This window comes from Ochrobactrum sp. MYb379, assembly GCF_037479515.1.
Lineage (GTDB): Bacteria > Pseudomonadota > Alphaproteobacteria > Rhizobiales > Rhizobiaceae > Brucella.
This window is the reverse complement of the sequence record NZ_JBBGYW010000008.1, coordinates 57,672-145,597: the sequence shown is the minus strand read 5'-3', so window position 1 is coordinate 145,597 and position 87,926 is coordinate 57,672. Positions and strand designations below refer to the sequence as shown.

Sequence of the window (87,926 nt, the reverse complement as noted above, 5' to 3'; positions counted from 1 at the left end):
TTGGCTAGCGTTCGCCACATAGATAATCTGTTTGCTCGAACACCATAACGCTGCGCCACATCAACCACACGGGAACCAGGCCGAAGCGTTTCTGAGACCAGTCTGGCCTTGAATTCCGGCGTCCATTTATTGCTTCCCCCGCTAATACTCTTCTCAGGGGTGAGAAACTCCACCGTAGGCCACATGGGGAAACTCCTTCATCCATCCATGAAAAGCCCTTCGCAGATCAAACAGCGCGAGAAAATGTGGGGCCGAAACAGCGGTTACCTACAACCTCCTTCTTGGACTGTGAAAAATTAGGGCGCGCAAGCCGCTAATCTCATACACAGTTCAGGGCGATGCTCCTGTTGCCAGCACCTGCCCGGACAGTATTGCAGCTCTTCACAGGATCAATATACCTGAAATTGGGGAGTGTCTTTTGCTCAAATGCCGATAGACTCACCAAGCACCTAACCGGCGGGGGAACGCTTGGGGAGTGCTGCCCCAGATCGCCCGCCAGCTTCTGGGGCTTTCATTTTGCAGTCAAAAATAGCGAAACAAATCATTACAATTCTGAAATTGAAATTTTTCGACATTTTGCGATGCTGACTACGCGATGTCACCACAACCCGCAGCACCCAGTAGTGACACGCCATGGAAATCCCGACAGGTATTTCCATAATTAGCAGAAGGTCAGCTATATTCCTTTCTGCTACCGGGAGACGCAGCACATTATCTCCCCAGATATGCGCCTCCCGGCCTTTTTTATCCGAAAACGCTGCAAATATGCTCCGCTCAACCAGCAGGTGAACGAATTGGCTGAGCAAAAATATTTTGATAAACCGCAGAACGAAGGCAATGTAAAAACTACATCGCCTCCGCATTGAAAATGCTACTTCTGCAAGCAGTCCTTTGCCAATTGGCAAAACAGACGGACACCATTTTCCAGGATATCGTCGTTGAAATTATAGGTTGATGTGTGCAGTCCTGAACTGTCTCCATTACCAATCAACACATAAGCGCCCGGTACTTTTTCAAGCATAAATGAAAAATCCTCGCTGCCCATCAGCGGCTTTTCCATTTCCGAATAAGCTTCGGCACCAAAGCTTCGGGAAATCGTTGCTTTGACCTGTTCTACCGCAGCCTCATCATTAATGGTCGCTGGATATCCCGTTAGCCATTCGAACGAAACCTGAGCACCAAAGCTTTCAGCCTGCATCGTTGCAAGCCTCTCAATCTTGTCGCGCAACATCTTTCGGACCACAGGATCGGTTGCACGCATAGAAATTTCGAGCTTTGCAGTATCCGGAATGACATTGCACACGGATCCCGAGTTAAATGCCCCTACTGTCACGACACTTGCCTGATGCGGCGAGATATTGCGTGACACAATCGTCTGCAATGCCATAACGAAGCTTGAACCAACAACGATCGGATCAATAGTCTTTTCCGGCTCTGCACCATGTCCACCACTTCCCCTAATGGTAAGCGTCAACGCATCAATCGAAGCTGCCACCGGACCAGACTTTGAAGCGAAGCTCCCAGCCTTCATTCCGGGCCAATTGTGCATCGCAAAAATCTGGTCGCAGGGAAAACGCTCGAAAAGCCCCTCCTCGATCATGATCTGGGCGCCGCCGAAATTCTCTTCTGCAGGTTGGAAAATGAAATGCACTGTGCCCGAAAGATCGGGATCTTTCGCCAGTGACCACGCTGCACCAAGCAACATGGCTGTATGACCGTCATGGCCACAGGCATGCATATTACCGGGATTTGTACTCGTATAAGGCAAGCCCGTTTCTTCCAGAATTGGAAGCGCGTCAAAATCCGCACGAAATCCAATGGCGCGGTTAGAATTCCCTTTGCGTAAGCTGGCAACCATACCAGTCTTTGCAAGTCCGCGCGAAACTTCAAAGCCCCATTCTTCAAGTTTGGATGCGATAAAATCAGAGGTTTTGAGCTCTTCAAGGCCAAGCTCGGGAATACTGTGCAGATGCTGGCGAATAGAGGCCAATTCGTCAATAAAACCAGTGTTTTTTTGATCGTTCATGACGTTCCCCTCAATCCATCTTCAGGAATTGGCGCAGACGTGTGGACTTCGGATCACACATAACAATATCAGGCGAACCGCGTTCCTCTACCAATCCCTTGTGCAGAAAAATAACCTCGCTCGAAATTTCACGGGCAAGCGCCATTTCATGCGTCACCATCACCATGGTGCGCCCCTCTTCCGCGAGTTTCTTAATAACCTGAAGCACCTCGGTTACAAGTTCAGGATCAAGCGCAGATGTTGGTTCATCAAAGAGCATGACCTCTGGTTTCATCGCAAGCGCACGCGCAATGGCTGCGCGCTGCTGCTGCCCGCCTGAAAGCTGGGTTGGGTATTGGTCACGCTTCGGCGTTATACCCACTTTTTCCATCAGAACTTCCGCGTCCGCTATTGCCTCGGCTTTTGACATGCCAAGCACATGAACGGGACCTTCAATAATGTTTTCAAGAATAGTGCGATGCGACCAAAGATTGAAACTCTGAAACACCATACCAAGACGCGTGCGGATATGTTCAAGCTGCCGTGGATCAGCAGCATGTGACTTGCCAGCCTTATCTGTCTTTGTTCTGATGGTGTCTCCAGCAACCGAGATCGAACCCTGATCTGGAGTTTCAAGATAATTGATGCAGCGCAGTAAAGTGCTCTTACCGGAGCCGCTGCTGCCTATAAGAGAAATGACGTCACCTTTACGCGCTTCAAATGAGATACCCTTCAGAACCTCAACACCAGAAAAGCTTTTGTGAATATTTTCGACGGTAAGAGCCATGGTAGTCATGGGAAATCACTCCTGAAACGAGTCAGATCATAGCGGCACTGTGGCCGCTAACACGCCGCTCAACCCCATTCATAATTCGGGTGAGGATAAAGACGACGGTGAAATAGATAATGCCAGCGGCAATCAGTGGCTCAAAAATCAACAACGAACTGCGTTGAAGTGCACGCGTTGTTCCCATGACTTCCATAATCGTAATCGTTGAAGCAAGAGACGTCGATTTAAGCAGGATAATCAGATCGCTGGTAAGCACCGGCATACAGTGCCGGAAGGCAAGTGGCAGTGTAATGCGTCGCAGAACCTTGTAAGGGCTCATGCCAATAGACAGGGCTGCCTCAATCTGCCCGCGTGCGATAGACTTGATCGCACCGCGAATAACTTCAGCGTTATAAGCGCCCTGATTAAGGCTCAATGCAAAGATCGCATACCACAATCCATCGCGCATATATGGCCAGAGAAAACTGTGCCGAACCCATGTACCTGGCAATATTTGACCGAGACCATAATAGATCAGATAGAGTTGAACCAGCAATGGCGTGCCGCGAAACGCAAATGTAAAGACGAAGGCAGGCGTAGACAAAAGCTTGTTTTTTGAAAGCCTTGCCAATGCGGCAAGTGTTCCCAATACCAGCCCGATAACACCCGCAACTGCCGTCAGAAGCAGCGTCAGTGGTAATGCCTTAATCAGCGGCGGCAGAAATTCTATGACTTTGGTAATCGACTCCATCATCAATGCCCCCGGTTAAGGCGCTTCTCAAAGCGCGCAATGATGATGACGGATACAAGCGTAATCAGCAGAAAAAGAAACGCAGTCAGTCCATAGAAGAAGACATATTGTTTGGTCGATGCTGCGGCGCGATAGCCTGTGTAAAGCAGTTCATGAAAGGAGCCCAACACCGAGATAATGGCGCTTTCCTTGGTGATAGATAGCCAGAGATTACCTATTCCGGGAATAGCGTGGCGCATCATTTGCGGGAAAATCACCCGCGTAAAAATCTGGCGTCGACGCATTCCAATCGAAAGAGCGGCCTCAATTTGCCCGCGAGGGATGGCGAGATAGGCTGCGCGCAATACCTCCGTCATGAACGCACCATTGACAAAAGCCAGAGCGATCACAGCAGCCCAGAAAGCGCTAAACTGGAAGTTATTGCCGACAAGTCCAGTCGTCTTCAGAAGTCGTTCGACACCTGTAGCAACAGAAAAATACAAAAGCAGGATGACAAGCAGTTCCGGCAAGGAACGAACAACGGTCGTGTAGAAATCTGCAATTAGTTTAGGGAGTTTAGCACGGGATAGCTTGCCCGCGGCACCGGTAAGGCCGAACAGAAAGGAAATTGCAAATGCCACCGCAGAAACCTGCAATGTCATTATCAGTCCATAAAAGAACTCGTCGCCCCAGCCCTCACTCCCCCATGAGAGCAAATGCCAATATGTTTCCATGCGTTTTGATCCGATCAGAAGACAGCGCGGTCCATGCCGCCCGGAATATCTTGCATCCCCCGTTTGCTTTGGGGTCAGATAATCCCGCAGAGACGTATAAAATACCTCCGACGAACGGGCGCACTAAGCGCCCGCTCTGATCCGATTTACTTCTTCTCAAAAATCCACTTATCAACAAGCGTCTTGAGAGTTCCATCCTTATCGAGGGCAGCAAGTGCTTCGTCAACCTTGCCGAGTGTTGCCTTGTCATCCTTGCGAACAGCGTAGGCAACACCTTCACCAAGAACTACGTTCTTAGGGGCTACGACCTTAACTTCGTAATCTGCACCCTGTGGGGACTTCAGGAAGTTTTGTACGAAAAGATCAGGAGCAAGAACATAATCGACGCGTCCAGCAACAAGATCTGCAACCGAATTGTCTGCAGTGTCGTAGCTTTTCAGCGACACATCAGGAAGGTACTTGCCCATATAAGCCGACTGAACGCTGGAGGTTTGTACGCCAACGATCTTGCCATCAATGCTCGCCGCGTCAATCACCTCACCCGAACCATCGGATGCAGCAAACACGGTAATCTTCTCTTCATCCGACTTCGGGCCGACGATGACAGTGCCTTCGGTGTAATAAGGTGCGCTGAAATCGACAACCTTGCGGCGTTCATCAGTAACCGAGAAAGCGCCGATAATGAAATCGACCTTATTCTCAGTCAGCGATGGAATAAGACCATCCCACGCCATCGATTTGAATTCACACTTTACAGTAAGCTTTTCGCATAAAGCACGCGAAAGATCAGCCTCAAGCCCTTCCCATTCACCCGCAGCATTCACCTGCGTGAAAGGCATATATGGTTCTGGCGTCATACCCAGACGCAAAACATCTTCTGCATGTGCTGTGCCTGCCAGTGCGCAAAGTGCGACAATACCGGCGATTTTCCCTGTAAATCTACGCATGTTCCCGTTCTCCTTTTATTTTTAAACCGCCATGCTCTGGGAGTAGTGATCAGACGGTCATGCTATCAAAAAAACGGTTCAGTCTCGTAAGAGGACTGAACCGTTGATTACTTACTGGCGATACCAACGCAGCGACATGCAGGAAAGCCCGGCATCAATCTTACCAATCTGCGTTGTTTTGAGTGGAACGACATTGTAGCCGCTCTTATCCAGCAACTCGATTGTGCGCGGGAAGTCAGATCCCACCATCACAACATTATTAACGCGCAGCGCATTTGCTGCCGCTTCTTCGCCTTCCGGCACGATAAGCTGGCGAAGATCCGAGAAAACCCCAGACTTTGCCAAACGCGCGGTGGAGAGAACAGTTTCTTCGTCGACCAGCGAGCAATCCGTTTTGAAATGCAGCACACCTTCAGGTGTGTTTACGACTTCACCCTTAAGGCCCATCTTATCGAGTGTCGCAATAAGCGCTGCTGCACCTGCTTTATCAGTACGCGCCGAGAGGCCAATCATGACGCTCTTCTGAGTATTGAGTACATCGCCGCCATCAGCAAAGCCCGGATGCGGGAGATCAAGCACATTGTCGAACATGCTGCGCAGCGTTGGTTCGATTTCTGCTGTCTCGCCGATACGGGTTTCAGCACCCGGACGCAGAAGAATAGCGCCCTGTGTGAAAACAAGTGCAGGGTCTTCGACGAAAATGGAATCAGGGAAATTTTCCAGAGCTGGCAAAACAGTTACCTCAACGCCAGCCGCACGCATCGCATCAATATACGCGTCGTGCTCAGCCTTCACGCCTTCATAGGTAGGGTTTCCAGTATCATAAGCGCGCAAGCCATTGACGACTGAACGGGAAGGTTCGCGAACGATGATCGAATTGAACTCATAAACTGGTCTGTAAGAAGACATGAAAGGTACCCTCATTTTTACTGGTGCTTATCTACTCGGCTCTTGCTGCTTCGTAAAGCAGATGTATGCCGTTTGTATTACGTCTGGAGAGATGAATGCCTGCGAGCATGCAACGAACCGATCCGCCGGCAAGCTCAATGGTCGGAACTTCAAAAGGTAGAGGCTCAGCAGTTTGCTTGATAACACTGATCTGATCCGCCGAAAGCGAAGCATAAGCGCGCGCTGAAAGCGCCAGAACCCGGCCCTTCTGCCCTTCGAGCTCAATAGCATTTCCGGCAAATTCTGCAATCTGGTGATGTGAAAGATGGATCACCGTGCGACCGGTTTCCTCTAACCGATCGACAATTTCTTGTCTGCGCGCCTCGTTAACGATCATGTCCGTTCCAATGAGCGCATAATCCGTACCAATGCACATGAGTACATTGGTGTGATAAATCTGACGCCCTGCATCATCCACGGCATCAAAAACCATCGGTTCGAAATTGAAATGCGTACAAAAACGCTCAAGCGCGACTTCATTGGTACGATTGGAGCGCGCGGCATAAGCAACACGACCAATATGATCGAGCACCATTGCGCCCGTACCTTCAAGATAAAACCCATCACGCTCCAAGCCAGAATAATCAATCACGTCCTGAACGCGATACTCTTTCTTGAGCATCTCAATAATATCAGGCCGACGTTCTCTCTGTCTGCTTTCCGAAAACATCGGATAGATAGCGACATGGCCACCCGAATGCGTTGAAAACCAGTTATTCGGAAATACAGAATCCGGCAAAGAGCGGGTCTTATCTTCGAAAAGATGAATGGTGACACCGGCTTGTGCCAGGCCTTCCGCCATGCGGCTCACCTCCTCAAAAGCAGCCTTCTCAATAGCAAGCGTCGAACGACGCTCATCAACTGACTGAAATGCATTATCCTTCGCGGTTTGCGCATTGGGCGTGAAATGGTGCGGACGGATCATGACTGCTGATTTCGGAGTCTGTACGGATGGTCTGGTCATATTCATGCGAAACTCTGAAAAAGATAAAGAAGGAAGCGACGCGCAGCGTATTTGAGCAAAAAAGCAGGAAAGAACCGGACAATCTCAACGGGGTTATCAACCTAACCGCAACATCTTACCGAAGATAAGTCCATCATTTCCAGCGCTTCATACGACAACCGCCGAGGATCAGACTAAGCCGACACAAAGCCAGTTAAAATTAAAAAAATGCTGGGTATGATTTAAAAAATCTAGCAAATTGTATAGTTAAACTATACAAAGTGTCATGCATATTTTTGATGAACTCGACCATCGCCTGATCGCAATTTTAAGAGAAGATGGACGCGCACCGCTGTCAAAGCTCGCGGCCATCCTGGGGGTGTCGCGTGGGACCGCTCAAGCGCGGCTTGACCGGCTCTTGGAAACTGGAGCAGCCTTAGGATTTACCATCCGTGTTCGACAAGATTACGATGATGGTGCCATTCGGGCAGTTATGATGATTGAGGTTCAGGGACGCTCAACCACCAAAGTCATAAAACTGCTTCGAGGCTTCCCACAAATCCGAACGCTTCACACGACAAATGGCTCCTGGGACCTGGTCGCGGAGATACATGCTGATAGCTTGCATGAGTTTGACAGAACTTTACGTGATGTCCGTACAATTGAAGGTGTACTGAACAGCGAAACAAGCATTCTTCTCAGCAGCGTATAATACCGCTTCGAAAAATAAGTTAGCTGTCAGACGTTCATTGCACTACATCAGCAACCTTCGTCAGCCTATTCTTGCGAGACGACAACTCTGAATCGCTTGCACGTGACACAATATCTGCGCCAACCAGAATTTTAACAGGCGGTTGACTGTCGGACGTACTAATTAGATCATCAAGAACAGTCACAGCGAGATTACCAATCTTACGCTTCGACACTTCAACTGTGGTTAGCCCCGGTTCCATCGTTGCGCTCTGTGGCAAATTATCGAAGCCTATTACTGAAACATCATCAGGAATTTTAATCCCTTTTGCTTTCAGTGCGCGGATGAAACCGTAAGCGATAATATCATTCGTACAAAAATAGGCCTCAGCGAGATCAAGCCCAGAATGCAGCATGGCACAGGTATCACGGTGTGCGCCTTCATATGTCGACTCGACCGACAAAATATCTCGTTCCTGAACCGTCAGTTCCAAACGCTGCATGTTTTTGAAAAACGCATCGCGCCGAAGCCGAAAATTAGTGGTTTCCGTATGACTGGCTACAAAACCTATCCGAGAAAGACCAAGTTGCTTGAAACGTGATAAAACTTTGAAAACTGCATCTTCGTTGTTCATATCGACGAAATTCGCTTCAACGACTTCGTAAAATGTATCAATAAAAACAGTAGGCAAACCAATCCCTTGGATCATATGAATGTCTGCAACAGATAGCTCCGTCCCCAAGGCAATTACGCCGCGGATTGATGCACCGGCAAGCGATTCAGCGACTGCACTCATTGGCTGCCCCTCAAAACTCACCACTTCCAGCGTATAGTTACGGCGCGTTGCTTCCGAGGACATTCCATCGATGTAGTCGGAGATAAAAACGCTATGATCGCGATTAACGGTCTCACCGTGTTTAGCTATCTTCAGAAAGCGGATTGTTTCACCCGCGCTGGTCCCCGTTTTGGCAGTGCGTGGCACATAATTCAGCTTAGAAACCGACTCAAGAACACGCGCTCGGGTCTCACCTGAAATCTCGCCTTTGCCATTGAGCACAAGCGAAACCGTGGCAGGAGAAACGCCCGCATTTTCGGCAATATCCCTGATCGTGTAAGACTTTTTCTTCTTCATGCTCTCCGCGCATCATACAAAAAAGATGTATCGTTTAGTAAACATAAACGCCCTTATTTAAAACGATTAGGCGAATTTATAGAGCTAAGCAACCAAAATCCTATGAAAACGGGCTTGACACGGTGATACCTTCTGTTGAATCATTTAGTGAATAATAGTTTTGTTTACTAAACATGGTAGGAGGAGACCATGCAGAAGACAAGCAATCAGCTTGCTATGCTAGTTGTCATCAATCTCGGATTGCTCGCGCTTGGCGCATATATTTCGGGTGGATCTTTCCTATCTCTTTTCAATCTGCAGTCGATGGCCGGTCAGGTTCCCGAAATTGGGCTTCTGGCAATCGGCGTCATGCTGGCAATGTGTGCTGGCAATGGCGGGATTGATCTGTCGGGTATCGCACTGGCCAACCTTTCCGGCGTTCTTTCAGCCGTCATCGTTTCGATGTTCATATCCAGCGCTGAGAACCAACTTGGCTTTAGCCTTGCTTTCATCGGACTAGCGTTGGTGATTGGTCTTGCAGGCGGCATCGTCAATGGTGTGCTGATTGCGCGTTTCAATATCACACCGATCCTCTGCACGCTTGGCACACAGATGGCGTTTACGGGGCTTGCGGTTGTTGTTTCTGGTGGCCGTGCTGTCATGGTTGGCAGCCCGGATCTGCTATCACGCATCGGCAACGACATGTTTCTGGCGGTTCCGATCAGCTTCCTGATCTTTATCGCAGTCGCGTTGCTGATTGCTGCTGTAGTGCGCTTTACGCCCTACGGTTATTGGCTGATGTTGATGGGAACCAACCCGAAAGCCGCTGTTTTTGCTGGTTTTCCGCGCCACGGTGTCTTGATTGCGACCTATGCAACCAGCGGATTTCTGGCAGCTATTGCAGGCATCATCATCGCAGCACGCAACGTCAACGTGAAGTTCGATTACGGCAGCTCGTATCTTCTGGTCGCCATTCTGATTGCCGTTATGGCTGGTGTTAAGCCGGAAGGTGGCTATGGCCGTGTCATCTGCGTCGTGATGAGCGCCATTGCGTTGCAGTTGATGTCCAGCCTTCTCAATTTCGGCGGCCTCTCAAACTTCGTGCGTGACTTTGCATGGGGCTTGCTGCTGCTCGCCTTCCTCGCAGTCGGCAAATACGACATTGCGAGCTTCTTTACCCTCGGCAATCGCCACAAGGGAAATATCGGTGCTCAACCCTCAGGCACCCGACCATAGACATTGGGGGAATGTTAGCGTGGAGGAAATCATGAAATCAGTAACGAAGAAACTGCTCGCTGGAACTGTTATTGGCGCAGCAATTGTAGCAGGCAGCGCAAGTGCTCTCGTCGCACAGGAAAAGCCAGTTATCGCAACGGTCGTCAAGATCAGCGGCATTCCTTGGTTCGACCGCATGAACACAGGCGTTGAAGCCTACCAGAAGGCCAACCCAGATGTGGTCGCAACGCAGAGCGGCCCAGCAACTGCCGACGCAGCACAGCAGCTTCAGATCGTTCAGGATCTTGTTGCCAAGGGCGTAAACGCGCTTGCAGTTGTCCCAATGGACCCGGCAGTTCTAGAGGGCACATTCAAGCGCGCTATGGAGCGCGGCATCATTGTTGTGACGCACGAAGCCGACAACCAGGTCAACACCATGGCCGACGTCGAAGCCTTCGATAATGCCGATTACGGCACTGCACTCAACGAGCGTCTTGCAGAATGCATGGGCAAAAGCGGCAAGTGGACCACATTTGTAGGCTCACTCGGCAGCCGCACACACATGCAGTGGGTTGGTTCGGCTGAAGAAAATGCAAAGAAATATGCTGACATGCAGCTCGTCGATCCGAACAATGAATCATTTGACGATGCAAACGGAACCTATGAAAAGGCCAAGGAAATCCTGCGCAAGCACCCTGACCTGAAGGGCTTCCAGACCTCTGCCGGCAACGACGTTCTCGGCGTTGGCCGCGCTATCGACGAAGCTGGCCTGAGCGGCAAAGTCTGCCTTGTTGGCACCGGTCTGCCAAATCCTTCGGCTGATCTTCTTGAATCCGGTGCAATCACCGCAATCGGCTTCTGGGATCCACAGAAAGCTGGCATGGCGATGAATGCTGTTGCCAAGCTTCTGCTTGAAAAGAAAGAAGTCAAGGAAGGCACTGATCTTGGCGTTGATGGCTACAACAAAGTCAGCGTGAAAAAGGGTGCAGGTGAAGGCCTACTCGTGATCGGCAACGGCATGGTGATTGCTGACAAGGCGACCTACAAGGAACACCTGTTCTAGTCGTTTCGCACAGGTTGCCTAACCATCGTGTGCGGACATCGTTCAGCCTCGCGCGATGGTTTCAAAAATCCGGATGCAGCCCGCGCTGCATCCAGGTGCCTGAACCAAAAAGAACAGCCATAAAACAAGACATTAGCGCCCGACAATTATCGTCGGTCGGTCCTACAGCCAGCCCAATCGCTTTGGCGAGCTGCGCGGCGACAAAGGAATTTAACGTGTCCACTACAACCACTAGCGCGGATCGTTTCCTCGAACTGCGCAACATTCATAAGCGGTTTGGCGGCGTTCACGCGCTGCGCGGCATCGATATGACAATCGACCTTGGTCAGGCCTATCACCTGTTGGGTGAAAATGGCTGCGGCAAGAGCACGGTGATCAAGATCATGTCCGGCGCACACGCACCCAGCGAAGGCGAGATCATTCTCGATGGCAAAACATATGCGTCACTGAATCCGATCCAGTCGCTGGCAGCGGGCATTGAAACCGTCTATCAGGATCTGTCGCTCATTCCCAATTTGACCGTCGCTGAAAACGTAGCGCTGAATGAGCAGCTCGTTGAAGGCAATGGCCGGCTATTCCGCAGCGTCAAGCTTACGCAGCTTCGCGAGACTGCAGAACGGGCATTGAGCACGGTTGGCTTGCCAACCGACAAAACCTTCCTCAACACAATCGTTTCCGAATTGCCCTTGGCAATACGCCAACTCGTTGCAATTTCGCGCGCCATTGCAACGCGCGCTAAGCTCGTCATCATGGATGAGCCGACCACATCGCTGACCCGTCGCGAAGTGGACAATCTGATTGCAGTCGTAGAACGCCTGCGCGCCGAGCGCGTCGCAGTGCTTTTCGTGACCCACAAGCTTGATGAATGCTATCGCATCGGCGGCAATGCGGTTGTCTTCCGCGATGGCCAGTGCGTGGCACAGGGGCCAATCGAAAACTACACCAAGAAGCAGCTTTCCGAGCTGATGATCGGCCGGGAAATCGACGCCGAGCGCTATCGCACGGCACAGCCTGGCGATGCCGAACTGCTTAAACTCGACGGCCTTACCGCATCGGGCTTCAAGGACATCGGCTTTCGCTTACGCAAAGGCGAAATCCTTGGCATTACCGGCCTTGCAGATTCTGGCCGCAACGAGCTTGCCATGGCGATAACGGGCGTCGTGCCTGCGCATTCCGGTTCAATCCGCCTCGATGGAAATATAACCGAGGTCAAAAGCCCTGCGGAAGCCATTGAGCGCGGCATAGGCTATGTGCCGGAAGACCGGCTTGCAGAAGGCCTCTTCCTCGACAAGTCGATCTTCCAAAACGAGATCGCACTGATCTTCAGAAAGCTCTGCAACAGCCTTGGCATTGTCGATCAGAAAGAGGGGCGGAACATCGCCGCCTCGCTGATAAAAGAGATGCGGCTTAACACAACCAATCTAGACCTGCCTGTTGGTGCGCTTTCAGGCGGCAATCAGCAGCGCGTTTTGATCGGTCGCTGGCTGAGTATTGCCCCGAAGCTTCTGGTGTTACACGGCCCGACCGTCGGCGTCGATGTGGGATCAAAAGATACAATCTATCGCGCAATTCAGGCGCTGGCCGAAGCTGGCATGGGTCTGATCATCGTCAGCGATGATCTGCCGGAGCTTCTGCAGAATGCCGACCGCATTCTCGTTATGAACTCAGGGAGCATCGTTGCAGAACTGGATGCTGCACAGGCCACCGAAGATCAGCTCTATCAAGCCATGATGTCGTCGCAGAAGGAAGTTGCCTAATGAGTGCGTCGCAGTATCAACAGGATTTAGGCCGCACCCAATCCTTCAAGTTGGGTGACTTTATTCGCAGGCGCCCAGAATCGATCACGTTCTTGCTGCTCGTGGCAATCTGCACGATTGTCTCGATCATCAACCCTGCATTCTTACAAGCCTCGACACTGATCGATATTGGTCGTGCCAGTGTGGTGATGGGCCTGTTTGCGCTTGGCGTCTTCATCATTCTCGCCGCAGGCGGGATTGATGTTTCCTTTACGGCAATTGCCGCCACGACAGTCTATTCGCTGACGCTTCTGGTGCAGTCCTATATGCCGGAACTGCCGATCATCTTCATCATTCTGATGGCGATTGCGGGCGGTATTTTCCTTGGTGTCCTCAACGGTCTGCTGGTGCATTACCTCAATGTGCCGTCATTGATCGTCACCATCGGCACACAATATCTCTTCCGCGGCTTCCTGCTGGCTTTTGTCGGCACCGTCTGGATTATGTCCCTGCCGCCGACAATGGGTGCTTTCGGTCGCCTTCCGCTGTTCCAGTTTGAATCAGCAACCGGTGCAACCATCACCATGCCATTCTATTTTCTGGTGCTGCCTGCCGCTGCAATCCTGACGTGGTGGATATTGAACCGCACTTTGATGGGCCGCGCGATTTTTGCGATGGGTGGTAACAGCCAGATCGCAAGCCGCCTCGGCTATAATCTGCGCACCATCCATATCTTCCTGTTCGGCTATGCGGGTGGTCTGGCTGGGCTTGCAGGCATCATCCATGTCTGCGCCAATCGCCAGTCGAGCCCCTTCGACTTTGTTGGAACAGAAATTGCGGTTATCGCCGCTGTGGTCCTCGGTGGTGCACGCATCACCGGCGGCACCGGCACCGTCTTCGGCACCATCCTTGGCGTCCTTCTTATCACCGTCATCAACAGTGTTCTGGTGCTCGTCGGCATCCCCAGTACATGGCAGCGTCTCGTCGTGGGCTGCTTCATCCTGCTGGCTGCCGCCTTCTTCGTCACCAGTCAACGCAAGAAATAACCCGATACTCTCAAGAGGCAATCATGAAGAAGTTTCTGAACGATCCCGTCAATTTCGTGGATGAGATGCTCGAAGGCATCTATCGGGCCCATCCCGAGCTTACCTTTGTCGATAATGACAAGCGTTGCATGGTCACAGCCAATATCAAATCCGGCAAGGTCGGCATCGCAACAGGCGGCGGCTCCGGCCACCTGCCGCTGTTCCTCGGCTATATTGGCGAAGGCATGATAGATGGCGCAGCTGTCGGCGGCGTCTTCCAGTCGCCAAGCTCAGAGCAGATGTATCAGGTCACCAAAGCCATCGATCAGGGCGCAGGCGTGCTCTACATCTATGGCAACTATAGCGGCGACATCATCAATTTCGATATGGCTGCAGAACTTGCCGATCTTGATGGCATCGCCGTCAAACAGATTGTCGGCAATGATGACGTGGCATCCTCGGTTGTCGGTGAAGAACACAAGCGTCGCGGCGTCGCCGGTATCTTCTTTGTCTACAAGGCAGCCGGTGCAGCTGCAGCCAACGGTCTGTCGCTTGATGAAGTAACGCGTCTTGCCGATAAGGCACGTCTGCGCACCCGCACCATGGGTGTCGCTCTTTCGAGCTGCGTTGTACCAGAAATCGGTCACGCCACTTTCTCCATCGGCGAAGATGAAATGGAAATCGGCATGGGCATCCATGGCGAACCCGGCATCAGCCGCAAGAAGCTTGCCAGCGCAGATGCAGTCATCGACGAGCTGATGGAACGTATTTTCGCCGAGCAGTCCTATGCCAAGGGCGACGAAGTCGCTGTGCTGGTCAATGGTCTTGGTGGCACGCCGCTTGAAGAACTTTACATCATGTTCCGTCGTGTTTCGCAGCTTTTTGATGAGCGTGGCGTCAAGGTAAAGCATGTCTGGATCGGCGAGTTTGCCACGTCCATGGAAATGGCTGGCGCGTCAGTTTCCGTGCTACATCTTGATGAAGAACTAGAGCCACTGGTTGCCGCTTCCGCAAACACCCCATTCTTCAAGCATTTTGCGGGTTGAGGTCAGATTATGAACGTCATTACAGCATCTGATCTGATCAATCTTTTCGACAGCTGGAAGCAGCTTTTTGCCGAACAGCGTGAGTTTTTGATCGCACTGGACGGCAAGGTGGGCGATAGCGATCTTGGCATCACCATGAGCAAAGCCTTTGCGGCAGCCGCAGAGGCCGTTCACGCGGAAGGCGAAGCCGCTGGTATATCTAAACTATTACGCACGGCTGGCACCACTATGGCCCGCGTTGCGCCTTCAACCATGGGCACCCTCACCGCAACCGGCTTCCTGCGTGCAAGTAAGGCCTGTGACGGCCTTGACGCACTGGGAACACCTGAGATGGCCGCTTTCTGGCGCGCCTACCGTGATGGCATTGCCGAGCGCGGCAAGGCAAAGGTTGGCGACAAGACACTTCTCGATGTGCTTGATCCGATTGCAATTACGCTCGAAGGACAAACGATACTCGGCGCATCGCTCGTTGATGCACTGGCAGCAGCGGCTAAGGCCGCTGAAGACGCGCTTGAAGCAACCAAAACCATGGTTGCTCAACACGGCAAGGCTGCGGCCTTTCAGGAAAAGACCATTGGCCTTCAGGACGCAGGAGCAACTGTCGGCATGCTCTTGATTACGAGCATGTCCGAGTTTGTTTCAAAGCAGGGGTAGAACTAAATCAGCCCATGGCGATTATGCTCGCCATGGGCACTTCAAACGCACGTTTCATTATTCAGACATAAATCACATTATTGACCAGCTATTGCTCATACAGCAACAGAATCTGACTGTCACAGGCCCGTCGGCGAAATGCTCAATAACGCGTTTGAATGTTATTCAACAAATTTTTCAACCACTGCAGCCAATAATATGACACTTGTGGTCCAGTAATAACTTCTGATTGATTTTGATCAAAGATATCGGATCCGATCCGTTCTAAATCGATATCAAGTCGGCGCATATGAACCACAATGAAAGTCAGCGCCCACTATGGAGATCTGACATATGCGTAGATTTGTAATTTCGTTCGCCGCAGCCACCCTTAGCGCGATGCTGGCAGTTCCTGCCATGGCTGAAAATATCGAAGTCCACATGCTCAATAAAGGAGCGGACGGCGCTATGGTTTTTGAACCTGCCTACATTAAGGCCAATCCCGGGGACACCGTCACTTTTATCCCAACCGATAAAGGCCACAATGTCGAGTCGATAAAAGGCATGATCCCTGAAGGTACCGAGGCGTTTAAAAGCAAGATAAACGAAAACTATACCCTCAACGTCAAAGAGCCTGGCGCGTATTTCGTAAAATGCACTCCGCACTATGCCATGGGCATGGTAGCTTTGCTCATTGTCGGCGAGAATCCATCCAATCTCGAACAAATTGTTGCGGCCAAGAAGCCAAAGCCCGTGCAGGCGAGGCTTGAGAAGGCAATCGCCAGCGCAAAATAGCACGCGAGTTCAACAAACCGGGCCTGCAATTTTAAGCTATGGTCTCCGCCCATATTTTCTGGGCGGAGACTTCCGGGCAGTCATAGTAATCCGCTCTGGATATTGTTGCAGACGCTGGAACTTAGGCTTCGATCACTCGCCATATTGAAAGGCACATAACTACCCCCTCGACAACCCACATCACTTATACTTGGGCTATGTCCGCCGCGCTTATCCGGCCTTTCACAAAGACTAAATCGAATTTCTTCCATACATTTCTCGCCGCCACAGCCCTGTTGTGGATGCAGATATTCAATTTCTTTGTCCTTGAATATAACCCAATGATAATCTTAGAATATAAAGAGGTTTGAGACACCCAAAGATGTGCTGCATGTCGTGCAGCAAGCTGAACAGTAAGAGTAAAATGCCCGTTCGTCATATAATCAAATACCCAGACCAAAGCCTGCGCACCGTCGCAAAACCTGTTATCGACTTTGATCAAGCCCTGCGAAATCTTGCCGACGATCTGCTTGACACAATGAGGGCAGCGCCTGGTATTGGCATAACGGCACCGCATATAGGCATTGCGGAACGGCTGGTTGTTCTTGAGCTGTCCAAAGAAACTGGCCCCCGCATCTATGCGAATCCAGAAATTATCTGGGCATCTGACGAAACTATTCGCCATCAGGAAGGCAGCGTCTCGATGCCCGGAGTTGTAGATGAGGTTGAGCGCCACGCACGCATTCGAATCCGTTATCAGGATCTCGACGGCGTTTCCCAAACTGAGGAATCCGACGGACTGCTCGCGGTTTGCCACCAACATGAAATTGATCAACTCAACGGCATTTTCTGGATCCAGCGCTTGTCCCGACTAAGGCGCGAACGGCTCATCAAGCGCTTTGAGAAATTGCATCGTTAAAATATTTTCAAGACAGCTAAATAAGTGCTTTTAAATTGTTGAGTTCTTCTGAGGGTTAATATCTAAGTATAGTTCTTATCATGCCCCCCGGATCATAACCTTGACCAAACAACCATTAGCTTCGAATATCACGTTCTCACGTACTGCTGTCATCAGCACAGCGATGATATTTGGCCTGACATATAGCCTTAGCGCTGCACTGATCGCACTCGATCTTGACGAAATGGGCTATAGCGAAGCTATTATTGGTGCGAACGCAGCCATGCATGCGGTCGGGGTTCTTTGTATGGCATTTTTGTTGCCACGCTTAAGCGCTCTGCTTGGAATGCGCCTTCTGGTCATCGTTGCTCTTGCCGCAGCAGCACTACTTCTTGGACTGTTTCCAGCTATTCCGCTGATTTGGCTGTGGTTTCCATTGCGTATCCTGCTGGGGGCTGCATCGGAAACACTGTTTGTCGTATCCGAGACCTGGTTAAACTCACTCAGCACGGATGAAAACCGCTCAAAAACCATGGGCATATATACTGCCGCGCTATCACTTGGTTTTGCTCTTGGACCCTTGATCCTTTCACTTGTTGGGTCGAGTGGTTTTCTTCCCTATTTCATTGGCTCTGCTCTTGCAATTATCGCGGCATTGGCAATTGCCAGCCCGAAAGTAACTGCACCGCCAATTGACGACAAGCCGCATGGAAGCCCGCTCCAATATCTAGCATTAGCGCCCGTAGCACTTGCCGCGACAGTGCTTAATGCAGCAATTGAATCAGCCGGCCTTTCATTTCTCCCGCTATATGCTGTCGATCTCGGATGGAGTGAAAATCAGGCGACACAACTTATGTCGGTTATGATGTTTGGTGCTATTGTCCTCCAGATCCCAATCGGCTTTCTCGGAGACAAGGTTAATCGCCAAACATTGCTGCTAGTACTCGCAGCCTTGTCTGCGGCAGGTGCAGCGGTCTGGCCATGGGCGCTTACTTTGCCATGGCTAACCTACACGCTGCTGTTTGTCTGGGGTGGTGCATTTGTTGGCATTTACACAATCATGCTCAGCGTGGTGGGAAGCCAGTTTAAAGGTGCGCAACTCGTCGGCATTTATGCTAGCATGGGACTGATGTGGGGTGTGGGAGCACTGGTCGGACCACTCTTTGCAGGGATTGCACAGCAATATCTGGTCCATGGCCTGCCGGTTTTTGTAACCATCGCATGCTTGGCTTTTCTCACATTGGCTTTGACCGTGCGTAAACGCAGCCCGGCAGCGACCAATTAGGCATTACCTTTCAGAAACTTAAGGACTGACAGAGCCTTCATACAGAAGGCCCTAATCCTAAGATTGCAACCAAATCTTAACCACTTATTTACCACGTTTGTAAGAAACTGAACCTAGCAAATCATTGCGCCGATTTGTTCGTGGATTCGAACTTTGGCGGTTTCTGTTTTTGAAAAGCGAATTTCATATGGCAAACTCACATCAGGCTTCTGGTTCTCGTTCCGTCATCGACGAACTCAACGCCCTGCGTGAGCGTCATGTAACGTCAACGGCACCAAATTGGAGTGCTATGGACGAGCTGCACAACACATTGGCACAGCTAGAAAAACGCCTCAGCAACTCGAGTGAAATGAACGTACGAGAGCGCTTTTCCGAGCCTCACGCTTCGGACAGACGCATTGAGGATATTGCAGAAATTGCTGAACATCTCCGTCGCTTAAATCGCGAAAAAGATGTCTTTGGGCAATATGGAGAGCGAGTATCGCCAGCTATATCGCGGCATTCATACAACAGCCGTGAGGAACAGCGCTCACCAGCTTTTGACGCTGGTCTTCTTCGACAGATGGACAGCCGACTGGATGAAATCAGCCGCGCAGTTATTGCCGCTAATCAGCGCCAGCAATCAGATCACGAAGAAGCGCTTCGTATGGAGCGTATAGAAGCCCGTCTGACCGAACTCACGCAGCAGCTTGATAACTCTGTGGCAGACCAGAATGCTGATACGCTTTTCCGTCGCCTTGGTGAGTTATCGCAGCGTATTGATGCTTTAAGTGAAGGTTCGCACCTCCCTGACGAGGCAATTGAGCATCTGGCACAGCAAATCAATCTTTTGGCACATCAAGTTGGACGGGTTATGGAAAACCTGAGCCAGCCTGATTATCATATTATCGAGTCACGACTTGAAGCAATTGGCCAGAAGTTAGAAGCTGCCGAGAAATGGTCAGCTGAACCGAACCCTGCCCTGCTCGAGAAGATAGATAACAAATTCAAAGAATTAACGAAGCGTCTGGATGCACAATATGCAAGCCACTATGCAGAAAGCGGCTTACTCCATACGCTTGAAGGCCGTCTTGATGACATCTCACAACAAATTTCGCTGAGCCTTTTACAAACTCCACCATTGAGCGAAATCGCTGTGGCAGAAAGCGAAGCAATTCGCGGGCTAGAAAATCAGATCGCGAATTTGGCGCGACAACTGGCAAAGCCGTCTGCAGAATTTGCGGAATTGAAACCGCGACTTGATACCATAGAGCGTTCAATCCTCGACAGTCGCGAAACATTTCTGGATGCCGCGCGCGAAGCCGCTGAAACAGCCATTGCGCGTGTTTTGAAACATGGCACGCAACAAGACACAACAATAGCACTTCAGCTCGCAAATGATATGAAGTCACTTGAAACGCTTGCACGCAATGCAGATGAGCGAAACAGCAAAACATTTGAAGCTGTCCACGAAACACTTATAAAAGTGGTTGATCGGCTCACCAATCTTGAGCGGCAAATCGATATACGCCCCAATGCTTCATCGCTTGCAGCAAAGCCAAAGCCTGTTGCAAACCCTTATTCTGTGGCATCAAACACTGCTCCAAAAAGTGCAACTCCACTCGTTGAGCAACAGAAAGCCCCTGCTGTCGATGCAGTCGGCGGCGGTGAGACCCTTGCACGGCTAACGCCGAAAACACGGCGCGAACCTGTCTTGGGCGCATCGTTGGATTCTGTTCAGCCCGACAGTGACGGTGTGCTTGACCTCAACACGATCATGAAGCGTGTGCGCGAGGAACGCGGCCAGCAAGATGAAGAAGAAACAAAGGTAAACAAGAAAGCTGATCTGATTAGCGTTGCTCGTCACGCCGCACAGAAGGCCGCTGAAGAAGCAAGCCGACTTGAGCTGGTTACGGAGCAAAATAAAGATAATAAGAAAAGCTCACTCAGCGCTCTGTTCGGCCGCCAGCGCAAGCCAATTCTGATGGCAATTGGAGCGGTAATGCTCGCTATTGCAGGCTTGCAAGTCGGAGCAGCTTTCCTTGAAAACAATCAGCAAGCAGAGATTGCCGCTACCGACAGCACACCAGAAATCGATAACAACACAACCGCCTCCATTGCACCTACCAATGAAAGCAAGCCTGCGAGCAGCATTCAGCCAATGCCGCAGCTTTCCATACCGGAAACGCAAAATACAGAGCCACAAGCATCAGTCACTCCGACTGCGCCACAACCGGAATTACAACCTGAGCAAAATAGTTTTTCTGATGAAGCACCTGCTCAGGAAATGGAAGCTACAGCGATCGAAGTGCCTGCTGATGCTGGCCCTTCAGCACTGCGCGAGGCTGCGGAATCTGGCAATGCCCATGCGCTTTTTGAAATCGGTAACCGCTACTTCGAAGGTATTGCAGTTTCAAAGAACGAAGCTGAAGCAGCGAAATGGTACGCACTCTCGGCCCAAAAAGATTTTGCGCCAGCGCTTTATCGTCTTGGAAACATGAATGAAAAGGGGCTCAGAATGCCCCGCAATATCGGCAAAGCCATTGATTGGTATCAGCAATCAGCGCAAAAGGGCAATGCCGGGGCTATGCACAATCTGGCCGTTCTCTATGCTTCAGGTGCAGGTGGTTCTCCCGACAATGCCGCCGCTGTTCGTTGGTTCACAGATGCAGCCGAACTCGGCGTAAAAGACAGCCAGTATAATCTTGGCATTCTGGCGGCACAGGGGCTCGGAATGCCGGTCAATCTGGAAGAAAGCTATAAATGGTTCGCACTCGCTGCAAAGGCTGGCGACAAGGATGCTGCAGACAAGCGCGACCAGATTGGTGCGGCGCTGAAGCCGCAACAGCTTCAGCGCGCAAAAGACACAGTGGAACTCTGGAAGGCAAAGCCGCTTAATCAGGAAGCCAATTCAATCGACACACCTGAAAGCTGGTTGGATTCCAAACCCGTTGCACAAGCAACAGTCGATATGAAAAAGGCCGTCCGCAACATCCAGCTTATTCTCCAGAAGAATGGTTATGATGTTGGCACCGCTGATGGCGTGATGGGCAACAAAACCCGTAACGCCATCTCGGAGATTCAAAAAGCCAATGGTCAGGAGCCTACTGGCGAAGTCAACCAGCAGCTCGTCCAGCTTTTGCTTGAAAAGAACAAATAATCATTCGATCAGGGCGCGATGCTGTCCTGATCGGCGATGATCGATTTCGCATCGCAATAGAGCCTTGCACTTTCATTGTCTTTGGTGTCGTTCGAAAACTTTTCTGTCGACGAATAGACGCGCACTTCTGCGTCTCGTATAGCACCACCGAGACGCTTATCTTCCGTCACTACAAAAGCATAAACATATTCACCGCGCGCATAACCCAAAGCCATAGTCATATCGGTCGGATGATCGACATTGGTGTCTTTGGTCGAAAACCACGTCGAGTTAGTTTCAAAATAGAGTTCGGACGGTTTGGTTCCAGTTACATAATTGTAATAGGCTTCTTTCTTATCGGGATGCGCTTTTGGGTCCGCGATACGACAAAATTCGACACGCGCATCGCGATCTGGAATATTGCAGGCAAATTGCGTCTGCCACGGCGGAATGCAATTGGCCATTGCTGGCAGTGGAAGAAATGTCGTCAGCGCCAGAACCACATATTTCATAATAGCTTATCGCTTCCCGCTCTAATCGTGTTTTACGAATGAACGGATATATTAGAATATTAGCGCTATAAAAAGCGAAAAAATGATTTAATTCTGGTCGTTACTCGTTGCCATAAGTAACAGGTTGAATCCTCTCGATACGGAATAATATTAAAAGAATAACAAGGGGAAGATTCATGCTGCTATATGTAAATAATGAAATGGAAAATGGCATTATTGCAAAAATACCCCTTGCTCTCGACAAGGACATTAAGGGGTTTCAAGGCGATGCCATCGACTTTGAAATTTCATCGATCAAGGGGCAACTCATTCCAGCAGACGATGTTCAGCCGTATAAATCCTTATTCAAAATTCTTTCTGGAAGCTCAGAACTAAAAAACATTCATATGGCTTTGTCGTTTAATCTCAATTTCGTCACCCCAGACGGTAAGAAAACGTCGTTGACGCGATCAAGCCCCACCGATGAATGGCTTATTACCAACGGTGACTACTACTGCGATGTCGCAACATCGTTTGGCTTCACATCCGGTAGCAAATTCGCAGGAAATTACAGCGCAAGCCTTACCAACGCGTTCCTTTATGTCATTAAAGGTGGCAGCCTGATCGACAACAAAATGTCGGAACCGATTGCGATCAAAGCGCAATTTTACCCATCATCAGCACACTCGGCGATCACACCAAAAGATGGCATTCAAATCGTGATCAGCAACCGTCAAAGCGGAACCGAATAACGGACAGTTTGGGGTAGTTAAAGATTGCATATTGTTGTCCACAAACAACAAAGTTCTATTTTCTTTGGTCATGTCACTTCAAAGTAACTCTATTTGCAATCGGCGTTTGACTTCACAACGTCGAAAGAGCAAACCCATAGAGTGCATTTTCTGTGATGATTTTCAGCTAACATGCACGCCAAATCAAATTGTTAGAACCACGTTCTCATAGATTTCTACGAAAACGGGTTTTAGCGAATTTAAAACAGACCTTGCGGCACCGCGCGACCGCATAGGGCTGCGTGTTGTGCGTTTTAAAACCGGGTTCGGAATTGGGTATTTACCTTCCCATTGCGGAATTGTCGGTCAACATGCTGGTTCTGCTTGGCATGGGTGCCGCTGTTGGTTTTCTTTCCGGTTTGTTCGGTGTCGGCGGCGGATTCCTCATCACGCCGCTGCTGATCTTTTACAACATTCCACCCGCAATTGCCGTTGCAACAGGCGCCAATCAGGTCATCGCTTCGTCGGTTTCAGGCGCACTTGCCCACTTCAAACGGCGAACGCTCGACATCAAGCTCGGGCTGTTTCTTGTTGCGGGCGGTATCTTAGGATCACTGCTCGGTATCTTTGTTTTCTCGTGGCTGCGTGATCTGGGACAGCTCGATCTTATCGTTTCGATCCTTTACGTCTTCTTTCTCGGCACTGTCGGCGGACTAATGCTGGTTGAAAGCTTTCGCGCACTTCGACGCGTAAAAAAGGGACAGGCGGGCGCAATCCGCCGCCCCGGTCAGCATACGTGGATCCACAAACTGCCCTTCAAGATGCGGTTCCGTGCTTCGACAATTTATGTCAGCATCATACCTGTGCTCGCCATTGGCTTCTTCATCGGCCTGTTATCATCAGTGATGGGTGTCGGTGGCGGCTTCATCATGGTGCCCGCGCTGATCTATCTGCTCCATGTGCCAACGAATGTGGTTGTCGGTACGTCGCTATTTCAGATTACTTTCGTTACAGCTTTCACCACAGTGATGCAGGCGACGACAAACCAGTCAATCGACATAGTGCTGGCGTTTCTGCTGATGCTCGGCGGCGTGATCGGCGCGCAATATGGCGCGCGTGCCGGGCAAAAGCTGCGCGGTGAACAATTACGCCTACTGTTGGCGCTACTCGTCCTCGCCGTTGGTCTGCGTCTTGCATTTGGCCTGTTTGTGCGGCCTGATAATCTGTTCTCGATATCAATAGCGGATATGTGACATGCGGAAATTCGCACTCATATCCACGCTATTATCCGGCCTTGCTGCAATACCCGCATCCGCGCAAATCAATTCAAACGGCGACGGCAATGGCGTTCCACAGCTTCAAAATCCGGCTGAAGAAACAATCGAAATCGGCCTTTCAACCGAAACAATCGCAATCACTTCCAATTTCGGAGGCACCGATCTGACGATCTTCGGTGCTCTCGACAACGCGGATCCTACAATCCTTCGCCGCGGACGCTACGATATTATCGTCGTGCTACAAGGCCCGTCGCGCGATCTGGTGGTGCGTAAGAAAGAACGTTATCTCGGTGTGTGGGTGAATGCGGATTCCGAAACATTTCTCAATGTACCGCTATCCTATTCGCTCGCATCAACGCGTAACTTGCAGGATATTGCTGACGATAAGCTCTATCGTCAGCTGTCCGTTGGTGTCCGCAATTTTTATCTGCGCCCGGAAGACCCCGCCAGTCTGTCAGGCAACATTCCAAAATTTGGCAATGAATTGCGCGAGATGAAAATCCGGCAAGGACTATACAGCCAACGTATCGGTGGCGTTGAGTTTCTCTCACGCACTCTGTTTCGCGCAACGCTGAACCTTTCAGCCAATGTGCCGGTTGGACGTCATCGCGCACGCGCACTGCTGTTCCGCAACGGTGTTTTCTTGCGCGAAGCCAATGCAAGCCTTGAAATCGTAAAAGCCGGTGTCGAGCAAAGCATTTATGATGCGGCACATAAATATAGCTTCTATTACGGTTTGTTTGCTGTGTTTCTCGCCGTCTTCACCGGATGGGCAGGCCGCATTCTGTTCAAACGCGATTAACCTCCGACCAGCGCCGCATGTGCAATCGGGTAGATCTTACCCTGCCCCAGCATGTAAGCGCGCAGCGTTGTATCCATAAACAGCCCACGAAATGCCCGATCCAGCACATTGAGCGCGCCGGTATATGCACCAAACGCCGGCATAATCAGCCGTTCACCGTCGCTTGCAAAACATGGGCGCCGCACCGAGCGCCCGCGTCGTACAATCCTCGCTGCCGGATGAAGATGGCCTGCCACCTCTCCTTGCGAATTTATACGCGATGGCTCATGTCGGAATGTAAGCGGTCCGATTGCCAGTTCCTCAACACAATCGCCGGGCAGATCAACCGGACGGTCAGGATCATGATTACCCGTAATCCAGAACCAGTCACGATGCTCTATCAGTGATTTGAGACGGATTGCATAAAGTGAAGGCAGGCGTTCACTGGCTTTCGCATCATGAAAACTGTCCCCCAGACTGATCACCGTGCGCGGCTGATAACGCGCAATTACAGATGCCAGCATATCAAGGGTCACAGCGGTATCATAAGGCGGAATAAGCTGACCTCGCCGGGCAAACGACGAGCCTTTTTCGAGATGCAGATCCGATACAACCAGCATATGAAGGTCCGGCAAATACAGCGCGCCACAAGGATCATAAATGGTCGCGACCCCACGCACCTCACCATGCGCGAGACTGTAAGCCTCACCGTTTCCCCAAACTGCGGTCATTCTATCGCTTCTCTGATCAGTTCATCCGCTGCCTCTTCAAGCAGCATATCATCACCCTCACCGGCCACGCGTTCACGTCCGATTTCAAGCATCACCGGCAACGCCAGTGGTGAAATTCGGTCGAGCGGTTTATGCAAGAGATGCCCCTTCACTCGCGCCAGCATATCACCCAAACGTTTAATGTCTAAAAGACCGGTCGCAGCATCGGCGCGCGTTGCCTGCAACAAAATATGATCTGGTTCATGCGTGCGCAGCACGTCATAAATCAGATCGGTGGAAACCGTCACCTGACGGCCCGTTTTCTCCAGTCCCGGATGACGCCGCTCGATAAGCCCGGAAATCACGGCACAATTGCGGAAAGTTCGTTTGAGAAGATAACTTTCATCAAGCCATGCTTCGAGATCATCGCCCAGCATGTCCTCATCAAACAGACGCGTCAGATTGAGTTTGCCCGCGCCAATCATCGCGCCCATGTCTTTAAGACCCCAAAGCCCCAGCGAATAATCGGTCGCGACAAAGCCCAGCGGATGCGCGCCCATACGCTCCAGACGCCGGGTCAGCAGCATACCAAGCGTCTGATGCGCAAGCCTGCCCTCAAAAGGATAGGCGACCATATAAAACCGTCCGCCTTTGGGGAAAGTCTCGATAAGCAATTCATCTGTACGCGGCAGAACGGACTTGAACGCCTGTACTTCCAGCCATTCCCGCACTTGTTCGGGCAGAAACTGCCAGCGCGAACGGTCTGCCAGCATCGCACGCACCTGAGAGGCGAGATAGGTCGAAAGCGGGAATTTACCGCCAGCATAGACCGGGATTTTAGCATCTTGTCCCGCAGCGTTGGAGGCCATGCATTCATTTTCACGAATGCCTTCAAACCGCAGCACTTTTCCTGCAAAGAGAAATGTGTCGCCCGGCGTGAGTGTTTCGAGAAAATATTCCTCGATCCGGCCCAGAACGCGGCCACCTCTCGCATTGGCTCCCTTACCGCTGCGCGTAAGCCTCACATTCAGCTCCGGCGCTTCAACAATCGTGCCAATGTTGAGGCGATATTGCTGCGCAATGCGCGGATTTGAAACCCGCCATGTGCCATCGACAGTCTTGCGGATTTTGGCAAAGCGCTCATAGGTTTTAAGAGCATAGCCGCCGGTTGACACAAAATCGAGAATTTTATCAAAAATTTCGCGCGTGAGTGTTGAATAGGGCGCAGCGCTTTGCACTTCCCGATAAAGCTGATCGGCATTGAAAGGCTCGGCACAAGCCATGCCCAACACATGCTGCGCCAACACATCCAGCGCACCATCGATCAATGGCGGCGTATCCTGCGCACCGATATAATTCGCATCAAGTGCAGCGCGACACTCCATCACCTCAAAACGATTAGCAGGCACAAGAATGGCGCGGCTGGGCTCATCCATACGATGATTGGCACGACCGATACGTTGCGCAAGACGGCTGGCACCCTTTGGCGCACCGACATGAATGACCAGATCGACATCGCCCCAGTCGATGCCAAGATCAAGCGTTGAAGTCGCGACCACGGCGCGCAATGTGTTGGCTGCCATAGCCTGTTCGACCTTGCGGCGCTGACTGGCATCGAGTGAACCATGATGCAGCGCAATCGGCAGCGTATCCTCATTGACGCGCCAAAGTTCCTGAAACAGCATCTCCGCCTGACTGCGCGTGTTGACGAACAGCAGCGTCGTGCGATGGGCGCGGACCGCCTCATAAATATCCGGGATCGCATAGCGCGAGGAATGCCCCGCCCATGGCACGCGCTCTTCGGAATCGAGAATGGTAATCTCTGGTTTCGCACCGCCATCAACAGTCACGAGACCAGATTTCGGTTCCGTTCCATCCTGTTCGACCAGCCAGCGACGCAATTCGTCAGGCTGCGCGACAGTTGCGGACAATCCGATTGTTTGGAGTTGTGGTTGCAAACGGCGCAGACGCGCAAGACCCAGAGCGAGCAGATGACCACGTTTGGAAATGACCAGAGAGTGCAGCTCATCCAGCACCACATAACGCAAGCCTTTGAAAAACTGCTCCGCCCCTTTGGAGGCGATCAGCAAAGCAAGCTGTTCCGGCGTGGTGAGCAGAATATCAGGTGGTGCCAGTTTTTGCCGCTGACGCTTATGTGCAGGCGTATCGCCAGTGCGGGTCTCAATCGTAATATCGAGGCCCATCTCCTCGACCGGGATAGTGAGATTACGATGAATATCGACCGCCAGCGCCTTAAGCGGCGATATATAAAGCGTATGCACGCCTTGTTTTGCCATGCCCGGCTTTTTTCTGCCCCGTTGCTCCAGATCGACCAGCGCAGGCAGAAAACCAGCCAGTGTTTTGCCAGCACCCGTCGGTGCGATCAGCAGCGTGGATTGCCCCTGTTCGGCACGTGAAAGCAGCTCCAGCTGATGAGCGCGCGGCGACCAGCCCTTCTGTGCAAACCATTTGATAAAACGGTCTGGCAGATCAAAGGCTTCCGTCGGTGTGGTCGGGGTCCGGTTCAGCGTCACCCCACCAATCTAGTGCTCCCAAGTCTTTCCGCCAAGATGTTTGTTCACTTTTGTTCTCATTTTATCAGGAGTATTTTTATGGGCTCTTTCCAGCGCGAAGGTGCTGACCTATCTAACCATCTATGCGCTTCAACGAGCTTCTGCACTCCACACCCAAAGGCCTTTACTGCCCGCCCGGCGATTTTTATATCGATCCGGTACGGCCAGTTGATCGCGCGCTTATTACACACGGTCATTCTGATCACGCACGCGCTGGTCACACCCACGTGCTTGCGACCCGGCAAACACTCGACATCATGGCGATCCGCTATGGTGCGGATTTTGCGGGCAGTTCCCAGCATGCCGATTTTGGCGACGTGCTTAATGTTAACGGCGTCACAGTCAGCTTTCACCCTGCGGGGCACGTACTCGGTTCAGCGCAGATTGCCGTCGAGCAAAACGGCACGCGTATTGTGGCATCGGGGGACTATAAACGCGCATCCGATCCGACTTGCTCACCTTTTGAGCCCGTCGCTTGCGACGTATTCATCACTGAAGCAACATTTGCTCTTCCAGTTTTTCGGCATCCTGAAGCAGCGCACGAAATCGAGACACTGCTTAAATCGCTCAAACAATTTCCTGAGCGGGCGCATCTGGTCGGGGCCTATTCCCTTGGTAAGGCACAGCGCGTTATAAAACTCATCCGCAATGCAGGTTATGATGAACCGATCTATATCCATGGTAGCCTGCAAAAACTCTGCGATTATTATCAATCTCAGGGCATAGATCTCGGCAAACTGGAACCTGCGACGCTTGAACGGGGTGAAGTAGCGCCCGATTTTGCTGGAAAGATCGTCGTTGGTCCGCCCTCTGCGTTGGCTGATCGCTGGGCACGACGCTTTCCTGATCCTCTGCCAGCATTTGCGTCGGGCTGGATGCGCATCCGTCAACGTGCAAAGCAGCGTGGCGTGGAATTGCCCCTGATCATTTCCGATCATTGCGACTGGGATGAGCTCACCGCCACCATCAGCGAGATAAAACCCGCCGAGGTCTGGGTGACGCATGGGCGTGAAGAAGCATTGGTTCGCTGGTGCGAATTGCAGAACATTCCTGCACGCCCGCTCCATCTTATCGGCTATGAGGACGAGGGAGACTGATGCGCGCTTTCGCTGAACTTCTCGACCGCCTTGTCCTTACTCCGCAACGCAATGGAAAATTGCGCCTGTTGGTCGATTATTTCCGCACCACGCCCGATCCAGACCGTGGGCTGGCGCTGGCCGCCATCACGCGCGATCTCGAATTGCAAAGCGTCAAACCCGCAATGCTGCGTGCGCTTATGACTGATCGCAGCGATCCGATGCTTTTTGCCTATTCCTACGATTATGTCGGCGATCTTGCCGAAACGATCTCGCTGATCTGGCCCGGCCCAAATGAAACGCCAGTGGGAGCCAATCTGCCGCTCAGCGTGGTTGTGCGCGAATTGCAGAATGCTTCGCGTCGCGAAGGTCCGCTGCTCATTGCGAGTTGGCTTGATGTGCTGGGTATTTCCGAACGTTATGCCCTTCTGAAACTTGTAACAGGCGGCTTGCGCATTGGTGTTTCATCACGCCTTGCAAAGCAGGCGCTAGCGAACTTAGGCAACGTAGACGTGGTTGAAATCGAAGAACTGTGGCACGGTCAGGTTCAGCCTTACACCGCACTGTTCGACTGGCTTGAAGGCAAAGCTCCAAAGCCTGCGGCCACTGCCGATGCACCGTTCAGACCTGTGATGCTGGCGACTGCACTGGATGAAGCCGAGATACCCTCTCTTGATCCATCTGCCTATAGTGCAGAGTGGAAATGGGACGGTATTCGCGTGCAGGCAGTATCCGAAAACGGCGTGCGGCGGCTTTATTCGCGCACCGGCGATGATATTTCTGGCACTTTTCCCGATGTACTTGAAGCGATGGATTTCGACGGTGCCATAGATGGCGAATTGCTGGTGGGGCACCATGGCGAAACCGGCATTGACACCGCAACATTTTCCGATTTGCAACAGCGGCTTAATCGCAAAACGGTGACGGCAAAACAGTTGCACGAATATCCGGCTTTCATCCGTGCCTATGATCTTTTGCAGGATGGCACGCAACAATCAGGCGAAGATTTACGCGCTCTGCCTTTTGCCGAACGACGTTCGAGGCTCACTCAATTCGTAGACAAGCTCGATAAGCGCCGGTTTGATCTCTCACCCGTGCTTGAATTTTCGGATTTCAGCGAACTCGCGAAACTGCGCCTCAACCCTCCGCATCCGGTTATTGAAGGCCTTATGCTTAAACGGCATGATAGCACATATGTACCCGGACGCCCCAAAGGCCCATGGTTCAAATGGAAGCGTGATCCGTTCACCATCGATGCCGTGGTGGTCTATGCGCAGCGCGGGCACGGCAAGCGTTCCAGCTATTATTCCGATTTCACCTTCGCTGTGTGGACCGGCCCCGAAGACACACCCGTTCTTGTACCAGTTGGCAAGGCCTATTTCGGCTTCACAGACGAAGAGCTGAAACTGCTCGACAAATTTGTCCGTGAAAACACCATTGAACGTTTTGGACCTGTGCGTTCTGTGCGCGCGGAGCAAAACCATGGCCTTGTGGTGGAGGTCGCCTTTGAAGGGCTTAACCGGTCTACCCGACACAAGTCCGGTGTTGCCATGCGCTTTCCGCGCTTCTCGCGCCTGCGCTGGGATAAGCCACCCCGCGAAGCGGACCGGCTAGAAACGCTGGAAAAGCTCTTGAGTTGATTATTCCACAGCCGCAGTCGTCACGCGGATTGCAAATATATCGACAGCCTTGCCGGAACTGCTCAGATCGGAATTGATCGTAATCTTGCCTGCGCGTCCCGCAGCCTGTCCTGCCTGAAACTCCTGATCAAACAGGAAATCTCCTACAGAATCGCGAACGTCATAGCGCCTGCGACCACAATCACCAAGACCCGCAAAATCGCAATTGACCGACATTTGCGTGGTTTTGCCATCGTCGCTACGGGCAACAATATCGAAGGTAGCCTTCTTACCAGCAAGCTGATTAAGCACGCCTTCACCGACATCAAATGTCACAGTATCATTTACGCCGTTTGACTGCACCCGAACAAAGCTGTTTGTGCCTTCGCGCATGATGTCAGCTTTGGCTCCTCCTTGTACAGACATACGTGTAGCATCAGTAGGTGTGAAAATATTGATCCAGTTACGGCCTTCAGGATCCTCACCTTCCTTGATCGGAGCCATATTGTTCTCTGTGAGAAGCGGGCTTGAACCATTTCCACGCGTGAAATCGGCAAAGCTATTATAAAGTGAAAACCCGATAAGCCCTAGCACAACAATAACCAGTACTGGGATGCCAACGCTGATGAGTGGCGAGCTGCGCGTCTTCTTGCGGTCTTTGCGCGAAACACCAGCATCATAATCAGATGCGGTACCAGACCGGGCCGAACCGCGCTTTTTCTTTTTAGAATCGGTACGAATATCTGCTGCATCGAGTGCGGGACCGGCTTCGACACTGCTATCACCAAGCACTGGATCAATGGATTCCGGCACACCGAGCGAGTGTTCCCGACGGGTTGAAGCCGCCTGCACGGACTTGAACTCATTTTCAATTTCCGAGATCGCGTCTTTAACTTTCTCGCGCCGCTGCCTTTTTTGCTCTTCGCTGAGTGCGGTGTTAGCAACAAGCGCACGCTCATGCGCACCCCATGCAGCTTCATAGATACGCTGCCGGGCGGCCGGACTATGCGCGTCCGACTTTGCAAATGCATTTCTTATAGCGCGCTCGATACTTTCCAAAGGGCAGTTCTTCCTCGGTTTTTCATAATCCGGTTCAGCGTTTTTCTTGGTTCTCGTACCCTGACTGAGTCCCCCAAACAAAGCCAACTACATGAGCCTCAGCGAAATTAACGACTGAATCAAGGCATTTAGCGGTTCTGCATCCATTTTGGCTACCCGCGATGCCCGATAAAGTTATCAATTATTAACTTTATACCTCTTTTTCCATCGAGCCATTGCCGAAAGTTTATACGACTCCACATCGAAACCGCCTCGCTGTGACCCACTACCTCTCTAAATATTTTCACCTTGCGGTAAGCGTCAACCGTGTTAGAAATATTACGTTTACGCAAACGTCAATTTTTGGAGGATAAAATGGCATTGCCGGAAATTTTGAAAAACAAACTGCGCATTCCTGTTGTAGGAGCGCCTCTGTTTATCATCTCCAATCCGGCTCTGGTGCTGGCACAATGCAAAGCGGGCATTGTCGGCTCATTTCCTGCCCTGAACGCACGTCCGGAAGCGCAGCTTGACGAATGGCTGTCTGAAATTACAGAAAGTCTGGCCGCGTATAATGCCGCCAACCCCGATCGCCCAGCTGCACCGTTTGCCGTTAATCAGATTGTTCACCGCTCAAACAAACGGCTCGAGCACGATCTTAGCCTCTGTGTGAAATACAAAGTGCCAATCGTTATCTCCTCTCTGGGAGCCGTACCTGAAGTCAACGCCGCGATCCACTCCTATGGCGGCATCGTACTCCATGACGTTATCAACAACCGCCACGCCAATTCAGCCATCCGCAAGGGTGCCGATGGCCTCATCGCCGTTGCAGCAGGCGCTGGTGGCCATGCGGGTCTACTTTCACCCTTTGCGCTTATTCAGGAAATCCGCGAATGGTTTGATGGTCCACTGCTGCTTTCTGGTGCGATCGCCAATGGCGGTGCAATTCTCGCAGCACAAGCCATGGGCGCAGACCTCGCCTATATTGGCTCTCCTTTTATCGCGACGACAGAGGCCCGCGCATCAGACGCTTACAAACAAATGATCGTGGAATCGAATTCGTCCGACATCGTTTACTCGAACTACTTCACTGGCATTGCCGGCAATTACCTCAAGCCATCAATCGCAAATTCTGGCCTTGATCCGGAAAATCTGCCTCAGGCCGACCCAACGAAAATGGACTTCGATAAAGCACAACAGGAAGGCGCAAAAGCCTGGAAAGACATCTGGGGCTGCGGACAGGGAATTGGCGTAATTAAAGAAGTTGCGCCTGTGTCAGAGCTGGTTGAGCGTCTCGCATCTGAATATACCTCAGCGCGCAACCACATCTGTGGAGGCGCATAAATGGGATTCGCCTATTGAGACCTCCATCTTTAAAGAAGGTCTGAGACAAACATACAGAACGTGCGTTTTGGACCTTGCTTTCCTTCCCGCTTTTAGTTATCAGCGCAACGTTCAGTCACAATTGGCTGATAGTCCTTCTGGACACGGGAACCTTTGTTCCGGGCCGCTTTAGCTCAGTTGGTAGAGCACATCATTCGTAATGATGGGGTCAGCAGTTCGAGTCTGCTAAGCGGCACCACTAAAAACCAAATAAAATCAATCGCTTAACTTGAAATTAAATCGAGATATTTCGCTCACCTTACTGTTCGTGTCACCAAAGTGTCACTACGTCGAAATTCCTCGTGACACTTGATCCAGCCCGATGTCCGACCCAACCTTTCGCCCAAATCGAATGGTTGAAATTAATCAGCCTGAATGATTTGAAAAGCGACACGGTGTCGGGTTTGCGCTCCCCGGTTCTGGGGAGGTCAAATGTTTCCAGATTTTGAAACTTTCACACAACCCCCATCGGGGGACGTGCTAGAAACGTGCTTGAATTTCAGCTGGTCACTATCCGATAATCCGACACTGAACGGTCGGTAAATAATTACCGGGGTCTGTCCGTATTTCGGACGAACCTGACGTGCGACGAATTTCGTCGGATGATAAATCTATCAACGGTGGGTATTGAGAATACGCCAATACCTTTTTCGGAAAGCTCCGAATACCCTTTTACTGAAAATTTAGTAAGCACCACTTGTGGGCAATTGCTCACAAGTTAGATGCATCCAAAAAAATCAAATCGGGGTCTTGCAACGGCGTGACTGATTACTAAATTCATGCCGCTTGCCGGGGTCTTTAAAACCCTGTGGCTCTTGGTAAGCAGCCCCGTGACGTTGGGAGACGTGCCGGGGCTTTTTCTTTTGCGTCAAACTAACTTAACGAAACCCATTAATCTTGACTAAATAGGGATACTTTAATAAGGACTTTTCCAACGGCGTGGTTAGTAGCTTTAGGGGGAAATGATGGCTCTTAATAAATGGGGTGCTGTGGCATTTATTGCACTTGCAGGATGCACTTCCACTGGATCAAATGAGGCAGGCCCCCGCATACAGCTAAGTGACGGGACAGAATTTGTCGGAAGAATAACGGCGCACTCCAGCTGCAATTCAAAATTTAGAGAAATCAAACGTGTTTCGAAGATAATGGAGCCGAAGGATTTCCTCAAGAGAGGCAAAGGCGAAATCAAGTTATTCGGTTATCAAGTCGACTTGCTTTCAGACTTCCTTGAAAAGTGCGCTCCTACGAGAAAGACGCCGATTTGAGCCAGCCCCGCTTCGACGGGGCTTTTCTTTTGCCTTGACCACCCGCCGCGCCTCTGAAAACTTCGTGCCTAAAGCATGAGGTTCGTAGATGACGAAGCGCCTTGATATCACTGCCAGACAGGTCGCAGCGATTTGCGAAGGAGCTAAAAAGGCTGACTGCATCCCTGAGATCAAAATCGGCAATGCCTATACCTGTTTCAATCCATGCATGACGAAAGCGTCTACGGCCCTCACTTTCACGCCAGCCGAACAACGATCCAACAACGAACACCATCCATTCCAGCAGATGAAACGGCTCTGCTTTCAGCGCCGCCGTTCTGATTAGTATTATGCAATTTTTGCATATTGCTCGAAACTGTGTGGCGCTCTCTCCACCCGTCACCTTGCGCTTATCTATAGGTCAGCTAACCAGTCCGTCGAACTGTTTCCTCCATTCGGGAGCGTCAAAGGTCCAAACCCGATTTGGCGCTGTGGGAGGATTTGCACCTCCCGGCAATCAGGTGGACGTTTGATCGCCTGCTACTTGCACCCGCATATTCTTGCCCATCCGCTATGCAGCGGGTTTCATTTTCTCTTGAAGAGAAGGGATGTTTCTGGGCTTAGCGTCCGGTGCGATCCAGTGTGTTGTTCTATGCTCGCAACTCTCGGACGATACCGTTTGTTGATGTGAGTTATGCTCGTTTTCGGACACGCTGGCAACTGCGTCTGTCAACCGAACGAGACACAATCGGTTTTGATTGTTCGCAATCTGCTGGTTTAATTCATCAATTTTTCTTTTCAATTGTCGGTCATTCATCATATTTTCTAATGCGAAACTGCCAAGGCGCATGCCTTTATGGGCCTTCACCCTTGCCCATCCATACAAAAGCTTGCGATCTGATTTGCTTTCCAGCGCATTAATCCAGCCCCAAGTCTCATACATCCGGTCGATTGCCGCGCCTTCAGGTCGTTTCCGATACCGTGTCCGACCTTTACCGTATTCATCCTTGTATTCCCGCCAGATGGCCTGCACAGGCTCTGGCATCTTTTCGTTTGGCATGAGCATGAGTGTTGCTGCTGCTTCAACGATACGGGCTTCAATGTCTTTGTGTGACCATGCTTGATATGTGTGGGTCATTTCCTACTGATCCTCGTCATGTTGCCGCAATGGTCGCATTTGGTGCGCGTCCGCTCAGAGAGGCGCTTCATTTCATCATGGTAACGCTGTCTTGAGTTCTGCCACTTCGTTTCCTCAGTAGCCAACACCTTGAGAACGAACATCGGATCCAGTTTAGTGCCGCAAAGGGCGCATTCAACTTCTGTCTCGCCTTCACGGATCGTGTAAGACGCATGCACTGTCTTTGATCCGTTGACAGTCCAACGATGATTGCACTTGCCGTCATAGCTAACGACCTTGAGCATCGGGCCTTCGTCTTTAGGTGGGTCTTTGAACTTTATCGGCAGTTTTGTGATGTTATCGTCGCTCATGCCGCCTCCAGCCATTCTAAAAGGTCGCCTTGTATGGGTTCATAGAAACGAACAGAAATTAGGACGCGTAGAACATGAGTTGTCGGCATTCCGCAGTTCATGGCTTTTGCCTTCCTGCGCAGGCTTACAAGGTCAATAGCGTCAAAGTCATCCAACAGCGTACGGCGCTTGAGCAATTCCGGGTTTCTGAACAGTACCGACGACACAGCCTTGATCATGTCTGCAAACAGTTCCCGAGAATTGGCTACCGTTCCAACCATCAATTGCAAAACAAGGCGAAGGTGATCTTCGCCATGCTCTCGTCCTATCTCTCTTAGTGTCGGCTTACAGAAGCATTCCCTTGCCTTCCGGCTTGTAGGGGAATGGTCACAGCTTGCCCGCAGGATGACGCCACACTGCCTTGCTACGCGGTATATATCGCATTGGTGGCTAACCATCACTGACCACCTTGCACATTCCAAATGCTCCAGATAAATCAGTCCAGAAGTCGGGGGATTGGGCATGAAGATCGTTCATTGGTTCTACGCTGGCTGCGCTGCGTTTGTGGTTGTCATTTATGGGGCTACAAATACTTGGCCGATCAGCTCTTTTTATAATTTTGCAGAGTACGCTTTCAACCAAGACGAAACATGGTGGCAAGGCTGGATAGGAGCACTTAGCGGCTGGGCTGCTGCGTTTGCCGCATCCGTTACTGTTTTCTTTCTTTACAAACAGAATGAAGAGCAGAAACGACAGACTGGTTTTATGTTGGGTGATGCTAAGCCATCCATAGATGCGATACAGCACCTCAAACGAGAACTTTACGTTATCGTTCGGATTGTTAACTGGAATAGACGCCCAATAATAATTAAGTCGATCCGCACCATTCCCGACAGTCCAGGGCTCTTTGTCTATTATACAAAAATTTGGGATCGGGATGATCCAGAAGGTGGACTGACTAGCAGATCGCTTGAGGGCCATCTTATTCAACCTGCTGTTGCTATGCACGGGTGGAAAGATCGGTCTTCTGGTCCATGTGAAGTTAGAATAGACATCGCAGATGAACTTGCTGAAAGCAGTTACAGGAGTGATTGGCACAATCTGAAGGTTGAGGTTTGCGTGTCTATTGCCGGTGAAGATCAGACTAGCCTTATCCTTCGATGCCCAATCACGATAGCTGAATAAGCTTTTGAGCAGTATAGTACTCATGCCGCCGCACCAATTGATTTCTTGAATAAGTTGTGATCAAGGCTAGACGCCAAGGGATTAATTCGGGGGCGGAGTTGGGAAAGATAAAGCTGTGGGTTCGATACCTCTCTCCTGTCTGGGTTGGGCTGTCTATTGCGTTCTGTGGTGTGCTCGTTCTTGAAGCTATTTCCATGTTCCGAAGCGACGGCTTTTGTTCGCCGGACGATATGAATGGAACAAGCTGTTTCAGACAATGGGCGAGCGCCCTTGGCGGCTGGGCCGCAGCGATCATCGCGGGTCTTACTGCCGCAATAATTATTCGGCAGATGCACCACACGGAAAAACATCATCGAGAAAACATATCGCGCATTGAAGCACCAGAAAGGAGCACCGCTAAGCAAGCCATCAGTGTATTGAAAAAACTTTTTGAATTGGCATCGCAGGCAAACACACGCGAAAAGCATAGTTACTGGGATATTTATGAAGCGGATGGAGAATTCTATATGCAAATTTACAAGCAGATGAGAAATCTTCTCGATGATCCTGTTTTCATGAGAATGCATAGTATGGACGTAAGTTTGGTTGCTTTCCACCAAACTGCAGTTTCCAACGAGTTGGATGATGCAATTCAGAAATGCGATGAAGGAATAAGAATAAGCCGAAAGAAATTGGTTATTATACAGACAAATCGAAGAATACTGATCAACCAGCAGCCAGAGACACTCCTGAGCACAGTAGACGCTTTGCGCAAAGCTGCCAATGACGCTATTAAATACCGTTTCCCCGACATTGAAGTTTAACATCACGCCGCCTCCTCCGGAGCATATTGAATAAAGAGCGTTCAAAGCGACGATATTAGCAGGGCATCAAACCGGAAAAGCTCACTCTTTGCAGCATTGCACTAGCTAGTTATTATGCAAAAATATGACACCGAAAGACAAGTACTTCAGTGCCAATGTTTACTAATCTAGCGGTGCGCTCCGTACAAGTTTGCCTAAACAACATATTGTAATTGCTGTTCTATTGCCGTCAGCTCAGGCTCGCCACGCACCAAATCACGGCCCATGGTTGCCAGCTCGTCGGCACGTTCATTCCCTACAACCCCGGCATGACCTTTCACCCACGCAATAGTGACGCGATCTGCACCACTCAGCACAGCGTCAATCGCTTGCCACAGATCAGCATTGGCGAGTTCTTTCTTGCCACGCTTCCAACCTTGTTTCTTCCATCCGTGTCGCCAGTCATTGCAGCCGTTCACAACGTACTGGCTATATGCTAGCCCAACGCAACGTATGCGCTCTTGACTGATGGCATAAGCAATTGCCAATTCAACATGACTTCTGACGATGCCTTCACTTGGCGAACCACTGTCAATATCAACAACGTTCAGAACCGCATCGACCGACGCCCGAATATCATCTTGATAATCTGAAATGCTCATGCTGCACCTGCTTTCTTGTCGCTACGCGATATGAGGATTTCATCCTCAAACTCCTGATCGGAGGATGATCCCCCAAACCCCATCGATCCGCTGCGCGGCTCGGCTTTTGCGTTGAGAATAATCATGCTGCGCCGCCTCCATTGGATGAACGGTAGTAATTTCGAATATTCATTTCTTGGCTTACAGCATCAGCCAATGCGCTAATCTCGGCATCGATCATCTTGGCACTGAGGCCAGATGCGGTCATTTCCTTCCAAAGCCGATTTACAAGGCGGGTCCAATGCGCCTTGCCCTGCGAATAGCTTTTGACCGTCAGGGCTTCTGCTGCTTCGTTGACAAGTAAGCGTCTACGCGAGAGCGGGAATGCATGAATGGTTGCTGGCTTGCGATGAGTGAAAAGATCAAGCTGCATGATTACTCCCCTTCGCCCTCTTCATAGGTATCTAAGGTACCGGGACCACACAGGTCTCGATGTTCGGGACCACAGGTGTCCATATGAATGTCAGAGAAAACCCCCCATTCGTCGGGACCACAGGTGTCCATATGAAATTCGTCCGAATTTAGCGTGATTGACGATTTCAAAGTTTCTGGGAGAGATGGAAGAATAGTGCGGGTTCGCACAATCTTGCCGTCATATTGCCGCTTCTTCCAGCCGTATCGGACAATGAAGATACCCAGACACCGGTATAGTTCGATATCACGAGTGACCGTCTTCAAAGCGCAGCGACCACAACTTAAAGCCCACTGTTCATTGGTCGCTGGAATGATCCCGGTTTTCCAATAAATCAGCTTTGTTGCTGCGGACAGAAGGCGAAAGCGCGATCTGCCCTTATCGTTTACAATCTGAGCAGCAACATCATGCCATGCATCGAAAAGCTTACCCTGTTCAACGCGATGGGTGGGCCATCGGAGAGGCAAGCCCTTTTGCTTTTCTGCCTCCCACCGCTTTCCAGACAGATCACGGTTCAATTCGCCTGATGGTTTTGGGAAAAATCTCAAATCGTTATCTTGGTTGATCTGCTTACGAACCGCGCTCATCGGCCACTTCCCCGATCTTCCGGTTCTCTAAGCTCAGGGCAAATGGTTACAGCGAGCCAGCCGCCGACGATCATGACAAGGTGAGCTGCGTTAATGCGTAGGCGGAAAGTGCTCATTTTGCTAAACCTCTCCTAAAACCTTCGATCACATCCTTAAGATCGACATCGCCCCATTCTGTGAAAGACTTGCACGAGAGCATGAACTCCGCCTTCATGTTCATTTCATAAATCGATAAAGGGCGATACTTCACAATCTCGGAGCGGGAAGCCTCAATTGTCGCTGAAACCTGATCGGCAACGTCATGCCAGTCATCGTCAGGTACGCCGTTGTAAACAGCCATTGTTGCTTTGTGCATGTTGATGAGATGATGAAGGCCGATCATGCTTCACCGCCTACGTCAGCATTAAGACCAGCTGCCAACTTGTTAAATTCGCTGAGGCTTTCCGCGTAAAAGGCCTGCTCCCGCAAAAGCATCCAAGCACGTGTCTCGTGGTCCTCAATGGTGACAGGGGAGAAACTTCGAGCTGTATCTGTTATCAGCACGTTGATACTGTCGATGAACTCCATAATACTGTGAAGTGTTTCGCCAGCTTCGTTCAAGCGACCTGTACGCTCATCACTGAACCGTGGCTGGCTGACCAGCCCCGCAACAACGCTTTCCAATGTCCGACAAGCGTCATAGCAAGCTGACATTTCTCTGAGGTTGTGGCCTGTGAAGTGGTTCGTTCCAAAATACAGATTAGTGCTTTGCATTCGAATATCCGACATCATTGTCAGATCGTTCCAATGCTTTTCTTTACTTTGAATATTCGGCATACCTTCGGCGGTAGCCGGAATGCTTTGTTCCGTCATTGGATCACTCCATAATTTGGGAAAGGGTGGAGCGCGGATCATCGCGCTCACTGTTCAGTCGGCTGCTGGTCGACTTAAATTACCTTCCGCTCCATTCTGAATTTTCGGTCTACGAAGGGGTGAGAAAAGAACTGCGCGCTAACCCGTTCACATTCGGCTGCAAAGCGGTCAAAGAGCGCCGTAATATCCTTCTGCCAATAAACGACATAGGTAGAGCCTTCGGCCTCCTCACGAGAGTTCTTAACCGTCCCGGCAGGCTTCGGAGTATATGGCGACTGACGCATAACGGCATCGATGGTCTCTGCCGACAGGCCGAGCATTTTACTGATCCGCTTACGGATATGCGTAATAGCCTCTGCATTGGCTGGGCGACTGCTCATTACCGTCTGAGCTTTTTCGACCTTTTCGATCTGCGCACCGATGGTCTTGAGGGCTTCCGCATGCTCCGCCTGCTGGCGCTCAATCGTCACCATCATTTGCGCATTGTGAAGAAACATTTCGGCTGGCGTCATCTGGTGCGCCGTGGGACCTTGCTCCTCAATTGAAATGAAATACTTGCGGACCCGGCGACCACGCTCAGAGCGATCAACCATACCAAGCTCTTTACCCATTCCGAGTGTAAGGAAATATTCGTCCTTAGCGCCCCGGTTCACTCGCCCAGCGATCCAAGTCATCAACGTGATAGAGTGGGAAGCGTCCGCTGTACTGCATGGCTGGGCCACCGCCAGTAGATGCAAGTTTGTTCAGAGTTGCCAAAGCTACGGGAAAACCAGCAGCGCAATTTGACCGATCAATGGCACAAACCCAGCGAATATCCACCAGCCCGATCGGTCAGTATCGTGTAAGCGCCTGACAGTGACTGCAATGGCTGGCAGCAAATGCGCCAAATAAACAATCGCTGTGAAAAGCCCTGCAGGTTCATCGCGCGAAGTGTCTCCCACGGTTTGGTCGATGACCATTGCAACAACCAGCATATTGAAAAACGCTAGGCTGAAAAACCAGTATTGTGAACGGCTGGCGCGCCCTGCAAACACGGCATAGTTGCGCATCGCATCGATATAATAGTGCATGAAATCCCCCTGATGACATTCAAATGTGAGAAACGGCACGCCCTTTATTTTGCTAGCCGCAAAGGGGTGCCGTTGCTTCATGATAGCAAATAATAAATACGGGATAAACAGTCCGTCGATTAACAGGCCGTCAATATGATTGCTTCGTGATCATGGATGTTAAAAAAATCATCGGCTGGAATCTATTGCAGTTGCGGGCTGAGCGTGGCCTTTCGCAGGAACGATTGGCACTCGAGGCACAAGTTGATCGCTCATATGTAGGTCGGGTGGAACGCGGCATGAAAAACGTCACCGTTTCAACGCTTGAAGCGATGGCCATAGCGCTTAATGTGCCAGTGTCAGCCCTATTCATTGAGCCACAACCCGATGCAGAGAAACCCAAAGGGCTGAAAGCAGGCAGAAAGCCAAAGCAGGTCTAAAAGCCTCAGCTGTTGAAGCCGGCTTCGAAAAAAGATGGCCAGCCGGGGAAAGCATCAAAATCTATGTAAAGTAAATACCAGCAATAGTATTGTATTCTTTATAATGGCGCCACCATGATTGAGCGAAAATTGGTATTTTTAGTCTATTGAGGCGTAGATCCAGCCCAACCCCGCTATCTGGGTTTTTTAATATTTAATGTTTAATATCTAATTTTTATAAATTTTAGATATAATTCAATTAACGTTGTTTCAAGATATCTAAACTAGCGAAATATCCGAAAATATTATCACGACATTCTTTTATGATAAAATTTCGTGCGCAACGATGAAGTGTTATTTCTTCTCGAAAAACTGCAAGAAGCTGAAACTAATCACTGCTCTGGCTATCCGCGCCAGCTGTTAGAATTTACCAGGCTTTTACATAGCCTAGTGTGAACATATGGCAAAAGTCAGCTTTTGCCATATGTTAGTAAGTCAGAGTAATTTCGTGTCACTTATGCGCTTCATCCCAGTCATAAATTGACCAATAATATTTCCCAAAAGAAGCCAATCTTTTCAATTGATTTGAATAGCACATTATCTCTTTGATAATTTTAAATTGGCACATTAATTCAAAAAAATGTCACTGTCCTAGAATAGCATTCACTTCATCTTTCAGTATGCGAGCATATTCTGTTAACGAGTTTGGAGCCAGTTTTGCACCCAGTATCGTGAAGCCTATGGATGCTCCAGCAGTCACGCCGTCCGTGAAAATAGGCACAGCGATCCCCACAATTCCTTTTATAAGCTCCTCATCATCGACTGCATATCCGCGATCTCGCGTCTGCTCTATCAACTCACGAATTCTGTCGGCAGTTAAACCTTTATAGCCTGAATAGCGTTCAAGATTAGCGCGAATGATGAAGTCCTGTTCATCCTCATCAAGATAAGACAGCATAGCAATTGAACCCGGGCCAACACCCAGTGGCACTGAGCCACCAATCATTCCGGTTAAGGTAGGGACCACGCATTCTCCATCTCTGCGATCAAGGCAGACAGAATCATGATTAAACCGTGCCATAAGATGCACTGTATCCCCAGTACGACGGCGTAGCCGCGTCAGCGCAATCTCGCAGCGGCTTATAAGCCCTGGTCCGCGCGCTGCCCGCGCCCCGTAGATGGACATGCGCGCACCCAGCCGATAGCAGCGTTTTTTATCATCTCTTGCGAGCAATTTGTGGCCAACGAGCGTGTTGAGAATGCGATGGCAGGTGGCGTTGTTAAGTCCTGATAATTCTGTGAGCTTTTTCAAAGTGAGCCCGTCATTGCCACCGTCAGCAACGAGATCAAGCAATTGCACAGCACGATCTAAAAGTTGGGTGCCGCCAGTTGGAGCTGTCTTAGGATTCTTGATCATGAATTCTCACATTATGAAAAATACTATGCACATAACTTGTATAGTGAGAAATATCAGTGTTCAATGACGAAATAAAGGCTGCATGGGAAAATGATTAAAAAAGCAGCGGCCTCATATCGAGTGGATTCTGAATATTCAAAAAGGGAACTCAAATGATCAGAAAGATCGTTCTGTCGACGGTGGCCATGTGTGCGGTGCTGGCAGCTCAGAATGCAGTGGCCGATACGCTTGCCGCGATTAAGGAGCGCGATAAGCTCGTCGTCGGCGTCAAAAATGATTATGCGCCTTATGGTTATCTGAATGAAAAAGGTGAGATTGTCGGCTTCGAAATCGAGTTGGCAAAATATGTTGCCAAAGAGCTTTTGGGTTCTGAAGACAAGATTGAACTTGTACCGGTTGTAGCTGCAAATCGGATTGAGTTTTTGTCGGCCGGTCGTGTTGATCTTGTGTTCGCGACGCTTGGAATTTCACCAGAGCGTGACCGCGTTATCGACTTCACTACACAATATGTCTCTGCTGGCGGTCCTTCGGTCATGATGGCAAAGGAAGCTAAGATCGACAGCTGGGATCAGTTCAAAGGTCAGCCAGTCTGCGGCATTCAAGGTTCCTACTTCAATAAGAAGATGACTGAAGAATTCGGCATGAAGCTGGTTGCCTTTAAGAACCCGCCGGAAGCCTATCGCGCGCTTAAAGATAATCGCTGCATTGGCTTTGTTTTTGATGACATCACCCTACGTATGAAACTGCGTGAAGCAGACTGGGCGGGCTACAAGATCGCTGTTAAGCCATATGAATTCGCACCAATGGGCGGCGGCATCCGCGAAGGTGATGTGGCTTTCAAAGAAGTCGTAGACAAAGCCATTCACAAAGCTGAAGCCGAGGGTAAGCTCATCGAGTGGGAGATGGAGTTTAACATGCCTGCTTCCGATTATATTGCAGAGCGCGCCAAAGCTGCCGCAGCTGCAAACAACTAAGCTCAGCTCGGAGAGGCACTTTTGTTCGGTCTTGATTATTCATGGCTCGGTGATCCGACCTACCAACATTGGTTAGTGATTGGTGTCCTCAATACCATTCAGCTCGCAGCGATTTCGTCATTCGTTGCGGTGCTGATTGGTATGTTGGGTGCGCTTGGACTGACATTGCGTATTTTCTGGCTTGATGCGCTTATTGAGCTTTTTGTCGAAGTGTTCCGCAATACACCGCCTTTGTTGCAAATGCTGTTTGCGTATTTCACGCTGTCGACTTTAGGTTTGAAAGTTGTCGATCCGGCCACGGGCCTTTCGGTTCCGTTATTGAGTGCCTTCTCCTGCGCAGCCATTTCGCTCAGCCTGTTTGGTGGCGCTCTGGCTATCGAAGCATTCCGTTCGGGCATTGAAACGATGCCGCGCTCGATTATCGAGGCTTCTCGTTCTCTTGGTTATGGTCGGTGGTCTCGGTTCTGGCGCATTGAAGCGCCGATCGCAACGCGTATCTGCCTTCCGGCACTCACAAATATCCTGAGTAATCTTTTCAAGACGACCTCTCAGGCCTCGGTGATTGCTGTCCCTGAACTGATGTATTACGCCGGGCAGATCTACAACGATAACTTCCGTACGCTCGAAGTTATGGTGCTGGTACTTGCGATCTATGTGAGCCTCGTATCGGTTCTGACCTACGCTATGGCCAAACTTGAAACATGGATGGTGTTCCCCGGTTACGGCAAGGCAGGTTGATGATGAACAGTGTCATGACATATGAGAATAAGAAGAGAGCTGTTCTTCTTTTCATCGCTCTTGCTGTTGCAACATGGGTCGCTGTCGATGCGCTCTCAGGCGGCGCTGATCAGTGGCGCCGGGTTGCCGCACGCTTACCCCTGCTTCTGACTGGTTCCGGTTCAGGCTGGCCGATTACTGGCGGTTTTGCCTTAAATATTCTGCTGTCGATTGCGGCTATGGCACTTGCTACAGCTCTAGGGACCGCTATGGGTCTCGCAACGATGGTGAAGAATGCCTCGGTGCGTGTTCCAGCGTTGCTTGTGATGAACTTTCTTCGCAATTCGCCTTGGCTCGTGCTGCTGTTTGCGATGCTTTACATCATTCCGTTTGAAGTGCGTATTTTCGGCCTTGTCATTCCTTTTCCAACCTTTGTTAAGGCTACAATTGGTCTGGCTTTGCCAACGGCTGCAAACTTCTCGGAAGTTATTCGCGGTGCTGTGCAGTCCATTCATTCTGGTCAATGGGAAGCGGCACGGTCGCTTGGATATACTCCGATGCAAATCTACCGTTACGTTATTCTTCCACAAGCGTTCCGGCGGATGATACCGGGCTGGATGAACCTCTACGCCTTGCTGATGATCGCAACCTCGCTTGCTACCGTAACCGGTATTCAGGACGTCATTACCATTCTGAACACGTCTATTGCCATGGAGAGCGAGCTCGCACTCGTCTACTTCTACCTTACCGTGCTCTTCCTGTTCTTTGCCTACTGCTATCCGATTGCACTGTTTGCCCGCCGTCTGGAACGCGCAGTTAAGGGAGAAAATCTATGAACCAGTCTGCCCCCCTTATCGAAATTAAAAACATCCGCAAAGCCTTCGGTAGTTTTGAAGTCCTCAAAGGCATCGATCTGTCGGTTAAAAAAGGCGAGGCGGTCTGCATTATCGGTCCTTCCGGTTCAGGCAAATCAACGATCCTGCGCTGCATCAACGGCCTGATCCCGATTGATAGTGGAACCATCCGCGTTGGACCCCATCAGGTCCATGAGTTGAAAACCGAAAAAGCCATGCGTCCGCTTCGTCATGAGGTCGCAATGGTGTTCCAGCAATACAACCTGTTTCCGCATAAGACAGCGCTGGAAAACATCATGATGGCACCAATTCAGGTGCTGGGCCATGATCGTGCCGAGGTTGAAAAGCGTGCCCGTAAATTGCTAGACAAAGTGCGCCTTTCCCACAAGGCAGACAGCTATCCCGGTCAGCTTTCAGGTGGTCAGCAGCAGCGTGTAGCAATCGCGCGTGCACTTGCGATGCAGCCGGAAGTTATTTTGTTCGACGAAGTGACAGCGGCACTTGATCCGGAAACAGTGAAGGATGTTCTGCTGACCATTCGCGAACTGGTGGAAGATGGACTGACCTGCATTCTTGTCACGCATGAAATGAAATTCGCACGCGAAGTCTCGCATCGCGTCTGTTTCACCGATCACGGAATGATTGTTGAAAGTGGGCCGCCTGCACAGATCTTCGATAACCCGCAGGACGCTCGCACGCGCGAATTCCTGGGGCAGGTTCTCTAACTCTCGCATCGCATCTGACATCGCTAAATTTCAGAAGGACGAGCCTTCGGGCTTGACGTTCAATGTCCCGTTACGACTATATTTATGCTGAGAACTTCAAGGAAGCACCCTATTGGTGGGAGGCTGCACAGCCGGAAACTAACCTTGATCCACTGCCTGCACGCGTTGATGTTGTCGTGGTCGGGTCCGGATATGCCGGACTGAATGCGGCGACACATCTGGCCCGCGCCGGGCGGTCAGTTGTCGTTCTCGATAGTGAGCAACTGGGTGCAGGCTGTTCCACGCGTTCTGGCGGCATGGTTTCAAGCGCTCAAAAGCTTGTGGTCGGTGGTGCGATTAATGGTATCGACCCGGCGCTTGTTTCGCGACTGATCGGCGAAAGCAATGAAAGCTTTGATTATCTCAAGACATTGATTGAGAACGAAAATCTCGATGCCGCGCTGACATTGAAGGGGCGTTTCTTCGGTGCCTATACTGCGCGTGATTACGAGACACTCAAACGGCATGGCACGCTTCTCAATGAGAAGACCAGTGTTAGGGTTCACCAGATTTCGCGCGAAGAGCAGCGTTCAGTGATAGGTTCAGACTACTATCATGGCGGCATGGTGGTGGACGATTACGGCGGCTTGCATCCTGCCATGTTTCACAAAGCCTTGCGGGAGCGTGCGAAGGCTGCCGGAGTGATTTTGCGTTCGCATGCGCGCGCTGGACGCGTAGAAGAAGTCGCAAATGGTGAAAAGATCGTTCCGACTGCACGCGGCTCGATCCGGGCGACTAATGTCATTCAGGCAACCAATGGCTATACCGGAAAAGACGCGTCTCCTGAGCTTGCCCGACGGCTTGTTCCGGTGAAGAGCTACCAGATCGCAACTGAGCCCCTACCGGCTGATCTGCTCGCTGAGCTTATTCCGAATGGCCGTATGGTTTCCGATACCAGACGTGACCTCATTTACAGCCGTGTTTCGCCTGATGGTACAAGGATGCTTTTTGGGTCTCGTCCCGGCGTTTTTGAAATGTCGGAGAAGCAGGCTGCAAAGCGCATTTATGCGCGGATGGTCGCAGTCTGGCCGCAACTTTCAGGCGTTAAAATCACCCATTCATGGGTGGGAAGCGTTGCCATGACTGCCGACAAGATTGCGCACATTGGCGAGCGCGATGGTTCGCATTTCGCGGTTGGATGTAATGGCAATGGCGTCGCACTGATGACCTATCTTGGCTATCAGGTCGCGCGGAAAATCCTTGGCCAGCAGAATATGCCATCGGCGTTTGACCGTGAGAAATTCATGGCCATTCCGCTTTATTCTGAAAAGCCCTGGTTCCTTCCGGTCTTCACGGGCTGGTATCGCCTGCGTGATTTTATCGACCGTCCGGGTCGGTAAAGCCAGTCAGCCAGACATTGCATAAATACCATTTTAGTGAGTTCTATAAATGAAGCCGCTTTCTATTCCGGTCGCGCCATTTCTGGGTGATGAAACGCTGCCGAAAGCTGTCGATGTTGTCATTATCGGTGGTGGTATTGTTGGGATTACCACAGCACTTGAACTGGCAGAGCGCGGTATCTCGGTTGCAGTATGCGAAAAAGGCGTGATTGCCGGTGAGCAATCAGCCCGCAACTGGGGCTGGACACGCCAGATGGGGCGCGATGAGCGCGAACTGCCACTCTGTATGCATTCTGTTAATCTGTGGTCGCAGATGAATGCGCGTATTAGTCGTGAAACGGGATGGCGACGCACTGGTATCAGCTATCTCTCCTATACCCAGCGTGAACTGAAAGACTGGCTGAACTGGGCCGAGATCGGCAAGCGTCATGGCGTTGATGCTCGCATGCTCACTCCCGCCGAAATAGCTGAGAAAATTCCGGGCAATAATGGCAATCTACTGGGTGTTTTGCACACTGGCACAGATGGACGTGCCGAACCGTGGATCGCAGTACCAGCGATGGCGGAAGCTGCGCGCGAAAAGGGTGCGCATATTTTCACCCATTGTGCGGTACGCGGCGTTGAAACGGCAGCAGGTCGCGTCAGTTCTGTTGTGACAGAGCGCGGTGAAATCCGTTGTCAGGCGGTGGTTCTGGCTGGCGGTATCTGGTCACGCCTGTTTGCGGGAAATATGGGTATTGATTTCCCGCAGCTTAAAGTCATTGGTCCGGTTGCACGTGTGGATGGCGTTGAAGGTGTTACAGATATGCCAGTGGGAGCAGGAGATTTTGCTTATCGAAAGCGCCTTGATGGCAGCTTCACAATTGCAGTCCGTAATCTGAACCTTGCTCCCATTACGCCGGATCATCTGCGGCTTTTCAAGGAATTTGCGCCAACTTATCTGACGACATGGCGCGAACTCAGCCTGCGGTTCAATTCAACCTTCTTTCAAGAACTTGCGACAAAGCGCAATTGGCAGCTGGACGAGCAGACGATCTTCGAGCAATGCCGCGTTATGGATCCGCCGGCAAATTCGGGCTTCACCCGCAACGCTTTACGTAACATGACATTGCGTTTTCCTGGCTTTGCGAAAGCGCGGGTGCTCAATGAATGGTCTGGTGTAATCGATGCAACGCCGGATGCAATTCCGGTTATCAGTCCCGTTCATCACATTCCGGGCTTCCATATTGCATCGGGCTTCTCGGGACATGGTTTCGGTATCGGGCCGGGTGCAGGGCAGCTGATGGCTGATCTGATTACCGGCAACCCTACAAGCGTAGACGCCAAGGTGTTTGACATCAGTCGGCTGCGTCCGCGTTACGCAAAGAAAAGCGTGACATAAACAGCGGGCAAGCTGAAAGCTTAAGAACTTTATTATCATCGCTCAAGGAGGAACAGGCATGAGCATACGCAAGCAATCACAGACGTTTTCAGATACTCCGCGCGACTATCAGAACTATATTGACGGTGCTTTTATACCTGCTGGCAGCGAGTTGATCGAAGTTACCAATCCTGCCACTGGTGCATTGCTTGGCAGGATACCGGAAACAAGCGCAGAAGATGTCGATGCGGCGGTTAAGGCTGCACGTGCTGCGCAAGGTGCTTGGGAAAAGCTGCCCGCTATTGAACGTGCTAACTACCTGCGTAAAATTTCTGCCAAGCTGCGCGAGCATCGGGTTGAGCTGGCTGATATTATCGTCAAGGAACAGGGTAAGGTCCGTGGCCTTGCACAAGTTGAGGTCGACTTTACCGCCGATTACATGGATTACATGGCAGAATGGGCGCGCCGGATTGAAGGCGAAGTGCTGACAAGCGACCGTCCGAATGAAACCATGCTGCTGCTGCGCAAGCCGGTTGGTGTGGTTGCGGGCATTCTTCCTTGGAACTTCCCGTTTTTTCTGATCGCACGTAAAATGGCACCTGCTTTGGTGACCGGCAATACGATTGTTATTAAGCCAAGCGAAGAAACGCCGCTTAACGCCTATGTTTTTGCCGAGCTTCTGGCCGAAACTGATCTGCCAAAGGGTGTGTTCAATCTGGTTGGTGGCCGTGGACGCGTCGCTGGCGAAGCACTTGCATCACATCCGGGCGTTGATCTCATCACCTTCACGGGCAGTGTAGCGACAGGCTCGCATATTATGCAGCTCGCTGGCAAAAACCTGACAAAAGTTAATCTTGAACTGGGTGGTAAGGCTCCGGCAATCGTGTTGAAGGATGCCGATCTCGATCTGGCCGCCAAAGCGATCTATGACTCGCGCGTTATCAATACGGGTCAGGTTTGTAACTGTGCCGAGCGTGTTTATGTTGAACGCCCGGTCCACGATGCATTTGTTGCAAAACTCAAGACCTTGTTTGAAGATACCCGTTACGGCGACCCATCGGTTGAAGATGATCTGCATATGGGGCCGCTTGTTAATCAGGCTGGCCTTGATAAGGTTGCCCAGGCTGTTGATACGGCGCGTGCGCAGGGCGCAACGGTTGTGCTTGGTGGCAAGGTTGCTGATCGCACATCCGGTTTCCACTACGAGCCGACGCTGATCACGGGTGCTAAAGCAGATATGGACATCATGCGCAAGGAGATCTTTGGTCCAGTGCTGCCGGTTCAGATCGTCGATAGTCTGGATGAGGCAATCGCATTGTCGAATGACTCCGATTATGGTCTGACCTCTTCGATTTACACGCGTGATCTTTCTGCTGCCATGCAGGCTTCGCGTGAGCTGAAGTTCGGCGAAACCTATATCAATCGCGAGAATTTTGAAGCTATGCAGGGCTTCCATGCTGGTCGACGCAAGTCAGGCATTGGCGGCGCTGACGGAAAGCACGGACTTTACGAATTTACCGTAACACATGTCGTTTACATCCAAAGCTGAAAAAGCCTGAAATTCTGAAAGAAAACGGCCCGGAAGTTCAAGCGCTCCGGGCTTTTTGCGAAAAGTGGCTAGTTTGATTCAAGGAAAAACCATGGAACAGAAACGGACGATCCTGATTTCCGGTGCTAATCGCGGCATCGGTGCTGCGACTGCACAAGCATTTCTCGCCGCGGGCTGGAATGTATCACTTGGCATGAGAGCCCCACATATGCCGGATTGGGCGGATGATGCGACCACACAGGTTCATGCCTATGACGCCAGCAAGCCTGAGACAGCAACGCTTTGGGCAGATGCCGCCGTCAAGCGTTTTGGTCGCATAGATGCTGTTGTAGCGAATGCAGGGATTATGGTTCGCGATTCGGTCATTGATGCAACGGATGATGAATTTGCAGCGTTGATGGATGTCAACGTCAATGGTCCGCGCTTGCTGGTTAAAGCATGCTGGGATGAATTGGTGAAGACTGGCAGCGGTCGGGTTGTGATTGTCGCGTCTCTTTCGGCAAAGCGCGTTAAATCTGCAATTTCCGGTGCTTATTCAGTGTCGAAGTTTGCGGCATTGGGGCTTTCACATGCCATCCGCCATGCTGGCTTTGACAAAGGTGTGCGCTCGACAGCTGTCTGCCCGGGTTTTGTCGCAACAGATATGGGCACACCGCTTGCATCAGCGTCCGATGAATTGACACGCCCTGAAGATGTTGCAAGCTCAATACTGCATATTGTCAGCCTGCCCAATAGCGCAAGTGTGTCAGAATTCTGGGTTAATAGTCTTTTGGATGATTCCTACTAATCACTTTCTCAAGTTGCATTCCTGTCGCTGACAGCTCAACGGTTTATCGTGTGCTTGCATGATTACGATGACCAATAATGTCCGTAGCAGAACACAGCTGGCCACTGCACAATATGATCCTGCTGTACTTTTTCGTCCGACATGGAAAGCTACACATAGGTTTGGTGTCAAAAAACTGAAACAACCAGAGATTTAAGAAATTCGGCTCTTTCTGGAAGAAAGTGCACTGGACGATCCGCACAATAGCCACTCTCTATTTCGACTTCTTGCACGCCGTTAGTCAGCTACCCACCCCAAGCAGGTCAATATGAACGCGCGTTTGACGCGACCACATATGGCAAAATTCACCTTTTGCCATATGTCCATATGACAACTCAGCGATTTTTGATCACCAGAGCATCTCAACTTAAATTTTATGGTTACCTGTTGTATTGAAACTGAAATATGCTGACCGCAGAAATCATTGAAATGTTGTTCAAAGGACGAGAACACTTTACCTCGATATAATACTGCATGTCCGCAGCAAGTACATCAAAAGTCGGCGCGCGGTCAATGCACAAATTGTTCTTCCAAACTAACCATTTAATTATCACGACATTCTTTAACGCTGTCCATCTTCGCCTTTTATATCCTCCTTCAACAACCCACCGAGTCTTGGATTGAGACGGCCGGAAGTTCCCATAACGAGCGCGAAGAGAATTTCATCAGGTCGTGGAGCATCCTGAATACCAACTTCGATTGAGTTAAAATGGCTGCGGACATAGCAGGCATGAATATAGTGGACTGGCACCATAATCCGATAGCCAGCCTGCGCGACAGCTTTATTGGCCGGCACTATCGCCTTTGGTTGTCCCAACACCTGACGCATGGCCCAACCACCGGCCTCATGCCAGACGGCACCGTGTTCCATTTCCCCGTTCAGCCCTACGATGGCTGCTTTCGAATAAACCTCGATACTCTCCTTACCGCCAAGCGTCTGCACGAGTTCTTCGGCCAGCTCATGGCCAAGGGACCGTAATTCGTGCATAAATGGAAGCAGATCTTCAACATAGCGCCCCGCATAGGGGTTTGAGACAACAACCGCGGCAGCAGCCATCTTCAATGGAACTGCAGGCTCTGGGCCAAGCTCATGAAATGTCGTTTCAACTATAAGACTTTTCTTTCGAATTCTGATCAATGACATTTGTATTCTTCCTCCTTCGTCTGCATTGTCTTGATATGCGTGTTGTATTTCACAAAGAAGCGCGCCCTAGTGTGCGGTAAATTTTCAGGCTATCCACGTCCGGGCCTACCCTCCTGATCGTCTCTTCCCACAACTCAGACACGTGCGCGCTCATCGGCAGGTCTAGGCCGATACCTGCACAACTTTCGATAAAGTTGCGAACGTCCTTCGCTATTAGAGCAGTGGTAAAACTCACGCTGTCATCATCGCGCGCAACAGTTTCAATCTTGTTCAGTGAGACATAACTGCCGCCACTTGAGCTGTTGACGACCTCGTCAAATTTTTCGAATGAAATACCGGCTTCGCGTGCAAAGCGGAGAGCTTCGGCGAAGCTTATGATATTCGCTGCAAGCAAGTAATTGTTTGCAGTTTTCATGACGTGACCATCGCCCACTTTTTCCAGAGGCACGACTCTGGCCGCGAAAGCTTCAATGATTTTCATTAGTGGATTGAGAGCATCCAAGCCACCAACCATAACAGTGAGTTCGCCCTTCCATGCGCGGGCTAAACCGCCGGAAACCGGCGCGTCATGAAACCCTATTCCACGCTTTCTCAAAAGGTCAGCAAGACGCAATGTCTCGGCAGCAATAGAGGAGCTAGAATCTATAATCGTTGACCCGGCACGGAGTATCTCGGTCAAACCATGCAGGTTGTCCCTGCCTTCTACAACAGCGGACACAACTTTGCTGTCTGGCAGACATAAGATCACAACATCGGAATCTGCCAGGTCCTGCAGGCTTGATGAAAAATTGAACATTGTCGGGTCAATATTTAATTCATCTGGAATTTTGGGCAGATGCGGATCAACAACGGTGATTGGCTGACCAAGCTTACGCACTATATTGAATGCGATTGGTAGCCCCATTTTTCCTGCACCGACAAAGCCGATATTCATTTTACGTTTCCTGAATTTGTTGCATTTCGGGAATTAAAGGGACCTTTTTCGTGCCAACCTCTCACGCGATTTTAGCGCTGTTGATCCCACCATCGACTTTGAAATCAGCGCCCGTAACATAGGAAGCGAGGTCTGATGCGAGAAACGCTGCCATGTTTGCTATGTCCTGCGGCTCTCCCAGTCGCGCCATCGGCACCTGCGCTGCGCGTTTAGCCAGAATTTCATCGAAACTCTTATCGCCATAGGATTGAGCAAGATTGACCCGGATGCGTGGCGTGTCGATAAATCCGGGTGAAATTGAATTCGCCCGGATACCGAAACTAGCATTTTCCTGAGCTGTCATCTGAACGTAATGGTTCATTCCGGCTTTCGACGTCGCGTAGAATGCGTGGCTGTAGCCAAGATGACGATGCGCCCAGGCGGAACTCGTTGCCAGAATGACGCCAGTCTTACGCGCACGCATTCCGGGCAATACCGCTCGCGAAGCCTGATGCAGGCCAATCAGATTAACATTCAAAACAGTTTGGAACTGTGCTTCGTCGAGCGAGAGTGTGTCGCTCGCGAAGCCTATACCCACATTGTAATAGAGAATGTCGATGGAGTTAGGGTCAATGCCTGACAGCGCCATTTGCGCAGCATTATGGTCAGCTACATCGAAGACTGCGGTACGGGCCTCCCCTCCTTCAGCTTGCACCAAATTAGCAGTGGCAGTGGCCGCTTGTTCGTCGCGGTCGGCAATGATAACTTTTGCACCGCAACGGGCGAAGGAGCAGGCAACAGCCCGGCCGATACCGTTACCCTCGCCAAAGGTGCCGCCGCCAATAATCAGTGCTCGTTTTCCGGAGAGATCAATCTTCATGTGCGAGTTCTGCCCTTGCGATCTTCAAAGAGTTTTCGAGCGTTTTAGTGATCAGTCTGGCCTCATTACGAAGATATTCTCCAATTTCACCACGACGCGTTTCGTCAAGGCGCGTACTCAAAGCAGCGACTGATAGTGCCCCCATCGGACGTTTGGACTCCGGATAGTAAATGGCAACGCCAATCGCAGACATACCTGTCAGCAAATCACCCTGACTAGTTGCGATGCCGGTTTCACGCGTAAGACCAACGCGACGTCGCAACTCCCCCTCATCAATCGAAGTATAGCGGGCAATCACAGGCATGTAGTTTTTGAGATAGTAATCAATGTAGAAATCATCGTGCGCGGCCAGTAAGGCCAAACCGACTGCACCTATTCCAAGAGGCCAGATGTCACCTTCTTCAAGCGATAAAGTCCGCACAGGAAAACTGCCAGTTATTCTGCGCAGACAGTTCATGTGATCGTTCTCAGCGAGCACCGCGAATGCTGTATCGCTTGTCGTTTCAGCCAGCCGCAAGAGGGCGGGTTCTGCAAGGCGAACAAAGTTCTGTGATAGCGACCGGACGCCGATATCCATTAACCGGGCGCCCAGAAAATAAGCTTCGCTATGGCTATCATAGGCAATAAAACCAACTAGCTGCAGAGCCTTCAGCAGCCTGAAGGCGGATGGTTTTGGTAGTTTCGCTAACCTGGCAAGCTCAGCTAAACTAACGGGCTTGGGATGGTTTGCGGAAAGGCACTCAAGAAGCAGCGCATAGCGCGCTGCTCCTTTGTTAACGGCGGAAAACTCCGAGGCCTGTTTGATTGCCATGTCTTTTTTCCGGGATGAACTATTGAGGAACGGGATAAATTAGCTTTTCGGTAGCTACTTCGGCGGGTGCAACCGGAACCAGTCCCTTGCCAGGCTGGTTCTGCAGAACAATCGGCTCCATTCCGATCTGCTTTCCCGTTTCATCAATCGCAAATTTCCCACTGATTGTTGTGATCTTACCTCCCATTTCAAGCGCCTTTTGCTTCAAAACGGCCGGTTCTGTCGATTGTGCTTCACTGACAAGGCGCTCCAGCGCAACAGCAGCACCATAGGCAAGAACGGTCTGGAAATCTTCCGAATAGGAGGCCTTTGGAAACAGCTCTTTGTAGCGGGTCACAAACTCTTCGTTTTTGAGTCCGTCAGTAATGTTCCACTTGGCGTTTGGGCTATATTGTGTGTGGCTTGTGACAAACTCGGCCAGCTTGCCCAACTCCATGAACTGCGGGGTGGAACCATACATAAAGTACACATTATCGAAATGAATATCGAGTTCCTGCATTTGCCGCGCCATGAGGACACTATCAACCTCATAGCTGTGCGGGTAAAAAGCCTCGGCACCTAGCGCTTTTGCCTTTTGTAGCAAAACGGAGAAGTCTTTCGTGCCTTTCTGATAGGTCTCATCCATGACCACCTCAAAGCCCATTTCCTTCGCATCTTTGACAGCCGCTGCAGCCAGACCTGCCGGAAAGGATTCATCCACATGAATGATGGCAATCTTTTTAACACCGGCATCCTTTAAAAGACGGAGATTAGTGGATGGAATAAGCGATGAAGGTACAACTGCTGACACGATATTTTTGTAACCCTGCTGGTAAATTTCATCAGCAGATGCGGACCATGACATCAAAAATTTATTGTTACGTTCTGCAACAGTAGCCGCGACGCCTGTCAGGGTTGAGCCAAAAGGTGCCATCAGCACATCGACGTTATTGCCGGAGATCAGCGTTTCATAAACGCGCGGAACCATTGTTTTATCAGAGCGATCATCCAGAACAACAAGCTCTACAGGACGCTTCTCGCCACCAAGTTCAATACCTCCGCGACGATTGACATCGTCAACCCACATGCGAACACCACGTTCACCAGATTGCGAAGCAAGCATGAAGTTGCCGCTGTTTGAAACAGTTATACCAACTTTAAACGGCTCTGCGGCGTTTGCTTGCGAAGCGATAGCTGCAAAGCCAATTGCAGAGACGGTCATCATAAAAAAGTTTCTTCTGTTCATTTTCAATCCCCTTTTATCATTGACAATTCAAACTCTGATTAAGACAGCTTCACCCTGCCCAAATCCTCCACAAATGGCACACAAAGCGAACCCACCACCGTTAAGACGCAGTATACTGGCAGCCTGCTGAACAATGCGGATGCCCGATGCAGCAAGCGGATGGCCGATAGCAACCGCTCCGCCATAGATGTTTGTTTTTGCGCGCAGTGCATCCAGATCGGTCTGAAGTTCCTTCGCCATAAGCGCAGTGCTGACCAAAGGCGTGGCAGCAAAAGCCTCATTGATTTCGACAACTGAAATGTCGTCGATGTTTAAGCGGTTGCGCTCCAGAAGACGCATAATTGCCACCTGTGGAACCGAGGTTCCCTCCTGAATATCACCAGCGACTTGAACGCGATCCACAACTTCCGCTATGGCTGTTACACCAGCGGCTTTCATGGCATCGCTCGTCATCAGCACAAGTCCTGCCGCGCCGTCTGACAGGCCGGGGGCATTCCCTGCTGTAATGGTTTCAGCACCATTCACTGTGGGCAGGCTTGCCAGTTTCTGACGGTCGGAGTTGGCGCGGGGGCCTTCATCAGCAGCGTCTGACAAGCCAGATTCAAGAGGTAAAAAGATAAGATTGTCGTAGAGCCCAAGGTCTTTACCCACGAAGTATTTCTGATGGCTGGCGAACGCCCAGTCATCCTGCATTTCACGGGTAATACCGTAATGGAGCGCTTCTTCCGACGTGTATTGTGCGATCGTTTTGGGCGAGACCCGACCACCAAGCAGAAGCGGGTCTGTCAGGGACATACTGGCAATTTTACGCTCATTCCCGCGCGAAATCAGCAATGGTGTATTGGACAGGCTCTCAACACCGGCAATATAAGCCTTATCACCACCGCCTGTTTTAAGATGCGCGAATGACGTTGAGATCGTAGTCATTCCGGTACAGCACGCTCTATCTACAGCAATAGAAACAGTGCCATTCGGCAAATCAGAGCCAATCAGCATCTGCCTAAGAGCAGTCAGGTGGACACCGCCCATTAATCCTGCCCCTCCGATTACAATGTCCGGCAAACGCGCCTGGGGATCTCTTTTCATCAGCTCATTCAACAGGGCTGCACCAAGGTCCACAACATCAATGTCAGTAAGCTTACCCCGAAATCGTCCAAATGGAGTCCGCGTCATTGCGGTAATGAAAACACCACTCATTGGCCTTGCTCCTCAAGCCAGAGTTTCAGAGCTTTTTTGTCGATCTTTCCCGTTGCTGCCTTCGGCAGCTGTGGCAGAAAATGGAAGACTTTGGGGGTTTTGATGCCAAGAATCGGTTTCAAAGACTGACGCAAACTGTCGACTGATAACTCTGCCCCCTGATGCGCTGACAGAAGGCAGACAACCTTCTCTCCCCATTCTTCATCGGGAACACCCATGACAGCCACTTCGTCTACCTCAGGCAAAGCGGCAACAGCTGCTTCCACCTCCATCGGATAGATATTGAAGCCGCCCGAAATAATCATATCTTTGGCACGCCCAACGAGCCGGAAGAGACCAGGCGCTACTTCGACACCTAAGTCCCCGGTGAGAATTTCGGCCCCACGATAAACGGCAGCGGTCTGCTGCGGATTGTTCCAGTATTCCAGCATGGTGTGCGGACCACTTACACAGATTTCGCCAACCTCGCCGATTGCGCAAGCGCTGCCATCTGCGGCCCGGATTACAACACTGGAAAAAATATAACTCCGCCCGATAAGCCCCGCTTCATCGTCATGCTCCTGCTCTCGTGCAAGATCATAAAATGCGCATGTCATCATTGCTTCGGTTTGACCGAAGTTCAAAACGACACGTCTGCCAAAGGTGCTTATTGCCCGTTCAAGTAAAGCTGGACTGGTTGGAGCGCCCCCCACACCAATCCATTTCAAGGACTTACAAAGCGGATGATGATTGCCAGTTCCCCTGATTATGCGCGACAAGGTCGTCGGAACGCAGGTAATAATCGTGACTTCATCCTGCTCCGCAAACGCGAGCATCGTGTCGACATCGCCTGCATCAAAAATGGCAGCCCGTGCCCCGCGCAGCAGACCAGCATAGAGATAACTCCATCCGGCATGGGTAAGCGGACCAATGAAAGCGAGTGTATCTGCTGCCGATATATCGCGATCAATCAGCATATTCGCAAAAACATAATGCCAGTTTGCATGGGTGAGTAGCACGCCCTTGGGCTTGCCCGTCGAACCCGATGTATATGTTATGGAGCAACGTGCGGCAGGCGCAAGCGTCTCAGAGTTTGTGTAGGCCGCGCCGCTGCCGGAAGCGAGTGTTGCCGCTTCGATTGCTTTGATTGCATGCGTCTTTGCAAGCAGCTTTTGAGTTTCCGCCTCATGAACCACCAGCTTCGGCGAACAGTCCTCAAGCAGAGCCGCAATTTCGGCAGGCGTCGCTTTGGTATTGAGTGGAACTCGGATTGCGCCAATTAATTCAGATGCGAGCGAGAGCGTAACGAAGTCGAGTGTGTTGCCACATAATAATGCGATGCGGTCTCCAACTGAGAGATGTTTGGCCAGCTCTTCCGCTTGCCGGGATATGCGCTCAGCGAGGCCGTTGTAATCCAGTGTGACGCCAGAGATCACAATCGCGGGGCGCTCACCAAATTTACGACAAGCTGCGAGAAGATCGTTAACCGGAACCATCACGCCACCTCTTCCAAGCCGTAGAGAGTTGTTTCTATCTCAGCCGAAAGTGCGAATACGAGGTCATCATCCCCATGTTTGCCGATCACCTGAATCGAATGGCGCAACCCCTCCTCTGTTACCTGCGCAGGAACAGCCATTGCACAAAGATCAAGATAGTTGATGATGCGCGTGAGATCACCAAGTGGCATAGCGCGTTCAATAATCTCATCCAGGCGCGGAGGCAAAACGGGCAGCGTCGGAAACAAAATGGCGTCGATGCCCTCCATTTTGCGCTGCATTTTCGCAATATAGTCAGCCCGAACGAGCCACTCCGCAGTTGCGTCAGCTTTCGAAAATCGTTTCGCGTCAGTCAGACGATAATTCACGCCACGATCAAGCCCTTCAGGTGTCTTCTCGAGTATTCCCCCAAAATGTTCGACGGCCTCCTGGCCGATCAGCACTGCTGTTCGGCTCAGCACTTCATCTACTTTCATCGGGAAGCTGAAAGGAACAAGATCAAACCCCTTCGCTCGCAACTGAGCGCAACTCTGATCGAAGGCTTTCATGACACGCGTACTATAACTGCCATAAGCTTTCAGATCGGCGACACCAATACGAAGTTGGCGTCGACATTCTGGTATTGGACGTTGGGTTTGAGACGACATAGCCGCAAAAAGTGTCCAGCACTCCCCGACACTTCTTGCCATCGGGCCCACAACATCAAAACGCGCGCACAGTGGAACCAGTTGATCAGAAGGGATCAGGCCACTGCTTGGTTTGAAACCAGCAAGCCCGTTTGCACCTGCCGGAATTCGTACCGATCCACCGGTATCAGTACCGAGAGCCAAAGGAACGAGACCAGCCGCAACTGCAACGCCTGAACCCGATGAAGAACCTCCCGGAACCCTGTGATGCACATGATCCAAGGGGTTTCGCGGTGTTCCAGTAGCTGTGTTCGTTCCCCAGCCCCCAAAAGCAAATTCGACCATATGAGTATGACCAATAATGATTGCCCCGGCTTCTTTCAGCCGCGCCACAATGGTCGCATCACTTTCAGCAATGTTTGCAGGGCGCATAAGCGACCCGGACGTCGCACCGTGGCCGCAAATATCGATATTTTCTTTCACCGCAACCGGTATTCCATGCAACGGTCCACGCCAAAGGCCGTTCGCAATCTCCGCATCAAGATGAGACGCCTGTATGCGTGCTTCGCCGGCAAAGACAGAACGGAAAGCATGATAATAAGCGTTTTTATCGGCGATCTTTTCGAGAAAAATCTCAACCGTCTCAACAACACTGCGTGTGCCACTGCGGATCGCTTCCGATAGTTCAGGAACCGTATACATCTTAACGTCATGCATTGGAATTCAGTCCACCTTATGCGCGATCCAACCCGCGATCAGATCCATCATTTCAGTATTTCCGCTCATCTCTGCAGTCTCGCAATCGATCTTGTTTCGACCGAGTTCGAGCACATAGAGGTGGTCAGAGACGTTCACGCACTGCCGCACATTCTGATCGACAAGAATGACTGTCTTGCCGCTGTCTTTCATCTGTGTGAGGAACTGATAGATTTGCTTTGAATATTTGGGGGCTATCATCGCGCTCGGTTCATCGAACAGGATGACTTCAGGGTCCGTGATCAAAGATCGCGCGATTTCAAGAAAGCGTTGCTGGCCACCTGAAAGGGTGCCCGCAAGAGCACCATCCTTCTCGCGCAGCATTGGGAAAATATCATAGACCCGTTCAATAGCATCACGAATGCGTGCTTGTTCGCTCCGGATACTCCAGCCGCCAAGCACTAGATTGTCACGGACACTAAGACCGCCGAAAATCGAGTGGTTTTGAGGTACGAAAGCAATGCCGCGGCGGATCAGTTCGGTCTGATCGATACGGGAAATAACATCGCCTTTGTAAAGCAAGTCGCCACTGCCGACATTCAGCATACGATACATCGTTTTCAAAGCAGTCGACTTACCCGCACCGTTGGGGCCAATAATACCGGTTATCTTTCCAGTCTCTGCTTTGATTGTAAGATCCTTGAGGATCGTAATATCGCCTGAATAGGAAACTGTAACATTGCGCAGTTCAAGTATGACATCGGTCATCTTATTCTCCCAGATAGGCTTCGACGACAGCGGTCGAGTTCTGGATATCGCGAGCTGTGCCTTCAGCGATAATTTCACCCTGATTAAGCGCTATAATATTGTCGCTTAGTTCATAAATGGAGGTGAGGTCATGACTGATCAGCAGGACAGTTTTTCCGGCTGCGCGGAATGCTGCAATCAGATCTAAAAACAACCGGATAAGATCAGGATGCACGCCAGCAAATGGCTCATCGAGCAGGATTAAATCTGCCTTATGATATTGGATACGCAGCAGTTCTATCAACTTTTTCTGACCGCCCGACAATTCATTGGCCAGATTATCGCGCAATCGATAGAGGTGAACCTGCTCCAGAAGATGATCAACTTCATCATGGCGCGTCGGCCCTGTTTCGCCGATAGCGATATTTTCACTCAGCGTCAGGGAGTTAAAGAGTCGCGGTATCTGGAACGTGCGCCCCATCCCCATCGCAGCAACTTTATCTGTTGGCTTATTGTGCAGTTCATGACCGTTCCAGATGATCTCACCAGACGAGACTGTATAGAGACCGCACAGACAATTTAAAAGTGTCGACTTTCCAGCGCCATTGACCCCAATGATACCAGTAATGGTCGCTGGTGCGGCCGAGAAACTGACATCATTAATCGCCACCAGACCACCGAATGCTTTGCGAATATTTTTGACGTTCAAACCGGCGTTCATTGATTGCGTCCTCCCAGAATACCATTCGGCAGAACATAGACAACAACGATGAGAGCTACGTAGCTGATGATCTGCGCGAGCGTCTGGCTGCCATAGAGAATTGTTAACTGCTCAACCAGACCAAACAGAATTCCACCAAAGATCGCTCCTATCGGATTGACCAATCCGCCAATCACAATCACGACGAAAGCAATCAGCGTTATTTCCATCCCACCTGCGGGATTGAATGCGGGAAAGACCAGTGCAGTCATGATGCCCGTCAGACCGGCAAGAACGATGGACACGACAAATGCCGCAGCAGTTACGCGTTTGTAGGGAAGACCAATAACACCCATAGCAGGCCGGTTCATGATGGCCGCACGAAGTGCTTTACCATAGATGGTTCTGAAGAGAACCCACCAGATGCAAAGGATAGTAACGACACCAAAGCCCATAGCAATCAGCCGCGCTTTAGGGATAATCAGTCCTGCGAATTTTACATAAGCTGGCGAGAACCCCAGATCGATGGATCTTGTGTCTGCTTCAAAGAAGATCAGCAGGAGCGACCCAATGATAAGAGAGACACCATACATTGCTAGGAATGACGGCAATTCATGATCATCGTTCTTCATCAGTCGTGGCACAATCAGATAATAAATCACCAGTCCGACGATGCCAAAAAACAGAATTGCAGCAGGCACAGCCAGCAACAATGGCAGTCCAAGTACAGTGACTACAACATAAGATAGATAGCTACCCGAAATAACGAATTCACCATGAGCAAAATTCACAATCCGCATGGTCCCGTAGATGATAGCGAGGCTACAGCCGATGATCCCATAAATGGTGCCGACAATGATGCCATTGATAATGGTTTGGAACAGAAGTTCAGTCATAGAATGTTCCTCACAGCATCCACTTGCGCAGCGGCTGCCAACGCTTCGTAATGGTTCCAACAATGCCTTTTGGGAAAAAGACCATGAGGGCGACGATAACGACACCAAGGGCCAGATTATTCAGGCTCGGGAAGCGCTCCCATATCCAGTTATCAACGCTGTACATGGCAAGTGCGCCAACTACAGGCCCTATCGCTGTACCAAACCCACCAAATGCCGCAAAGATAATAGCCTTGGTACTGTAGAGAAGATTGAAAGCTGTTTCCGGGTCAATGACACTTGAATAGCAGGCTTCAACTCCGCCAATCAGCGAGCCAAGTCCCGCCGAGAGCATCCATGCATGAAGGCGCAATCGGGCGACGTTGAGCCCCGCAACCTGCGCGGCTTCCATATCGTCGCGAATAGCGGCCAGATGGCGACCAAAACGTGACAAGCGAATCCAGAAAGAAATTCCTACCGCCAGTAAGGCCAGACAAAGCATCGCATAATAAGCAAACTTCGGATCGAGGCTTGCGCCTATCGTCAGACCATGTGCGCCGCCAGCCACATCCGATGGGAGCATGGAAATGACATTTCGGCAGATAATCGCAATCGCGAGGGTTACCATGGAAAAGTAAATCCCACGCAGGGTTAAAATTCGCGAAAACGCCAGACTTGCAACGACGCCGACTAAGCCAGCGCCCAAAACAGCCAGAAGAATGGGAAAACCAAGCTTCGTTGCAAAAATGGCTGTCGCATAAGAACCCAGACCAAAGAAAGCGACGTAACCAAAAGCAACATAGCCAGTAAATCCAGCCATTATGTTTACGCCTGATGCGAGAGCAATCCACATCATAAGATAAAAATAGAACGAATACGAGCCAGTCATAAATGGAATTACTGACAGATAGCCAGCCATAAGCAGAAAAGCCAATCCATAGGCAAGCAAAACCAGCCGTCGGTGACGCTCTGTCACCGCTCGTATTTTTGATTTATCGAGCATAACTTACTCTCTTCCCCTTTTTATTGAGGATGAGGTTATTTCAAAATATGCAAAAATCAACCGCAAAAAACGAAACGCTAATCGAGCTATCGTGAATTCGCATCTGACATTCTGCGCAAGCAGCTAACAGTAAAACTGTAAAAGCCGCTGATTTCTGCACTCAGTTTTCGGGCGACACGCTTGCGCAAATTGCACCAGCTTGCTGTTGCCCTACCACGCTCACCACAGCTCCAAAGCAATGAGAAGTTCGATAAAAGATTATCACTGCACATCAGCCAAAAATTCCAAATGAAAAATATTGTCGTTATTTTTTTTCGAATAGAAAATTTAAGTTGACGAGATGAACGATATTGAAATATCAATGCCTCATAAAAATAATAAGGGGCAACGGAATGCGTGCACTTTTAGATAAGATTGATCGGAAGCTTGTTAAGCTTTTGTCAGATGATGCACGCGATGGCGCTAATCAGATTGCCGAACGTCTGGAACTTAGTCCGCCAACGATCCGCGCGCGCCTCAAAAACCTGATCGAAAATAAGCTCTTCCGGATTGCGGGCGTTGTTAATGTTTCGGAGCGCCCTGAGCTTATCGTTGCGATTTTAGGTATTCATGCCAATGGGCAGGGTCGCCTGAATGAGATCGCCCGAAAAATGTCCGAGCTGCCATTTGTGACATCCGTCAGTATCGTAACCGGTCGATACGACCTTCTGTGCGAAGTGCTGTTTGAGGGCGACATGGAAGAACTATACCGGGTGACGAGCGAACTTCTACCCGGCCTAGCTGAACCCGGTGTCATTCAGGGCAGCGAAACTTTTGTTGTCATGAAAGCTCATAACAAATGGCTGAGTTTGCCACGCGGCGTCTGGGAAGATGAAGAGAGCGATAAACCCGCTCCTTAACGTCACGACAAAATGACCATTCTAATTGGCCGCCTTGCGCGGACACGGACTACTGTTGCCAAAATGAGGGAGAACTCAAGAAATGATGAAAAAAATCAATGCGCTTATGGCGTCAGCTATGTTTATTGCGCTGATGGGAACTGCGGCGCAGACCACACCTGCTTATGCCGGAACGCTTGACGATATTATTGCCCGTGGCGAGTTGCGCGTCGCTGTTCAGACACAGGGCCCTCCTTATTCTTTTATGGACAAGAATGGCAACCGTGCGGGCAGCGCGATCGCCCTGACCGAGCTTATGGCAAAGGAAATGGGTGTTAAGGTTACATATCTTGATTTCGATTGGGATGGCCTCATTCCTGCATTGCTTTCAGGAAAGGCCGATATTCTGGCAGCTGATATGACAGCCACCATGAGTCGCGCAACGAAGGTAGCTTTTACCCAGCCATGGATTCACGTCGGTTCAGTCGCTTTCACTGCTGCTGGTGGTGACTTTAAGAGCGTTGAAGACTGCAAAAAGCCAGGAACAACCATTGCGGTCATTCTCGGATCAACTGCAGAAAAGAACATGCCTAAGTTTTTCCCTGAAGCCACCGTCAAGGCATTCAAGGGTGGTGGAACAGTGGTTCTAGATGCGGTTGCATCCGGTCAGGCCCAGTGTGGGGTGAACGATAACACAGCTGTTGCTGCACAGGTTCAGAACTATCCAGAAGGTACGTTTGAAGTATTTTCTGAAATGCTCAGCTCAGAACCTCTTGCCTATGCCGTCAGATACGACTCGCAGGATCTGATGATCTGGACAAACCTGTTCCTTGACAACATCAAGCTTGATGGTCGCTTAAAAGAAAACCTCGATTACTGGGTCAATTCGAACAAGTGGCAGGCTGATCACTAAAATCGATGAAGGTGCAGGAACATTTCCTCCTGCACCTTCGATCAAAATCCGAATGTTACCGGTGAACCATGTTTGGCAATCTGAACATAAGAGTCATATTGGAATATCTGCCTGAACTGTGGCAAGGTTTTCTGAATACATTGATGTTGTCCGCTGCAGGCTTTACCGGCGCGTTGATCATCGGCATCGTCGCTTGTGCTTTAAGCATTCAGCCTGTGCGCTGGCTGCGCAGAATTGGCATTGCCTATATTGATCTTATCCGCGCGACGCCTCTACTTGCACAGCTCTACTTTCTGTATTTTGGCCTACCGCGTCTTGGCATACTCCTTCCGGAGATAGTGATTGGCATTATCGCTCTTTCACTGAACTCCGGAGCTTATGTGGCTGAGATTATTCGCTCAGGCATTCTCTCTATATCCCGTGGACAGTTTGAAGCTGCTCTAAGCTCCGGTTTCACCTATCTGCAACGGATGAGGCTTGTCGTCCTGCCTCAAGCGGTCCGACCAACGATTTCACCAATGATTGGTCAGGCAATCGTGCTGGTGAAAGACTCCTCTCTTCTTTCGCTGATTTCCGTTGTTGAGCTCACCCGTGTCGGACAGCAAATCGCGCTCGATCGCTTCATGCCTGTCGAAGGCTTTGCTGTGACTGCGGCTGGATTTCTGTTGATCTATTATCTCCTCAAGGCACTCGCCGGGACATGGTCGCGGTTCAACCGTAAGCCGGAAAGATAACAGGGAAAGCATATGTTTTGGTTTCAAGTCGAACGCTTATGGAATTTCTGGCCCATTCTTTTTAAGGGCCTTGGAATGACCGTTTCGCTATCCCTGCTCTCTCTGATCATCGGCGTCATTGTGGGCCTGATATTTGGTGTGCTTCGCGCGAGCGGCAATCGATGGCTTTCGGGCATAACAGGGCTCTATATTGATCTGTTTCGCGGCACGCCTTTTCTGGTACAGGTCTTCATCTGTTTCTTCATTCTGCCATCAATTGGCATCGAGTTATCGGCCTTTAATGCCGGCGTGATCGCACTTTCCAACTTGTCAGCCTGCTTTATCGGTGAAATTATTGCCTCCGGCATCAAAGCTGTGCCACGCGGGCAGACAGAAGCGGCGATTGCATCAGGCTTCACTTATTCACAACAGCTTCGATTAATTGTCATGCCACAGGCATTACGCATCGTAAGACCATCGCTGGTGGGACAGTTCATTCTGCTGGTGAAAGATTCATCTGTTGTTTCGGCCATCGGAATTATGGATCTAACACGCTCAGGATGGATGATTGTTCAGAACATACCCAACGGCCTACTGGTCTTTGGCGTCGTTGGCATCGGCTACTTTATTGTCTGCTATCCGATGATTTATCTCTCGCGCCGTATAGAGCGCGGCACACAGTCCCCTATTTTGTAACTGGACAGGTCTAATGATTGAATTTCAAGGTCTGAACAAATGGTTCGGCAGCGCGCTTCACGTGCTTAACAATATTGATCTGACAGTCAGCAAAGGCGAAGTCGTCGTGGTTTGCGGCCCTTCCGGTTCTGGTAAAAGCACGCTGATCCGATGCGTTAATGGATTGGAAGCCTTCCAATCAGGCAAACTGATCGTTGATGGTATTGATCTCAGCGCGAAGAATGCAGCCTTGCGTGAATTGCGAATGGAAGTTGGCTTTGTTTTCCAGCAATTCAACCTCTACCCCCATAAGACTGCGCTGGAGAATGTAACGCTTGCACCTATTCATGTGCGGGGATTATCAAAAGCTGAGGCGGAAAAGCGGGGCAAAGAACTGCTGGCTAAAGTCGGCCTCGCTGATCGTATGAACAATTACCCAAGTCAGCTGTCTGGTGGTCAGCAGCAGCGTGTGGCTATTGCACGTTCTCTCTGTATGCAGCCAAGAATTATGTTGTTTGATGAACCCACCTCGGCACTGGATCCCGAGATGATCAATGAAGTGCTCGATGTTATGGTTAGTCTCGCCAAAGAGGGCATGACGATGATGGTTGTCACCCATGAAATGGGCTTCGCCAGAAGCGTTGCTGATCGTGTTGTCTTCATGGATCGCGGGGCAATCCTTGAAAGCGGTGAGCCAGAAAACTTCTTCCGAAACCCTCAGAATGAGCGCACACGCGACTTCCTGAGTAAGGTTCTCCACCACTGACGCGACCCAGTTAGTCACGCAATTAAGATAGATTGATTATCATGGAGCATCGTCAAAAAAGCGGCGATCGGCTTTCTGTTGCCATCATTGGCGCTGGCATTGTTGGCTGCAGTACGGCCCTTGCTCTTAGCACAGCTGGTTATGGTGTCACCATATTCGGCAATGAAGAGCCGGGCACGGGAACATCCTATGGTAATGCTGGAGCCATTGTCACTGGATCAATAACACCGACAGCGACGCCTGCTGTTATCAGGTCTTTGCCCAGCTATATGTTCAACCGCAATTCGCCTGCAGTCTTGCGACTTCATCATACGATCGCAGCATTGCCGTGGATAAGACGCTTTATCACGGCTGGTACAACGAAAGCTGTCGACCAAATTGCTGCAGCAATGCATCCGCTTGTTTCAGAAGCTCTGACAGCGCATCGGAGGCTTGCTGCAATTGCCTCAGCAAGTGACATGCTCACGCAAGAGGGCTGGCTGAAAGTCTATAGTGACAGCAAGGATTTCGAAGGTTCGGCTCTGGAGCGTCGGCTTATGAGCCGTCATGATGTCGTTCACACAGTTCTTGATCGTTCAGCACTTCTGGACCTTGAACCTGCACTTGATCCGGCGTCTTGTTACAAAGGTCTCTATCAGCCAAATGCTGGTAATGTGCGCTTTCCGCAGAAGCTCGCTCAGATTTATCTAGAAACAGCTCAGAAGTTTGGCGCAACATTCATTCGTGACAATATTACCTCGGTTCAACCGTCAGAACACGATGTGTTGCTGAAATCAGAGTCCCTTAATAAGCGCTTTGATCGTATCGTCATCGCATCGGGTGCATGGTCCACCGCACTGACCAAACAGCTCGGTGATCGTGTCTCACTTGAAAGCGAACGCGGATACCACATCAGTTTTGGTCCAGGGTCGGAGACATTGCTACGTGGACCGGTTGTCTTACCCGGCAAGGGGTTCGTTCTATCACCAATGCATGACGGTTTGCGCCTGGTGAGCGGCGATGAAATCGCAGGCCTTAAAGCGCGGCCGAATTACAAACGCATTCGTAGTCTGCTGCCAGAAGCAATTGGAGTCGTGCCGGCTCTCAAGTCATGGAAACCCGCCACTGAATGGATGGGACACCGTCCATCGACCCCTGACACACTGCCCGTCATTGGCAGATCGACAAAATGCCGGAATGTCATTTACGCCTTTGGCCATGGGCATTTGGGGGTCACCCTTTCTGCAATAACAGCCAAACTCGTCAATGAGCTCATCAGCGAACAAACGCCAGCGATCGATGTCGCTCCTTATAGTCCAAAGAGATTTTGATACTTAAATGTCCGAATTCCCAATCAGTATGAACAATCCGGCGCAGTTCGACGGCCCTCTCTCCGAGGCTGTTGATGTCACTATCATTGGTGGTGGCATAATCGGCATTATGACCGCTTGGGAGCTTCAAAAGCGTGGATTAAAAGTCCTTGTTTGCGAAAAAGGGAGGATCGCGGGCGAGCAATCAAGCCGCAACTGGGGCTGGATTCGCCAGCAGGGACGTGATTACGCAGAGCTGCCGATCATGATGAACGCAATTCATCTCTGGAAAGGCCTTAACGAGAAAATTCGCGAAAAAATCGGTTTCCGTCAGAATGGCATCACCTATCTGGCCCGCAATCAAAAAAAGCTTGAAGAATTCACTCAATGGCTTGATGGTGCGCGCGCCTATGGCATCGATACGCGTATGCTGTCTCAGCATGAAGTCAGAGCTATGGTGCCGGACAGTACGGCCTGGCTAGGCGGGATGAACACGTCCTCAGATGCGATGGCAGAGCCATTCCTGACCGTTCCAACAATTGCTCAGGTTGCAGCAGAAGATGGCGTTCTTATCCGAGAGAACTGTGCCGTCCGGACATTGGATGTCACCAGCAATCAGGTGCAGGGCGTTGTTACCGAAAAAGGCTATGTAAGATGCGAGCGCGTGCTTGTCGCGGCTGGCGCCTGGAGCACACTGTTCCTCAAACGGCATGACATACGTATTCCGCAGCTTGCTGTCCTGTCTTCCGTGATGCAAACAGCACCGATGAACTCGCTGCATGATGGTGCTGCCGGGGATGACCAGATAGCGTTTCGTCGACGCGCTGATGGTGGATACACATTAACGCCATGGTCCACACATGACTTCTTTATAGGACCAGACGCCTTCAGAAACTTTTGCGCCTATATACCGCAATTACGCGAAGACTTTACGAGCACGCGATTTAAACTTGCTGCTCCGCATAATTATCCGGACGCATGGCGAACAGTAAGACACTGGTCACAGAACGACGAAACCCCATTTGAACGGTGCCGGATACTCAATCCCAAACCGAACCAGAGAGAACTCGACCGTGTACTGAAACAGTTCACAAAGGCTTTCCCTCAAACAGACAAGCCACGTATTGTAAGAAGCTGGGCCGGCATGATCGATACGATGCCTGACGCTCTGCCAGTGGTTGATCACACACCGATTGGCGGTTTAACAATCGCCACCGGAATGAGTGGCCATGGATTTGGCATTGGTCCCGGAATGGCACATGTTATTGCAGACCTGATCGAGTTGCGCCAACCTGCTTACTCAATCAATAGTTTTGCATTCAATAGGTTTTCGAATTAAATGCCGTGCTAAGAGCTTCAGAAGCCTGAATTGGTGATGAATTAAAATAAATAAACGATCCGACTTATAGGCCACGTATTTGTCTGCAACTTCGCCGCATCAGTTGCAGTTTCAATCAACAATCTGGGCCTTCAAAACAGCTAGCTACTGTTCGTGTTCGCCACGCTCGTTCTGATCAGTTAAGGTAAACTCAATTCGAACCTGTATTAAAAAACCTTGTATTCATTCACACCTTAAATAACAGAACAAGAAACCGAACAGAACGCACGTTCATAACACAGAACGTTCAAGCTTACTGAATGATGACACCTGCATATGCAAAAGTGGCATTTTTCCATATGTTAATTGTATGGCTTTTGGGTATCAGCTTCGCGCCTTTTCCGCTCATTCGCGCAGCGCTTCACAATTCCAGAAGGCCGATGTTGGCATGCATCACATTCTCATGTTCTTAAGGCAATTATTTTCAGCCAACATGTTCATTGACTAACTGATCGTAGGTTAGTGCCGATAATATTTGACACACTATCGGCGGCCTCACGGATTGGGTCGGGTGCGAGGTGCGCATATGCCTGCCGGGAAGCTGGCTATATCGAGAACCATAGACGTCGGAAGTCACAGGGGCATCGGCAAGATCCGCCCACACATGCTTTTGTACATTACCCGTCATCTGCCCTATCCTTGGTGATTTCGTAAGCCTTGTCGGGATCGCGGTTGAGCGCGGCGACGTCTTCGATCTGGCCGCCCGCTTCCAGTTCAGCCTGCTTGTCCTTGTCACGAATAATGATCTCGCCCGGCCCAACGGTGGCACGCACTTCCTGGCGGGTATCGTCAAGCTGATAGGTGCCTTCAGCTGAGTTCTTTGGCTGAGAGGTCTGATCTGGTTGCTGCTGTTTGTTGCCTTCTGCATCCTTCGGCGTCAGGTCAATATTGGCCTGAATATCGAAGCCTTCATATTTCTTCGATCCGGAGAAGTCCTCATGGGTCAGCGTACCAGTATCAAGCGTCAGATCCCCGCTCTCAGAAACAATCTTACCTGCACCAAGATGCGCGTTGCCCTCGACGTACACATCCATCTCGCCTTTCGACACGAGACCGGTCTGCTCGCCGATCCAGTTGGTTTCACCAGAACCCGTTCAGTGCCTGCTGAGATGCCGGATGTACTAATGCCGAGCGATACAGACTTGTTCGAGCTTTCATCTGTTTCAGGGACAGTCCGGCAGTTTGCTGCCCGCTATATCAATCTGTCCGAGATACTCCTTCACCCGTACGGGCATCGATTTCAATTGTCCGAGTATTTTCGTTGAGCTTCACAATTATTCTGCCGTCCCTATTCACATCAACACTCTCGATTATTTCAGTTGAAATCGACCAGGCTTCCTGGCCTTCAAGATCAATTTTTTTTAAACCTATCTCATGTACAATTATATAACCATCTTCAACAAAGCTATCCAGCAATTGGTAGAATACTCCTTCTAAATCTCGAGATATACTTTCTATTTCGCTCGTACTTAAAACACTATATAAGGCGTCATAGCAAACTAAGAGTTTTTCTCCAGTTAATTGAGCCGCAATCGGCTGACTTCCACCGAATTCGGATGAAATTATCCCGAGATTACACATCGGCGTTCTGATTAAATAACTAGCTCGTGGAGCTTCTGCATTTCGTCCTAAGATTATATATCTGGCCCCCTCGCCTTCCAACAACTCGCGCAATTCACGAAATGCCATTGTTGTCCTTTCTGAGATGAAAATCTTCATGGATTCCCTCCAAATACCTTGAGGGTTATCAACTTGTTTCCATCCCAGATAGTCTCCATTTTTACTATTCCCGTAGGACCAGACAGTAAAGATTCCCTTACCGATCTTCCATCAGGTTGCACTCGAACTATGTTAGAAGGATCGTTAAGAATACTATTCATATGGTTGGCTACATATGAACGGGTCGCAGCATCATCATTGAGCCCTATGCTTTTTAGCTGCAATTGCATTGCTTGTGACCGGTCAATATTCTTTTTCGTACCAGATGCATTGCCGAATAGGAACTCCAGCTTGCTTCCAAGGTAGGCTCACATTTCAGAAGGTGCGGCTTCGGTTGCCGTTCCCGTGTTTAACTTCGATGGAGCATTAACCGCAAATGGTCCGCCAACACCTGCGAAGATACCGTTGAACATCTCCCATGGCAGCATCCCCTGGTCAACCGCTGTCATTGCCTGATTGACGCCAGCGATGGTCTGCGCGTTCTGGTACAGGCTGCCAGCTATATCAATCTGACTGAGATGCTCCTTGTTATAAACACCAGACGCCGTGTTGTAGTATTTCGCAGTCTGCTCGAAGAAATTCGAATTGATGGTTGAATCGCGATACTGCTCACCGCTTGCATGGAACCACGTCTGCCCGCAATCCTTTGCTCCTTCAGAGCATATATACGGTATCCCTCATTTTGGAGCGATGCTGTCAAGGAACGCGGACGCGGTATCATTTTGGGCGTAGTCTTTCCCCGTAATGTCCGTCTGCTTGACTGCGTACATCACCAGTTTTGTTAAGCTTATTCACGAAGAAGGCAATACGTACCCATCGTGCATTCGCTTAAACCAATAATCACGTGACTCCGGTTCGTCTAATCTTTCAAAGTCTCTAACAACAGACATCAATGCGTCACCAATATCGACATCTTGAACAAATACAGCTCTGGAAAGAACCGCCTGGATTCGATGTAGCTCATCGAATTTTCCTTCGGCACTATCGCGATTTGATATTCTAATTTGTTCAATTAGACGACGACAGTTTATCTCTAAAGCTAAAAGGCAGTGCTTAATCTTTTCCTTGGATTCCGAATACTCTTTGAGAGTTTCACCAAGAAAATCCAGCAACGCGCGCGTTTCCATTGAATACCTCATCTAATAGGTTGAATATGAACAACTTGTTTCGTGCTCGGATTATAAATCATCTCAAGCCCTGCCCCCTCATATCGAAAGAAACCCGCCGCTCCCTGTGGGTCAGGAGTGACCACAGGGTTACTGTTCATAATCTCTCTAGCTTGCAAGAAAGGTGCAGGCCTACCGTTATTATAAAGATATGTATAGTATCTATCACTGAATTTGAATCCATCAGCTGAATAATACTTACCATCAAATTCTATTGGTCGACCATTTATCTGCTGATTTGGATAAGTTGGCCCCCTTCCATTTTGAATATCCGGCTTACCATTTTGTGTCGGTCTATTTTTAACAGCAAATGGGCCACCAACACCTGCGAAGATACCGTTGAACACCTCCCACGGCAGCTAACTAAACGGCAATTGCTTCAACTGGGCATTCGAAAAATAAGTTATTTGGTGATCCGGGAATTCCGCTTTTAGTAATCGTGCGATTTTTATACCGTCCTCATTGAGGACCTCATTTTCCTCCGTATTCTCAAATTGAAAAAAATGGGCCTGCTCGTATCTTTCCAACCATTCCGTAATCCTAGCCCTTAATTCGAACGATACGCCAATGGCAGACGGATCGATATATCCACCGTTATTAACGTCGCGGATACCTGTTCCCGAAAGCATTCCGTCTACAATAAAATGCGCACATTCCATCTACATTACCAAATATAAGAGATAGAAAAAACAAGCACCTTAATAAAAAATCACAACACAACACCTGAAACAGTTATTATAAAAGAATTTATATCAAAACTCTCGTTTTTGATGAATTCAACCGCAGATTCATTGTTAGTCATTATAATATCATTATTTAAATTACCATACTTACTATCCCAAATACTATCTACTCTCGCTTCAAAGCCGGGGGAATGCCAAATTCCACCTTCAACCCTGAGGACATGAAAACTGCGGTCTGTCGCTAATCTGCACACTGACATCGCGGCCGTCCTGCTCAGCCTCATGACTGCATTTCCGTTCAGCTGAAAAAAAAGAAGGCCGTCGTCATAAAGGTGAGAGCTATCAATACACATCACATTAATTCCATTTTATTCGGCTATCCGGAATCCAGTTCGGATCATTCTTGCCACTCACTTGAACTATCTCTCCAGTTCGATCATTAACCACAATGTAACCCGCTTTTGATCCGTATACAGTCGCAGTATCATTACGAAGTAAGCCATCAGGCGTTTTGGCAGCGGTTCGATTATCAAAAGTACTTCCTACTGGTAAGCCAACCACAGCACTGAATACATCCTTCACTGTCCACCCGCGAGGAGCTAACTGGCCGCTGATCTTGGGATCAATTACTAAGCGGTTCGAGTTGCCGATTCCCTTAGCCTCAATCGTTATTGGGGGGCCTTTTGCCGTCGGTCTATTCTGAATCGCAAATGGGCCACCAACACCTGCGAAAATACCGTTGAACACCTCCCACGGCAACATCCCCTCATCAACAGCTGTCATCGCTTGATTGACGCCAATGATGGTCTGCGCGTTCTGGTACAGGCTATCTATACGCCTTTACAAAGTTATTCTGTGGCAGTGCGCTTAACTAAAAACAATACCGCCATCGACATTGAGGCTTTGCCCGGTAACAAAAGCTGCGTCGTCGGATGCAAGAAATGCCACTGGGCCAACAACGTCTTCTGGATCGCCAATGCGGCGCATTGCAGTTTTCTCTTGCCATGCTTCACGCACCGCCACATCATCCAGATTAACGCGGCCCATATCGGTCAGAATAATTCCGGGGCAAATGCAATTGGCCGTAATTCCGAAGGTTCCGACCTCTTGTGCGAGTACGCGCGTAAAGCCCATGACTGCGGCTTTGGATGCTGAATAATGCGCCTGTTCCGGTGCGCCATGCTTGCCACCGATGGAGGCAATGTTCACAATACGACCATAGTGCTGCTTCTTCATGTGTGGCAGCACGGCCTGAATGACAAGAAACGTGCCCTTGGCATTAATATCCAGCACACTGTCCCAATGTTCTTCTTTCAAATGCTCAACATCGCTCGCGATCAAAATACCTGCATTGTTCACAATTGCGTCGATCCGGCCAAAGGCTTCGATGGTTTTAGTGACCATTGCTTCAACATCAGTTTTGTTGCTGACATCAGCATAAACAGCAAGCGCGCGCTGGCCCAAGGCTCCGATTTCGCCCGCAACCTCTTCCAATGCGTCTTTCTGGCGTTCGATGTCATTGATAGCTACGTCGAAGCCACGTTTTGCCATGCCAATAGCAATGGCTCGGCCAATCCCGCGACTTGCGCCCGTGACAAGTGCTATTTTTGTTTGTTTGGTCATTTTTCCTCCAACATTATAGCGCGGTGTAGCCACCATCTACGACAAGCACGGTGCCGGTTATGAAGCTCGCCGCATCGGATGCGAGGAACAGAACGGCATTGGCAATCTCACGCGGTTCACCGAGCCGCCCCTGCGGCGTAATGGCGAGCCAATGCGAGAACCATTCCTCATTACTGCGCCCAGCAATTGTGAGTTCCGTAGCTGTATAACCGGGAGCAACAGAATTCACCCGCACGCCCTGCTTGGCCCACTCAACAGCCAATGACTTAGTGATAAGATTCACACCTGCCTTGGCCGCGTTGTAGGCAACTTGTGGCTGCGGATAGACGGTAACCTCTCCGCATATGGAGGAGATATTGACGATAGCACCGCGACCTGCGGCAGACATGCGCTTTCCAAACGCCTGCGCGCAGAAGAAGACACCATTTAAATTAACGTCAATCACGGCACGCCAGTCTGCCTCGGTCGTTTCCGAAGCAGGCGCATTTTTCACGATACCGGCATTGTTTACCAGTATATCTGGCACGCCATATTCGCTGACAATAGCTTCTGCCGCGCGTTCAACCGCATCCCTGTTTGTCACATCAAGAACATGAAGACTTGCGGACGAAGCTCTGACTACATTGAGTTCTGCAACAGCCGTAGCACCCGCCAACTCATCCCTATCCGTGATGATGACGTTAGCCCCTGCCTCTACAAAAAGTTCAGCAACAGCACGTCCAATACCTTTCGCCCCGCCAGTAATGACAGCACGTTTACCGGTCAGTTGAAAATCATTCATCATCTTATCCTCAGGTTCCACGAACGGAGTTTAAAGCTGGATAAAGTGCACGATATTGTTGATAGATCTCATTATAGATCGCGGCTTCGCGTGGTCGCGGTTCGATGCGCGCGCCGGGCTTGACCATCGCAGCTATTCCGTCGTCTATGCTGGAGAAATAGCCCGCACCATGGGCCGCCAGAACTGCGGCACCGACAGAAGGCGCATCGCGTGACTGTGGAACACACACAGGCAAGCCCGCCGTATCCGCATGAATTTGCAGCCATAGCGGTGAAGCACTGGCACCGCCGCCAACCGTGATTTCCTGTCCGCGATAACCAGCATCTGCCATGGCATCGAGAATAGCTCGCGTACCGAAACTAATGCCTTCCATGATTGCCCGGAAAACATGGTGCGGCTCATGCGCCAGCGTCAGGCCCACGATGGCACCACGCGACCGCGCATCAGTGTAAGGCGTGCGATTGCCCTGAAAATGATCCTGAACCAGAAGCCCGTCAGCTCCCGGTTCAAGCGCTGCTGCTTTGCGGTTCAACTCTTCCATATCCATGGTGCCATTCATCATACGGCCAAGCCATGCAATGATTGATCCGGTTGATGTCTGACCACCCTCGATAATGTAGCGTCCCGGATAAAGAATATCGGGGTAGCTCCCCCAAATACCCGGCGCATGGAGTGGTTGGTCTGACACGCCAAATTGCAAATGCGATGAGCCGGTTATCAGAGCGAGTTGGCCGGGCATCGCGACGCCAAGACCAATCATTCCGATCAGCGCGTCCGCGCCTCCCTGCACCAGTTTGACCTTCTGACTAAGACCAAGTTCAGCAGCGGCAGAGGCGCAAAGCGTAGAGATAACTTCGCCGGGGGCAACAACGCGGGATGGCCATTTCTGTGACAGGGCCCCAAGGCCGATCTTTTCTAACAGAGAGGTTGGGAAGCCACCACGATCAGTTGAATAATGCCAGCGCAGAGATGTATTGTTGAGACTTGCTGCCTTTTCGCCAGTGAGGCGCAAAGTCATAAAATCCTGATATTCGCAGATCGTTACGGCTTTCTCGAAAATCTCAGGTTCGTTGCGCGCAATCCAGAGTGCCTTGGGGATCATCCACTCTGCTGAAACCGGTCCCTGCCCACCACCATTTGCCAGAAGTGCTTCATCGCCCGTAGCAAGAACCGCCTCAGCCTCTGCACTCGCGCGAACATCCATCCATATGATCGACGGACGCAAGGGCTTACCGTCGGCGTCGAGAGCAACGACTGTACAGCTTGTCGTCGCAAGTGTGATCGCTTCAATTGCGGCCGGATCCACTCTTGATTCTGAAATCGCTTTACGTGCCGCCTGAACAAACGAAGCCCACCAGTCTTCCGGGTCTTGCTCAGCGCGCGCACCGCTTGCGAACTTCGTTTCATAAGGCACTGCAGCACTGGCAAGGCAAATGCCTGACAGATCATAAACCCGCGCGCGGATGCTTTCTGTGCCTCCATCGGCGGTCAGAAAATAAGCCATTCAACTCCTCCCAAAGCGATAGCGAAAACGCCTCCAGTTTTCGCAATGCTCTCAACTCAACTTAATCCGCGGAATGCTTCAAGTGCCTTACCCGCATACATCACAGCCGGACCACCACCCATTTCGACAGCAACTTCCAACGCTTCGAGCAGTTCTGCTTCCGTTGTGCCATGGCGGATTGCTGCATCGACATGATATAGAATGCAGTCCTCGCAGCCTTTAACGACGGCAATGCTGACTGCAATCAACTCACGTTGAGCAGAAGAGAAGCTTCCCGCAGCGGTGGCAGTTTTGCTAACTTTGGCAAAGCCAGACATAAGTTCTGGTGTTGCTTTAGCGAAAGCTCCAAGACGTAACTGGGCTTCTTTAAGTTTGGCTTTCATGTCAGTCATTAGCCCCTCCCGCGAAGCTCAAAAGCAGATCGAGAACATCCTTCGTCTGATCCCATTGCGGCATATGGCCGGACTGGGCGAGGAAATGCACACCAACTGTTGGCGGCAGCGACGTTACCTGCTGCCAGGGAATAATGCGGTCATGGAGACCGACCAGAACATGGACAGGGATTAAGCGCGTCAGTTTTTCCAACGGCGCGATAACGTCAGTGCGCTGCCCAGATGAGCCGACAATTGCATCAGCGAGCGCCTTGAGGCGGCCTTTGTTCATTGTGTTGGCAAAGTCCGCTGCAAGTTCCGGTGAAAGCTCCACTGGCTTTGCCGCAACGCGTCTTAGCAGATGCGTTACTTCGCCAGCGGTTGTGGCATGCGCCATGCCAGAGATGAAACTTGCATCAATTTCGGAACCAAGGCCGGCTGGCGCAATAAGCGTAAGCCCTGACACACGATCAGGATAGTTCGCGGCAAAAGCTGTCGCTGCAATTGCTCCCAGCGAATGCGCGACCACATGAACATCCTTCAAGGACAGTGCGTCTAGGAATGCGGGTAGAAAAGCGCTCAATTCAGCGACGTTGCCTGCTTCAATTGTTGTCAGGCCGTGCGCTGGAAGATCAGGAGCGATAACGCGGAAATTTGCGCGGCGCAGACCTGAAGTGATACCGCTCCATGTCGTCCGATCTCCCGAAAATCCATGCAAAAGCAGGAAGGTCGGAGCAGTCTTCGAACCCTGATCGCTATAGGCAACGCGACCATTTTCAAGCTCGACAAATTGAACGTCGCCGCTTTGCCGTGCGCCACCTAACGCTGCAAGCACGTCTTCTTTTTCAATACGACCCCTGCGACCCGTACCTGAAACGAGATTAATGTCGATGCCTTTATCACGCGCAATTCGACGTGCGAGAGGCGTCGCACGCACCCGTTGGCCGTGGCTCGCTTGCCTTGGCGTTGGGGTTTTGCGAGCGGCTGGCATTACAGAGGCTGACACTGTTTCAGCGAGCGGTGCATTCGGCTTCGCAGCGACAGAACCCGCAAGCACTTCAATCCGCGCAATTGCATCGCCAACCGTCACCATGTCACCTTCGTGACGCAGGATTTCGATTAGCTTGCCACTCACAAGCGCAGGAAATTCAGCGACTGTTTTATCCGTTTCAATTTCGAGAATAGCTTCGCCACGCTCGAAACTATCACCCACGGCCTTCAACCAGCGGACGATGCGACCTTCTTCCATTGTCTCGCCAAGGCGTGGCATATCGAGCTCTGTCACGACAACCCCTTCAGGTGAACCGACTGCGTTAGCGGGGGCCTGCGCAGTCGGCTCTTCCGGAGAGGATGCGCTTTCGCCACCCTCATCCGTCCAGTCAGGACCATCGCCGATATCAATGCGCGCTAAGGCAGCACCAACCTCCACATGATCCCCAATAGATCCAATCCACTCATGAAGCGTGCCATCACCGAGTGCAGGAAATTCCGCTACGGTCTTATCTGTTTCAATCTCAATTATGGAATCGCCGCGCTTGAAACTGTCACCGGGGTTCACAAGGAAGCCGACAATTTTGCCTTCTTCCATTGTTTCGCCGAGACGTGGCATTTTGAGAATACGCTCAGTCATGACAGCATTCTCTCTGCGATCGAACGGATCAAGTCCGCCGTTGGCACGCTGCCCGCTTCGAGATCCTGCGAAACCGAGATCGGAATATCTTCACCCGCAACGCGCACGACAGGCTGTTCGAGATAGTCGAAACATTCTTCCGTAATACGTGCTGAAAGTTCTGCCGCAACACCGGCTGTCATAACACCTTCGGAGACAACCATGGCTTTGCCGACACGCTCCACGTGTTCGCGAATGGTGTCAAAATCGAGTGGGTTAAGCGTGCGAAGGTCGATGACTGTCGCTTCAATACCCTTAGCAGCGAGCTTTTCAGCCGCATCCATCGCATAGTGCACCTGACGCGAATAGGTCACGATGACCAGATCTTTGCCTGTGCGACGCACCGCCGCCTTGCCCCATTCGAGCGGCTCAGCATCCAGATCGACTTCTTCTTTGCGGGTATAAAGCGCCTTGTGCTCAATAAAGACCACTGGATCAAGTTTGGTCAGGCTCTGTCGCAGCAGATGATAGGCGTCCTGCACAGTGGCAGGCATGACGAGCCGCAGACCGGGCGTGTGCATGATCCATGCTTCCAGGCTCTGCGAATGCTGCGCACCAGCCGAACGTCCGGTGCCGCCCTGGGTACGCAGAACCATTGGCACACCGATCTGGCCGCCAAACATATAACGGATTTTGGCCGCCTGATTGGCAAGCTGATCCATCGTCATGCCGAGAAAGTCGATATACATCAGTTCAGCAACCGGGCGAAGGCCAGTCATAGCTGCACCAACAGCAGCACCGATAATTGCAGGCTCAGAAATCGGCGTATCGATCAGCCGATCAGCACCATATTTACCGATCAGGTCTTTCGTAACACCATAAGCACCACCATAACGGCCAACTTCTTCGCCAATCACGACGATGGTGTTGTCTTCGGCCATGGCATCATCCAGCGCTTTACGCAGCGCATCGCGGTAAGTCATGGCAACCATTATGCTTCATCCCTGGAAAGTACACGATCAATACGGGTGCGGACTGGCTCGGGTTCTGGTTCGCCAACCGCATAAACATCTCTGAACATGGAAGTGAGTGGCGGTGCTTTGGATTCCACAGTGAAATCAATGGTCGCATCCATTTCAGCAGTGATACCGCTATCCATCGTATCCAGCTCTGCTTCTTGTGCCAGACCTTCCGAAATCAATCGATCACGCGTGAATTTAACCGGATCTTTTTTACGGCCTTCAGCTTCTTCTGCTTCTGCACGATAAGGGCTCTTATCCATGCGGGCATGACCAAAGAAACGATAGCAACTCACCGAAAGGAAGCCAGGTTTGCCAAGGCGCGCATCATCGATCAGACCCTGCGCAACGCTTTTGACTTCCTCCACATCAATGCCATCCACCACGGCACCGTTCAGACCAAATGCATGTGCGCGCTGGTCGAAGGCTGTATTGGCTGTCGCCTGATCGACACGCGTACCCATGCCATACTGATTATTGATGCAGACAAACACAACCGGAAGCCCCCAAAGTGCTGCCATATTCATGCTCTCATAGAGAATACCCTGCTGCATCGCACCATCACCAAAAAAGGCGAGTGAAACTGCGTTTTTCTTAAGGTACTTGCTGGAAAGGCCTGCACCAACCACAGCTGGAATACCGCCACCAACAATGGCATTCGCACCAAGATGCCCAAGCGCCATGTCAGCGATGTGCATGGAGCCACCTTTGCCGTGACAATAGCCGGTTTCCTTGCCACCAATTTCCGCCATCATCTGTTTAGGATCAGCGCCGCGTGCCAGAAAGATACCATGGCCGCGATGGTGGGTGGTAAACGTGTCCTGTGGCTGCATGGCAGCACAAACACCAGCAGCAGCGGCCTCTTCACCAATCGAAAGGTGAAGCATCGAACCTGCCGTCTGACCGCGCACGAACAACTCGCCGACGCGTTCTTCAAAGGTGCGGATACGCCGCATCGTCTGGTATAGTTCGAGAAGATTAGAGTTACTCGGATTTTGCACGTGCGCCTCCGACAGACTTGTCTGTTTCAAGTTTTTCATGATGTTTGATTCAATGCCTAACGCAGTTCTTCAAAGAAGCTTCAGTTTGGTGGTTCGCGAAACAACCGCGACCGCCACGAGAATGATAAGGCCCTTCACAATGCTCTGGATGTATGTGTCCATGCCAATGAGGTTGAGGCCGTTATTGATGACGCCGATGAAGAGAGCGCCGAAAAATGTCCCTGCAATTGTTGCAGTACCCGGACGAAACATGGTCATGCCGATAAACACTGTAGCAAGCCCATCCAGCAGATAACGTTCGCCTGCATTGGGCTGACCAGAGCCTAAACGTGCAGCAAGAAGTGCACCTGCGACGGCTGCAAAAATTGAGCAGACCACAAGAGCGGCAGCGCGATAGAAGCGACCATTAACGCCGGAAAGCTCCGCTGCTTTGAGGTTTCCACCCACTGCATAAATGTAACGGCCGAACACCGTGCGTTCCATCAAGAACCAGGCCACGAAAACGACAATCACCATGGCATAGGCAAGTACCGGTATGCCAAAGAGCTGACCTTGGCCAAGCCAGAGATAGTTTGCAGGAAGACCTCCATAAATAGCGCGTCCGCCTGTCATCAAAAAGTTGATGCCGTAAAGAATGGAGCCAACCGCGAGTGTGGCAATCAGCGACGGCACACCAACAAATGTAACCAAGACTGCATTGACCGAACCCACAACGAGGCCTGCTCCAAGCCCGGCGAGAAGAGCTACAGGCAAAGGAAATCCAGCAACCAGCATTAGTGGCACCAGAATGCCTGACATACCAACCATATAACCGACGGAAAGGTCCATTTCCCGCGCAGCAAAACCGAATGTCAGACCCGCACCAACAATGGTGAGCATTGAAATCTGCTGGATAATATTGAGAAGATTGTTTGCTGTCAGAAAGCGGTCAACGGTCAGCGAAAAACCTGCAAACAACAGGAAAAGCACAAACAGCGTGCTATATTTTAATAGCCATTCACCTTTAAGCTTTTTACCGAAACTTTGGGCATGACGGGATGATTGCGGCGAAACCGCTGAAGATCGGGCACTCATTGGGTAACTCCTGCCATTGCGGCAATAAATTTCGCTTCTGAGAATGCGCCACGCTCAATCTGTGGGCCGGGTTTGCCATTCACAAACGGGATGACACGGTCTGCCACGTCTGCGATTTCCAGAAGGTCGGAAGAAGTAACGAGAATGGCTATGCCTTTTTCAGCAAGCCTGCGCATTTGCGCATGAATTTCACGCTTGGCGCCAATATCGACGCCTTCAGTTGGCTCGATAAAAATCATCAGCCGGTAATGCTCATCCGCACCATAAAGCCACTTGCCAATCGAAACCTTTTGCTTGTTACCGCCGCTTAAGTCCTTCACGAACTGTCGATGCGAATGCGCCTTAACATTCATCAACTGCATTGTGCGGTCAGCTTCTAGCGCTTCGCGACGCATCGACAAAATGCCCGTGCTACCAAAGGTTGAATGCGTTGGATGCACCATTGCGAGGTTTTCGCGCACATCCCAATCACCGATTAGCGCATTCTCCATACGGTGATCAGGAACGAGCGCCACGCCTTTGTTCTGCATGGTTCGTGCATCGACTTTATTCACAACCTCGCCCTGAAAGAAAAGTTTTCCGCTTGTCACACCGCTTGCAGCATAAAGAGAGCGTGCAAAGCCAAAATGCCCTGCCCCTGTCAGACCGATAAGGCCCACAATCTCACCGGCGCGAATGACAAAATTATCAGCAACAACCCCACCTGCCTGCCAATCGCTGACTTCCAGCACAACGGGGCCAAGATCGCGACCATGTTGCGCTTCCTGCTCGACGGCTTCGCTACTTCCAGAGCGTTGAAGCATCAGGTCAATGAGTTGCGCTTCACTGGAGTCTTCAGCCTCGAGCGTTGCAATGTGTCTGCCATCGCGAAGAACAGTGATGCGGTCGCTCAGAGCTTTGATCTCTGAAAGAAAATGGCTGATCAGGACAATTCCAACTCCTTGTTGCGGCAAGGTTTTGATGATTTCCCAAAGGCTTTCTTTTTCGCGCGCAGGCAATGTGGCGGTCGGCTCATCAAGAATAAGCAACCGCACATTCCCACGCAAAGCACGAACAATTTCGATGATTTTTTGATCTGCCATCGGCAGCATATCAACCTGCTCATCAAGGTCGATGGACACTTGCGGAAACCAGCGCCTTAGAAGTGCGTCTGCACGGCTGACAACCTTTTTCTTGTCAATAACACCGAGGCCCATACGAGGCTCATCACCCAGCAAAATATTCTGCGCACCAGTCAGTCCGGGAACGAGACTGCCTTCTTGCGAGACATGCGCAATGCCCTTGCGCAGAGCATCACCAGCACTTGTTAGTCGCACCTCTGTGCCATCAATAATGATGTTGCCAGACGTCGGACTTTTGCTGCCACCAAGAATGCTGACGAGGGTTGTCTTCCCTGCACCATTTTCTCCGATCAGGCCATGCACCTCATCGAACCGGAATTCAGCACTGACTTGATCGAGCGCCAGTGTTCCGGGATATGACATGACGATCTGCGAAAGGCTTACAGCCATCGAAGAACTCCCGCGAATTGAATTTTCAGGTTAAAAAATGGCCGGAACTTGGAACGTCAGGTCCCGGCCAGTTGCAGGCACGGGTGCTTAGTTCTTTGGTAGGAAGTCCTTACAATTCTGCTTTGTGATAAGCGGCGCATTGAGATAGACGGTCTTCGATGGAATGACCGCCGCGGCATCTTCCTTCTTCACGACGATGCTCTCGATCCATTCACCGGTCTGTGCACCCATCTTTTCAAAAGGCTGGGAAACAGTCGCGATCAAAAGGCTTTCTGGCTTACAGACTTCCTCAATCGCCTGAGGATTACCGTCGATACCGATAACTTTCACGTTTTTCAGACCGGCTGCATTCAACGAATTGATGGCAGCCTGCGCTGGCTCATCCCAAGGTGCCCAAACAGCATTAATTTCTTCGCCAAAACGGGCAGCATAATCCTGCATTGAGCTAGACGTGTCTTCAAAAAACGCCGTGTAGTCGATATTATGTTCCGCAAGTACCTTCACTTCCGGGTATTCTTTCAACACTGTGGCCATCACACCGCCGCGCTTACGCGTGCCGTGATGCTCCGCCATGCGCAGGAAAATCAGATTGCCCTTTCCGCCCATTTCGTTGAGCAGATAAGGCGAGACACTGGCCGACATCGCCCAGTTATTGGTTGTCACATCGACGAGAACACCATCAACCTGTCCGCTATCAATGGCGAAAACTGGAATTTTTGCTGCGACCGCAGCGTCGATTGCAGCGCGCGATGCGCGCAGATCCGACATGCTAACAATAATCGCATCGACACCACGCGATGCCGCATCCTGAATATTGGACGCCGTGCGTTCGCCAGAGCCACCGCTATCAAGAACACTGACTTTCCAATCTTTGCCGGTTTCTTTCAGCCATGCATCAAAGCCAGCTTTGGCACGCTGTTCAGACTGCGCAGCAGCATTGGAATGCACCCAAGCAACGTTCGTCGCCGACGCGCTTGCTGTGCCCATCAGTAAGGCCAAAGCTGCAACAGCGACAGACTTCTTAAACAATCCCGATCCCATTTATTCCTCCCAGAAGCGACGTGGTTATATCCACTGTCCAGCTTCACATTGTTGAACTTGATACGTGACTAGCGAAACGCCGCGCCTTGTATCGTCCTGCAACTCCCCCTGAACTGTAGTCACGCAGCCATCCATCCCCGCTCCTCCGAAGAAAGATGTTGCGATACTGCTATGGCTTCAGCTCGGTATTCCAATTGACCTGAACACTCTTTCGCGCTCTTGTCGGTCGGAACGAATGGCATTAAGCGTCGTTAAATTACAAATGTCAAACAAAAATACATTTGTAATTTAACCGCACAATATTGGTTGAGGGGCGTATGAGTGAATCTGAAGACAGCCTTATGGTACGCGTGGCGTGGCTATATTACGTTGGTGGATTCAACCAGGAGGCGACTGCTTCCAAACTTGGATTAACCCGTGCTCGCGTAAATAAGATCTTGGGCGAAGCGCGCGAAAGCGGTCTTGTGAGCATATCCATCGACCACCAAAATGCGGGCACACTACCCGTTGAGAACGAGATCACACGTCGGTATAAACTGGATTTTTGTATTTCTACGCCGCCGTTTGGCTTTAGCGCAGACGATACTACGTCAGAAATCCGCAAACAGGTTTCATTTCGCGCAGTGGGCGTTGCCGCGGCGACTTACCTAAAGAATTTTCTCGCAGACAATCCAGAAGCCACCATCGGAACAGGCTGGGGGCGAACAATCGAACAAATGACCCTTCAACTTGCGGGTGTATCATCGCCGCAGGCGCGGTTCATATCTGTAATGGGTTCGTTGATAGCCAACTCCGCTTACAATCCGTTTGAAGTTGTAAACATGCTGGCACGTCGCACGGGTGGACAAGGCTTTTTCCTTCCCGTTCCTTTTATCGCTGATTCCGCCGAAGACAGAAAGGTTCTGATCTCCCAACGTTCCGTGGCGCGTGCAATGGAAATTGCTCGCACGGTATCGGTTTGTTTTATCAGTGCAGGTGAATTGACAGAAGATTCATTGCTGCGCCGCCAGAATATGTTGAGCAAATCAGAACTCGAAAGTCTGCACACAGCAGGCGCAATCGGCGACACAAATGGAATTTTCTTCAATAAAGATGGACACCAGGTCGATCACGAGATGAACGAACGCACAATCGCATTGGGATTTTCTGAATTGCAGAAGGTACAGGTTGTTCTTCTCATCGCGGGTCAAGAAAAGGCAGTAGCTGCCAAGGCACTGCTAAAAAGCGGCATAGTAAACGGCCTTATCATCGATGGTGACGCTGCCGAAGCATTGCTGAAATTATAACAAAAGCGCATATTGCAATTTCAGCTGCACGCATAATTAGTTGGGTTCTTCCATTATCCCTTTTAAAATTTGCTTCCAAAGATCGACCAATTTTCGACCAGTAGCGATTTCCGGGTCAAAGCTCTGATGAACCGCTATACCACGCAGGACTGACAAAATGAGATGCAGCTTTAGGGTATGTGTTTCATTGTCAGGCTCGAACCCCACTAATAGCGATATGCGCACATCACGTATATCGACCCATCGCTTCATTTCATCGCGTAGTCGCTGACCAAGCTCATTGTCTAAGCGAGCCGCGAGCATCAGTTCAATGGCAGCTATGTAACGCGTGTCCGAAAAAATCGTCAACCATAGAGCTTCTGTCAGTTCAGGCAGCGTATACTGGGTTTCATTCGGATCGGCTCCAAACGGATCAGCAACTTCCCAATCCTCATGAAGCTGTCGAAGAGCTGCTACGAGAAGATCATTGCGCGAAGGAAACTGATGCGTGAGTGCCCCGCGCGAAACCTTTGCTTTTTGAGCGATCATCGCGGTCGAAATTAGCCCATGCCCAACCTCAGCAAGTGCCTCAAGTGTAGCCTGGCAAACACGTGACCGCGTCGTAGACGAGCGTTCAGCTTGCGTTTTTCTACTTGATAGCGCCGAATTCTGAACCTTGCTCGGGTTTACGGGGCGATTCATATGGTGAGGTCTCTACAGGTGACGACAGTTAAATTAATGCCTCAATATTAAGCCAACTGCACTCAAAATCAACACGGCTAATGATCTACATTCGTATAAATATA

Annotated in this window: 92 protein-coding genes and 1 tRNA gene; 38 read left to right on the top strand and 55 right to left on the bottom strand. The window is 50.6% G+C overall.

Annotated elements, in window-relative coordinates; translation table 11 throughout:
• The 8 genes from WH356_RS16245 to ctlX form a co-directional block, all read right to left on the bottom strand.
• On the bottom strand, window positions 1-185 hold a 185-nt coding region (locus tag WH356_RS16245), incomplete at its 3' end, for a transposase (protein WP_339512623.1).
• Window positions 186-871: 686 nt separating this feature from the next.
• Window positions 872-2,026: a M20 aminoacylase family protein gene (locus WH356_RS16240; RefSeq protein ID WP_339512621.1), complete on the bottom strand. Its 1,155-nt coding sequence runs from the start codon at window positions 2,024-2,026 to the stop codon at window positions 872-874.
• Window positions 2,027-2,036: 10 nt separating this feature from the next.
• Window positions 2,037-2,801: an ABC transporter ATP-binding protein gene (locus WH356_RS16235; RefSeq protein ID WP_339512619.1), complete on the bottom strand. Its 765-nt coding sequence runs from the start codon at window positions 2,799-2,801 to the stop codon at window positions 2,037-2,039.
• 22 nt (window positions 2,802-2,823) lie between these two features.
• Entirely contained in the window at window positions 2,824-3,528 is a 705-nt protein-coding gene (locus WH356_RS16230) for an ABC transporter permease (protein ID WP_339512617.1), read from the bottom strand.
• Window positions 3,528-4,238 carry an ABC transporter permease gene (locus WH356_RS16225; RefSeq protein ID WP_339512615.1) on the bottom strand — a complete coding sequence of 237 codons (711 nt, stop codon included), beginning with the start codon at window positions 4,236-4,238 and terminating at the stop codon, window positions 3,528-3,530. The genes WH356_RS16230 and WH356_RS16225 overlap by 1 nt, the downstream gene beginning before the upstream one ends.
• A 146-nt stretch (window positions 4,239-4,384) precedes the next feature.
• Window positions 4,385-5,185, bottom strand: coding sequence for a transporter substrate-binding domain-containing protein (locus WH356_RS16220; protein WP_339512613.1), 801 nt, complete (start codon window positions 5,183-5,185; stop codon window positions 4,385-4,387).
• 111 nt (window positions 5,186-5,296) lie between these two features.
• Window positions 5,297-6,094: a dimethylarginine dimethylaminohydrolase family protein gene (locus WH356_RS16215; RefSeq protein ID WP_339512611.1), complete on the bottom strand. Its 798-nt coding sequence runs from the start codon at window positions 6,092-6,094 to the stop codon at window positions 5,297-5,299.
• Between the two features lie 31 nt (window positions 6,095-6,125).
• Window positions 6,126-7,097: a citrulline utilization hydrolase CtlX gene (gene ctlX, locus WH356_RS16210; RefSeq protein ID WP_339512632.1), complete on the bottom strand. Its 972-nt coding sequence runs from the start codon at window positions 7,095-7,097 to the stop codon at window positions 6,126-6,128.
• A 265-nt stretch (window positions 7,098-7,362) separates the two neighbouring features.
• Here ctlX and WH356_RS16205 point away from each other — a divergent pair, with 265 nt between their 5' ends.
• Window positions 7,363-7,788, top strand: a complete 426-nt coding sequence (locus tag WH356_RS16205; protein ID WP_339512609.1) for an Lrp/AsnC family transcriptional regulator — start codon at window positions 7,363-7,365, stop codon at window positions 7,786-7,788.
• 34 nt (window positions 7,789-7,822) lie between these two features.
• Here WH356_RS16205 and WH356_RS16200 read toward each other — a convergent pair whose 3' ends face one another.
• Entirely contained in the window at window positions 7,823-8,899 is a 1,077-nt protein-coding gene (locus WH356_RS16200) for a LacI family DNA-binding transcriptional regulator (protein ID WP_339512607.1), read from the bottom strand.
• A gap of 189 nt (window positions 8,900-9,088) precedes the next feature.
• Here WH356_RS16200 and WH356_RS16195 point away from each other — a divergent pair, with 189 nt between their 5' ends.
• From WH356_RS16195 to WH356_RS16145, 10 genes are all read left to right on the top strand, one after another.
• Window positions 9,089-10,114, top strand: a complete 1,026-nt coding sequence (locus WH356_RS16195; RefSeq protein ID WP_339512605.1) for an ABC transporter permease — start codon at window positions 9,089-9,091, stop codon at window positions 10,112-10,114.
• A 31-nt stretch (window positions 10,115-10,145) separates the two neighbouring features.
• A complete protein-coding gene (locus WH356_RS16190; RefSeq protein ID WP_105706488.1) occupies window positions 10,146-11,156 on the top strand; it encodes a substrate-binding domain-containing protein in 1,011 nt (336 codons plus the stop codon).
• Between the two features lie 215 nt (window positions 11,157-11,371).
• Window positions 11,372-12,913: a sugar ABC transporter ATP-binding protein gene (locus WH356_RS16185; RefSeq protein WP_339512601.1), complete on the top strand. Its 1,542-nt coding sequence runs from the start codon at window positions 11,372-11,374 to the stop codon at window positions 12,911-12,913.
• On the top strand, window positions 12,913-13,938 hold the full coding sequence (locus tag WH356_RS16180; RefSeq protein WP_339512599.1) for an ABC transporter permease: 1,026 nt from the start codon (window positions 12,913-12,915) through the stop codon (window positions 13,936-13,938). Before WH356_RS16185 ends, WH356_RS16180 begins: the two co-directional genes overlap by 1 nt.
• 23 nt (window positions 13,939-13,961) lie before the next feature.
• Window positions 13,962-14,963 carry a dihydroxyacetone kinase subunit DhaK gene (locus WH356_RS16175; RefSeq protein ID WP_339512597.1) on the top strand — a complete coding sequence of 334 codons (1,002 nt, stop codon included), beginning with the start codon at window positions 13,962-13,964 and terminating at the stop codon, window positions 14,961-14,963.
• A gap of 9 nt (window positions 14,964-14,972) precedes the next feature.
• Window positions 14,973-15,617, top strand: a complete 645-nt coding sequence (locus WH356_RS16170) for a dihydroxyacetone kinase family protein (protein ID WP_339512595.1) — start codon at window positions 14,973-14,975, stop codon at window positions 15,615-15,617.
• A gap of 333 nt (window positions 15,618-15,950) precedes the next feature.
• Window positions 15,951-16,391 (top strand): pseudoazurin, encoded by a 441-nt coding sequence (locus WH356_RS16165; protein WP_339512593.1) that lies wholly within the window; start codon window positions 15,951-15,953, stop codon window positions 16,389-16,391.
• A gap of 403 nt (window positions 16,392-16,794) precedes the next feature.
• Window positions 16,795-17,289: a peptide deformylase gene (locus tag WH356_RS16155; RefSeq protein ID WP_339512591.1), complete on the top strand. Its 495-nt coding sequence runs from the start codon at window positions 16,795-16,797 to the stop codon at window positions 17,287-17,289.
• 100 nt (window positions 17,290-17,389) lie between these two features.
• Complete coding sequence (locus WH356_RS16150) at window positions 17,390-18,553, top strand: MFS transporter (protein ID WP_339512589.1); 1,164 nt, start codon at window positions 17,390-17,392, stop codon at window positions 18,551-18,553.
• 187 nt (window positions 18,554-18,740) lie between these two features.
• A complete protein-coding gene (locus tag WH356_RS16145; protein WP_339512587.1) occupies window positions 18,741-21,692 on the top strand; it encodes a peptidoglycan-binding protein in 2,952 nt (983 codons plus the stop codon).
• A gap of 8 nt (window positions 21,693-21,700) precedes the next feature.
• Here WH356_RS16145 and WH356_RS16140 read toward each other — a convergent pair whose 3' ends face one another.
• Window positions 21,701-22,183 carry a hypothetical protein gene (locus WH356_RS16140; RefSeq protein ID WP_339512585.1) on the bottom strand — a complete coding sequence of 161 codons (483 nt, stop codon included), beginning with the start codon at window positions 22,181-22,183 and terminating at the stop codon, window positions 21,701-21,703.
• A gap of 176 nt (window positions 22,184-22,359) precedes the next feature.
• On the opposite strand from WH356_RS16140, the gene WH356_RS16135 reads away from it, so the two are divergent.
• From WH356_RS16135 to WH356_RS16125, 3 genes are all read left to right on the top strand, one after another.
• Complete coding sequence (locus WH356_RS16135) at window positions 22,360-22,914, top strand: hypothetical protein (protein WP_339512583.1); 555 nt, start codon at window positions 22,360-22,362, stop codon at window positions 22,912-22,914.
• A gap of 311 nt (window positions 22,915-23,225) precedes the next feature.
• Entirely contained in the window at window positions 23,226-24,146 is a 921-nt protein-coding gene (locus WH356_RS16130) for a sulfite exporter TauE/SafE family protein (RefSeq protein ID WP_339512581.1), read from the top strand.
• A 1-nt stretch (window position 24,147) separates the two neighbouring features.
• Window positions 24,148-24,972, top strand: a complete 825-nt coding sequence (locus tag WH356_RS16125) for a TIGR02186 family protein (RefSeq protein ID WP_339512579.1) — start codon at window positions 24,148-24,150, stop codon at window positions 24,970-24,972.
• Here the strand turns inward: WH356_RS16125 and pdeM are convergent.
• The gene (pdeM, locus tag WH356_RS16120) at window positions 24,969-25,682 is read right to left on the bottom strand and encodes a ligase-associated DNA damage response endonuclease PdeM (RefSeq protein ID WP_339512578.1); all 714 of its coding nucleotides are present in this window, start codon (window positions 25,680-25,682) and stop codon (window positions 24,969-24,971) included. The two genes, WH356_RS16125 and pdeM, sit on opposite strands and share 4 nt — an antisense overlap.
• On the bottom strand, window positions 25,679-28,195 hold the full coding sequence (locus WH356_RS16115; protein WP_339512576.1) for a ligase-associated DNA damage response DEXH box helicase: 2,517 nt from the start codon (window positions 28,193-28,195) through the stop codon (window positions 25,679-25,681). The genes pdeM and WH356_RS16115 overlap by 4 nt, the downstream gene beginning before the upstream one ends.
• 122 nt (window positions 28,196-28,317) lie before the next feature.
• On the opposite strand from WH356_RS16115, the gene WH356_RS16110 reads away from it, so the two are divergent.
• Together WH356_RS16110 and WH356_RS16105 are read left to right on the top strand one after the other, a co-directional pair.
• Window positions 28,318-29,331: a ligase-associated DNA damage response exonuclease gene (locus tag WH356_RS16110; protein WP_339512574.1), complete on the top strand. Its 1,014-nt coding sequence runs from the start codon at window positions 28,318-28,320 to the stop codon at window positions 29,329-29,331.
• Window positions 29,331-30,950, top strand: coding sequence for a cisplatin damage response ATP-dependent DNA ligase (locus tag WH356_RS16105; protein ID WP_339512572.1), 1,620 nt, complete (start codon window positions 29,331-29,333; stop codon window positions 30,948-30,950). Before WH356_RS16110 ends, WH356_RS16105 begins: the two co-directional genes overlap by 1 nt.
• Here WH356_RS16105 and WH356_RS16100 read toward each other — a convergent pair whose 3' ends face one another.
• Window positions 30,951-31,988, bottom strand: a complete 1,038-nt coding sequence (locus tag WH356_RS16100) for a hypothetical protein (RefSeq protein ID WP_339512570.1) — start codon at window positions 31,986-31,988, stop codon at window positions 30,951-30,953.
• A 354-nt stretch (window positions 31,989-32,342) separates the two neighbouring features.
• Here WH356_RS16100 and WH356_RS16095 point away from each other — a divergent pair, with 354 nt between their 5' ends.
• The 3 genes from WH356_RS16095 (at window position 32,343) to WH356_RS16085 (ending at window position 34,940) form a co-directional block, all read left to right on the top strand.
• Complete coding sequence (locus WH356_RS16095) at window positions 32,343-33,311, top strand: NAD(P)H-dependent flavin oxidoreductase (RefSeq protein WP_339512568.1); 969 nt, start codon at window positions 32,343-32,345, stop codon at window positions 33,309-33,311.
• Window positions 33,312-33,473: 162 nt separating this feature from the next.
• Window positions 33,474-33,549, top strand: a tRNA-Thr gene (locus WH356_RS16090).
• A gap of 1,154 nt (window positions 33,550-34,703) precedes the next feature.
• Window positions 34,704-34,940: a hypothetical protein gene (locus WH356_RS16085; RefSeq protein ID WP_339512566.1), complete on the top strand. Its 237-nt coding sequence runs from the start codon at window positions 34,704-34,706 to the stop codon at window positions 34,938-34,940.
• Between the two features lie 225 nt (window positions 34,941-35,165).
• On the opposite strand, the gene WH356_RS16080 is transcribed toward WH356_RS16085, so the two are convergent.
• The 3 genes from WH356_RS16080 to WH356_RS16070 are packed head-to-tail and all read right to left on the bottom strand — an operon-like array spanning window position 35,166 to window position 36,300.
• A complete protein-coding gene (locus WH356_RS16080) occupies window positions 35,166-35,732 on the bottom strand; it encodes a DUF6362 family protein (RefSeq protein ID WP_339512564.1) in 567 nt (188 codons plus the stop codon).
• Window positions 35,729-36,082, bottom strand: coding sequence for a hypothetical protein (locus tag WH356_RS16075; protein ID WP_339512562.1), 354 nt, complete (start codon window positions 36,080-36,082; stop codon window positions 35,729-35,731). The genes WH356_RS16080 and WH356_RS16075 overlap by 4 nt, the downstream gene beginning before the upstream one ends.
• Window positions 36,079-36,300, bottom strand: coding sequence for a hypothetical protein (locus WH356_RS16070; RefSeq protein WP_339512560.1), 222 nt, complete (start codon window positions 36,298-36,300; stop codon window positions 36,079-36,081). The genes WH356_RS16075 and WH356_RS16070 overlap by 4 nt, the downstream gene beginning before the upstream one ends.
• Window positions 36,301-36,583: 283 nt before the next feature.
• Between WH356_RS16070 and WH356_RS16065 the strand changes: the two genes are divergently transcribed.
• Together WH356_RS16065 and WH356_RS16060 are read left to right on the top strand one after the other, a co-directional pair.
• Entirely contained in the window at window positions 36,584-37,246 is a 663-nt protein-coding gene (locus WH356_RS16065; RefSeq protein WP_339512558.1) for a hypothetical protein, read from the top strand.
• A gap of 98 nt (window positions 37,247-37,344) precedes the next feature.
• On the top strand, window positions 37,345-38,049 hold the full coding sequence (locus WH356_RS16060; protein ID WP_339512556.1) for a hypothetical protein: 705 nt from the start codon (window positions 37,345-37,347) through the stop codon (window positions 38,047-38,049).
• A 194-nt stretch (window positions 38,050-38,243) separates the two neighbouring features.
• On the opposite strand, the gene WH356_RS16055 is transcribed toward WH356_RS16060, so the two are convergent.
• From WH356_RS16055 to WH356_RS16020, 8 genes are all read right to left on the bottom strand, one after another.
• Window positions 38,244-38,690, bottom strand: coding sequence for an RNase H family protein (locus tag WH356_RS16055; protein WP_339512554.1), 447 nt, complete (start codon window positions 38,688-38,690; stop codon window positions 38,244-38,246).
• Window positions 38,687-38,815, bottom strand: coding sequence for a hypothetical protein (locus WH356_RS16050; protein ID WP_339512552.1), 129 nt, complete (start codon window positions 38,813-38,815; stop codon window positions 38,687-38,689). Before WH356_RS16050 ends, WH356_RS16055 begins: the two co-directional genes overlap by 4 nt.
• On the bottom strand, window positions 38,812-39,102 hold the full coding sequence (locus WH356_RS16045) for a DUF6074 family protein (protein ID WP_339512550.1): 291 nt from the start codon (window positions 39,100-39,102) through the stop codon (window positions 38,812-38,814). Before WH356_RS16045 ends, WH356_RS16050 begins: the two co-directional genes overlap by 4 nt.
• 2 nt (window positions 39,103-39,104) lie before the next feature.
• Window positions 39,105-39,728, bottom strand: a complete 624-nt coding sequence (locus WH356_RS16040) for a hypothetical protein (protein ID WP_339512548.1) — start codon at window positions 39,726-39,728, stop codon at window positions 39,105-39,107.
• A 112-nt stretch (window positions 39,729-39,840) separates the two neighbouring features.
• On the bottom strand, window positions 39,841-40,110 hold the full coding sequence (locus WH356_RS16035) for a hypothetical protein (RefSeq protein WP_339512546.1): 270 nt from the start codon (window positions 40,108-40,110) through the stop codon (window positions 39,841-39,843).
• Window positions 40,107-40,580 (bottom strand): hypothetical protein, encoded by a 474-nt coding sequence (locus tag WH356_RS16030; protein WP_339512544.1) that lies wholly within the window; start codon window positions 40,578-40,580, stop codon window positions 40,107-40,109. Before WH356_RS16030 ends, WH356_RS16035 begins: the two co-directional genes overlap by 4 nt.
• A 74-nt stretch (window positions 40,581-40,654) precedes the next feature.
• Window positions 40,655-41,233: a hypothetical protein gene (locus tag WH356_RS16025; protein ID WP_339512542.1), complete on the bottom strand. Its 579-nt coding sequence runs from the start codon at window positions 41,231-41,233 to the stop codon at window positions 40,655-40,657.
• Window positions 41,234-41,338: 105 nt separating this feature from the next.
• Window positions 41,339-41,650 (bottom strand): DUF805 domain-containing protein, encoded by a 312-nt coding sequence (locus WH356_RS16020; protein WP_339512540.1) that lies wholly within the window; start codon window positions 41,648-41,650, stop codon window positions 41,339-41,341.
• A 152-nt stretch (window positions 41,651-41,802) separates the two neighbouring features.
• Between WH356_RS16020 and WH356_RS16015 the strand changes: the two genes are divergently transcribed.
• Window positions 41,803-42,069 carry a helix-turn-helix domain-containing protein gene (locus WH356_RS16015; RefSeq protein ID WP_339512538.1) on the top strand — a complete coding sequence of 89 codons (267 nt, stop codon included), beginning with the start codon at window positions 41,803-41,805 and terminating at the stop codon, window positions 42,067-42,069.
• A gap of 622 nt (window positions 42,070-42,691) precedes the next feature.
• Here WH356_RS16015 and WH356_RS16010 read toward each other — a convergent pair.
• Complete coding sequence (locus WH356_RS16010; RefSeq protein ID WP_339512536.1) at window positions 42,692-43,465, bottom strand: IclR family transcriptional regulator; 774 nt, start codon at window positions 43,463-43,465, stop codon at window positions 42,692-42,694.
• Between the two features lie 152 nt (window positions 43,466-43,617).
• On the opposite strand from WH356_RS16010, the gene WH356_RS16005 reads away from it, so the two are divergent.
• From WH356_RS16005 to WH356_RS15970, 8 genes are all read left to right on the top strand, one after another.
• The gene (locus tag WH356_RS16005; RefSeq protein ID WP_339512534.1) at window positions 43,618-44,439 is read left to right on the top strand and encodes a transporter substrate-binding domain-containing protein; all 822 of its coding nucleotides are present in this window, start codon (window positions 43,618-43,620) and stop codon (window positions 44,437-44,439) included.
• Between the two features lie 21 nt (window positions 44,440-44,460).
• Window positions 44,461-45,177, top strand: a complete 717-nt coding sequence (locus WH356_RS16000) for an amino acid ABC transporter permease (protein WP_339512532.1) — start codon at window positions 44,461-44,463, stop codon at window positions 45,175-45,177.
• Between the two features lie 14 nt (window positions 45,178-45,191).
• Window positions 45,192-45,992 (top strand): amino acid ABC transporter permease, encoded by an 801-nt coding sequence (locus WH356_RS15995; protein WP_339512530.1) that lies wholly within the window; start codon window positions 45,192-45,194, stop codon window positions 45,990-45,992.
• Window positions 45,989-46,735 carry an amino acid ABC transporter ATP-binding protein gene (locus WH356_RS15990; protein ID WP_339512528.1) on the top strand — a complete coding sequence of 249 codons (747 nt, stop codon included), beginning with the start codon at window positions 45,989-45,991 and terminating at the stop codon, window positions 46,733-46,735. The genes WH356_RS15995 and WH356_RS15990 overlap by 4 nt, the downstream gene beginning before the upstream one ends.
• Window positions 46,736-46,797: 62 nt before the next feature.
• On the top strand, window positions 46,798-48,114 hold the full coding sequence (locus tag WH356_RS15985; protein ID WP_339512526.1) for an NAD(P)/FAD-dependent oxidoreductase: 1,317 nt from the start codon (window positions 46,798-46,800) through the stop codon (window positions 48,112-48,114).
• 49 nt (window positions 48,115-48,163) lie between these two features.
• Entirely contained in the window at window positions 48,164-49,495 is a 1,332-nt protein-coding gene (locus WH356_RS15980; RefSeq protein WP_339512524.1) for an NAD(P)/FAD-dependent oxidoreductase, read from the top strand.
• Window positions 49,496-49,553: 58 nt separating this feature from the next.
• On the top strand, window positions 49,554-51,023 hold the full coding sequence (gene aldA, locus WH356_RS15975; RefSeq protein WP_339512522.1) for an aldehyde dehydrogenase: 1,470 nt from the start codon (window positions 49,554-49,556) through the stop codon (window positions 51,021-51,023).
• Window positions 51,024-51,114: 91 nt separating this feature from the next.
• A complete protein-coding gene (locus WH356_RS15970; RefSeq protein ID WP_339512520.1) occupies window positions 51,115-51,810 on the top strand; it encodes an SDR family NAD(P)-dependent oxidoreductase in 696 nt (231 codons plus the stop codon).
• A gap of 601 nt (window positions 51,811-52,411) precedes the next feature.
• Here WH356_RS15970 and WH356_RS15965 read toward each other — a convergent pair.
• The 12 genes from WH356_RS15965 to WH356_RS15910 form a co-directional block, all read right to left on the bottom strand.
• Window positions 52,412-52,993, bottom strand: coding sequence for an amino acid synthesis family protein (locus WH356_RS15965; RefSeq protein WP_339512518.1), 582 nt, complete (start codon window positions 52,991-52,993; stop codon window positions 52,412-52,414).
• 49 nt (window positions 52,994-53,042) lie between these two features.
• The gene (locus tag WH356_RS15960) at window positions 53,043-53,927 is read right to left on the bottom strand and encodes an NAD(P)-dependent oxidoreductase (protein WP_339512516.1); all 885 of its coding nucleotides are present in this window, start codon (window positions 53,925-53,927) and stop codon (window positions 53,043-53,045) included.
• A gap of 61 nt (window positions 53,928-53,988) precedes the next feature.
• On the bottom strand, window positions 53,989-54,786 hold the full coding sequence (locus WH356_RS15955; RefSeq protein WP_339512514.1) for an SDR family NAD(P)-dependent oxidoreductase: 798 nt from the start codon (window positions 54,784-54,786) through the stop codon (window positions 53,989-53,991).
• A complete protein-coding gene (locus WH356_RS15950) occupies window positions 54,776-55,597 on the bottom strand; it encodes an IclR family transcriptional regulator (RefSeq protein WP_339512511.1) in 822 nt (273 codons plus the stop codon). The genes WH356_RS15955 and WH356_RS15950 overlap by 11 nt, the downstream gene beginning before the upstream one ends.
• Before the next feature lie 19 nt (window positions 55,598-55,616).
• On the bottom strand, window positions 55,617-56,822 hold the full coding sequence (locus WH356_RS15945; protein ID WP_339512509.1) for an amino acid ABC transporter substrate-binding protein: 1,206 nt from the start codon (window positions 56,820-56,822) through the stop codon (window positions 55,617-55,619).
• Window positions 56,823-56,849: 27 nt separating this feature from the next.
• Window positions 56,850-58,019: a thiolase family protein gene (locus tag WH356_RS15940; protein WP_339512507.1), complete on the bottom strand. Its 1,170-nt coding sequence runs from the start codon at window positions 58,017-58,019 to the stop codon at window positions 56,850-56,852.
• Window positions 58,016-59,494 (bottom strand): class I adenylate-forming enzyme family protein, encoded by a 1,479-nt coding sequence (locus WH356_RS15935; RefSeq protein ID WP_339512631.1) that lies wholly within the window; start codon window positions 59,492-59,494, stop codon window positions 58,016-58,018. The genes WH356_RS15940 and WH356_RS15935 overlap by 4 nt, the downstream gene beginning before the upstream one ends.
• On the bottom strand, window positions 59,494-60,837 hold the full coding sequence (locus tag WH356_RS15930; protein ID WP_339512505.1) for an amidase: 1,344 nt from the start codon (window positions 60,835-60,837) through the stop codon (window positions 59,494-59,496). Before WH356_RS15930 ends, WH356_RS15935 begins: the two co-directional genes overlap by 1 nt.
• Before the next feature lie 6 nt (window positions 60,838-60,843).
• Entirely contained in the window at window positions 60,844-61,584 is a 741-nt protein-coding gene (locus tag WH356_RS15925) for an ABC transporter ATP-binding protein (RefSeq protein ID WP_339512503.1), read from the bottom strand.
• Window position 61,585: 1 nt separating this feature from the next.
• Window positions 61,586-62,284: an ABC transporter ATP-binding protein gene (locus tag WH356_RS15920; RefSeq protein WP_339512501.1), complete on the bottom strand. Its 699-nt coding sequence runs from the start codon at window positions 62,282-62,284 to the stop codon at window positions 61,586-61,588.
• Window positions 62,281-63,159, bottom strand: coding sequence for a branched-chain amino acid ABC transporter permease (locus tag WH356_RS15915; RefSeq protein WP_339512499.1), 879 nt, complete (start codon window positions 63,157-63,159; stop codon window positions 62,281-62,283). Before WH356_RS15915 ends, WH356_RS15920 begins: the two co-directional genes overlap by 4 nt.
• A gap of 10 nt (window positions 63,160-63,169) precedes the next feature.
• A complete protein-coding gene (locus WH356_RS15910) occupies window positions 63,170-64,141 on the bottom strand; it encodes a branched-chain amino acid ABC transporter permease (protein ID WP_339512497.1) in 972 nt (323 codons plus the stop codon).
• Window positions 64,142-64,533: 392 nt separating this feature from the next.
• Between WH356_RS15910 and WH356_RS15905 the strand changes: the two genes are divergently transcribed.
• The 7 genes from WH356_RS15905 to WH356_RS15875 all read left to right on the top strand — a co-directional run bounded on the left by WH356_RS15905 (window position 64,534) and on the right by WH356_RS15875 (window position 70,714).
• Window positions 64,534-65,040, top strand: coding sequence for an Lrp/AsnC family transcriptional regulator (locus WH356_RS15905; protein ID WP_339512495.1), 507 nt, complete (start codon window positions 64,534-64,536; stop codon window positions 65,038-65,040).
• An 82-nt stretch (window positions 65,041-65,122) separates the two neighbouring features.
• Window positions 65,123-65,932 (top strand): ABC transporter substrate-binding protein, encoded by an 810-nt coding sequence (locus tag WH356_RS15900; RefSeq protein WP_339512493.1) that lies wholly within the window; start codon window positions 65,123-65,125, stop codon window positions 65,930-65,932.
• A 98-nt stretch (window positions 65,933-66,030) separates the two neighbouring features.
• The gene (locus WH356_RS15895) at window positions 66,031-66,666 is read left to right on the top strand and encodes an amino acid ABC transporter permease (protein ID WP_339512491.1); all 636 of its coding nucleotides are present in this window, start codon (window positions 66,031-66,033) and stop codon (window positions 66,664-66,666) included.
• A 12-nt stretch (window positions 66,667-66,678) separates the two neighbouring features.
• Complete coding sequence (locus WH356_RS15890) at window positions 66,679-67,341, top strand: amino acid ABC transporter permease (RefSeq protein ID WP_339512490.1); 663 nt, start codon at window positions 66,679-66,681, stop codon at window positions 67,339-67,341.
• 13 nt (window positions 67,342-67,354) lie between these two features.
• Window positions 67,355-68,086 (top strand): amino acid ABC transporter ATP-binding protein, encoded by a 732-nt coding sequence (locus WH356_RS15885; protein ID WP_339512488.1) that lies wholly within the window; start codon window positions 67,355-67,357, stop codon window positions 68,084-68,086.
• 41 nt (window positions 68,087-68,127) lie between these two features.
• Entirely contained in the window at window positions 68,128-69,396 is a 1,269-nt protein-coding gene (locus WH356_RS15880; RefSeq protein WP_339512486.1) for an NAD(P)/FAD-dependent oxidoreductase, read from the top strand.
• Between the two features lie 7 nt (window positions 69,397-69,403).
• Window positions 69,404-70,714 carry an NAD(P)/FAD-dependent oxidoreductase gene (locus WH356_RS15875; protein ID WP_339512484.1) on the top strand — a complete coding sequence of 437 codons (1,311 nt, stop codon included), beginning with the start codon at window positions 69,404-69,406 and terminating at the stop codon, window positions 70,712-70,714.
• A gap of 656 nt (window positions 70,715-71,370) precedes the next feature.
• Here the strand turns inward: WH356_RS15875 and WH356_RS15870 are convergent.
• The 17 genes from WH356_RS15870 to WH356_RS15790 form a co-directional block, all read right to left on the bottom strand.
• Window positions 71,371-71,787 (bottom strand): hypothetical protein, encoded by a 417-nt coding sequence (locus tag WH356_RS15870; RefSeq protein WP_339512482.1) that lies wholly within the window; start codon window positions 71,785-71,787, stop codon window positions 71,371-71,373.
• 163 nt (window positions 71,788-71,950) lie between these two features.
• Complete coding sequence (locus WH356_RS15865; protein WP_339512480.1) at window positions 71,951-72,472, bottom strand: hypothetical protein; 522 nt, start codon at window positions 72,470-72,472, stop codon at window positions 71,951-71,953.
• 308 nt (window positions 72,473-72,780) lie between these two features.
• Window positions 72,781-72,921 (bottom strand): hypothetical protein, encoded by a 141-nt coding sequence (locus WH356_RS15860; RefSeq protein ID WP_339512478.1) that lies wholly within the window; start codon window positions 72,919-72,921, stop codon window positions 72,781-72,783.
• Window positions 72,922-73,263: 342 nt separating this feature from the next.
• A complete protein-coding gene (locus WH356_RS15855; RefSeq protein ID WP_339512476.1) occupies window positions 73,264-73,599 on the bottom strand; it encodes a hypothetical protein in 336 nt (111 codons plus the stop codon).
• Between the two features lie 8 nt (window positions 73,600-73,607).
• Entirely contained in the window at window positions 73,608-73,985 is a 378-nt protein-coding gene (locus WH356_RS15850; protein WP_339512474.1) for a hypothetical protein, read from the bottom strand.
• Between the two features lie 362 nt (window positions 73,986-74,347).
• Entirely contained in the window at window positions 74,348-74,605 is a 258-nt protein-coding gene (locus WH356_RS15845; protein WP_339512629.1) for a colicin immunity protein, read from the bottom strand.
• A gap of 73 nt (window positions 74,606-74,678) precedes the next feature.
• Window positions 74,679-75,104 (bottom strand): colicin E5-related ribonuclease, encoded by a 426-nt coding sequence (locus tag WH356_RS15840; protein ID WP_339512472.1) that lies wholly within the window; start codon window positions 75,102-75,104, stop codon window positions 74,679-74,681.
• Between the two features lie 84 nt (window positions 75,105-75,188).
• Complete coding sequence (locus WH356_RS15835; protein ID WP_339512470.1) at window positions 75,189-75,944, bottom strand: SDR family NAD(P)-dependent oxidoreductase; 756 nt, start codon at window positions 75,942-75,944, stop codon at window positions 75,189-75,191.
• Window positions 75,945-75,957: 13 nt separating this feature from the next.
• Window positions 75,958-76,728, bottom strand: coding sequence for an SDR family NAD(P)-dependent oxidoreductase (locus WH356_RS15830; RefSeq protein WP_339512468.1), 771 nt, complete (start codon window positions 76,726-76,728; stop codon window positions 75,958-75,960).
• Window positions 76,729-76,735: 7 nt separating this feature from the next.
• Entirely contained in the window at window positions 76,736-78,229 is a 1,494-nt protein-coding gene (locus tag WH356_RS15825; RefSeq protein ID WP_339512466.1) for an FGGY-family carbohydrate kinase, read from the bottom strand.
• Window positions 78,230-78,285: 56 nt separating this feature from the next.
• On the bottom strand, window positions 78,286-78,621 hold the full coding sequence (locus WH356_RS15820; RefSeq protein ID WP_339512464.1) for a carboxymuconolactone decarboxylase family protein: 336 nt from the start codon (window positions 78,619-78,621) through the stop codon (window positions 78,286-78,288).
• Window positions 78,614-80,230 (bottom strand): acetoin dehydrogenase dihydrolipoyllysine-residue acetyltransferase subunit, encoded by a 1,617-nt coding sequence (locus WH356_RS15815; RefSeq protein ID WP_339512462.1) that lies wholly within the window; start codon window positions 80,228-80,230, stop codon window positions 78,614-78,616. Before WH356_RS15815 ends, WH356_RS15820 begins: the two co-directional genes overlap by 8 nt.
• Entirely contained in the window at window positions 80,227-81,201 is a 975-nt protein-coding gene (locus WH356_RS15810) for an alpha-ketoacid dehydrogenase subunit beta (RefSeq protein WP_339512460.1), read from the bottom strand. The genes WH356_RS15815 and WH356_RS15810 overlap by 4 nt, the downstream gene beginning before the upstream one ends.
• Window positions 81,201-82,229: a thiamine pyrophosphate-dependent dehydrogenase E1 component subunit alpha gene (locus WH356_RS15805; protein ID WP_339512458.1), complete on the bottom strand. Its 1,029-nt coding sequence runs from the start codon at window positions 82,227-82,229 to the stop codon at window positions 81,201-81,203. The genes WH356_RS15810 and WH356_RS15805 overlap by 1 nt, the downstream gene beginning before the upstream one ends.
• A 69-nt stretch (window positions 82,230-82,298) precedes the next feature.
• Window positions 82,299-83,303, bottom strand: coding sequence for an ABC transporter permease (locus WH356_RS15800; protein ID WP_313828355.1), 1,005 nt, complete (start codon window positions 83,301-83,303; stop codon window positions 82,299-82,301).
• Window positions 83,300-84,814, bottom strand: a complete 1,515-nt coding sequence (locus WH356_RS15795) for a sugar ABC transporter ATP-binding protein (protein ID WP_339512455.1) — start codon at window positions 84,812-84,814, stop codon at window positions 83,300-83,302. The genes WH356_RS15800 and WH356_RS15795 overlap by 4 nt, the downstream gene beginning before the upstream one ends.
• Before the next feature lie 87 nt (window positions 84,815-84,901).
• Window positions 84,902-85,855 (bottom strand): sugar ABC transporter substrate-binding protein, encoded by a 954-nt coding sequence (locus WH356_RS15790; RefSeq protein ID WP_339512453.1) that lies wholly within the window; start codon window positions 85,853-85,855, stop codon window positions 84,902-84,904.
• Window positions 85,856-86,172: 317 nt separating this feature from the next.
• On the opposite strand from WH356_RS15790, the gene WH356_RS15785 reads away from it, so the two are divergent.
• A complete protein-coding gene (locus WH356_RS15785; RefSeq protein ID WP_339512451.1) occupies window positions 86,173-87,141 on the top strand; it encodes a sugar-binding transcriptional regulator in 969 nt (322 codons plus the stop codon).
• A 36-nt stretch (window positions 87,142-87,177) separates the two neighbouring features.
• Here the strand turns inward: WH356_RS15785 and WH356_RS15780 are convergent, their stop codons facing one another.
• Complete coding sequence (locus tag WH356_RS15780; RefSeq protein WP_339512449.1) at window positions 87,178-87,822, bottom strand: TetR/AcrR family transcriptional regulator; 645 nt, start codon at window positions 87,820-87,822, stop codon at window positions 87,178-87,180.
• Window positions 87,823-87,926 lie beyond the last annotated feature (104 nt).

Bases quoted from the DNA above. Each gene is read 5' to 3' on its own strand.
- WH356_RS16240 (WP_339512621.1), bottom strand. From the start codon at position 2,026: ATGAACGATCAAAAAAACACTGGTTTTATTGACGAATTGGCCTCTATT.
- WH356_RS16235 (WP_339512619.1), bottom strand. From the start codon at position 2,801: ATGACTACCATGGCTCTTACCGTCGAAAATATTCACAAAAGCTTTTCT.
- WH356_RS16230 (WP_339512617.1), bottom strand. From the start codon at position 3,528: ATGATGGAGTCGATTACCAAAGTCATAGAATTTCTGCCGCCGCTGATT.
- WH356_RS16225 (WP_339512615.1), bottom strand. From the start codon at position 4,238: ATGGAAACATATTGGCATTTGCTCTCATGGGGGAGTGAGGGCTGGGGC.
- WH356_RS16220 (WP_339512613.1), bottom strand. From the start codon at position 5,185: ATGCGTAGATTTACAGGGAAAATCGCCGGTATTGTCGCACTTTGCGCA.
- WH356_RS16215 (WP_339512611.1), bottom strand. From the start codon at position 6,094: ATGTCTTCTTACAGACCAGTTTATGAGTTCAATTCGATCATCGTTCGC.
- ctlX (WP_339512632.1), bottom strand. From the start codon at position 7,097: ATGACCAGACCATCCGTACAGACTCCGAAATCAGCAGTCATGATCCGT.
- WH356_RS16205 (WP_339512609.1), top strand. From the start codon at position 7,363: ATGCATATTTTTGATGAACTCGACCATCGCCTGATCGCAATTTTAAGA.
- WH356_RS16200 (WP_339512607.1), bottom strand. From the start codon at position 8,899: ATGAAGAAGAAAAAGTCTTACACGATCAGGGATATTGCCGAAAATGCG.
- WH356_RS16195 (WP_339512605.1), top strand. From the start codon at position 9,089: ATGCAGAAGACAAGCAATCAGCTTGCTATGCTAGTTGTCATCAATCTC.
- WH356_RS16190 (WP_105706488.1), top strand. From the start codon at position 10,146: ATGAAATCAGTAACGAAGAAACTGCTCGCTGGAACTGTTATTGGCGCA.
- WH356_RS16180 (WP_339512599.1), top strand. From the start codon at position 12,913: ATGAGTGCGTCGCAGTATCAACAGGATTTAGGCCGCACCCAATCCTTC.
- WH356_RS16175 (WP_339512597.1), top strand. From the start codon at position 13,962: ATGAAGAAGTTTCTGAACGATCCCGTCAATTTCGTGGATGAGATGCTC.
- WH356_RS16170 (WP_339512595.1), top strand. From the start codon at position 14,973: ATGAACGTCATTACAGCATCTGATCTGATCAATCTTTTCGACAGCTGG.
- WH356_RS16165 (WP_339512593.1), top strand. From the start codon at position 15,951: ATGCGTAGATTTGTAATTTCGTTCGCCGCAGCCACCCTTAGCGCGATG.
- WH356_RS16155 (WP_339512591.1), top strand. From the start codon at position 16,795: ATGCCCGTTCGTCATATAATCAAATACCCAGACCAAAGCCTGCGCACC.
- WH356_RS16145 (WP_339512587.1), top strand. From the start codon at position 18,741: ATGGCAAACTCACATCAGGCTTCTGGTTCTCGTTCCGTCATCGACGAA.
- WH356_RS16140 (WP_339512585.1), bottom strand. From the start codon at position 22,183: ATGAAATATGTGGTTCTGGCGCTGACGACATTTCTTCCACTGCCAGCA.
- WH356_RS16135 (WP_339512583.1), top strand. From the start codon at position 22,360: ATGCTGCTATATGTAAATAATGAAATGGAAAATGGCATTATTGCAAAA.
- WH356_RS16125 (WP_339512579.1), top strand. From the start codon at position 24,148: ATGCGGAAATTCGCACTCATATCCACGCTATTATCCGGCCTTGCTGCA.
- pdeM (WP_339512578.1), bottom strand. From the start codon at position 25,682: ATGACCGCAGTTTGGGGAAACGGTGAGGCTTACAGTCTCGCGCATGGT.
- WH356_RS16110 (WP_339512574.1), top strand. From the start codon at position 28,318: ATGCGCTTCAACGAGCTTCTGCACTCCACACCCAAAGGCCTTTACTGC.
- WH356_RS16105 (WP_339512572.1), top strand. From the start codon at position 29,331: ATGCGCGCTTTCGCTGAACTTCTCGACCGCCTTGTCCTTACTCCGCAA.
- WH356_RS16095 (WP_339512568.1), top strand. From the start codon at position 32,343: ATGGCATTGCCGGAAATTTTGAAAAACAAACTGCGCATTCCTGTTGTA.
- WH356_RS16085 (WP_339512566.1), top strand. From the start codon at position 34,704: ATGACGAAGCGCCTTGATATCACTGCCAGACAGGTCGCAGCGATTTGC.
- WH356_RS16080 (WP_339512564.1), bottom strand. From the start codon at position 35,732: ATGACCCACACATATCAAGCATGGTCACACAAAGACATTGAAGCCCGT.
- WH356_RS16075 (WP_339512562.1), bottom strand. From the start codon at position 36,082: ATGAGCGACGATAACATCACAAAACTGCCGATAAAGTTCAAAGACCCA.
- WH356_RS16070 (WP_339512560.1), bottom strand. From the start codon at position 36,300: ATGATCAAGGCTGTGTCGTCGGTACTGTTCAGAAACCCGGAATTGCTC.
- WH356_RS16065 (WP_339512558.1), top strand. From the start codon at position 36,584: ATGAAGATCGTTCATTGGTTCTACGCTGGCTGCGCTGCGTTTGTGGTT.
- WH356_RS16055 (WP_339512554.1), bottom strand. From the start codon at position 38,690: ATGAGCATTTCAGATTATCAAGATGATATTCGGGCGTCGGTCGATGCG.
- WH356_RS16050 (WP_339512552.1), bottom strand. From the start codon at position 38,815: ATGATTATTCTCAACGCAAAAGCCGAGCCGCGCAGCGGATCGATGGGG.
- WH356_RS16045 (WP_339512550.1), bottom strand. From the start codon at position 39,102: ATGCAGCTTGATCTTTTCACTCATCGCAAGCCAGCAACCATTCATGCA.
- WH356_RS16040 (WP_339512548.1), bottom strand. From the start codon at position 39,728: ATGAGCGCGGTTCGTAAGCAGATCAACCAAGATAACGATTTGAGATTT.
- WH356_RS16035 (WP_339512546.1), bottom strand. From the start codon at position 40,110: ATGATCGGCCTTCATCATCTCATCAACATGCACAAAGCAACAATGGCT.
- WH356_RS16030 (WP_339512544.1), bottom strand. From the start codon at position 40,580: ATGACGGAACAAAGCATTCCGGCTACCGCCGAAGGTATGCCGAATATT.
- WH356_RS16020 (WP_339512540.1), bottom strand. From the start codon at position 41,650: ATGCACTATTATATCGATGCGATGCGCAACTATGCCGTGTTTGCAGGG.
- WH356_RS16015 (WP_339512538.1), top strand. From the start codon at position 41,803: ATGGATGTTAAAAAAATCATCGGCTGGAATCTATTGCAGTTGCGGGCT.
- WH356_RS16010 (WP_339512536.1), bottom strand. From the start codon at position 43,465: ATGATCAAGAATCCTAAGACAGCTCCAACTGGCGGCACCCAACTTTTA.
- WH356_RS16005 (WP_339512534.1), top strand. From the start codon at position 43,618: ATGATCAGAAAGATCGTTCTGTCGACGGTGGCCATGTGTGCGGTGCTG.
- WH356_RS15995 (WP_339512530.1), top strand. From the start codon at position 45,192: ATGACATATGAGAATAAGAAGAGAGCTGTTCTTCTTTTCATCGCTCTT.
- WH356_RS15990 (WP_339512528.1), top strand. From the start codon at position 45,989: ATGAACCAGTCTGCCCCCCTTATCGAAATTAAAAACATCCGCAAAGCC.
- WH356_RS15985 (WP_339512526.1), top strand. From the start codon at position 46,798: ATGTCCCGTTACGACTATATTTATGCTGAGAACTTCAAGGAAGCACCC.
- WH356_RS15980 (WP_339512524.1), top strand. From the start codon at position 48,164: ATGAAGCCGCTTTCTATTCCGGTCGCGCCATTTCTGGGTGATGAAACG.
- aldA (WP_339512522.1), top strand. From the start codon at position 49,554: ATGAGCATACGCAAGCAATCACAGACGTTTTCAGATACTCCGCGCGAC.
- WH356_RS15970 (WP_339512520.1), top strand. From the start codon at position 51,115: ATGGAACAGAAACGGACGATCCTGATTTCCGGTGCTAATCGCGGCATC.
- WH356_RS15965 (WP_339512518.1), bottom strand. From the start codon at position 52,993: ATGTCATTGATCAGAATTCGAAAGAAAAGTCTTATAGTTGAAACGACA.
- WH356_RS15960 (WP_339512516.1), bottom strand. From the start codon at position 53,927: ATGAATATCGGCTTTGTCGGTGCAGGAAAAATGGGGCTACCAATCGCA.
- WH356_RS15955 (WP_339512514.1), bottom strand. From the start codon at position 54,786: ATGAAGATTGATCTCTCCGGAAAACGAGCACTGATTATTGGCGGCGGC.
- WH356_RS15950 (WP_339512511.1), bottom strand. From the start codon at position 55,597: ATGGCAATCAAACAGGCCTCGGAGTTTTCCGCCGTTAACAAAGGAGCA.
- WH356_RS15945 (WP_339512509.1), bottom strand. From the start codon at position 56,822: ATGAACAGAAGAAACTTTTTTATGATGACCGTCTCTGCAATTGGCTTT.
- WH356_RS15940 (WP_339512507.1), bottom strand. From the start codon at position 58,019: ATGAGTGGTGTTTTCATTACCGCAATGACGCGGACTCCATTTGGACGA.
- WH356_RS15935 (WP_339512631.1), bottom strand. From the start codon at position 59,494: ATGGTTCCGGTTAACGATCTTCTCGCAGCTTGTCGTAAATTTGGTGAG.
- WH356_RS15930 (WP_339512505.1), bottom strand. From the start codon at position 60,837: ATGCATGACGTTAAGATGTATACGGTTCCTGAACTATCGGAAGCGATC.
- WH356_RS15925 (WP_339512503.1), bottom strand. From the start codon at position 61,584: ATGACCGATGTCATACTTGAACTGCGCAATGTTACAGTTTCCTATTCA.
- WH356_RS15920 (WP_339512501.1), bottom strand. From the start codon at position 62,284: ATGAACGCCGGTTTGAACGTCAAAAATATTCGCAAAGCATTCGGTGGT.
- WH356_RS15915 (WP_339512499.1), bottom strand. From the start codon at position 63,159: ATGACTGAACTTCTGTTCCAAACCATTATCAATGGCATCATTGTCGGC.
- WH356_RS15910 (WP_339512497.1), bottom strand. From the start codon at position 64,141: ATGCTCGATAAATCAAAAATACGAGCGGTGACAGAGCGTCACCGACGG.
- WH356_RS15905 (WP_339512495.1), top strand. From the start codon at position 64,534: ATGCGTGCACTTTTAGATAAGATTGATCGGAAGCTTGTTAAGCTTTTG.
- WH356_RS15900 (WP_339512493.1), top strand. From the start codon at position 65,123: ATGATGAAAAAAATCAATGCGCTTATGGCGTCAGCTATGTTTATTGCG.
- WH356_RS15890 (WP_339512490.1), top strand. From the start codon at position 66,679: ATGTTTTGGTTTCAAGTCGAACGCTTATGGAATTTCTGGCCCATTCTT.
- WH356_RS15885 (WP_339512488.1), top strand. From the start codon at position 67,355: ATGATTGAATTTCAAGGTCTGAACAAATGGTTCGGCAGCGCGCTTCAC.
- WH356_RS15880 (WP_339512486.1), top strand. From the start codon at position 68,128: ATGGAGCATCGTCAAAAAAGCGGCGATCGGCTTTCTGTTGCCATCATT.
- WH356_RS15875 (WP_339512484.1), top strand. From the start codon at position 69,404: ATGTCCGAATTCCCAATCAGTATGAACAATCCGGCGCAGTTCGACGGC.
- WH356_RS15870 (WP_339512482.1), bottom strand. From the start codon at position 71,787: ATGGATGTGTACGTCGAGGGCAACGCGCATCTTGGTGCAGGTAAGATT.
- WH356_RS15865 (WP_339512480.1), bottom strand. From the start codon at position 72,472: ATGAAGATTTTCATCTCAGAAAGGACAACAATGGCATTTCGTGAATTG.
- WH356_RS15860 (WP_339512478.1), bottom strand. From the start codon at position 72,921: ATGACAGCGGTTGACCAGGGGATGCTGCCATGGGAGATGTTCAACGGT.
- WH356_RS15855 (WP_339512476.1), bottom strand. From the start codon at position 73,599: ATGGAAACGCGCGCGTTGCTGGATTTTCTTGGTGAAACTCTCAAAGAG.
- WH356_RS15845 (WP_339512629.1), bottom strand. From the start codon at position 74,605: ATGAGGCTGAGCAGGACGGCCGCGATGTCAGTGTGCAGATTAGCGACA.
- WH356_RS15840 (WP_339512472.1), bottom strand. From the start codon at position 75,104: ATGACAGCTGTTGATGAGGGGATGTTGCCGTGGGAGGTGTTCAACGGT.
- WH356_RS15835 (WP_339512470.1), bottom strand. From the start codon at position 75,944: ATGACCAAACAAACAAAAATAGCACTTGTCACGGGCGCAAGTCGCGGG.
- WH356_RS15830 (WP_339512468.1), bottom strand. From the start codon at position 76,728: ATGATGAATGATTTTCAACTGACCGGTAAACGTGCTGTCATTACTGGC.
- WH356_RS15825 (WP_339512466.1), bottom strand. From the start codon at position 78,229: ATGGCTTATTTTCTGACCGCCGATGGAGGCACAGAAAGCATCCGCGCG.
- WH356_RS15820 (WP_339512464.1), bottom strand. From the start codon at position 78,621: ATGACTGACATGAAAGCCAAACTTAAAGAAGCCCAGTTACGTCTTGGA.
- WH356_RS15815 (WP_339512462.1), bottom strand. From the start codon at position 80,230: ATGACTGAGCGTATTCTCAAAATGCCACGTCTCGGCGAAACAATGGAA.
- WH356_RS15810 (WP_339512460.1), bottom strand. From the start codon at position 81,201: ATGGTTGCCATGACTTACCGCGATGCGCTGCGTAAAGCGCTGGATGAT.
- WH356_RS15800 (WP_313828355.1), bottom strand. From the start codon at position 83,303: ATGAGTGCCCGATCTTCAGCGGTTTCGCCGCAATCATCCCGTCATGCC.
- WH356_RS15795 (WP_339512455.1), bottom strand. From the start codon at position 84,814: ATGGCTGTAAGCCTTTCGCAGATCGTCATGTCATATCCCGGAACACTG.
- WH356_RS15790 (WP_339512453.1), bottom strand. From the start codon at position 85,855: ATGGGATCGGGATTGTTTAAGAAGTCTGTCGCTGTTGCAGCTTTGGCC.
- WH356_RS15785 (WP_339512451.1), top strand. From the start codon at position 86,173: ATGAGTGAATCTGAAGACAGCCTTATGGTACGCGTGGCGTGGCTATAT.
- WH356_RS15780 (WP_339512449.1), bottom strand. From the start codon at position 87,822: ATGAATCGCCCCGTAAACCCGAGCAAGGTTCAGAATTCGGCGCTATCA.